Genomic DNA, 115,343 nt, shown 5'->3' on the forward strand with positions numbered 1-115,343 from the left:
GGCCGTGGTCAGTTCCGCTCGCCGGGGAGCGTCGAGACCGCTGAGCAGTCCCGCGGCGAGTGCGTCGGCCAGCCGGTTCTGCTCCTTGATCTCGGCCCGTCCGGCGGCCGTGAGGTCGGCGACCCGCAGTCGGCTGTCACCGGGATGGACGCTCAGCCGGACGAGGCCCTGTGTCTCCAGGGCCCGCATCATCCGGCTCAAGTACCCGGCGTCCAGCCCGAGTCTGGCCCGCAGTTCGCGCAGGGAGGCTCCCGTCCCGCCGATCTCGAACAGCAGCCGGGCCTCGCCGAGCGGGCGGTCCTGGCCGAGGTAGTGGTCGTCGAGGGCTCCGATGCGCCGCGTGAAGTAGCGGTTGAACCGCCGCAGCGCCGTCACCTGGTCCGCTGACACTGGCTCCATCTTCCTTCGGCTCTCTGTCCGGCTCGGGTCCATGGCTGCCTCTTTCCTTGACTTTAGTCAAAGGAAAGAGAGGCTGTCCATCGGTGCCGGCGTCCCGCCCTGTCGCTTTTCGGGGGATTTTTCAGTGACCCGGCGCACTTCGGACTACGGATCGCGCATGCGGCCGGGGCCGAAGGGCAGGTGCTCACAGCTCACGGGGGCGATGCCCGCGTGACACAGGGGGATCGAACAGGAACGGAAGGCAACACCGACCATGGCCGGACAGCAGGCAGAACAGACCATCCACGTGGGCGGCGAGTGGCGCGCGGCGCTCTCCGGCGCGACGCGCGAGATCCTCGACCCCGCCGATGCCGAGCCGTTCGCCGTGGCCGCGGAAGGGGACGAGAAGGACGCGGACCTCGCGGTCGCCGCCGCGCGCCGCGCCTTCGACGAGGGGCCCTGGCCGCGGACCCCCGTCGCCGAACGCGCCGCCCTGCTGCGCCGCGTGGCCGGTCTCCTCGTCCGCGACCGCGAGGAACTCGGGCTGCTCGAAAGCCGTGACGCGGGCAAGACCCTGGAGGAGGGGCGCATCGACATCGACTGTGTCGCCGACGCCTTCCGCTACTTCGCCGACCTCGTGGTGGGGGAGGGCGGCGGCCGCGTCGTGGACGCCGGTTCGTCCGACGTCCACAGCGTCGTCGTGCACGAGCCCGTCGGGGTGTGCGCCCTGATCACTCCCTGGAACTATCCGCTGCTGCAGGCAAGTTGGAAGATCGCTCCGGCCCTCGCCGCCGGCAACACCTTCGTGGTCAAGCCGAGCGAGATCACTCCGCTGACGACCGTCGCCCTGCTCCGGCTGCTGGCCGAGGCGGGTCTCCCCGACGGTGTCGCGGGGCTTGTCACCGGCCCCGGGCACACCGTCGGCGCCCGCCTCGCCGAGCACCCCGACGTCGACCTCGTCTCCTTCACCGGCGGCCTGGCCAGCGGCACGAAGGTGGCGCGCGCCGCCGCCGACACGGTCAAGAAGGTCGCGCTCGAACTCGGCGGCAAGAACCCCAACATCGTCTTCGCCGACGCCTGTGCCACCGAGGAGGGCTTCGACACCGCTGTCGACCAGGCACTCAACGCCGCCTTCATCCACAGCGGTCAGGTGTGCTCGGCCGGTTCGCGGCTCATCGTCGAGGAGACGCTGCGCGAACGCTTCGTCGCCGAACTCGCCCGCAGGGCAGGTGCGATCCGGCTCGGGCGCGGCACCGAGGACGGCGTCGAGTGCGGCCCGCTGGTCTCCGAGCAGCAGCGCGCGAAGACCGAGGCGTACGTCGCCTCCGCGCTGGCCGAGGGCGCGGTCCTGCGGGCCGGCGGCAAGCGGCCCGAGCCGTCCGAAGTCCGGCCCGCCGGCGGCTTCTTCTACGAGCCGACCGTGCTCGACCAGTGCCACCGCGGGATGCGGGTCGTCCGCGAGGAGGTCTTCGGGCCCGTTCTGACCGTGGAGACGTTCGCCACCGAGAGCGAGGCCGTCGCGCTCGCCAACGACACCGAGTACGGCCTCGCGGGCGCCGTCTGGACCACCGACGCCGGACGGGCCCGCCGTGTCGCGGGGCGGCTGCGTCACGGCACCGTCTGGATCAACGACTTCCACCCCTACCTGCCGCAGGCGGAGTGGGGCGGCTTCGGCCGCAGCGGCGTCGGGCGTGAACTCGGCCCCGCCGGACTCGCCGAGTACCGCGAGGCCAAGCACATCTACCAGAACCTCGCGCCCGCGCCCGTCCGCTGGTTCGCCGGCTGACTCCGGTACCCGGCAAGAACCCCCCTTTCACGGCCTTTTGGAGCACCCCTTCATGTCCCAGCACGAGAACACGTACGACTACGTCGTCATCGGCGGTGGTACGGCGGGCTCCGTGATCGCGTCCCGCCTCACCGAGAACCCGGATGTCAGCGTCGCCGTCATCGAGGGCGGCCCCAGCGACGTGGGACGTGAGGACGTCCTCACCCTGCGCCGCTGGACGGGCCTGCTCGGCGGGGAGCTCGACTACGACTACCCGACCACCGAACAGCCGCGCGGCAACTCGCACATCCGGCACAGCCGCGCCCGGGTGCTCGGCGGCTGCTCGTCGCACAACACGCTGATCGCGTTCAAGCCGCTGCCGTCCGACTGGGACGAGTGGGAGGCGGCCGGAGCCAAGGGCTGGGGCGCGATGCCGATGGAGGCGTACTGGACGCGGCTCCTGAACAACATCGTCCCGGTCGACGCGAAGGACCGGAACGCCATCGCGAGGGACTTCGTGGACGCCGCGCGGTCCGCTCTCGGCGTGCCGCTGGTCGAGGGCTTCAACCGGCAGCCGTTCACCGAGGGCGTCGGCTTCTTCGACCTCGCGTACCACCCGGAGGACAACAAGAGGTCGAGCGCCTCGGTGGCGTATCTGCACCCCGTGATGGACGAGCGGCCCAATCTGACGCTCCTGCTGGAGACATGGGCGTACAAGCTGGAACTGGACGGAAAGCGCGTCACGGGCGTCCACGTCCGCACGAAGGACGACGAGGAGGTTCTCGTCCGCGCGCGCCACGAGGTGCTGCTCTGCGCGGGCGCCGTCGACTCACCGAGGCTGCTGCTGCACTCCGGCATCGGGCCCGCCGGTGACCTGGAGGAGCTGGACATCCCCGTCGTCCACGATCTGCCGGGCGTCGGCGAGAACCTGCTCGACCACCCCGAGTCGGTGATCGTCTGGGAGACGAACGGGCCGATCCCGGAGAACTCCGCGATGGACTCCGACGCGGGCCTGTTCGTGCGTCGCGACCCCGAACAGCCGGGCCCCGACCTGATGTTCCACTTCTACCAGATCCCCTTCACGGACAACCCGGAGCGCATCGGCTACGAACGTCCCGCGCACGGCGTCTCGATGACTCCCAACATCCCCAAGCCGCGCAGCCGCGGCCGCCTCTACCTCACCAGCGCCGACCCGACCGTCAAACCCGCCCTCGACTTCCGGTACTTCACGGACGAGGACGACCACGACGGCCGCACCCTCGTCGACGGCATCAGGATCGCCCGTGAGATCGCCGCGGCCGAACCGCTCGCCGGCTGGCTCAAGCGCGAGGTGTGCCCCGGACCCGATGTCACCGGCGACGAGGAACTGAGCGCGTACGCACGCCAGGTCGCGCACACCGTGTACCACCCGGCGGGCACCTGCCGGATGGGCGACCTCCTGGACGAACTCGCGGTGGTGGACCCCGAACTGCGCGTCCGCGGCCTCGACGGCATCCGGATCGCCGATGCCTCGGTGTTCCCGGCCATGCCCGCCGTGAACCCGATGGTCGGGGTGCTCATGGTCGGGGAGAAAGCCGCCGAACTGATCGGGGGTGGCGCGCGATGAACACGCCCACCGGCGCCCCGAGCGCGATGAACACGCCTGTCGGCGCCCCGGGCGCGACCGCCACGGCCGGTCCCGTCTTCTCCGTACGCAACCTGTGGAAGGTCTTCGGTCCGAAGGCCGACCGGGTCCCGGGCGACCCGGAACTCGCCGCGCTCGACGCAGCCGAGCTCCGCGCCGTCACCGGCTGCACCGCCGCCGTCCGTGACGTCGGCTTCGACGTGCGCAAGGGCGAGGTCTTCGTCGTCATGGGCCTGTCCGGTTCGGGCAAGTCCACCCTGGTCCGCTGTCTCACCCGGCTGATCGAACCCACCTCGGGCAGTCTCGCGATCGACGGCGAGGACGTCCTCGCGATGGACAAGGGCCGGCTGCGCGAACTGCGCCGCCACCGCGCCGCCATGGTCTTCCAGCACTTCGGCCTGCTGCCGCACCGCACCGTCCTCGACAACGTCGCCTACGGTCTGGAGATCCAGGGCGTCTCGCGCGAGGAACGCCGGGCGAGGGCCGCCGAGGTCGTCGCCAAGGTCGGCCTGGAAGGCCTGGAGCAGCGCAGACCGGGCGAGCTGTCCGGCGGCCAGCAGCAGCGCGTCGGGCTGGCCCGCGCGCTCGCCGTCGACCCCGAGGTCCTGCTGTTCGACGAGCCGTTCAGCGCGCTCGACCCGATGATCCGGCGTGACATGCAGGAAGAGGTCGTCCGGCTGCACCGCGAGGAGGGCCGCACGATGGTCTTCATCACCCACGACCTGACCGAGGCCCTGCGCCTCGGTGACCGCATCGCCCTGATGCGCGACGGGCGGATCGTCCAGCTCGGCACCCCCGAGGAGATCGTCGGCTCCCCGGCCGACGCCTACGTCCGCGAGTTCGTCCGGGACGTGCCCCGCGAGCAGGTCATGACGGTCGGCACGGCCCTGCGGGCCGGGGACTGCGGCGGTCCGGACCACCCCGGCGCGCTCGCCCCCGACACCGTGGTCGCCGACGCCATCAGGACCGTGTCCGGCAGCGGGCGCGCCGCCTGCGTGGTCCAGGACGGCCGCTGCCTCGGCGTCGTCGACCACGAGCGGCTGCTCGCCGTCGTCGCCGGAGCGGACCTGCGCGCCGACGCGGACACGCACGCCGGAGCGGACACGCACGCCGGAACGGACCCGCGCGCGGAAGCGGACCCACGTGCCGGGGCGGGCCCGCGGAAGGAGGCGGTGTGATGGCCACAGTCACCGCGTCCGCTCCGCGTACCGTCCTGCCCGCCCGTCTGCGGCACCCCGCCGTCGGCAAGCTCGTGCTGCTCGCCGTCCTCGCGGCGGTGCTCGTGCCCCTCGCCGACGCCCGCTGGTCCAGCGGAAGCTGGCCGCACGCCCTGACCGTCGACCTGACCAGACCCCTCGGCAGGGCCGGCGACTGGATCATCGACAACCGCGACAGCCACCCGCTGTTCCTGTACTTCTTCGGCTACGTCAGCAACGCCGTCGTCCTCTCCGTGCGCGGCGTCTATCTGCTGCTGCTCGCGGCAGGCTGGGCCGGAGTCACCGCCGTGGCCGCCGTGGTGGCCTGGCGCGCGGCCGGCGTACGGCTGGCGCTCGGCACCGGCGCCGCGTTCCTCGTCTGCGGACTGCTCGGCATGTGGGTGCCCACCCTGCAGACGCTGGCGGTCATGGTGGTCGCCGTGCTCGCCTCCGTTGTCCTGGGCGCCCTGCTGGGCCTCGCCGCCGGGCTCTCCGACCGCACCCACCGCGCGCTGCGCCCGGTCCTGGACACCATGCAGGTGCTTCCGGCCTTCGCGTACCTGCTGCCCGTCGTGCTGGTCTTCGGCATCGGCGTCCCCGCGGCCGTCCTCGCCACCGTCGTCTACGCCGCCCCGCCGATGGCCCGCCTCACCGCGCTCGGCCTGCGCGACGCGGACGAGGGCGTGATGGAGGCCGTCGCCTCGCTCGGAGCCACGGCCCGCCAGCGCCTGTTCACCGCCCGCCTTCCGCTGGCCCGCAGGGAACTCCTCCTCGGCCTCAACCAGACGATCATGATGGCGCTGTCCATGGCCGTCATCGCCTCCGTGATCGGTGCCGGCGGTCTCGGCGACCGCGTCTACCAGGCCCTCGCCTCCGTGGACGTGGGCGCCGCACTCGCCGCCGGCATCCCGATCGTGCTCCTCGCGGTCGTCCTCGACCGGGTCACGGCCGCGGCGGGCGAACGGCTCGGGGCGGCCCGCGAGAACACCTCCCGGCTGTACGGGGCGCTCGCCGTCCTCGCCGTCCTCGCCGTCGTGCTCACCGGCCGCCTCACGGGCCGGACGGAATGGCCCGACGCGTGGGCGGTGAACATCGCCGAGCCGGTGAACAGCGCCGTCGACTGGATGACCGGCCACCTGTACTCGGGCGTCCCGTACATCGGCGGCACCGCCGACTGGGCGGGCCACTTCACCACCTGGGTCCTCGACCCGCTCCGGGACGGACTCCAGGGGCTGCCGTGGTGGGCCGTGCTGCTGGCCGTCGCCGCCCTGGCCTGGCTGATCGGCACCTGGCGCACCGCCCTGACCGCCGTCCTCGCGATGGCCGCGATCGGCGTGCTCGGCGTCTGGAAGCCGTCACTCGACACGCTGTCGCAGGTCATCGCCGCCGTCGCCGTGACCCTCGTGACCGGCTTCGCCGTCGGCATCGCGGCAGCCCGCAGCGAGCGCTTCGAGCGCCTGCTCCGGCCCGTCCTCGACGTCTGCCAGACCATGCCGCAGTTCGTCTACCTCATCCCCGTGGTCGCGCTGTTCGGCGTCGGCCGCGCACCCGCCGTCGCCGCCGCGGTCGTCTACGCGCTGCCCGCCGTGGTCCGCATCACCACCCAGGGGCTCCGCGCCGTCGACCCGGCGGCCATGGAGGCCTCCCGCTCGCTCGGCGCGACCCCGGCGCAGCAACTGCGCCAGGTCCAGCTTCCGCTGGCGCGGCCCGCGCTGCTGCTGGCCGTCAACCAGGGCGTCGTCCTGGTCCTCGCCGTCGTCATCATCGGCGGCCTGGTCGGCGGTGGCGCCCTCGGCTACGACGTCGTGTTCGGCCTCGCCCAGGGCGACCTGGCCACCGGCCTGGTCGCGGGCGCGGCGATCGTCTGCCTCGGCCTGATGCTCGACCGGGTGACCCAGCCGACCGAACGCCGCGTGAGGAAGGGAGCCTGACATGCGACTCCGTACGACATCCACGGCCGTGGCCGGTACTTCGGCCCTGCTGCTGCTCACCGGCTGCGGCGCCGCCGACATGACCAAGCAGGCCTCGCCCTTCGCGAACGCCCAGGGCGCGAAGACGGTGACCCTGTCCGTGCAGTCCTGGGTCGGCGCCCAGGCCAATGTGGGCGTGGCGCGGTACCTGCTCGAACACGAGCTGGGCTACCGCGTCGACACCGTCCAGGTCGACGAGGTGCCCGCCTGGGACGCGCTCAGCCAGGGCCGTGTCGACGCGATCCTGGAGGACTGGGGCCACCCCGACCAGGAGAAGCGCTACGTCGAGGACAAGGGGACGATCGCGTCCGGCGGCGATCTGGGCGTGACCGGGCACATCGGCTGGTACGTCCCGACGTACTTCGCGAAGCAGCACCCCGACGTGACCGACTGGAAGAACCTCGACAAGTACGCCGACCGGATGCGTACGCCCGAGAGCGGCGGCAAGGGACAGCTCCTCGACGGCTCCCCGTCCTACGTCACCAACGACAAGGCACTGGTGACCAACCTGAAGCTGGACTACCAGGTGGTGTTCGCCGGTTCGGAAGCCGCTCAGATCACGCAGATGAAGCAGTTCGCGAAGGAGAGGAAGCCCTTCCTCACGTACTGGTACTCCCCGCAGTGGCTCTTCGAGAAGATCCCCATGACCGAGGTGAAACTGCCCGCCTACAAGGAGGGCTGCGACGCCGACGCGGCGAAGGTCGCCTGCGCCTACCCGCACACCCCGCTGCAGAAGTACCTGAACGCCGACTTCGCGAGGACCGGCGGCAGGGCGGCCGCCTTCCTGAAGAACTTCAAGTGGACCACCGAGGACCAGAACGAGGTCTCCCTGATGATCGCCAACGACAAGCTGACGCCTCAGGAAGCGGCGAAGAAGTGGGCGGACCGCCACCGGTCGACCTGGCGGTCCTGGCTGCCCTCGTGACGGGCCACCGTGCGGCTAACGCAGCTTCGCCGCCAAGTCCCCCAGTGCCTCGGCCGCCCGGCGTTGCAGCCCGGGACCGAACGTGACCCGTGTGGCGCCCAGTTCGCCCAGTTCGGCGGGGGACGTCCCGTCGAGCCGGGCGAACGCGTTCAGGGGCCCCTGGACACCGGACCGCAGCAGCGGGAGCACCTCGATCGGGGCCCCGATCGGATACACGCAGTCCGCGCCCGCCGCGACGTACAGCGCGGCCCGCCCGACGGCCTGCCCGGGATCACCGTCGCCGTACGCGAAGACGTCGACCCGGGCGTTCACGAACAGCAGGTCCGCCGCCGCGCTCCGCACCTCGGCCAGCCAGTCGGCGTGCCGGGCCGCGTCCTTGAGGACCCCGCCCTCGGAGTCCTCGAGGTTGCAGCCCACGGCCCCCGCCTCCAGCAGCCGTTCCACCAGCTCCCGGGGCGCCAGCCCGTAGCCGCCCTCGACGTCCGCCGACACCGGCACGTCGACCGCACGGGCGATCCGCGCGACGGCGGCGAACATCTCGGCGGCGGGCGTCTCCCCGTCCGCGTACCCCAGTGACGCGGCCACCCCGGCGCTGGGCGTGGCGAGCGCGGGGAACCCCGCGTCCGCGAACACCCGGGCGCTCGCCGCGTCCCAGGGCCCCGGAAGCACCAGCGGATCGCCCGGCACCCGTCCGTGGTGCAGCGCCCGGAACCGCTCGGCCCCGCCCGGCACCGGGTGCTCCCCGCCCGTGGCCGGCCGAGCCGTCACTTGTGCCCGCCCGGCCGGTAGTGGCCGGGCACCATGCGGCAGGTCACGGCGAACCGGTTCCAGGCGTTGATCATCGTGATCGAGGCGATCAGCTGGACCAGGTCGGCCTCCTCGAAGTGCCGGGCCGCGCGCTCGTACACCTCGTCCGGCACGAAGCCGTCCGTCAGGACCGTGACGGCCTCGGTCAGCTCGATCGCCGCGATCTCCCTCTCCGTGTAGAAGTGCCGCGACTCCTCCCACGCGCCGAGCTGGATGATCCGCTCCACGCTCTCGCCCGCCGCGAGCGCGTCCTTGGTGTGCATGTCCAGGCAGAACGCGCAGTGGTTGAGCTGCGACGCACGGATCTTCACCAGTTCGAGGAGGGTGGGGTCCACCCCGCGCCGGGCCACCGCGTCGAGCCTGACCATCGCCTTGTAGACATCGGGGGCGAGTTCGGCCCAGGCCAGTCGGGGGGAGTGCTCGGGCGCGTACGGCGCGGCTCCGGCGGCGGGCGCCGCGGAGGCCGGGGGAGTGGAGCCGGCGGGGGTCGCCGGGGCTGTCGGGGTGTGCCGGGTGGTCGTGTCCTGCGTCGTCATGCCATCGACCCTACGAGGGGAGTAGCCCAGGGGTATGGTCCATTCCCATGGGGAAAACGTGGGCCACTCTGGGTGTCGACCTCCATGTCGAGCCGGCCGGGTCCGGTATCCGCAAGGGGCTGACGGAGGCGCTGCGCGAGGCCGTACGCAGCGGCCGGCTGGCCCCCGGGACCCGTCTCCCGTCCTCCCGCTCGCTCGCCGTCGACCTCGGCGTCGCCCGCAACACGGTCGCCGAGTCCTACGCCGACCTCGTCGCCGAGGGCTGGCTCACCGCGCGCCAGGGCTCGGGCACCCGGGTCGCCGAACGGAGCGTCGTACGACCGGCGCCCCAGGCCGCGCCGCGCCGCCGCGAACAGGCCCGTCCCGCCTACGACCTCGTCCCCGGCCGCCCCGACCTCGCGTCCTTCCCGCGCGCCGCCTGGCTCAAGGCGGCCCGCCGCGCCCTGACCAGCGCCCCGCACGAGGCCTTCGGCTACGGCGATCCACGCGGCCGCCCCGAGCTGCGCACCGCCCTCGCGGGCTACCTCTCCCGCGCCCGGGGCGTCCGCGCCGAGCCGGAGCGCATCGTGGTCTGCTCCGGCTTCTCGGACGGCCTCACCCTGCTCGGCGCGGTCCTGCGCCGCCGGGGGCTCCGCTCGGTCGCCGTGGAGTCGTACGGGCTGGACGTGCACTGGACGCTCCTGCACCGGTCGGGCCTGCGCACGGTCCCCCTGCCGGTCGACGAACTCGGCACCGACACGCGGGACATGACGGGCGTGCGGGCCGTCCTTCTCACCCCCGCGCACCAGTTCCCGATGGGCGTGCCGCTGCACCCGGACCGCCGGGCCGCCGTCATCGCCTGGGCCCGCCGCACCGGCGGGCTCGTCCTGGACGACGACTACGACGGCGAGTTCCGCTACGACCGGCAGCCCGTCGGCGCGCTGCAGGGACTGGACCCCGGCCACGTGGTCCATCTGGGCACCGCCAGCAAGTCCCTGGCCCCCGCGCTGCGCCTGGGCTGGCTCGTCCTGCCGCCGTCGCTCGTGGACGAGGTCGTCTCCCTGAAAGGGGAGGGAGGCTGGTCCACCGGGGCACTGGACCAGCTGACCCTGGCGGAGTTCATCACCTCCGGCGCCTACGACCGTCACGTGCGCGCCGCCCGCCTGCGCTACCGGCGCCGCCGGGACGCTCTCGTCGCGGCCCTCGCCGTCCACGCCCCGGACGTGCACGCCACCGGTATCGCCGCCGGACTGCACGCGGTGCTCCGGCTCCCGCCCGGCACCGAGCGGTCGGTCGTCCAGGCCGCCGCCTTCCAGGGCCTGGCCGTCCACGGCCTCTCCCACCACCGCCATCCGGAAGCGGTCGGTCCGCACCAGGACGCCCTGGTCGTCGGTTACGGCACCCCGCCGGATCACGCCTGGTCGGGCGCCCTGGACGCCCTGTGCCGGGCACTTCCCTGAAGACTCACTCCCTGAAGACTCACGACGACGCCGGCACGGACGTCTTCGTGGCCGGCGCCTCGCCGAACCGCGCGAGCGCCAGGGCCCCCGCCACCGCCACCGCGAAACCGAGGACCGCCAGCCAGGTCAACCCCTCGCGGGTACGGTCGCCCAGCCACACCACGCCCACCAGCGCGGGTCCGATGGTCTCCCCGATGACCAGCCCGGCGGTGGCCGTCGTCACCGAACCCCGTTCCAGGGCCGTGGTGAGCAGAAGGAACGCCGCGCCGCCGCCGATCAGCAGCGCGTACGTCGCCGGATTGGCCAGCAGCGTCCCCGGATCGAGGTCGGCGATCAGCCGCACCGCCACCTCGACCACCCCGAACCCGAACCCCGAGCCGAGTCCCAGCGCGAGCGCCCGCCCCCGGTCGGGCAGCCGCCCGCCGACGAGGGCCAGCAGCAGGACGGCCACGGACGTCCCCAGCGTCGCGTACTTCAACGCCAGGGACCCCGTCCGGTCGCCCTCGGCGCCGGACGCCAGCCCCAGCATCGCGAGACCGGCGCACACCACCGCCACCGCGCCCCACTCGACCCCGCTGAGCCGCACATCGAGCAGCCGCGAGGCGACCACCGCGGTGACGGCCAGGCTCGCCGCGAGGGCCGCGCCGACCGCGTAGATCGGAAGCGACCGCAGCGCGACGATCTGGAGCAGGAACCCGACCCCGTCGAGGCCCAGTCCCGCCAGATAGCGCCACTGCCGCAGCGCCCGCAGCAGCAGGACCGCCGCGCCGCCGGCTCCGCCGCCCGTCCCGCCCTCGCCCGCGGCCCGTGCGGCCATCGCCTGGAGAACCGTCGCCGTACCGAAACAGACCGAGGCACCAAGGGCGCACATCATTCCAAAGAGCACGAAGCGACTGTAGGGGACGGCGCATCGCCGGGGGCCGTCGGGAACGCACCGCACGGCATCTCTAATCTGTCCCCTTCAATCAAAAGTGATCGGCAAAGATCAACGGGGGAACGACATGGCAGACGTACGGCGCCAACTGCGCTCGGGCACGGTCGTCCTCGGCGGCATGGGACTTCTCGCGGCGACGCTCACCGCCTGTTCCTCGGAGCCCGACAAGCGCTGCGTCGACCGCGACAGCTACAACCGCGGCAAGGGCTACGAGGTCGTCGCCGACAAGTACTGCAAGTCCTCCACGAGCACGCATCACGTCGGCTGGTACTACGGCGGCGACAAGAGGAGCAACCGGGTCGAGGGCGGTTCCTTCGTCAAGCCCAGCGGCTCCGGGGGTTCCGGCGGTTCGGGCGGCGGCGTCCACCGCGGCGGCTTCGGCGGCGGCAAGGGCGGCTCCGGCGGCTGACCCGCGGTCCCGGGGGCCGGAGCACGCGCTCCGGCCCCCGGGACCGCCGCCGAGACGCCGAACCCACCCGCCCGCCGACACGGAGAACCCCGCGCCCCATGGAACGCCGCACCATCACCCCCCGCCCCGGCTGGCAGCAGACCGTCGAGCGGCAGGGGCTGATCTACCCGCTCACCCGCCACCCCGACGACTCCCTGCGCCCCTACTGGGACGAGAGCGCCTACTACGCCTTCTCGCTGCCCGAGGTGGAGGCGCTGGAGGAGGTCGTCGAGGAGCTGCACGCCATGTGCCTGACGGCCGCCGGTCACATCGTCGAGCGGGGACGCTTCACCGACCTCGGCATCGACGACCCCCGGGTCGTGGCGGCCGTCTCCGAGGCCTGGCACCGGCGCGGCGAACTCCCCTCCGTCTACGGCCGTTTCGACCTCCGCTACGACGGAACGGGCCCGGCGAAACTCCTCGAGTACAACGCCGACACACCGACCTCGCTGGTCGAGGCCGCCGGCCCGCAGTGGTTCTGGATGGAGGACCGCTTCCCCGGCGCCGACCAGTGGAACTCCCTCCACGAACGCCTCGTCGCGGCCTGGAGGAAGCAGGCCGCCCTCCTCCCGCCGGGCAGCCCGCTCCACTTCGCGCACTCCGCCGAGGACGAACTCGGCGAGGACCTGATGACGGTCGCCTATCTGAAGGAGACCGCGGAGCAGGCGGGACTCGACACGGACTGGATCTCCATGGAGGAGATCGGCTGGGACCCCCTCTCCGGCCGCTTCGTCGACAACCGGCTCGGGTTCATCCGCGCCTGCTTCAAGCTCTATCCCTGGGAGTGGCTCACCACCGACGCGTTCGCCGGTCATGTCCTGGACACCCTCGACAACGGCGGCGGCACCGGCACGACCCTGTGGATCGAGCCCGCCTGGAAGATGCTCCTCTCCAACAAGGCCGTCCTCGCCGTCCTCTGGGAGCTCTACCCGGACCACCCGAACCTCCTCCCCGCCTACCTCGACGGCCCCCGTGAGCTGGCCCGTACGAACGGCTACGTCGCCAAACCCCTGCTCGGCCGCGAGGGCGCCGGTGTGACGATCCACGAACCCGGCGCCGCCCCCGCCGTACGCGAAGAGGCCTGCTGCTACCAGGAGCTGGCACCGCTCCCGTCCTTCGACGGCAACCGTGTCGTCCTCGGCGCCTGGGTCGTCGAGGACGAGTCGGCGGGCCTCGGCATCCGGGAGTCCTCGGGCCCGGTCACGGACGAGTACGCCCGCTTCCTGCCCCACGTGATCCTCTGACCGTCGACCGGGGAGGCCCCCGCCGGGCCCAGTTCCTACGCGCCCAGTACGGCCCGCAGCTGGGCCAGACCCCAGTCCAGGTCCTCCTCGGTGATGACCAGCGGCGGGGCGATCCGGACGGTGACCCCGTGGGTGTCCTTGACGAGGACACCCCGGTCCATCAGCTTCTCCGAGATCTCCCGGCCCGTGCCGTACGCCGGGGCGATGTCGACGCCCGCCCACAGCCCGCGCCCGCGCACCGCGGTGACATGACCGGAATCCTTCAACAGACCCAGTTCACGGTGCAGATGCTCACCGAGCTCGGCGGCCCGCCGCTGGTACTCGCCCGACCTCAGCATCGCGATCACCTCCAGGGCCACCGCGCAGGCCAGCGGATTCCCGCCGAAGGTCGACCCGTGCTCCCCGGGCCGGAACACCCCCAGCACCTCGGCGCTCGACACCACCGCCGACACCGGCACCACTCCGCCGCCGAGCGCCTTCCCGAGGACGTACATGTCCGGCACCACACCCTCGTGCTCGCACGCGAACGTACGGCCGGTGCGCCCCAGCCCCGACTGGATCTCGTCCGCGACGAACAGCACATCGCGCTCCAGCGTCAGCTCCCGCACGGCCGGCAGGTAACCGGCCGGCGGCACCAGCACCCCCGCCTCGCCCTGGATCGGTTCCAGCAGCACGGCCACCGTGTTCTCCGTGACCGCCGACCGCATCGCCGTCAGGTCCCCGTACGGCACGATCTCGAATCCCGGTGTGTACGGGCCGAAGTCGGCCCGCGCCTCCGGGTCCGTCGAGAAACTGATGACCGTCGTCGTCCGCCCGTGGAAGTTGTTGCCCGCGACCACGATCTTCGCCATCTCGGCCGGGACGCCCTTGACTCGATACCCCCACTTGCGGGCCGTCTTCACCGCCGTCTCCACCGCCTCCGCCCCGGTGTTCATCGGCAGCACCATCTCCATGCCGCACAGCGAGGCCAACTCCCGGCAGAAGTCCGCGAACCGGTCGTGGTGGAACGCCCGCGACGTCAGCGTCACCCGGTCGAGCTGCGCCTTGGCCGCCTCGATCAGCCGCCGGTTGCCGTGGCCGAAGTTCAGCGCCGAGTATCCGGCCAGCATGTCGAGGAAACGGCGCCCCTCGACGTCCGTCATCCAGGCCCCGTCCGCCGTCGCCACGACGACCGGCAGCGGGTGGTAGTTGTGCGCGCTGTGCTCGTCGGCCGAGGCGATGTACGCCTCCGTCGTCTCCCTGGCATCCATGGTGGTCATGGGATCTCCGTTCTCCGGCCTCTTTCCTATCGTCGCTCGCATGGTGGACCGGGGACCCCGGTGATCCGGCGCGCCCGGTAGGCTGGCCGGCGGGGCCGTGACTGGCGCGCTGGGATGGGATCGACCATCGGGGAGCGGCACCCGCGCTGTGGCTTCCCCGGGGCGATCCCGGACCTCTGGACGGAGAAGCAGGCCGTTGTGAGGGGCCCGGACCGTCCGGGCGAGGAGTCGTGGCAACCGAGTGCCGTGCGCCTGGGCCGACCCGTGAACGCTGAAAGCAACGTCCGGAGGCCGTCATGCCAGAGCCCCTTTCCACCGAGTCCACCGCCTTCCGCAGCGCCCTCGACGTGATCCGGGCCGTGGAGCCCCGTGTCGCCGACGCCATCGGCCAGGAGATCGCCGACCAGCGCGACATGCTCAAACTGATCGCGTCCGAGAACTACGCCTCCCCGGCCACCCTGCTGGCCATGGGCAACTGGTTCAGCGACAAGTACGCCGAGGGCACCGTCGGCCGCCGCTTCTACGCCGGCTGCCGCAACGTCGACACCGTCGAGGCCCTCGCCGCCGAGCACGCCCGCGAACTGTTCGGCGCCGAGCACGCCTACGCCCAGCCGCACTCCGGCATCGACGCCAACCTCGTCGCCTTCTGGGCCGTCCTCGCCGCCCGCGTGGAGGTCCCGGCTCTTGCCAAGGCCGGCGTCCGCAACGTCAACGACCTCTCCGAGGCCGACTGGGCCGAACTGCGCCAGGCCTTCGGCAACCAGCGCATGCTCGGCATGTCCCTGGACGCCGGCGGCCACCTCACCCACGGCTTCCGCCCGAACATCTCGGGCAAGATGTTCGACCAGCGCTCCTACGGCACCGACCCCGCCACCGGTCTCATCGACTACGAGGCCCTGCGCGCCTCCGCCCGCGAGTTCAAGCCGCTGATCATCGTCGCCGGGTACTCCGCCTACCCCCGTCTGGTGAACTTCCGCGTCATGCGCGAGATCGCCGACGAGGTCGGCGCCACCCTCATGGTCGACATGGCGCACTTCGCCGGCCTGGTCGCGGGCAAGGTCCTGACCGGCGACTTCGACCCGGTCCCGCACGCCCAGATCGTCACCACCACCACGCACAAGTCGCTCCGCGGCCCGCGCGGCGGCATGGTCCTGTGCGACGAGACCCTCGCCGAGCAGGTCGACCGCGGCTGCCCGATGGTCCTCGGCGGACCGCTTCCCCACGTCATGGCCGCCAAGGCCGTCGCGCTCGCCGAGGCCCGCCGCCCCGAGTTCCGCGACTACGCCCAGGCCGTCGTCGACAACTCCCGCGCGCTCGCCGAGGGCCTGATGCGCCGCGGCGCCACACTGGTCACCGGCGGCACGGACAACCACCTCAACCTCATCGACGTGGCCTCCTCCTACGGCCTGACCGGCCGCCAGGCCGAGTCCGCCCTGCTCGACTCGGGCATCGTCACCAACCGCAACGCCATTCCCGCCGACCCGAACGGCGCCTGGTACACCTCCGGCATCCGCATCGGCACGCCCGCGCTGACCACCCGCGGGCTCGGCGCCACCGAGATGGACGAGATCGCCGGTCTGATCGACCGCGTCCTGACCGCCGCGGAGGCGGGCACCACCGCCAAGGGCGCGCCCTCCAAGGCGCAGCACGTCCTGGACGCGAAGATCTCCGACGAGATCGCCCACCGCGCGAGCGACCTGCTCACCGGCTTCCCGCTCTACCCGGAGATCGACCTCGGCTGACGCACCGCACCGGGGCCGGATCCGTCCGGCCCCGGACCGGGGGAGGACACCCCCTAGACCTCGACCAGCTCCGCGCGGACCTCGACCAGCTCCGCGCGCGGTTCCCGCAGCGGTTCGGCGTTCACCCGGCGGACCTTCGCGCGGCGGATGAACCACGTGGCCCCGGCGCCGAGGGTCAGGCCCGCCACGAGTCCGGGCAGCGCCCACGCCGCCGGGTCCGGCGCCACCCGGACACCGGACGCGCCCGACCCGGAGCCGAACAGTTTTCCCTCCTGCGTGAGCTGGCCGAACACCGAGAGCGGCGCCCGGTGCCAGCGGAAGTCGCCGCCCACCAGGTCGGGAGCCAGATCCGACCGCACCCACGGCGCGCCGTCCGCGGTGAGGAACACCTGGTCCTGGCGCTCGATGGCGACGTCACCCCCGGCACCCGTGACTCCCCAGATCACCGTGACCTCAGGAACGGGAAGGTGGCCGTCCGCCCACTCGTCGGGCGTCTTCTTCGGCCCCTCGTACCGGGGGGACAGCAGCCGCCACAGCCGTCCGAAATCCGGATCGCCGCTGTGCAGGGTGGTCGTCCGTCCCGTGTCACCGGCGACGGTCAGGACGATGTCCGGGCTGTCGCCCGAGGAGCCCTGCGCGGCGTACTCCGCGCTCTCCCGGACCGCCGACGCGACCATCGGCGTGTTCGCCGCCGGTCCGGCCAGGGCGGACGGTGCCGCCGAGACCACCGCCGCGGCGGTCGCCCCCAACGCCCCCATCACCGTGACCAGTTCACGAAGCCCGCACATGGAACCCCCAAACGGCCGACGCAGAGCCGGCCCGCACACCGTTGTGCCAATTTCTGGGTGCGCCGACGGACCCGCCGGGGTTCCCCTCGACGGCGACGTCCGAGCAGCGCTCCGCCCTGCCGAATCCGGCTACCTGGGCGGATCGGCATTGTTAAGCGCCCATGACGCCGAAAGCACCCCCTCCAGGCAGAACGTCACCTCACCGTTGCACTTCCATGACGGCGAGTGTTCGAAAGGCGCTCAGGTGAGCGAAACGGTCACCGTCTGTGCTGCCGAGCCGAGGCTCGGAGGGCACGGTTTCCCGGAGCCGCGGCTCCGGCCCGCGTGGGTCGCATCTCTTTCCGGCCAGTTCCGGAGCGGGCCCCGGCACCTGAGAGAATGGTGAACATGGCCTCTGACAGTCCTCGCGTGCTCTCCGGAATCCAGCCCACGGCAGGCTCGTTCCACCTCGGCAACTACCTCGGCGCCGTCCGTCAGTGGGTGGCGCTCCAGGAGTCCCACGACGCGTTCTACATGGTCGTCGACCTGCACGCGATCACGATTCCGCAGGACCCCGCGGACCTGCGTGCCAACACCCGGCTCGCGGCGGCGCAGCTCCTCGCCGCGGGACTCGACCCCGAGCGCTGCACGCTCTTCGTCCAGAGCCATGTCCCCGAGCACGCGCAGCTCGCCTGGGTGATGAACTGCCTCACCGGTTTCGGCGAGGCCTCCCGCATGACCCAGTTCAAGGACAAGTCCGCCAAGCAGGGCGCCGACCGCGCGAGCGTGGGCCTCTTCACGTACCCGGTCCTCCAGGTGGCGGACATCCTGCTGTACCAGGCCCACGAGGTCCCGGTCGGCGAGGACCAGCGCCAGCACATCGAGCTGACCCGCGACCTCGCGGAGCGTTTCAACGGCCGCTTCGGCGACACCTTCCGGATTCCCAAGCCGTACATCCTCAAGGAGACGGCGAAGATCTTCGATCTCCAGGACCCGTCGATCAAGATGAGCAAGTCGGCGTCGACGCCGAAGGGCCTCATCAATCTGCTCGACGACCCGAAGGTGACCGCCAAGAAGGTCAAGAGCGCGGTCACCGACACGGACACCGTCATCAGGTACGACGCGAGCGCCAAGCCGGGTGTCAGCAACCTGCTGACCATCTACTCGACGCTCACCGGCACGGGAATCGGTGAACTGGAGGAGAAGTACGCCGGCAAGGGCTACGGTGCGCTGAAAACGGACCTCGCCGAGGTCATGGTCGACTTCGTGACGCCGTTCCGGGAGCGCACCCAGCAGTATCTGGACGATCCCGAGACGCTCGACTCGATTCTGGCCAAGGGTGCCGAGAAGGCGCGCGCCGTCGCCGCCGAGACGCTCTCCCAGGCGTACGACCGGGTCGGATTCCTGCCCGCCAAGCACTGACGGCCGAGGCCACCGCGGTATGCGGGGCCGCGCCCGGCCCTCCGGCGGCGGCACGGCCCCTACCACACCACCTTCGGCAGTCAGTACGAGACGAGCGCGACACTCCTACACACGCCGATTGCGGGTCATACCGCCGTACAGTCGAAAGCCGGGGGCGGGCCGAGAGATCGTCCCCCTCCCGCGCAGCACCACCGAACAGCCCTGACCATCGACAACGACAGGAGACGACGTGGGGACCGTAACGATCGGTGTGTCGATCGCGGTCCCGGAGCCTCACGGCAGCCTGCTCCAGGAGCGGCGCGCGGGCTTCGGCGACCCCGCGGCTTGCTGCATTCCCACGCACGTCACCCTGTTGCCGCCGACCGAGGTCGAGGAATCGGCGCTGCCCGCGATCGAGACGCACCTCGTCGAGGTCGCGGCCGCCGGGCGCCCGTTCCCGATGCTGCTGTCCGGCACCGGCACCTTCCGCCCCCTGTCACCGGTCGTGTACGTCCGGGTCGCCGAGGGCGCCGAGGCCTGCACCCGGCTCCAGAAGCAGGTCCGGGACGTCTCGGGTCCCGTCGCCCGCGAGCTCCAGTTCCCGTACCACCCGCACGTCACCGTGGCCCACGGCATCGACGACGAGGCGATGGACCACGCCTTCGAGGCGCTCTCCGGGTACGAGGCCGGGTGGCCCTGCACCGGCTTCGCCCTCTACGAGCAGGGTGCCGACGGCGTGTGGCGCAAGCTCCGCGAGTTCGCCTTCGGCGGCGCCGTGGTGCCCCCGCAGGCCACCTCGCCCGAGCGGGACACCACACTTCCGGCGCTCTGACGGGCGCGGAACGTCAGAGCGGCAGCCGCCTGAAGACCGCGCGCGGCGTGTGCCGCAGCGCGGACATGACCATCCTCAGGGCCCCCGGCACCCACACCGTCTCCGAGCGGCGCCTCAGCCCCAGTTCGATCGCCGCGGCCACCGCCTCCGGGGTGGTCGACAGCGGTACCTCGGGCAGATGGGCCGTCATCCGCGTACGGACGAATCCGGGGCGTACGACCATGACGTGCGCGCCGGTGCCGTGGAGGGCATCGCCCAGGCCCTGCGCGAAGGCGTCCAGGCCCGCCTTGCTGGAGCCGTAGATGAAGTTCGAGCGGCGGGCGCGTTCGCCCGCGACCGAGGACAGCACCACCAGGGAGCCGTGCCCCTGCGTCTGCAGCGCCCGCGCGCACACCAGACCCGAGGACACCGCGCCCGTGTAGTTGGTCTGCGCGACCCGGACCGCCGCGACCGGCTCCTTCTCGTCCAGGGCCTGGTCGCCGAGCACCCCGAAGGCCATCAGCACCACGTCGATGTCGCCCTCGGCGAAGACCTTGCCGAGCACGGCCTCGTGGGACTCGGGATCGAGGGCGTCGAAGGCGAGGGTACGGACGTCCGCGCCGAGCCGGCGCAGCCGCTCGGCGGCCGCTTCCAGAGCGGGGGCCGGCCGTCCGGCGAGCCACACCGTGCGGGTCCGCCGGGTGATCAGCCGGCGCGCCGTGGCCAGCGCGATCTCGGACGTGCCGCCGAGGACCAGCAGGGACTGGGGGATACCGAAGGCGTCCTTCATGACAGCGAGCTCCTAGAGACGGGGAACCGGAGGGGCGGGCGGGAACGGGCGCGCTGCGGGCCGGGAACGGCGCCGGGGCCCTCTACAGGCCGAGCCGGCGGGACAGGTCCGAGGTGAAGACCCCCCGCGGGTCCAGCTCCTGGCGCAGCGACCGGAACGCGCCGAGCCGCGGATACATGACGTCCAGCAGCTCGGGCCGCAGCCGCGCGTCCTTGGCGAGGTACACGCGCCCTCCGGCCTGCGCCACCTCCTCGTCCAGTTCGTCGAGGAAGGCGCCGAGGCCCGGCAGGCCCGCCGGGATGTCCAGGGCCAGGGTCCAGCCGGGCACGGGGAAGGACAGCCAGCCAGGATCGCCCTCTCCGAAGCGCTTGAGGACGGCGAGGAAGGACGGGCAGCGGCGTTCGGAGATCCGCCGCACGATCCGCCGCAGGGTCTCCTCCCGGCCGTGTCCGACGACGAACTGGTACTGGACGAAGCCGCCGCGCCCGTAGACCCGGTTCCAGTGCGGCACCCCGTCCAGGGGATGGAAGAAGGCCGGGATCGGCTGGAGTTCACCGGTCCGCAGGCGGGGCGCCCTGCGGTACCAGAGTTCGTTGAAGAGGCCGACCGTCGTCCGTCCGAGGAGCCCTTCGGGCACGAAGACGGGGGCGGCCGGGAGGCGCGACGGGCGGAACGCCAGCGGGTGTCTGCGGGCCCGCGGGGGGAGCGCGTCCAGCGGCGCGTGCTCGCCGCGGGTCAGGACCGAGCGCCCCGTCCCGGCCCCGCGCGCGAGGAGGTCGATCCAGGCCACCGAGTAGCGGTACCGGTGGTCGGTGGCGGTGAGGCGGGCCATCAGGTCGTCCAGGTCCGCCGCGCGTTCGGTGTCGACGGACATCAGGGCGGTCTCCACCGGCTGGAGGCGGACGGTCGCCGTCAGGATCACGCCGGTCAGGCCCATGCCGCCCGCCGTGGCGTCGAACAGCGGGGTGCCGGGTCCGACCGTCCGGATCTCGCCGTCCGCCGTCAGCAGCTCGAAGGACAGGACGTGACGGGCGAAGGAGCCCGACACGTGGTGGTTCTTGCCGTGGATGTCCGCGCCGATCGCGCCGCCCACGGTCACATAGCGGGTCCCCGGCGTCACCGGCACGAACCAGCCGAGGGGGAGCAGGACCTCCATGAGCCGGTGCAGGGACACCCCCGCGTCGCACCGGACCGTGCCGCCGCCCGCGTCGATGGCGTGGATCCGGTCCAGGCCCGTCATGTCGAGCACCGCCCCGCCCGCGTTCTGCGCGGCGTCGCCGTAGGCCCGTCCGAGCCCCCGGGCGATCCCTCCCCGGACCCCGCACTCCCTCACGGCGGCCGCCGCCTCCCCGTAGGTGCGCGGACGGACCAGACGGGCGGTGGTCGGGGCGGTGCGGCCCCAACCCGTGACGGAGACGGAGTCGGCAGGCATGACCGTGACCGTAGCGCCGCCGAGGGTGCACAACGGGGCAATCTATCCAGCGCTCCCGGCTCCTCACCGAAATGGGTGATTAATGGGATGTCGTCCAAGATTGCCGTAGTTCTGCGACCACTCCCTAGAAGAGTGGGATCGCATGGACGACCTTGACGACCGCGACGAGATGGATCGGCGGCCTGACGGCACGGACCGTCCACCGGACGACATCGACCGTCCGCCTGACGGCATGGACCGCCGGGTGCTGTCCGTACTCCACGCGTACGGCGGGTACCCGCGGGTCGCGGCCGTCGCACGCGCCCTGTCCTGGAGCGGGGAGCACGGCGCCCTGTGGCTCGCGGCGGGGCTCGCCGGGGCGGCCGCCGACCGTGGGCGGCGCGGCGCGTGGCTGCGCGCGACGGCGCTCACCGCCGGCGCGCACCTCGCGAGCATGGGGGTGAAACGGATCGTGCGCCGCCCGCGTCCCACGCACGTGGCACCCCTGGTGAGAACGGCGGGACGGCACTCCTTCCCCAGCTCGCACGCGGCCTCCGCCACCGCCGCGGCGGTCGCGTACGGCGCGCTCGGCGCGTACGCCGTCCCGCCGCTCGCCGCCGCGATGTGCCTCTCGCGCCTCGTCGTCGGCGTCCACTACCCCACGGACGTCGCCGCCGGCGCGGCCCTGGGCGCCGCGGCGGCCGGACTGGGCGCCCGCTGGATCGGGGCGGGCCATGGCTGAGCGTACGGCGCTTCTGGAGCGCGCCCCGGCCCTCGCCCCGCCGCCGCGGAGCCTGACCGGGCTGCTGCGGGGGCTCGTCAGGACCGCGCGTCCCCGCCAGTGGGTGAAGAACGTGCTCGTCGTGGCCGCCCCGGCCGCCGCCGGCCGGCTCTTCTCGCTGCACGCCCTCAGCCAACTCGCGCTGGTCTTCCTCCTGTTCACGGCCTGTGCCGCCGCCGTGTATCTGATCAACGACGCCCGGGACGCCGTCGCCGACCGCGCCCACCCGGTGAAGCGCCACCGCCCGGTCGCCGCGGGCCAGGTCCCCGTCCCGGCCGCGTACGCCGTCGGCGGCGTCCTCGGGGTCCTCGCGCCCGCGACCGCCGCCTGGTTCTGCTCGCCGGCCGTCTGCGCGCTGCTGACCGCGTACATCGGCATGCAGCTCGCGTACTGCGTGAGCCTGAAGCACGTGCTCGTCGTCGACCTCGTCGTCGTCACGACCGGGTTCCTGATGCGGGCCATGATCGGCGGCCTGGCCCTCGGCATCCCGCTCTCGCGCTGGTTCCTGATCACCACCGGCTTCGGGGCGCTGTTCATGGTCTCGGCGAAGCGCTACTCCGAGGCCGTGCAGATGGCGGGCACGGCGGGCGCCACGCGCGCGCTGCTCACCGAGTACACGACCGGCTACCTGCGGTTCGTGTGGCAGCTCGCCGCCGGGGTCTCCGTCCTCGGCTACTGCCTGTGGGCCCTGGAGGAGGGCGGAGTGCCGAGCACCGGTCTGCTGCCGTGGCGTCAGCTGTCCGTGGTCGCCTTCATCCTGGCCGTCCTGCGCTACGCGGTCTTCGCCGACCGGGGCACGGCGGGCGAGCCGGAGGACGTGGTCCTGAGCGACCGTCCGCTCGCCCTCATCGGCCTGGTCTGGCTGGCCATGTACGGACTCGCCGTGGCGAACTGGTGAGCGTCACCGAGGACCGGCCCGGTCCCGGTCTCCTCGCCGGGCGCGGGCCGGACACCGGGGCGCCGGATGCCCCGGGGCCCGCGGTCACGGAACCGGCGGCGGCACCCGGACAGGCCCGTCCCCGGAAGCGTCTCCTGCGCGAGCTTTTCGGGTTCGCCGCGGTCGGCGTCCTCGCCTACGCCGCCGACCTCGGCCTCTTCGTCTGGCTCCGCGGCCCGGCGGGTCTGGACCCCCTGACGGCCAAGTCGCTGTCCTTCGTCGCGGGCTGCTCGGTGGCGTACGCCGGGAACGCGCTCGGCACCTACCGGCACACGGCGGTCCGGGGCCCGCGCCCCTGCCTGATCTTCCTCGCGGTGAACATCGCGGGCGCGCTGGTGCAGTTGCTGTCCATCGCCGTCAGTCACTACGGGCTCGGGTTCACCTCACCGCGCGCGGACACCGTCTCGGGCGCGGGAGTCGGGATGGCGCTCGCCACTGTCCTGCGATTCTGGGGTACCCGGTCACTGGTTTTCCGAGGCGAGGGCAGAGTCGGATCATGGACTGGCTGAAAAAGATTCCCGGCGTGGGGCCTTGGGTCGTACGCCTGATGGCCACGCACGCGTGGCGGTCGTACGAGCGACTGGACCGCGTCAAGTGGACGCGGCTCGCCGCGGCGATGACCTTCATCAGCTTCGTGGCGCTGTTCCCGCTGCTGACGGTGGCCGCGGCGATCGGGGCCGCCACGCTGAGCACACAGCAGCAGAAGGACCTCCAGGACAAGCTCGCCGAGCAGGTGCCGGGCATCTCCGACCAGCTCGACATCAACGGCCTCGTCCAGAACGCCGGCACCATCGGGCTCGTCGCGGGCGCCCTGCTGCTGGTCACCGGCATCGGCTGGGTCGGCTCGATGCGGGAGTGCCTGCGCGCGGTCTGGGAGCTTCCCGACAGCGAGGAGAACCCCTTCCTGCGCAAGCTCAAGGACGGCGGAGTCCTCGTCGGCCTCGGCGGCGCCGTGCTCCTCACCATCGCGGTCTCCACCCTCGCGTCCACGGCGATGGGCTGGTCGGCGCGGCACCTGGGCGTCGACGAGAACGGCTGGGGGAGCACCCTCCTCCAAGGCAGCGCCTTCGCGGTGGCCGTGCTCGCCGACTTCCTCGTCCTGCTGTACGTCCTCACGCTGTTGCCCGGTGTCGAGCCGCCGCGCCGCCGGCTGATCGTCGCCGCGCTGATCGGCGCCGTCGGGTTCGAGCTGCTCAAGCTGCTGCTCAGCGGCTACATGCGAGGGGTAGCGTCCAAGAGCATGTACGGCGCCTTCGGGGTGCCGATCGCGCTGCTCCTGTGGATCAACTTCACCTCGAAACTGCTCCTGTACTCCTCCGCCTGGACGGCGACACCGAGCGAGGAGCGGGACCGGGAAGCGGCGGACGACGACGCACCGGCGGGCCCGGACGGGGTGGCCGGTAGTCCCGCGGGCCGGCCGGTCCCGGGGGAACCGGCCGGACCGCGGGACCGGAGGGACCCCGAGGCTCCGAAGAGCGCGGAGGAGGCCCCCGAGACCCGCGCGGTCAGCGGCGGCGGCGCATCAGGTCCGGCAGCGGCCAGCGGCGGTTGACCAGGAAGACGCCCGCCGCGAGCAGGGCGACGAAGCCGCCCGTCAGGCCGAGCGCGACGCCGATGCCGGTCGAACCGCCCTTCGCCGCGGTGGAGGCCGCCACCGGCTTCGTGGAGGCATGTGCGGAGCCCGTGCCCGGGCTCGCCCCGCCCGACGCGTTGGCGCCCGGCTGAGCGGTGGTGTCGACGCCCTTGGGCGCGACCAGCTCGCCCACCGGCTCGACCTTGCCCACGGACTGGAATCCCCAGTCGAGGAGCTGCGCGGCCTCCTTGTAGACCTCGTTGTGCTCCTTCTTCTCCGGGTTCATGACCGTGACGAGCAGCACCTTGCCGCCGCGCTCGGCGACGCCCGTGAAGGTGGCGCCCGCGTTGGTGGTGTTGCCGTTCTTCACCCCCGCGATGCCCTGGTACGGGGTGATGTCGCTGTCACCGGACAGCAGCCGGTTGGTGTTGCGGATCTCGGAGGACGCGCGGGCGGACGTGCCCTTCTTGTTCCCGGCCGTCGTGCCGGGGAAGGTGGCCCGCACCGTCGAGCAGTACTCCCGGAAATCCTTCTTCTGAAGCCCCGAACGGGCGAACAGCGTCAGGTCGTAGGCCGACGACACCTGGCCCCCGGCGTCGTAACCGTCCGGGCTCACCACGTTCGTGTCGAGGGCCTGGAGGTCGTCCGCGTGCGCCTGCATGTCCTTGACCGTCTCGCGGACGCCGCCGTTCATCGAGGACAGCACGTGCACGGCGTCGTTGCCGGACTTCAGGAAGACACCGAGCCACAGGTCGTGGACGGTGTACGTCTCGTTCTCCTTTATGCCCACCACGCTGGAGCCCGCTCCGATGCCCGCCAGGTCGGAGGGGGCCACCTTGTACGAGGTGGTCCGCGGGAACTTGGGCAGCACCGTGTCGGCGAACAGCATCTTCAGGGTGCTCGCCGGGGGCAGCCGCCAGTGCGCGTTGTGCGCGGCCAGGACGTCGCCGGACTCGGCGTCGGCGACGATCCAGGAACGCGCGGTGATGTCCGCGGGCAGGACGGGAGCGCCGCCGCCGAGGTTCACCTGGTTGCCGGGCCGGCCGAGCCGCTCGCCGCCCAGGCTCGACATGTTCGCCGGGGGTGTGGCCGAGGGCGTGGCCGAGGGGGACGCCGAGGGGGACGCCGAGGGGCTCGCCGTGGGGCTTGCGTCGGTGGTGACGGCGAACACGGGCGTAGTGAAGGAAAGGGTCAACAGCGTGGCGGAAGTGATCAAAAAGGATCGCTGAATGGTCTTTTTCGAGGCGGGCACGATCGAGAAAGTACAGGGGTTGTGGCGGGAATTCCCGTCACCGTTCAGGGGAGCCCCTTCGCCCTCTCCACCCCGGCGCCGGATCACGGTGGGCGACGGCGATACTGAACGCATGAAGCTCAGCCGCCCCGTGTCCTGGTTCCTGCTCGCCTTCGGGGTGTGGAGTTGGGTCATTTGGGTCACTTTCGCTAAGAATCTCTGGGAAGACGCCAGTGGGCTCGCGTTCGACGACGCGGGTGATCCGACGGCGTACTTCTGGGTGCACCTGACGCTCACCGTCGTGTCGTTTGTCCTTGGGACGGTCGTCGGGGTCATCGGGTTGCGCGGCGTACGCGCTTTGCGCCAGACGTCATAACGGGGGATACGACGTCATGGTCATCTTGTTCGTGTTGGTGGGTCTGATCGTGCTGGCCGTGCTCGGCGGGCTGCACTGGTACGCCTGGCGCCGGCTGGTGCGGGACACCACGAGCGGCCCCGGACCGGTCCGCCGGCTGGGCACGGCCCTCTTCGTCGCCGGGCCGCTGCTGATGGTCGGTGCCATCGTGAGCGAGCGGGCGGGCGCTCCCTTCCCGCTCCAGCAGACACTGTCCTGGCCCGGCTTCCTGTGGATGCCGCTGGGCCTCTACCTCGTACTGGCGCTGCTGGCCGGGGAGTTCGTACGGCCGGTCCTGCGACGGGCCCTGGAGCGCCGGGCCGCCCGACGCGCGGAGAGCGGCGGGGCCGCGTCCCCCGCCGCGGCCGAGCCCGTGGCGTCGACGGAGCCGGCCGAATCGGTGGCGTCGAAGACACGGACCGAATCGACGGGGCCCGCGGAACCGGCTGAATCGGTGGGATCCACGGAACCGGCCGGATCGACGGGGCCCGCGGAACCGGCGGCATCAGTAGGACCCGTGGAACCGGCTGGATCAGTAGGACCCGCGGAACCGGCTGATTCAGCGGGACCCGTGGAACCGGCTGGATCAGTAGGACCCGCGGAACCGGCTGATTCAGCGGGACCCGTGGAACCGGCGGGAGCCGTCCGGTCGCCGTCGCGGCGCCTGTTCGTCTCGCGGGTCGTGGGCGGCACGGCCGCGGCCGTCGCCGTGGGGACCGTGGGGTACGGGACCTACGGCGTGCTGCGCGGGCCCAGGGTGAAGCGGGTCACCGTACCGCTCGCCAAACTGCCCCGGTCCGCCCACGGATTCCGGATCGCCGTCGTGAGCGACATCCACCTCGGACCGGTGCTCGGACGCGGATTCGCCCAGCGGGTCGTCGACACGATCAACTCCACCCAGCCCGATCTGATCGCCGTCGTCGGTGACCTGGTCGACGGCAGCGTGAAGAACCTCGGCCCCGCCGCCGCACCCCTCGCCCGGCTGCGCGCCCGGCACGGCTCCTACTTCGTCACCGGGAACCACGAGTACTTCTCCGGAGCCGAGCAGTGGATCCGGGAGGTGCGGGAGCTGGGGATCCATCCCCTGGAGAACGCGCGGACCGAACTGGCCGGATTCGACCTCGCCGGCGTGAACGATCTCCAGGGCGAGAGCGAGGGGCAGGGACCCGACTTCGGCAAGGCGCTCGGAGACCGCGACACGACCCGAGCCTGTGTGCTGCTCGCACATCAGCCGGTGCAGATCCATGATGCGGTGCGCCACGGGGTCGACCTCCAGTTGTCCGGACACACCCACGGCGGACAGCTGTGGCCGGGCAACCTCATCGCGGCCGCCGCCAATCCGACGGTCGCCGGCCTGGAGCGCTACGGCGACACGCAGCTCTACGTCTCCCGGGGCGCGGGAGCCTGGGGGCCGCCGACCCGTGTCGGCGCGCCCTCCGACATCACGGTCGTCGAGCTGGCCTCGCGCGAAGCCTGAGAATCGGCTGTGAAGAGAGACGGAAAAGATCATTTTCGTCGGTCCTGGGCACTCTTCCCGATTCGCTTCCACGGCCCAAACTCCTGTGATTAGGTGATCCGCGCCACTAAGGGAGTGGCGTGCGGGGCGCCTGGGGAGGGCACCGATGCGATCGGTTCGCTTATGGATACCGGCGGCGCTGCTCGTTGTGGCGGGCGCCGGTGTGGCCGGCTGGCAGCTCATGCCGGCGAAGGGGAACGACAACCGCACCATCACGGTGGGCACCACGGACGCCGTCACCTCACTCGACCCGGCCGGCGCCTACGACGCCGGGTCCTGGGCCCTGTTCAGCAATGTCTTCCAGTCGCTGCTCACCTTCGAGCCCGGCGGCGCCAAGCCGGTCCCGGACGCCGCCAAGAGCTGCGCGTTCACCGACACGAGGCTGCGCACCTATCGCTGCACCCTCCGTGACGACCTCACGTTCCCGAGCGGGCGCACGATGACCGCGGCGGACGTGAAGTTCTCCTTCGACCGCGTCAAGCGCATCAACGAGGAGGTCGGGCCCGCCTCTCTCCTCTCCAACCTGGCCGGCGTGGACGCGAGCGGCCGGACCGTCACCTTCCATCTGTCCTCGCCCGACGCGACCTTCCCGTTCAAGCTGGCCACCGGCGCCGGTTCGATCGTCGACAGCACCCGCTATCCCCGGCGCAGCCTGCGCACCGGCACCGGTGCCGACGGAACGGGGCCCTACGTCCTGAAGGCGTACACGCAGGGCGCGAAGGCCGTCCTCGCCCCCAACCCCGCCTACAAGGGGGGCGTCGACGACCTCGGCAAGCCCGTCGTGCTGCGCTACTACGCCAACTCGGGGGCGCTCCAGGTGGCCTGGAAGGCGAAGGAGCTCGACGTCGTGGCCCGTCAGCTCCCGCCCGCCGTGCTCGCCGCGCTCTCGCCGAGCGACCCCGCGCAACGCGTCATGGAGGCCGACAGCGCCGAGACCCGCAACCTCGTCCTCGACGTGCGCGAAGGGTCGCCGCTGCACGACCGGCGGGTCCGCCAGGCCCTCGCCTCGCTGGTCGACCGCGAGACGCTGGTCGACCGGACGTACCGGGGGACCACCGACCCGCTGTACGGGCTGATCCCCGCGGGGATCACGGGGCACGCGACCTCGTTCTTCGACAGCTATCCGAAGCCCGATCCCAAGAAGGCGCGGGCCCTGCTGACCGAGGCCGGGGTCTCGTTGCCCGTGCGCTTCACCTACGGGTTCGCCGAGGGGCGGGGTGCCGCGGGCGAGGAGGCGGCCGAGCTCAAGCGGCAGCTGGAGGCGGACGGGCTCTTCAAGGTGACGACCGAGGGGTTCGAGTGGACCGAGTTCCAGAAGAAGTACGCGGAGGGCGGGTTCGACGCCTGGGCGGTCGGCTGGGTCGCCGACTATCCCGACGCGGACACCTTCGGCGCGCCGCTGGTCGGTACCGGCAACAGCATGAAGAACGGCTACACCGACAAGGACGTCGACCGTCTGATCAAGGAGACCCAGCAGGACGCCGACCGAAGCCGTACGGCGGACGCGTTCCGGCGGCTCCAGGCGCAGGTCGCCCAGGACGTCCCGCTGATCCCGCTGTGGCAGCGCAGGGACTACGTCATCAGCACCGAGGACGTCAGCGGCGGCGAGTACCTGTCCGACGGGACCGGCGTCTTCCGCCTGTGGCAGCTGAGCTGGCTGTGACGAGCGGCCCCGGTGTCCGGGGCCCTCGGCTCCACGTGCGCGGGCGGCGGTCGACGGCCCCGGCCGTGACCGCCGCCCCGCCGCGCGGAGTCGGTCCTGTCACGGGTGCGGAGTGGATCCGTACGCCGTCAGGAAGCGGTCGCGGAACGAGCTCATCTTCCACACCGGGGCGTCGTGCTCGGGCCGGAGGCCGTCCGTCCAGCCCCAGTCGGCGATCCTGTCGAGCACCTTCGGGTCCTTCGCGACGATCGAGACGGGCACGTCGCGGCTGGCATGGTCGCCGCTGACCCGGGCGATCGGCTGATGGTCCCCGAGGAAGATCAGCACGGTGTTCTTGTTGCCGTGCTCCGCCAGCCAGTCGATCAGGCTCGTCACCGAGTACGAGATCGACTTGCCGTACTCCACCTTCGACTTCTGCGAGCTGGTGATGATGTCGCCGGGCTTCTTGCCGGCCTTCTGGATGGCGTCGTAGACCGAGCCGTCGCCGACCTGGTCCTGGGGGACCGTCTTGGGGATGGGCGCCCAGGGCTGGTGGCTGGAGGTCAGGATGATCGTCGACATCAGCGGCTTGTCGTGCTTCTTGCTGTGCACCAGGCGCTCGTACGCGGTCAGGGCGTACTGGTCGGGCATGGTCGACCAGCTGAACTTCGGCCCCTTGTAGCCGAGGTGGTGGGCGTCGTAGAGCTTGTCGATGCCGTAGAACTTCTGCTCGGGCCAGCCCTTCTGGATGCCCGGCATGACGCCCACGGTGTCGTAGTCGCCGGTCTTCTTGAAGGCGCTGATCAGGCTGAGGTGGTCGCCGGCGGTCACGGTGCGGTAGCGCTGCTGGTTGTTGATCCACAGACCCGACAGGAACGTCGAGTGGCCGAGCCAGCTGCTGCCGCCGTACGTCGCCGAGGTGAGCCAGCCGCTCTTCGCCGCGAAACCGGCCTGGGTCAGCTTCTTGTTCTCCGCGGTCAGTGTCGCGTCGACGTCCGGTGCGATGACCGGGTCCTCGATGGCGCTGCGGCCGTAGCTCTCGATGAACGTGACGATCATGTCCTTGCCGCGCAGATCGGTGAGCATCTCGTCGGGCGGCGTGTTCGCGAAGTTGTCCTTCTTGGCGATCCTGGCGAACTCGGCTTCGTCCCGCAGGGTGTTCCGCACCCGCGCCGCCCGGTCCTGGACGACCAGCGCCGCGTGCTCGGAGGCGATGGGCACCCCGGTGTACTGCACGCCGAGCGCCGCGCAGGTGACCCAGGCCATGGCCAGGACCAGGGTCGTGCGGGTCGCCGTCTCGGTGTTCCTGGCCACCAGGTTGCCCAGCCGGACGACCGACAGCGTCATGAGCACCAGGACGGCGATCACGAGGGCCACGGCCAGCGCCGCGATGCCGAGCGCGCCGCCGTGACCGAACGTGTCCTGGAGGTAGGCCTGCGCGTCGCCGAACAGCGACCAGTCGAGGACGACGTTGAAGCCGCGTCCGAGGTATTCGTTGAAGCCGATGTCGAGGATGTTCAGGACGGTCAGCACGCCCAGGGCCAGACCGGCGGCCACCGACAGCGCGATCCGCGGCCGGCGGGGCAGGACGATCAGCAGCGCGGCACCGAAGATCGCCTCCACCGGGAGCCGCAGGAATTCCGCCGGACGGAAACTGCCCGCCTGGCTCGGCATGAGCAGCGCGAACAGGACGAGCGCGGCGGCGACGAGGGTGGTCGTCCAGGCGAGGGCGCGGGCGGTGACGGGATGCCGGTCCCGCCAGCCGCGCCACCGGCCGCGCACGGGCGGCTCGTCTCCCGGAGGCTCCTCCCCGCCACTGCCCCCGTCCCCGTTGTCGACGGCGACGTCGGGCACTTCCTCGGGCACTTCCTCGGGCGAGACCGAGGATGACGGCGAGGCCGCGTCCGAGGCTTCGTCCGAGGCGGCGTCCGCGTCCCCGCCGATCTCACCGGGTGCTTCGGTCCCGGTCTCGGTCGCGGCCCGGACTTCGTTCCCGGCCGCGGCTGCGGACGTTTCGCTGTCGGTGCCCGCGGAGTCCGCCCCTTCGCCGGGGACGGCCTCCGCCGGCTTCTCCTGCGGGTCCTCGGAGCCGATCGAGGTGGCCCCCTCGGTCACGGCTGCCTCGGGGGCCGCCCCTGCCGCTGCCTCTCCCTCACCCGAGGCGGCGGCGTCCTCAACCGTGTCTGTGTCCGTGTCCGCGAGCGGCTCCGGTGTCGGCTCCGGTGTCGGCTCTTCGCGCGGAGGCGCCGCGTCCGTGTTCGGCAGCTGTCGAGAGCTCGTGTTGAACGACAACCCGGCGGTCCTTCCGTGCGATGCGCGGTGGTGGCTCGGCGGGTCGATCGAAGCGACCGACGCGCCCTCGTCGTGGTGTACGGGGCCGCGGCGGCCCGTGTTCAACCGCCTCGGTCAGCTTCTGCCCAAGTCTGTTTCCGCAGGTCACGCCGGTGCGCGAGGGGGTTCCCGGCCGGCACGGCAGGCTCTGGGGCGACACCGGCCCCGCCTGGCCACCCCCACCCCGCCCGCGCCGCCGGTCCCACCGCGTCGGCGTCGTACCCGCATCCCCGCCGCCGGCCCCGCCGGCCCCGCCGTGGAGGCGCCCGCTTCCTCAGCGCACCGGCAGTGTCACCGTCACCGCGAGACCCTCGCCGGGAGCCGTCCGTACTGTGACGCTCCCCCCGTGCGCCCTCACGACGCCCTCCACGATCGCCATGCCGAGCCCGCTGCCCGCACCGCGGCCGGCCCGGAAGAAGCGGTCGAAGACGCGCGCCGCGTCCTCCTCCGCGAGCCCGGGCCCCTTGTCCGCGACACACAGCCGCAGCACGCCGTCCGAGCGCTCCAGGCCGAGCCGCACGGGTACGTCGCCGGGCGTGTGGGTGCGTACGTTGCCCACGAGATTGCCCAGCACCTGCCGCAGCCCCGACTCGTCGGCCCGCACGAGGAGCGTGCCGTCGGCGTCCACGGTCACCGGTCGGCCGGGCTGCTGGGCGCGCAGATCCGCGGCCGCGTCCCGCACGAGCCGGCTCAGGTCGACGTTCTTGAAGCGCAGTTCGGGCCGCTGGTCGAGGCGGGCCAGGGTGAGCAGCTCGTCGACCAGCCGGCCCATGCGGTCGGCCTCCGCGTTCATCCGGTCCCAGGCCCGTCTGCGCTCGGCGGGATCGGTCAGCATCCCCTTCTCGTAGAGCTGGAGGTAGCCGCGGATCGCCGCCAGCGGGGTGCGCAGCTCGTGCGAGGCGTCCCCGACGAACCGGCGGAGCTGGGCGGCGCTGTCCTCGCGTGTCCGGTAGGCCGACTCGACCTGGTGCAGCATGGAGTTGAGCGCGAGCCGGAGCTGTTCGACCTCCTGGGTCGGATGATGGCTGGAGGGGACGCGCCGGGTCAGATCGCCCTCGGCGATGGCGGACGAGGTCTCCACCATGGCCTCCAGCGGCAGCATCCGGCGGCGCACGCTGAACATCGTCAGACACGCGAGGAGCGCCAGCAGCAGGGTTCCCACGGTCAGATCGAGCTTGAGCGCCTTGGCGATGCCCTTGTGCAGTCCGTCGGTCGAGCTGGCGAACAGGACATAGGTCCCGTCGGCGAGCCGCCCCGCGGTCGCCCGGTAGTCGGCGCCGTGCACGGTGATGTCACGCGGGTCGGCGGAGCGGGCGAGGCCGCCGGGGTCGCCCACGGCTGCGGCGAACGCGCGCTGGGTGTCGGTGGGTTCGTAGCCGGCCACCTCGACGGCACGGCCGCTCCGGTCGACGGCCGCGAAGATCGATTCCGGCTTCGACGACTCGTCCGCGGCGGGTCCGATCCGCTCGTGCACGAACGCGAGGGCGCTCAGCGAGTCGATCTGGCGCATGGTGAGCTGCGAGACGCCCAGTGAGTCCCGGGTCTTGAGCAGCTGGGCGTCCACCTGGTCGAGCAGATAGTGCCGCATGCCCATCAGGCTCACGGCGGTCGCCACCACGATGCCCAGCGCCAGCAGCCCCACGTTCGCGATCGTCAGCTGGCCGCGCAGCGAATGGATGCCGTGCCGGTGGCGGTGGGGGCGGCAGCCGGGCCGGGCGGGCAGGTTCACGCGAGCCCGTATCCGACGCCCCGGCGGGTCTGGATCACCGGCGGGCCCAGCGGTTCGAGCTTGCGCCGCAGGTAACTGATGTACGTCTCGACGACCGTCGATTCGGCCGGGTGCTCGTACTGCCATACATGGCGCAGGAGTTGCTCCTTGGGCACGATCCGGCCGCCGTTGCGGACGAGGAAGCGCAGCAGCGCGTACTCGGTGGGGGTGAGCTCGACCGTGGTGCCCGCGCGGTGGACGCGGTACGTCGTCTCGTCCAGCTCCAGGTCGCCGTAGCGCAGGGGCGGGCGCTGCGGCAGGACGTCGTCGGAGCGGGTGCGGCGCAGGACGGCGGTGATGCGGGCGACGACCTCGTCGATGTTGAACGGCTTGGTGATGTAGTCGTCGCCGAAGCCGAGCGCGCCGACGATCTCGGCGGGCGCGTCCCGCGCGGTGAGGAAGACGACGGCCAGGTCCGGCTGCCGCAGGCGCAGTTCACGGCCGAGCGCCCGGCCGTCGCCGTCCGGGAGCATCACGTCGAGCAGGGCCGCGTCGGGGCGGGTGCGCTCGGCGAGGGCGAGCGCCTCGCGGACGGTTCCCGCCGCCATCACCTCGAAGCGGTGGTAGCGCAGCGCGATGGTGAGGACGTCCGCGATGCTCGGCTCGTCCTCGACGACGAGGACGGTGGCTCCGTCGTGAGCGGTCATGTCCCCAGTATCGGCAGGGTCGTTGGCGGCGGGGGCCGTTCGCGCCTTGGAGTTGCTTGAGAGTCATGGGCGGGTCGTGTCCACCCGCGCGGGTGACCGCGAATCCTGGTGCCAGGACCTGGGGGACCGACCGACTAAGGAGCGTTGAAGTGGCGGCATTGGCACGGTGGTGCTATCGGCACCGGCTGGTGGTCCTGTTGCTGTGGGTGGGTGCGCTGTTCGGTCTCGGCTTCGCGGCGACCACCGCGGGCACGGACTACGCGAACGTGTTCTCCCTTCCGAACACGGACTCCAAGCGTGCGTACGACCAGATGGAGAAGGCCTTCCCGGACAGCGCGGGGGACACCGACACGGTGGTGTGGAAGGTCGCGGACGGCACGGTCCGGGATGCCTCGGTGCGTTCGCGGATCCAGCCCGTGCTGGACGAGATCGCCGGCATGAAGGGTGTGGGCCAGGTCGCGGGTCCCTACCAGGGTGAGCGGGGCGCCGCGCAGATCAGCCGGGACGGCACGATCGCGTACGCCCAGATCACCTTCGCCGAACAGGCGAACGCCGTACCCAAGGAGCTGGTGCAGGACGTCGTCGACATCGCGCAGGACGCCGAACGGGCCGGACTCCAGGTGGAGTTGGGCGGACAGGCGATCCAGCGGGTCCAGGAGCCGCCCACCGGGCTCGCCGAGATGGTCGGCATCCTGGCCGCGGCCCTCGTGCTCTTCCTCGCCTTCGGTTCCCTCTTCGCCATGCTGCTGCCGATCGGCATCGCGGTCTTCGGGGTCGGTACGGGGCTGTTCTCCACGCAGTTGCTCAGCCACACCACGGACATCCCGGACCTGGCCCCGCTGCTGGCCACCCTGATCGGCCTGGGCGTCGGCATCGACTACGCGCTGTTCATCGTCACCCGGCACCGGCGCGGGCTCCTGCGGGGCCTGGAGTCCGAGGAGTCGGCGGTCGTCGCCCTCAACACCTCGGGCCGGGCGGTGCTGTTCGCGGGCGGCACGGTGTGCATCGCGCTCGCGGGCATGCTGGTGACGAACCTCCGCTTCCTGGACGGCGTGGTCATCGGCACCTCCCTGACCGTCGTGTTCAGCGTGCTCGCCGCCACCACGCTGCTGCCTGCCCTCCTCGGCATCCTCGGCACCCGGGTGCTCAGCCGCCGCCAGCGGCGCAAACTGGCGGAGCGGGGCCCGGAGCCGGAGCGGGCCAGCGGGGCCGCGGCCCGCTGGTCGATGAGCGTGCAGCGCCGCCCCCGTACGATCGCGGTCCTCGCGCTGGCCGTGATGGCGGTCCTCGCCCTCCCCGTCCTGTCGCTGCACCTCGGCGCCACCGACCAGGGCAACGACGACAGCACGACGACGACCAGGCAGGCCTACGACCTGCTCGCCGAGGGCTTCGGACCCGGCTTCAACGGCCCCTTGCAGGTGGTCGTGACCGGCGGTGACACCGACGCCCTGGCGAAGAGCATCGGCGGCACGCCCGGGGTGGCCGCGGTCGCCGCGCTGCCGCCCGCCAACGGCGTGACGGTGATCCAGGTGGTGCCGACGACCTCACCGCAGTCGGTGAAGACCGACGACCTCATCGACACCCTGCGGGACCGGGTGATCCCGGACGCCGGGGCGAGCGCCCACGTCGGCGGCGTGACCGCCGTGTCGAAGGACTTCGCCACGATCACCGGCGACCGGCTGCCCTGGTTCGTCGCCACGATCATCGGCCTCGGCTTCCTGCTCCTGCTGATCGCCTTCCGCTCCCTGGTGGTCCCGCTGACGGCCGCCCTGATGAACCTGATCGCGGCCGCCGCGTCCTTCGGCGTCCTGGTCGCGGTCTTCCAGTGGGGCTGGGGCCTGGAACTGCTGGGCCTCGGCAAGGAGGGCCCGATCAACGCCTTCCTGCCCGTCATCATGCTCTCGCTCCTCTTCGGCCTCTCCATGGACTACCAGGTGTTCCTGGTGAGCCGCATGCACGAGGAGTGGGTGCACACCAAGGACAACGCGCGCGCGGTGCGGGTCGGGCTGGCGGAGACCGGCCGGGTCATCAACTCGGCCGCCCTGATCATGGTGTGCGTCTTCCTCGCCTTCGTCCTGAGCGGTGACGCGGGAGCGGCGATGGCGGGCGTCGGCCTCGCGGCCGCGGTCGCCCTGGACGCCTTCATCCTCCGTACGGCCCTGGTCCCCGCCGCGATGCACCTGCTCGGCAACTCCAACTGGTGGCTGCCCGCGGCCCTGGACAAGCGGCTGCCGCATCTGGCGGTGGAGCCCGCCGAGGAGCCGTCCGGTGACGCGGCTCCGGTCCGGGGCGGGGCCTCGGCCGTGCACGGGTTCGTCCGTGACGCGGAGGGCGAGGCGGTCGACGGGGCAATCCTCACGCTGCTGTCCAAGGGAGGCCGCCAGCTGGACCGGGTGACCTCGCTGGCCGACGGTTCCTACATCGTCTCGGTCCCGGCCCCGGGGACGTATCTGCTGTCGGCGACGGCCCGTTCGTACGGGACGCGGGCACACCACGTCGTCGTCACGGACGAGCCGCTGGTGCACGACGTGGAGCTGGTCCAGGGAGAGGTGGACGCCGACGCGGTCAACTGAGGCCGCCGGACGCCGGATCTTCCCCGGCGCGGGGGGCGTCCGCCTCGGCGGGCGCCCCTCAGCCCGTTTCCCCCGCCGGGCCGGCCGGGCCTCGGTCCGTCTTCCTCGCCGGGTCGGGCAGCGCCTTCGTCATCCCCGGCAGGAAGTCCGTGAACAGCTCGTGCACCTCGTGGACGAGGGGCCGCAGCAGACGGAAGCGGGCCAGGGAGACGCCGCGCGCCGTCAGACGCGCGCCGCGCTCGGCGAGCCGGTAGCTGCGCTCGCGGCTCTCGGTGCGGTCGAAGACCCAGTACAGGACGAGCCCCATCTGGGAGAGCCACATCAGCTCGGGCAGCACCTCGCGCAGTTCCTCCGGCACCTTGGTCTTCGCCCCAGCCAGCACTTCCTTGTGGACGCTGATGGCCTCCGCGCGCGCGTGCTCCGACTCGGGGGAGAAGGGGCTGAGGGGACTGTCCGGGTCGGCGGCGTTCTTGAAGAACTGCACGGCGAACTCGTGGTACGGCGTGGCGATGTCCAGCCACACCTTCAGGACACCGCCCAGCCGGGCCTCCAGGTCCGTCTCACGGTCCAGTACCTCCCGGACCGCCTCCCGGTGTTCGGCGGCGATCCGGTCGTAGAAGCCCTGGATCAGGTGTTCCTTGCCGGCGAAGTAGTAGTACGCGTTGCCGACGGAGACCCCGGCCTCCTGGGCGATGGCGCGCATCGTCGTCTTGTCGTACCCCCGTTCCTGGAAGAGCCGCATCGCGGTCTCCAGGATCAGGGCCCGGGTCTGTTCGCTCTTCGCCGGGCTCTTCGCCTCCTTGCCCGGGGACTTGGCGGGTTCGGAGGCCGCGGTGGGCTCGTCGGGCTCGGAGGACCCGATGGGGCCGGGGCTGTCTGTCGGTGCTGGCACGGGACGAGCCTAACGAGTGGGAACGGCCGGACATTCGCCGCTGTCGCAGGCGGGCGGCTCGAAGGTCCATCCGGCGGTCGGGTCGTAGCTCCATCCGTCGCCCCACCGGTACGCGCCGCCGCCCCATCGCCGCTGGGACGTCCGGGACGCCTGCGCCTCGCGCCACTTGGCGGCGGCGAGGGTCGCGCCCCTGGCCAGCCTCGCCCCCGTGGGAGTGCTCAGCCGATGGGCCAGCGCCCGGTACTCGCGCAGCGCCCACAGGGTGACGATCCAGGCGGCGGTTCCCTGGTAGACCTGCCCGGCGTCCCCCACGACGGTGATCTCGTCCAGGGTGGCGCGGTGGTCGAGCCCTGGACAGCTCCGGGCGGCCTCCTCCGAACCGGCCGGCACGAACCGCAGCGGTACGAGCTGCGCCTGCCCGGCGAGCCACTTCTTCAGGAAGGCGCACAGCGGGCAGTGCGCGTCGTAGAGGACGGTGAGCCCGAGGACCGGGACGCGTGCCGCGTCCCGGTCCCGGGTGGCCGGTGCGCCGGTCACCGGTCTCACGCCCCGGCCGCGGGGGCGGCCCAGTCCGTCGGCCGCACCGGCGGAGTCTGCTCGCGCTCCATGACACCCCGCCGCCGGATCTTGTTGAGGGCGTAGACGTTGCCCAGGTGCATGACGCCGAGCACCAGCAGGACGACACCCAGCTTGGTCGACAGGGCCTCGAAGATCTCGCGGGCGTTGGAGATCTCGTCGCTCTGGTGCAGATAGAGCGCGACGAAGCCCAGGTTGACGAGGTAGAAGCCCACCACCAGCAGGTGGTTGACGGCGTCGGCGAGCTTCTCGTTGCCGTGCAGGACGTCCGACAGGAAGATCCGTCCGTTGTGGCTCAGCGTGCGCGCCACCCAGACCGTCAGCGCGATGCTGACCAGCAGATAGATGACGTAAGCGACGACTGTGAGGTCCATGTCCCCACCCCTTCTTGAACGCGTTCAAAACGCTGTCTGGGATGAATGTAGACCTCTTTTTGAACATGTTCAAGTCGTATCGGGAGTGGGCGTCGGAGGGCTCGGGCCGCACTGCCTCCGCACGGCGGCCGGGGGTGGGACGCGAAGGGTCGCCCCGGCTGTCGCCCCCGCTATCGCCGGGCTCCGCGGGCGAGTTCGGGCCGCTTGGTGTAGTCCGTCAGCCCGATGACATTGCCCCAGGGGTCCGCGAACTCGACCGTCCAGCCGGTGGCGCCGGAGAAGGGCCCGTCGAGGGTCGCGATGCCCGCCGCGGCCAGCGAGCGGGCCGCGGCGCGGGCGTCCGGCACCTCCAGCCACAGCCGCGGCGACGCCCACGGCGGCGGCCGGTGGCTCAGCTCCTCGTCCAGCCGCAGCAGCACCCCGGGCGTCTCCTTGCCCACCTTCAGTACCGCGATCCCGGCCTCGTCCAGCCGGAACGCCGGCGGAAGCCCGGCGCGCTCGTAGAAACCCACGGCCTCGCCGAGATCCCCGACGGGCAGCAGCACGTTGTCGAGCCCGAGCAGCTCGGACATTCCCTGTGACACGTCATCTGACATGCCATCAGGTTAGGAGCGGGCGACGGGGGGAGGGGGAAGGGCTGACCGCGGACCGAACATGTGATCACCCGTTGAGGTCAAGCGCCCTGTATTTCCCCTGGGTACGCTGAATCGACAGGCGAGACTCCGGCCCATGGGAGCACTGATGAGCGCCGCATCCGAGAACGGGCTCGACGACGAGCCGGCGTACCGCTGGCCGATCCCGCCCCTCGAGGGCTGGACCGCGGACGACCTCGACCGGATTCCGGGCCTCCCGCCGCACACGGAGTTGATCGACGGGAGTCTCGTCTTCATGAGTCCGCAGACCGCTTTTCACGGACGCTGTATGCGTCTGCTGGAGAACACTCTCCTGGAGCAGGCGCCGGACCATCTCGACGTCGTACGAGAGATGACGATCAGACTCGACGCCAAGAACCGGCCCGAGCCGGATGTCATGGTGTTTCCGGTGGACGCGAACACGGGGCCGGACCAGACCTGGTACGAGCCCGAGGACATCCTCCTGGCCGTCGAAGTGGTCTCGCCCGACTCTCGCGAACGCGACCGGGAGGTCAAACTCCGCAAGTACGCCGAGGCCGGGGTCCCGCACTTCTGGCGTGTGGAACAGGACGAGGACAAGGGCCTGCCCGTCGTCTACGTCTACGAGCTGGACCCGGCCACCAAGTCGTACGCCCTCACCGGAATCTTCCACGACCGGCTCAAGGTCACCGTCCCCTTCGAGATCGAGATCGATCTGACGGCCGTCGACAGGCGGAGGGGCGGATCGGAGCCGGTGGCGGACTGAGCTGACGGCGGACGACAGATCGGGGCCGGTGACCGATTGTCAGTGGGGGCTCGTACTGTCGTCCGCATGGGAATGGTGATGTTCGTCGACGAGACGACCAGTGGGAGCCGGGGCGCCGGCTGGGGGCTCGCGATCGACGAGGAGCGGCTCGCGGTGCGCGAGTTGATCCGGCGGCGGGTCTTCCAGGAGGTCGCCGAGTACAACGCTGACATGCCGGAGGTGTTCCAGGGGCTCGTGCAGCCCGAGAACACCGAGCGCGTGCTGAACGGCTACGCGATGCGCACGCCCCGCCTGATCGACCCGGAGGCACAGACCGAGCTGGCGCTCCGGGCCTTCGCCGGGAACGGCTTCCTGGTGCTCGTGGGGGAGCGTCAGGTGACCGACCTCGACGAGGAGATCGAGCTGGTCCTGGGCACCGAGGTCACCTTCCTCAAGCTCGTCGCACTGGTGGGGGGATGACGATGAGCGGCACCGGGCGATGGGGGCAGCGGATCCGTGAGCGGGTGGCCGAGGGCGACATGGGAGAGCTCGCCACCGAGCTCCTCAAGATCGCCGCGGCCAACAGGAACTACTGGGGCGGGGGTTGGGACGAGGTTCTCGACGCGCTGCGGCCGCTGCCCGCCGAGCAGCGGACCAGGCTGGCCGGCGCGCTGGTGGAGCGCTATCACTCGGTCGGCAGGAAATCCGTCGCGCAGATCAACGTGCTGACCCTGGTCGGCGTCGTCTCCCGCGGTCTTCCCGGGGACCCGCTCGCCGCCGAACGGCTGCAGCTGTTGGACGGACTCGGCCGGACGTACGACTACGGGTACGGGGTGCGCATGGACGTACTGGCGGAGGCCGAGCTGGCGGCCGGCCGCCGGCTGGCCCCCGCTGTCGTCGCGGCGTTCCGCCGCGCGGGCGTGGACGCCTACCGCCCCGAGTACGTCGTGGAGTTGATGAAGAAGGTCACGGAACCCGTCCTCAACGTCGGTGAGGAATGGGCCGAACAGGCCATGCGGGACGGCTCCGCCCCCGACTGGCAGGCACTGCTCGCGCACTTGACGGGCGCGACCGCCTCCAAGCCCTCCGCCAGGTGGGACAAGCGGGCCCGACTCCTTGCCGAACCCCTGGGCGTCGACAGTGTCCGCGCCGCCGCGGTGTCCTGGCTCGCCCTCGTCGGCCGCCCCCGGACGTTCCCGCTGGACGGCCAGGTCTACGGCTCGGACATGAACGACGTCTACGACCCCTACAACGCCAACGCCCTGCGCGGCCTCGCCTGGCTGGTCTCCCTCCTGCCGCCCCACCCCGACACCGCACGGGTCCTCGGCGCGCTCGTCGAGACTTCCCTGAAGAAGGTCGCCGGACTCGGCCCGCGCAATCCGAAGGTCGCCAACGCCGCCGTGTTCGCGCTGTCCCGCCTCGGCGGCGAGTCCGCCCTCGCCGAACTGGCCAGGCTCGCCACCCGGGTGACGTACAAGATCACGGCGAGGCTCCTCGACGGAGCGCTCCAGGCTCGGGCCACCGCTCTCGGGCTCACCCGGGAGGAGATCGAGGAACTGGCCGTCCCGGCGTACGGGCTCACCGACGTCGGGCGGGCGCGTCACGAGTTCGGCGACAACACCGCGCTCCTCGAAGTCCAGGGCTCACGCGCCGCGCTGAGCTGGCGCAACGCGAGCGGCAAGGCCGTCAAGAGCGTGCCCGCCGCCGTACGGCGCGACCACGCCGAGGAGCTCAAGGAGCTCAAGGCGGCCCTCAAGGACATCGACAAGATGCTCTCGGCGCAGACCGAACGCCTGGACCGGCAGTTCCTGGGCCGGCGTACCTGGGCGTACGACACCTGGCGCAAGCGCTACCTCGACCACCCCCTCGTCGGCACCCTCGCTCGCCGCCTCCTGTGGACGGTCGACGGCACACCGGTCGGCTTCGCGAACGGCGAGCTGTCCACCCTGGCCGATGCCCCGGTGACGTCGGGCCAGGAGGTCACCCTCTGGCATCCGGTCGGCCGTGAGCCCGCCGAGGTCGTCGCCTGGCGGGACTGGCTGGAGCGGCACGAGATCACCCAGCCCTTCAAGCAGGCCCACCGCGAGATCTACCTCCTCACCGACGCCGAGCGCGCGACGGGCACGTACTCGAACCGTTTCGCCGCGCACTTCGTGCGCCAGCACCAGTTCAACTCCTTGGCCGCCATCAGGGGCTGGCGCAACAAGCTCCGCCTCTGCGTCGACGACGAGGCGCCCCCGGCCACCCGGGAGCTGCCCCAGTGGGGGCTGCGCGCCGAGTACTGGATCACCGGTGACGGCGAGTACGGCGAGGACACCACCGAGTCAGGCAGCTATCTGCGGCTGCGCACCGACCAGGTGCGCTTCTACCCGATCGGCGCCCCGCAGAACTCGGCGCACTGCTACGGCGGCGAGTACCGCATGTGGCTGCGCGACGGCCGGGACCCGGTCGAACCCCTGCCGCTCACCGAGATCCCCCCGCTCGTCCTGTCCGAAGTCCTCCGCGACGTCGACCTGTTCGTCGGAGTCTCCAGCGTCGGCAACGACCCGGCCTGGCAGGACGGCGGCCCCGGCGGCCGCTTCCAGGAGTACTGGACGTCGTACGGCTTCGGCGATCTGAACGAGACCGCGCAGACCCGCCGCGCCCTGCTCGACCGGCTGATCCCCCGGCTGGCGATAGCCGACCGCTGCACCCTGGAGGGCCGCTTCCTGCACGTGAAGGGCGAGCGGCACACGTACAAGATCCATCTGGGCTCGGGCAACATCCTGATGAGCCCGAACGACCAGTACCTGTGCATCGTCGCGAAGTCCGTCGCGGGAGGACCCCGGGCCGGCTATCTGCCCTTCGAGGGCGACGGGATGCTCGCGGTGATCCTCAGCAAGGCGATGCTGCTGGCGGACGACCTGCGGATCACGGACCCGACGATCCTGAGCCAGTTGTGATCAGGAAGCCGGTTCGGGGAGTCGGCAACGGCCGATGTGTGCCGAACGACCCGGAAAACCCGGACCGAAAGGCCCAAGGACTGGGGACCACCTCCTGTGCTAAAACGCCGGTGCGGTGCATAACGTCGTTGCTGTGCCGATGACAATTCCCGCAACCATTGCCGAATCCACCGATCTAGCCGTCAAGAAGTCCCGGCTTGTCCGCTCGCCGGCCCGTTATCTGGTCTCCGCGATGCTCGCCGGCATCTACATCGGCGTCGGCGAGATCCTGATGCTCAGCGTTGCGGGGCCACTGGAGGCAAGCCATTCGGGCGTCGTCAGGCTGGTGGAGGGCGCGGTGTTCCCCGTCGCCCTGCTGCTGGTGCTGTTCGCCGGTGCCGATCTGTTCACGAGCCAGTGCATGACCATGACGTTCGGCGTGCTCAGCCGCCGGACCAAGTGGGCGGACCTGGCACGGGTCTGGGTGATGTCGCTGGTCGGCAACCTGGTGGGCGCCGTGGTCTTCGCCCTGTTCATAGGCATGGCCGGGACCCTCAAGTCCGGCCCCTCCTCCAGCCTGCTGGGCTCTCTGCTGGCCGCGAAGGAATCCGCGTCGGGCGGAGAGCTGTTCGCACGCGCCGTGCTCTGCAACATGCTGGTGTGCCTGGCCGTGTGGATGTTCACCCGGGCCTCGGGCGACGGCGCGAAGGCCACCATGGTGTGGTGGCCGGTGTTCGCCTTCGTCGCCAGCGGATTCGAGCACAGCATCGCCAACATGTCGCTGTTCTCGCTCGGCATCGTCAACGGTCAGGCGGAGGTCGGTGACCTCGCCCGCAACCTCGCGTTCACCGTTCCGGGCAACATCGTGGGCGGAGCGGTGCTGGTCGCCGCCGCGTACTGGTTCGCGAACGACGGCGGCCGTACGGCCGTCGTCAAAGCCCCCACCGAATCATCCGTCCCGGCCCAGGACGCCACCCCCCGCACCCTCACCAGGGTCTGACCCCCGGTCTCTGAACGGTGCCGCGCGGCTGACGTCGGCAGACACACCGAGGGCCCCGTTCCTGCAGGAACGGGGCCCTCGGTGTCGTAGCGGAACAGACCTCAGAAGCGGCGCGTGATCAGTGCGCGCTTCACTTCCTGGATCGCCTTGGTGACCTCGATACCGCGCGGGCAGGCGTCCGTGCAGTTGAACGTCGTGCGGCAGCGCCACACACCGTCCTTGTCGTTGAGGATCTCCAGGCGCTGCTCCCCGGCCTCGTCACGCGAGTCGAAGATGAAGCGGTGGGCGTTCACGATGGCGGCCGGACCGAAGTACTGGCCGTCGTTCCAGAACACCGGGCAGGACGACGTGCACGCCGCGCACAGGATGCACTTGGTCGTGTCGTCGAACCGCTCGCGGTCCTCGGCCGACTGCAGACGCTCGCGCGTCGGCTCGTTGGTCTCCTTCGTGATGAGGAAGGGCATCACGTCGCGGTACGCCTGGAAGAACGGGTCCATGTCGACCACGAGGTCCTTCAGCACCGTCAGGCCCTTGATGGCCTCGACCGTGATCGGCTTCTCGGGGTTGAGGTCCTTGATCAGCGTCTTGCAGGCCAGACGGTTCTTGCCGTTGATCCGCATGGCGTCCGAGCCGCAGATGCCGTGGGCGCAGGAGCGGCGGAAGGTGAGCGTGCCGTCCTGGTCCCACTTGATCTTGTGCAGCGCGTCGAGGACACGCTCCTTGGGGTCGATCTGGAGCTGGAAGTCTTCCCAGACCGACTCCGCCGAGACCTCCGGGTTGAACCGGCGGATGCGGAACGTGGCGGTGATGTAGGGGGAGTCGGCGAAACCGGGCTCGGGTGTGCCGGCCGCGTCCGCCTTGTCCAGAGTGGGAGTAGCCATCAGTACTTACGCTCCATCGGCTGGTAGCGGGTCTGGACGACCGGCTTGTAGTCGAGACGGATGGACTCGGTGCCGTCGTCGCCGACCTCGCGGTACGCCATGGTGTGGCGCATGAAGTTGACGTCGTCGCGGTTCGGGTAGTCCTCGCGGTAGTGACCGCCGCGGGACTCCTTGCGGGCGAGCGCGGAGACGGCCATGACCTCGGCCAGGTCGAGCAGGTTGCCCAGCTCGATGGCCTCGAGGAGGTCCGTGTTGAACCGCTTGCCCTTGTCCTGGACCGAGACGTTGAGGTAACGCTCGCGCAGCTCCGCGATCTTGTCGACCGCCGTCTTGATCGTCTGCTCGGTGCGGAACACCATCACGTTGGCGTCCATGCACTCCTGGAGCTCACGGCGGATGTCGGCGACCCGCTCGGTGCCCGTGGAGTTGCGCAGGCGCTCGACCTGGGACACGACCTGGGAGGCCGGGTCCTCGGGCAGCTCGAGGTAGTCGGCCTTCGCCGAGTACTCCGCGGCCGCGATGCCGGACCGGCGCCCGAAGACGTTGATGTCCAGCAGCGAGTTCGTGCCGAGACGGTTGGCGCCGTGCACGGAGACACAGGCGACCTCACCGGCGGCGTACAGGCCCGGAACGACGGTGGTGTTGTCCGAGAGGACCTCACCCTGGACGTTCGTCGGGATGCCGCCCATGGCGTAGTGCGCGGTGGGCTGGATCGGGATCGGGTCCGTGTAGGGCTCGATGCCGAGGTAGGTGCGCGCGAACTCCGTGATGTCGGGCAGCTTGGCGTCCAGCTGCTCCGGCGGGAGGTGCGTGAGGTCCAGGTAGACGTGGTCGCCCTCGGGACCGCAGCCGCGGCCCTCGCGGATCTCCGTGTAGATGGAGCGCGAGACGACGTCACGGGACGCGAGGTCCTTCATGACCGGCGCGTACTTCTCCATGAAGCGCTCGCCGTCCTTGTTGCGGAGGATGCCGCCCTCACCGCGGGCGCCCTCCGTCAGCAGGATGCCCATGCGCCAGATGCCGGTCGGGTGGAACTGGAAGAACTCCATGTCCTCCAGCGGCAGCCCGCGACGGTAGACGGCCGCCTGGCCGTCACCCGTCAGGGTGTGCGCGTTGGAGGTCACCTTGAAGAACTTGCCGGTGCCGCCGGACGCGTAGATCACGGCCTTCGCCTGGAAGATGTGGATCTCGCCGGTCGCGAGTTCGTAGGCGACGACGCCCGCCGAGTGCTTGACGCCGTCGACCTCGACGATCAGCTGGTCGAGGACGTAGAACTCGTTGAAGAACTCCACGCCCTCCTTCACGCAGTTCTGGTACAGCGTCTGGAGGATCATGTGACCGGTGCGGTCCGCGGCGTAGCAGGACCGGCGGACCGGGGCCTCGCCGTGGTTGCGGGAGTGACCGCCGAAGCGGCGCTGGTCGATCGTCCCGTCGGGCGTCCGGTTGAACGGGAGGCCCATCTTCTCCAGGTCGAGGACCGCGTCGATGGCCTCCTTCGCCAGGATCTCGGCGGCGTCCTGGTCGACCAGGTAGTCACCGCCCTTGACCGTGTCGAAGGTGTGCCACTCCCAGTTGTCCTCCTCCACGTTGGCGAGCGCGGCGGCCATGCCGCCCTGCGCCGCGCCCGTGTGGGAGCGGGTGGGGTAGAGCTTCGTCAGCACGGCGGTGCGGCTGCGCTTCGTCGACTCGATGGCGGCGCGCATGCCGGCGCCGCCGGCGCCGACGATGACGGTGTCGTACTTGTGGATCTTCATGAGTGGTTGCCTCAGCCCCGTGCCTAGCGGATGTTCGGGTCGAAGGTGAAGATCACCAGCGTGCCCAGCAGGATCGTGAACACCGTGGCGGTGTACAGCAGGCCCTTCAGCCACAGGCGCGTGTTGGCGCGCTCCGCGTAGTCGTTGATGACGGTACGCAGGCCGTTGGAGCCGTGCAGCATGGCCAGCCACAGCATCGCGAGGTCCCAGGTCTGCCACCACGGGCTCGCCCAGCGGCCCGCCACGAAGGCGAAGCCGATCTTGGAGACGCCGCCGTCGAGGACGAGCTGGATCAGCAGGTGGCCGAGGACCAGGACGACCAGGACGATGCCGGACAGGCGCATGAAGAGCCAGCCGTACATCTCGAAGTTGCCGCGGGTCGACTTCGGGGTCTTCTTGGTGCGCTTGCGCGGCGCCTCGATGAACGGGGCCGGGTTGTCGACGCTGTAGGCCGAGTAGTCTCCGGCGCCCTCCACGGGGCCGATGCCGGAAGCGGCGGTGTCAGTAGTGGACATCTGCGTCAGCTCCCGAATACTTCGCGGAATGCGTGACCGAGGACGGGGTAAAGCGCCCCGAACATCAGCACGACCCAGATACCGACGACGGACCAGAGCATCTGCTTCTGATAGCGCGGGCCCTTGGACCAGAAGTCGACGGCGATGACACGCAGGCCGTTGAGCGCGTGGAAGAGAATGGCGGCCACGAGGCCGTACTCCAGCAGCGCGACGATCGGCGTCTTGTACGTGGCTACGACCTTGTCGTAGGCCTCGGGGGAGACACGGACGAGAGCGGTGTCCAGCACGTGTACGAACAGGAAGAAGAAGATGAGGACGCCGGTGACTCGATGAGCCACCCAGGACCACATTCCTTCCCGGCCGCGGTACAGCGTTCCAGCCGGCACGGAAGAACCCTCCGGGAGCGGGGATTGGGGCCGCGCCGGCTTCTCTGTCGGTCGGGCCCGGCCGGGTACGGTCCACCGGCCCCGGCCATCGTAGCGACGTGTTGTCGGAACGCTTACAGCGGCCCTATCAATGTGATCAAACTGGCAATCAATCAGGCACGTTCGGGCTATTCCGGGCGCCGGATATCGGCGATTCGTGGCTGGTGGGCGAACTGACGGACGAGTCGGGTCAGCCGGCCGCGGGCCAGTCTGCGCAGCTCGTCGGCGGTGATGACCCGCTCCTCCTCGGGGTCGTTCGCCAGGCGCGACCGGATTCCGACGAGCACCTGGTCGAGAGCCTCTCCAGGAGTGAATTCGTCCAGACAGATGACGAACACATGTCCGAATCTGCTCTCGTACGCGGCGTGCGCGGCGCTCAGCGCGGTGTGGGCGGCGGAGTACGCGCCGTCCGGGAGCGGTGCGAGCGATTCGCCGGCCAGGGCTTCCGCCTGGTCGGCGGGGGTCAGGTCGTACGCCGCCTCGTCGGCCGCGGCCAGCAGTGCGCCGAGGTCCGGGTAGGGGCGGTGGTCGGCCAGACGGTGGACCCAGCGCAGGCTGCGGCAGCAGGTGAGCAGGGCGCGGGTGACCTCTCCGGCGGGTGCGGAGTTGAACCCGTCGAGGCGGACCGGGGACGGAACCGCGCTCTTCTGCTCGGGGAGGGCGACCTGGCCGGGGAGGCGTGGGAGACGGTGCGACGTCAGCGTGGGTCCTCGGCGTGGGGGTGGGACGCGCGACGTCCGGTGAGCGTGACGTGCGTGCGATACGTGTGTTTCGGCAGGGGCGTAAGTGAAAGCTGTGCTGCTCACGCTATCGAGGTGTGTCCAGACCTGTCCGACGGATGCCCGGATTTCACCCGCACGGGAGAGTTTCGGAGCGTGCGGTGGACGGTCGCGGTGACGGTCGGGGCAGAGTTTGCGGTGGGAGTGGGGAGCAGGTCCGGTGAGGTGTTCCGGAGGGGTGGAAGAGGTGGACACCTCGCAGGGGGAGTACACCTGAAGGGGTTACGGCCCGGTGACGGGCCGTGGAGTGGGCGCCGCGAAGCGGGCGCTGTGATGTGAGCGCCGCGAAGCGGGCGCGGTGAGACGAGGGTGGCGGAGTGAGTGGTGGCAGGCGGCGCGCGCCGCGGCGGCGGCGGGCAGGACGGGACGGGCGGGCCAAACTCGTCGCGAGCGGTCTGGCGGTCGCCGGTGTCGTCGCGGTGGCCGTGGCGGTCTGGCCCGACGGAGGCGGGGGGCCGGCCGGAGCGAAGGTGCCGTCCGGTGACCGGTCGGGGGCCGTGTCCGTCGCCAGCCCCTCGCCGACACGGAGCTACCCCCTCTCCACGGCGCCTCGCACCATCCCCGCCGTACGTGAGCACGCCGCGGCCCACGGTCCCGGCTGGCGCCCGGCCTCCGGTGCCCGGGTGGTCGTGAACGACGACAACCTCGCCGACGAGGGCAAGCTGCTCGCCGGCGAGCTCAAGCTGACGTACGCGGGGCGGACCGCCGCCAGGGCCGGCGACGTGCAGCTCGGCCTCGACAAGGGGAACGCGGGCCCGGAGTCGTACACCCTCACCGTCAGGAACGGCCGGGTCACCGTCACCGGGCCCGCCGAGGCCGGTGTCTTCTACGGCACGCGCACCCTCAAGCAGGAGGTGTACGGCGGCGGTACGGCGCCGGAGGGCGTGGTGCGCGACCGGCCCGCGAAGCCGGTCCGCGGGTTCATGCTCGACATCGCGCGCAAGCACTTCACGGCGGCCTGGATCGAGGACCGGGTGCGCGAGCTCGGGGACCTGAAGTACAACCAGCTCGGCCTGCACTTCTCCGACGACCAGGGCTTCCGCATCGAGTCCGACGCGCACCCCGAGATCGTGTCGGGGCAGCATCTGACGAAGGCGGAGGTGCGCCGGATCGTCGCCCTCGCGAAGAGCAGGCACATTACCGTCGTGCCCGAGATCGACTCGCCGGGCCACCTCGGAGCGGTCATCGCGGCGCACCCCGATCTCCAGCTCCGCAATGTGTCCGGTGTTCCCATCCGCGGCGCCGTCGACATCTCCAAGCCCGCCGCGGCGCAGATCGTCGACGACCTGCTCGACGAGTACGCGGGTCTCTTCCCCGGCACCGACTGGCACCTCGGCGGCGACGAGTACCAGGCCCTGACGGTGGCGAACCCGGCGGCGTCCTTCCCGCAGCTGGTCACCGCGGCGAGGAGCAAGTACGGGGCGGGCGCGGGCGTCACCGACCTCACGACCGGCTGGCTGAACGACCGCGCCAAGGTGGTCCAGGGTCACGGCCGGACGGCGCGGGCCTGGAACGACGGCTTCTTCCGCGGGGGCACCGTCCAGGCCGACGGCGGTCTCCGGGTGGCGTACTGGACCGGCAAGGAGATCGGGGCCCGGCAGCCGGTGGAGTACCTGAGCGCGGGCCGCAAGGTCGTCAACTACAACGACGAGTACCTGTACTACGTCCTCGGCGAACCCCAGACCTTCGTCTACCCGACCGGGCAGCGCATCTACGAGCAGTGGACCCCCCTCGTCCTGCGCGGAACCACCCCGGTCCCCGCGAAGTACGACCCCCAGATCCTCGGCGGCTCCTTCGCCGTCTGGTGCGACCTCGCGAACTCACAGACCCAGGACCAGGTCGCGGCGGGCATCCGCATGCCGCTGCGCGCCCTGACCCAGAAACTGTGGGACCCCCGTACGCCGTCCCTCTCCTGGACCCGGTTCAAGGCACTGGCGGACCAGTTGGGCTGAACGGCCCCGACTCGACGGGAACGGGACCGGTCGCGGGGTGTCGTCGTGCTCAGCCGACCCGGATGCAGGACTGTAAGGCGCAGGCGGACCCGGTCGCGGTCGACGGCTGACGCATGCGGAATGTGTGCCGGTTTCGGTGCGAGTGTTTGGCCGAAAACCTGTTCATTCGGCTCCTCGACCGGCAGGGTGGGCTCGCACTGTGACACTCCTGGTCCGTTGCACGCAGTAAGGGGAAGTGCGGGCTCCGTAAGGCAAGGGCGCCCTGTCGAGGCATTTCGAGGGAGTCGCGATGAGTCTGGTGGAACTGATCGCTCGGGCCGACGAGCGAGGTCTGGCAGCCAGTGGTCTGGCTTGTTTGGATCGGTGTGTACCGCTGCTCGGCGGTGACGACGACGTCCTGCGGCCCCTTTGGGCCAGCCTGGCGGAGGCGGACACCTGGGCCGAGTGGGGAGCGCGCCTGGAGGAGGCGCGCGCCAAGCTGGACACGGAGGACTCCGAGCCGGCCGTGACCGACGAGGACCATGCCGCCGAGCTCGCCCGCGGGATGCTCGAATCGGTTCCCGCGAAGCCCTCCGAGGACGAGCTGCGGGCCTGGTCCGACGCCTGCTCGGTCGCGGCGCTCCAGGTGCACCGGTTCCTCGACCACGCCGACGACGCCGAGGCGTGCGTGACGGCACGCCGTGAGGGGCGCACCGAGGGCATGTCCCCGCTCGTCGCCGCCGAACTGCGCCGCCAGGTCTCCGTCCTGGAACTGCTCGCCGAGCACGGCAAGGGCGGACTGAGGTTCGCGCTGGACGCGTCGACGGAGGGGCGACGCGTCCTGCGGGCGGTGGTCTCGCGCAGGGCACGCGGACGGAACTAGTGCCGCGACAGGGTTGCCTGCCGCGGCACTAGCCCCGGGACGAACGCGCGAGGGTGCGCCGGAGGCGGTATAGCTCCGGCGCATCCCAAACCTTGTTCCTGAGGGGTTTGTGTGATCGTTCCGGGGCGGAGATGGCGGTCCTGGGCCGGTGTCGCGAACCCCGGCCCGAACGCGTGACGAATCCGGCCGCCGTCGCGCTCTATCGGGTGTGAACGCAACTCAAGCAACGCGGCCCTCGGCTGCGACGAAGCCCGTTCGCTGGGCCGCCGACACGGTCGCGGTCATGCGCGAGGGCGCCCGGCTGCGCCTCGACTACTCGGCACAGAGCCTGTGGCGCGTGGACCGCGTGATCGACGAGATACGCCGGGACGGTGCCCCGTACGCGGCCGTCGAGAGCGTGCTGCGCGGATTCGGGGCGTACGCCGGTGAGGTGGTCGCCCGTCACGGCGGCGCCGAGTGGTGGGAGACCGGCGGCGAGCACTGGCTCCGTACGCCCGACGGACGGCTGTGGGACCCGATCGAAGAGGCCCGCCGCTGCTACGCGGGCGACGGCTCCCTGCGCCTGCTGTGCCGCGAGGCCACCCGCTGAGGGGTGCCCGGGGTCCCGTAGGCCGGGCGGCGAGGGCCCGCGGCGTCCGCCGCCGGTGGCCCGGCCGGTCCGGGCAGAGTGTCTGACGCCCTGTGACATTTCCGTGGGGCCCGACGCTGATGACCATGAGGGTGTCGGCGCGGACGGCCGCGCCGGCAGGCACATTCGGGCGAACTCGGTGCGAACGAGGACAGTGTTGGGCCAGGGAGGGAAACCCCGCCGCGCGCAGCCTTACGACGCGGAACTGGGCGTGGCCGTGGCGCGGGCGCAGGAGGGGGACGAGGTCGCTTTCGCGGCCGCGTACCGGATCGTGCAGCCCGGACTGCTGGGCTACCTGCGCGGCATCGTCGGCGACGACGCCGAGGACGTGGCGTCCGACGCCTGGCTGGAGATAGCCCGGGACCTGGGACGTTTCCGGGGAGACGGCGCGGGGTTCCGCGGCTGGACCGCGACCATCGCCCGGCACCGGGCGCTGGACCATCTGCGGCGGCTGCGAGTACGGCCACGGGGAACGGCCCTCGAGCAGGACGCGCTGGACCTGCCGGGCAGGCACAGCACACAGGACGAGGCGTTGGAGAGCCTGTCCACCGAGTACGCCCTCGAACTGCTCGCCGGGCTGCCGCGCGACCAGGCCGAGGCCGTGCTCCTGAGGGTGGTCGTCGGCCTCGACGGGCCGGCCGCGGCGCGGGTGCTCGGCAAGCGCCCCGGCGCGGTGCGCACCTCCGCCCACCGGGGCCTGAAGCGGCTCGCGCGCCAGCTCGGTGTCGAGGGTGTGACGGATGACGGGCCCCGGACGCTGGGGGAGTCGGGATGAGCAGGACATCCGGAACGGCCGGCACCGCGCCGTCGTCCGGAACCGTGTTGGCGTACGGCGGAAGGAAGTCGACCGGTGTACGGATGGTGCACGGCGGACGGCCCTCGTGCGGAGGACGGCTGCCGTACGGCGTCGGGCCGCGGTCCGCGGCCGGGGCGCCGGACGGGGTGTCGTCCCGCGGACGCGGGACGTCGTGCGGAGCGCGGGCGTTGTACGGCGTGGAGCGCGGAGCGGAGTCCTGGTACGGCGAGGAGTTGCAGGGCGCAGCGGCAGTTGGAGAGGGAACCGGACGTGGAACCGCACAGGGAACCGGACGCGCAACCGGGCATGGGTGAACGGCACGTCGGCGACGGCGCGGCCTTCGGACCTCGCGTCGCTCCTCCGGCGGACCCGGGCGGCGGAGCGACCCCACTGGAGGGGCTCCTCGCCGCGGCGGTGCGCGGCCGGGCGGACGACGCGGCGGCGCAGACGCAGGCCGTGGCCGCCTTCCGCGCCGCGCGGGACGGCGGCGCGCACACCGCGCGCACCCGGCGGCGGGACGACTGGCGCCCCAAGGAGCAGGGGCGGCCGAGCCGTTCGCTGCGAGCCGTGTTCGCTGTACTGCTGGCCGGTCTGACGCTGGGCGGCGTCGCCGTCGCGGCCATCGGGCCGATCTCCCACGACGACGCCGGGCCCCGGGACCGGGCCGTGGCCCGTCCCTCCGCCGGCGCCTCCGACCGGTTCCCGGAGGCCGCGGCGCCGGTCGGCCCCGGCGCTCCCGGTGCCTTCGCCCCGGGCGGCTCCGTGAGCCGTCCGCCGTGGGACCGGGACACGGAGGCCCACTGCCGTGCGTACGCGTCGGTGAAGGGCCGGGGCGACGCCCTGGACGCTCGCGCCTGGCAGCGGCTTGTCGCGGCTGCAGGCGGCGAGGACAGGGTCGAGGCGTTCTGCGCCGAACAACTGACCGCGCACGCCGGGACGAAGGGTGCGCGGGGGGCGGGGAGCGCGGAGAACGCGAAGGGTACGGGGAAGTCCGGGAAGACGGACGGGACGCCGGTTCCGCGGAGCCCGGCCCCGACGCCGGCGAGGACCAGGAGCGGGCGGTAGGCACGGAGCGGCCGCGACAGGCGGGGCGGGAGGGGCCGGAAGGCCACCGGGCCGGGCGAGGCGGGCTTCGGCGGGGCGGGTCGGCCGCGAGGGCGGCGGGCGTGTCCGCCGGCCGGCGGCAGGCGTCGCTGCCGATGGCAACGGCCGGGGCCGCCACCCCCCACAGGAGAGGCCCCGACCGTCGCGCGGCACGGGCCGCGCGGCGACCCGTACTCTCTACAGCGCCGTGACTGCGTTTTGTGTCACACCTCGCACGGTCACCACGTAGTTGCACGTTGTACGAACATGGACGGGGAGCTGTTTCAGGCCGTAACGTGCCTTTCGCGCCGGTGCGGGGAGAGGGCGACCGCAACCACGAGGAACCTGGGACCACGACTGTGCGGTCTCGGGAACCACGACCACGTGGGGCCTGGGACCAGAACCGCGTGGGGCGGCAGACCACGACCACGCGGACCTGAGACCACAACCGTCCATCGAGGAACGCACGACGGCGAGAACCCGGTCCGCGAGAGCGACACCGGTCGAGGCGCAAAGAGGGGCGCGGGGGTGCTGGGGGACGACGCGGAGCTGACCGCCGCGGTACTTGCTGCACAGGACGGGGACGAGACCGCGTTCCGGACTGTGTACCGAGCTGTGCACCCACGCCTGCTCGGATACGTTCGAACGCTGGTCGGTGAGCCGGACGCCGAGGACGTCACGTCCGAGGCCTGGCTCCAGATCGCCCGTGACCTGGACCGCTTCAGCGGGGACGCGGACCGCTTCCGCGGCTGGGCGGCGAGGATCGCCCGCAACCGCGCGCTGGACCACATACGGATGCGCGGGCGCCGGCCCGCGATAGGCGGCGACGAGACCGAGCTGACCGGCAAGGCGGCCGACTCCGACACCGCGATCGAGGCCATGGAGGCGCTGTCCACCGGCAGCACCCTCTCGCTCATCGCCCAGCTCCCGCAGGACCAGGCGGAGGCCGTCGTCCTGCGGGTCGTGGTCGGCCTCGACGCCAAGTCGGCCGCCGAGACCCTCGGCAAGCGCCCCGGAGCCGTGCGGACGGCCGCGCACCGGGGTCTGAAACGGCTCGCGGAGCTGCTCGGCACCGATCCGGAATCCGTCGGCGCGCTCGACGCCGTTCCCCCGCAACGAGGTTCCCGCACCCGTGCGGTGACGTCCGCCGGTGTGACGCATACGCGTTCGCGGGCGCAGAAGGACATGTGATGGCCGACGAGCAGTACAGGTGGCTGGACCGGGACGCCGCGGAGCGTCTGCTGAACGGGGAGCCGCTGAAAGCCGTCGACCCCGGCACACGTGACCAGGTGGACCGCCTCGCCGCGGCCCTTGGCGCACTCGCCGCCGAACCCGAGCCGACCAGCGACGAACTCCCGGGCGAGGCAGCCGCGTTGGCCGCGTTCCGCAAGGCGCGCGCGGACGGCGACGGCGCCGCCGCGCAGCTCGGCCACCACCGCGCGCGCCCCGGAGCGCACGCCGCGGACGCCGGTCTCGTACGGATCGGACGCCCCGCCGCGCACGGACGCCGGACGCGCTGGGGACGGCCCACCCGGTTCGGGCTCGCCTCGGTGCTGGCCGTCGGGATGCTCGGCGGGGTCGCCGTCGCGGCCGGAACCGGAGTCCTGCCGACCCCGTTCACCCGTGAACACCCGGGCCCGGCCGCGACGGTCACGGCGGTACGGACCCCGGACCGTCCGCTCGTCTCGCCCTCGCCCTCGCCGTCACCCGGAGTCTCCGGCGGAAACGGCCCCGTGCTGCCGGTGCCTGACGGTCCGTCGGGCACACCGTCCGGCGACGCCTCCTCGTCCGCGGGACCCGGCTACGCGAGTGGTCTGCCACGGCCCGACGGCACCGGGAGCGCCGACCGCACCCGCGAGTGGTGGTCCCGGACGCGTTCGTACTGCCGTGACATCCTCGACGGCAAGGACCTCGACGCGGACCGCAGGCGCGTCCTGGAGCATGTGGCGGGCGGCGGCGCCCGGGTGAGGCTGTACTGCTCGGGCGTCCTCGGCCGCGGATCGGGCGGAGACACCGGCGACGGCGGTTCGGACGGCGGCGGCGAGCAGGGGTCGGGGCACGACTCCGGCCAGGGCGATCAGGGGGACTCGGGCGGCGGTGACGACGACGGCCACCACATAGGGCCGGGCGGCAACCACCCCCGGGACAACGGTGTCAGCACCCCGTCCGTACGGCGTCCGGGACTGACTCCGCTCCTGCCGGCCGCTCCGACGCGGCCCCCGCTGCCGAGCGCGACGCCGAGGACGACGCCCGGCCCGTCGGCCGGCACGTCTTCGTGAACGGCCGTTCCCGCAGGCACTGATCGGGCCACGGGCTTCCCGGCCGACTCGCTGTCGTGCCGTCAGCCCTGTGGCCGACACACTGTCGTGCCGTCAGCCGTGTCGTCCACCCGTTGTCGCGCCGTCAGCTCCGTGGCGGATGCCCCGTCACGCTGTCGGCCGTCCGGCCCGACGTGCCGCCGCGCTGTCAGATCTCCGGCCCTACGCGCCCCGAAACCTCGCTGACCTGCGCTTTCGTGTTTCGTTGAAAATTTTATCGGCTGGGTGTGACGTTTTCGGCTGCCACGACGCAGTACGTGATGAGCCGACTGGTCATCGGCCGTAGCACGGAGCCGGGGTTCCCCCCGTACCCATGGCTCTGTGCAACTGGCGCGGGCGGGACACGTTCCCCCGGTCCCGCCCGCGCCCCACTCTCTCCCCTCGCGCAGGGGACCGTCACCAGTAGACGACGACCTTGTCGCCCATGCGGACCTGCGCGAACAGCGCCGCCACCTTGCTCTCGTCCCGCACGTTGACGCACCCGTGCGAGGCGCCGTAGTAGCCGCGGGCCGCGAAGTCCGAGGAATAGTGCACCGCTTGGCCACCGCTGAAGAACATCGCGTACGGCATCGACGTGTGGTAGATCGTCGACACATGGTGGCGCGACTTGAAGGAGACGCTGAACACCCCTTCGCGGGTGGGCGTGTACTGCGAGCCGAACCGGACGTCCATCTCCGAGACCGTCCTGCCGTCGATCATCCAGCGCAGGGTGCGGCTCGTCTTGCTGACGCACAGCACACGGCCCTTCATACAGCGCGGGTCGGGCTTCGCGGCCGGCTGCCCGCCGTACGGATACAGCTCCCAGGCGGCCGGTTCGTGCGTCATCCTCCGCAGCCGCTGCCAGGTCACGGCGTCCAGAGAACCGGTGCGCGGGAGCCCCCGCTTGCCCTGGAACCCCTTCACGGCCGCGGTCGTCCGGGCGTCGTACGTCCCCGTCGGCGGGGTGATCAGCCAGGCGACCTGGTGCAGCCGGGCCTGCGCCCTGCGGACGTCGTCGCCGCGGTCGCCCCGGGACCAGAGGACCTTGGCGGGCTCGGGGGCGGGCCGGTCCTCGTCCTTCCCCGCACCCGTGGAGCCGGACGTGCCGGATGTGCCGTCCTTGCCGTCCTCGCCCTTCGAGGGGGAGGCGGGCTTGCCGTCGTCCTTCCCCCTCGCGCCGGGAGGCGAGCCGGCCGAACCGTCGATCCTCACCGGCGACTTCTTCCCCTCCGCGTCCACCGCGTGCGCCGTGCAGCCGCTCACCACGGCGAACACCGCGAGCGCGGCCAGCGATCTCTTCAAGCCGGTCGTACGCATCCGTACCCCTGTTCCACCCGTCCTGTCGTGCACATCAGGCCCCCGTCCCGCCGTCGTGTCACCTGAGATGCTCCCCGCGGGTGACCGGTTGCGAACTGGGCGGCATGGTGGAAGAGAACCACGGAACGAGCCGCCGTACGGCGGAAGAGCGGCGGAAAACGAGCTCGCGGACTACTCCCTGGGCGACGCCCCGGCGCGGGTCCTCCACCGGGTGCGCCCCGGCCGCTACCGGAATCCCTTCGCAGCGCATCGGCCTTCGGGCCGGTGGTGAAGCGAATCTGATGGCTGTGGCGCGAAGTGTCACGGGCGGTCAAAGGACTGGCGCGCACCAGGCCGGCCAAGAGCGTGCATGACGCGGGCTGGGCACGGTTCGTGCACATGCTGGTGTACAAGGCCGCCCGGTACGGGCGCGTCCTGGTCAGGACCGGCCGGTTCGAGCCGACCTCGCGGACCTGCTCGGCCTGCGGTGTCGAAGACGGCCCCGAACCTCTGCATGTCCGAGAATGGACCTGCACCGCCCGCGGCGCCGTCCACGACCGGGACCACAACGCCGCGATCAACGTCAGAACGGCCGCCGGACTGGCGGTGACAGCCTGCGGAGCGCCGGTAGGACCAGGACTCGTCCCGGCACAGCGCGAAGAAACAGGAAGCCACGGAAGCCCGCCCGACACCCGTGCCGCATAGCGGCACAGAGGCCGAGCGAGCAGGCCGGAATCTCCCTCCTCCGGGAGGGAGAGCAAGTCAAAGTCCGTCGCGCCGAGGTCGTCGGGTCGTCGGCGTATTCCTGTCATCGGGCCGCTCCACGGGAGGCACAGCAATGACGCGCGAATCCGAGTCCGGACTGCCCATCGAACCGCTCTACGGCCCCGAGGCCCTGGAGGGCTGGGACCCGGCCGAGAAACTCGGCGCGCCCGGCGCGTACCCCTTCACCCGCGGCGTGTACCCCTCGATGTACACGGGCCGCCCGTGGACCATGCGCCAGTACGCGGGATTCGGCACGGCCGTGGAGTCCAACGCCCGCTACCGGCAGCTCATCGCCCACGGCACGGCGGGCCTGTCGGTCGCCTTCGACCTGCCCACCCAGATGGGCCACGACTCGGACGCCCCGCTCGCGCACGGCGAGGTCGGCAAGGTCGGTGTGGCCATCGACTCGGTCGACGACATGCGTGTCCTGTTCGCCGGGATCCCGCTGGACAAGGTCTCCACCTCGATGACGATCAACGCGCCCGCCGCGCTGCTGCTGCTCATGTACCAGCTCGTCGGCGAGGAACAGGGCGTCTCCGCGGACCAGTTGACGGGCACGGTCCAGAACGACGTCCTCAAGGAGTACATCGCCCGCGGCACGTACATCTTCCCGCCCAAGCCGTCCCTGCGGCTGATCGCGGACATCTTCAAGTACTGCGGGGCCGAGATCCCGAAGTGGAACACGATCTCGATCTCGGGCTACCACATGGCCGAGGCGGGGGCCTCTCCCGCACAGGAGATCGCGTTCACGCTCGCCGACGGCATCGAGTACGTCCGTACGGCCGTCGCCGCCGGCATGGACGTCGACGACTTCGCCCCCCGCCTCTCCTTCTTCTTCGTCGCCCGTACGACGATCCTGGAGGAGGTCGCCAAGTTCCGTGCCGCACGCCGGATCTGGGCCCGGGTGATGCGGGACGAGTTCGGCGCGAAGAACCCCAAGTCGCTGATGCTGCGCTTCCACACCCAGACGGCGGGCGTCCAGCTCACCGCGCAGCAGCCCGAGGTGAACCTCGTCCGGGTCGCGGTCCAGGGCCTCGCCGCGGTCCTCGGCGGCACCCAGTCGCTGCACACCAACTCCTTCGACGAGGCCATCGCGCTGCCCACCGACAAGTCCGCGCGACTGGCCCTGCGCACCCAGCAGGTGCTGGCCTACGAGACGGACGTGACGGCGACGGTCGATCCCTTCGCCGGCTCGTACGTCGTCGAGAGCATGACCGACGACGTCGAGGCGGCGGCCGTCGATCTCATGACGCGGATCGAGGACCTGGGCGGCGCGGTCGGGGCCATCGAGCACGGATTCCAGAAGGGCGAGATCGAGCGCTCCGCCTACCGGGTCGCCCAGGAGACCGACTCCGGCGAGCGCGTGGTGGTCGGCGTCAACCGCTTCCAGCTCGACGCGGAGGAGCCGTACGAACCGCTGCGCGTCGACCCGGCCATCGAGGCACAGCAGGCCGAACGCCTCGCCCGGCTCCGCGCCGAGCGCGACCAGGAGGCCGTCGACACCGCCCTCGCCGCCCTGAAGAAGGCCGCCGAGGGCACGGACAACGTCCTGTACCCGATGAAGGACGCCCTGCGCGCCCGCGCGACGGTCGGCGAGGTCTGCAACGCCCTGCGCGGGATCTGGGGGACGTACGTACCGTCGGACGCCTTCTGACCTGGGCGATCCTTCATCGTCGCCGACCGCAGGCACGACGGGGTCCTGCTCCACCGGGACCCCGTCGGCGGCAAGTACGCGGCCTCCGAGCGCTACAAGCGGGGCCAGAGCGTTCCGGTCCCCGAATCCGTCGGCGTCGTTCTCGACCTCTCCGTGGACACGCTCCTCGACGGTGACTGACCTGCGAGACACCTCTGCCCGTTGTCGTAGCCGCGTGCGACACTCGCTCTCATGCTTGGTGTCATCGATCTCCCCACCTATCTCGCGGGTCTTGTCCTGATCGTCCTCCTGCCGGGGCCGAACTCGCTGTACGTGCTGTCCGTCGCCGCCCGCAACGGCGTCCGTACGGGATATACCGCCGCCGCGGGTGTGTGGTGCGGGGACACCGTGCTGATGACACTGTCCGCGGCCGGTGTGGCGTCGCTGCTCCAGGCGAACGCGGTGTTGTTCAGCATCGTGAAGTACGCCGGTGCGGGATATCTGACCTGGCTGGCGGTCGGGATGCTGCGCGCCGCGTGGGCGATGTGGCAGGCCCGGCGGGAGCCGGTCGCCGAGAGCGCGGAGACCGAGGCGGCGGGGGAGCGGCCGTTCCGGCGGGCGCTGGTGATCAGCCTGTTCAACCCGAAGGCGATCCTGTTCTTCGTCGCCTTCTTCGTTCAGTTCGTGTCAGAGTCCAACCCGCTGCTCGGGTTCGTCGTGCTGGGGGCGCTAGCCCAGGTAGCGAGCGTGCTGTACCTGAGTCTGCTGATCTTCAGCGGGTCCCGCTTGGCGGCTGCCTTCCGCCGACGGCAGAGGCTAGCGGCCGGGGCCACCTCGGCGGCCGGGGCGCTGTTCCTCGGGTTCGCGGTGAAGCTCTCCCTGGCAAGCGTGTAGGGGGCTGGTGTGTCTCACGTTGACGATGCTGCGGCCCTGTTCGCCCGCTTGAGCCTCCAGGAGCAACAGGAGGCGCTAGGAGCCTTGGGCCTGCCCGAGAGGCTCCCGAAGGGGCCCCAGGAGCCTTCCAAGGTCACCCCGTTCTCCGCCCTTGCCAGCACGCCCAGCAGGCGGAAGCGGCAGCCAATCACTGTGAAGGCCGTGGCTACCTCCAACTGGCCTTCGGCGCAAGGTGAGTTGAGCCCCTAGAGGGCGGCCCCTGTAAGGCGGCCACAGAGCAACACCCTTTAGGGGCCCCCGACTTGCTTCGGGAACGGCCTCTTCTTTGCGTTCCAGGGCCGCCTATAGGCTGCCCGCTAGCGGGCCCTTGCGGGGCCCGTAGTGGCGACGGGAGTACGTGAACGATGAATCGCTATCAAGCGGGCATACCTGGGGACGTATGGGAGTTCGTGCTAAACGACATCCGCTGGCAAGTGCTGAAAATGGATGACGGGACGTTCATGGTCCAGGGCGGGGATTTCATGTTCAGCGGGTGTGCCGATGAGTACGTGGCCATGCGCGCCATCATGGTGCGCCTAGCGGCGCTGCAAGGGCAGTCGATAGACCTCGACTGTTAACCCCCAAGGAACGCCACAAAGGCCCCCAGGGGGGCCGGAAACACGAATGGGGCCCCGCCTTACGGCGGGGCCCTTACGCGTGCCCCTGGAGGCCACACAGACTTAGCTACTTACTTACCTACCGACACCCTTAGTCGGTTAAACAACGACCGGCGGAGCATCCGGCGGGGAGCCGACCGGCCCCAGGTTGAGAGGCTGCGTAGGGGCGCCGGTATAGCTAACTCCAGTTGTCACCCATCCTGATCAGTCGCTTCTTAACATCGTGCGGAATGATCAACTGCCCCAACAGTTCCCCATCTTCCTGCTTTCCGAGTTCGAAAGTGATTCCGGCACTCAGTAGGTCCTTTTCCATGGCCTCTACGCCACCAGCCTCCCAATGCTGCCTGTATGTCATGCCGGTGCTTTCGTAGATCCACCTGTCCTTTGTGGATTCCGGGTCGATCTTCGCCAAGTCTTTTTTGAGCGCGACTAGTGTGGCCTCTGCCGTCTCTCGCATGAACGCAGAGTCAACAAACATCCCCCGGGGCGCCAGTCCAGCCATGTAGTACCTAATGGTGTCTTCCAGCCGCTTGCGCTCTCGCCTGTTCTCGTCACCTCGGGCGTACTCACGGCGGATCACCTCGTAATCCCCCAGGGCCTCAAAGACGGCCTGCGCCAGAGCCGAGTACACATGCTCAGGGTCCGGTGTCACGAATCCGGGCTTCCGACAATCGGGGCACCGCAAGTATCGGTACTCCTTCACTTCGCCAGTAGAAAGGGTCTTGTAGTTATTCGTTTCGTTAACGTTCCTACCGCACTGGTGTTTCATGACGCCGAGGAACCTGGTAGGACGACGATTCTTCTCATGATGACGCTTGTTCTTCGAACGGGTGGCAAGAGCCGCTTGCACGCTGTCATGCTCGGCGCCTTCGCCCAGCTCGCGAGCGTCCTTTACCTGACCGCGCTGATATTCAGCGGTACGCGCCTCGCGGCCGCCTTCCGCAGGCGCAAGCGCCTCTCCGCGGGTGCCACGACGGCCGCCGGCGCTCTCTTCCTCGGCTTCGCGGTCAAGCTCACGCTCGCCAGCGCCTAGCCCGCGATCGGGCAGCCGGCGCTCGGCCACCGCGAGGGAGGAGCCGCGGTGGCCGAGCCCGAGTTGCCGGGTCCGGATCCATCGCGGCGGGCCTCGCCGCGATGGATCCGGGTGGACAGGCCGAGCATGCCGACGGCGACGGGGAACCGCTCCGGCGCGGAAACGCTCCGCCGACGGCGTGCGCGGCCGGATCGAGGTTCGCTACCGAATCGGCTGAGCCGGCGTCACAGCGATCCGCCCGGCAGCCGCGCCGTCGTCCGCCGGGAGGCGCGGGCGCCGCGGATCGCGCGGGTGAGGACCGGCGGCAGCACGTCGGCGGCGATCCGCTTGGTGCGGCGGCGCCAGGTGACCGGACGCCGGGACACCGACGCCCTCCCGGGGCTCGTCCCGCCGCCGTCGGCTTCCCCGGTGTGGTGTCGCGAGTACGGGAACGGCGGCGCCTCCATGTTCTTGCTCTTGAGGCGGATGATCGGGTGTCCTGCCGCCTGCTGGACGCTCAGGTGGCAGTCCTCCCGTCCGCGCACCATGCTCAGCAGCTCCTCCTGGACGGCCGAGGAGTCGCCCCAGGTCCCGTAGAGCTTCTGGGTGCTCAGACATATGGGGCGCAGCCCCCGGTTGAGTACGGCCTCCCACGCGGCTATGGAGACGCCCGGAGTGTGCTCCGAGCGGAAGTCGTCCAGGACGACGATGCCGTCGGGCTGCAGGAGGTCGTGGGCGGCGCCGATGTCCCCGTACACGTGCTCGTACAGGTGCGAGGCGTCGATGTGGACGAACCGGCAGGAGCGGGGCTCGACTTCGTCCGGCACCCGCGAGCTGGGGCCCGGCAGGACGCGGGGCAGCTCGTCGTGGAAGGAGAGGTAGTTCTCCTCGAAGGCCCGCTGGGTGAGCGCGCTGTACGACTTCGTCGACTCCGCCCGGTTGGCGCCGTCGGGCGCGTCGCCTTCGAAGAGGTCGCACACGGTGTACCCCTCTCCGGGCTGCCGATGCTGCCCGAGGAGGATCGCGCTCTTGCCCATGTACACGCCGACTTCAAGGAGGTCGCCCCGGATGCCGGCGGCTTTCTGCCGTTCCAGGAACCATGTGAACAGCATCTGATCGAGAACGGGAAACCACCCGGGGACGTCGTCGAGTCGGCGGGGTGGGCGTTTCGTGTCCTGTGCGGCAGTCATGAGGAGATCGCTCCCTTGCACTGACGGGCGGAAAGGCGACCCCGGTCTGTGAGGCGCCTGTGGTTCAGTCGTGAACGTTCAGCATCTGCCCGAAGGGCCCTGGGCAAACCAGGGTCCAAATGAACTGCGGGCCAATTTCAGGTTGAGCGGAGACGGGCACGGGTCCGGGCCTGGCGGAGGCTCGTTCAGGTTCAGGTTGAGCGGAGATCGGTACGGGCGCATGTCGTCCCTCCTCCCGGCAGCGCGTCGGAGGAAGTCGGAGGAAGGACGACATCCAGCTCGCCCTGGACCGCCGGTGGCCGTCAGAGGCGCTTCGGGGGCGATGTGTCCGCCCGGGGTGCCGTCCGTGCCGGGCCGACCGACAGGAAGGTGCTGCGGCCGACCAGCCGGCCGTCCTCCTTGCCGCCCAGCGCGTAGACGCCGGTCTCCAGCAGAAGCGTGGTCTTCGGGGCGATGACGAGACGGCCGCGCCGGTCGTCGCCGTCCAGCTCGGCGGCCGTTCCGGTCCGTCCCGCGGCGTCCTTTCCGCGGCCGTGGAGATGACGGCCGCCCCCGGTCATGGGTGACCGGGGGCGGCTGCGTTCGGAGTGCGGGTGATGTTCAGCCGGGGACGGGCGCCGGACGTTCGGCTGCCACGGGCGCGTCGGCGGCTGCCGGAGGGCCGGCTACGGGCGCGGCTTGGCCAGCGCCGTGCGGAGCTTCGGGGTGAGCCGGTTCTCCACGAACCGGTTGAGCAGCCAGGCGAGCAGCAGCATCGTGGCGATCGTGGCCAGGAACGTGCCGTACGACGGGAGGTGCAGGGTCCGGTGGTAGGCCTTGATGGCGACCCAGCCGAGGTGTTCGTGGACCAGGTAGAACGGGTACGTCAGCGCGCCGGCGACCGTCAGCCAGCGCCAGTTCGCCCAGCGCAGCCAGCCCAGCGCGATCGCCGCGACGGCGACGTAGCCGAAGGTGACGACGAGGATGATGACGTAGGCCGAGCGGGTGGAGAAGAACGCCGGGTTCGGGGCGTGCCACAGGTCCTGGACCGCCTCGTGCTGGCCGATCAGCCAGCTCACGGCGACGATGCCCCAGGCGTACGCGTCACGCCGGTCGCGGTGGACGAGGTAGAGGCCGACGCCGCCGATGAAGTACGGGGCGTACTCCGGCATCAGGACCATGTTGAGCAGCGGCTCGTTCACGCCCTGCGCGATGGCCGCGGCCAGGGTCCAGCCGGCGCAGAACAGGATCACGCGCTGCCGGTTCGCCCCCGGCAGCACGATGCACAGCGCGAAGAGGGCGTAGAAGCGGACCTCCGCCCACAGAGTCCAGCACACGCCGAGCACCCGGTCGACGCCCAGCGGCTGCTGGAGCATGGTGAGGTTGACCAGCGCGTCGCTCGGGGAGACCGTCTTGTACGCGACCACGGGCAGGGCGAACACGGCCGTCACGATGATGATCGCGGCCCAGTACGCGGGCAGCAGCCGCGAGGCGCGGGACGCGAAGAAGGAGCGCAGCGACCGGCCCCAGCCGCTCATGCAGATGACGAACCCGCTGATCACGAAGAAGACCTGTACACCCAGGCAGCCGTAGGCGAACAGATGGTGCAGCGTGGGGAACTGATGGCTGGGCGAAGTGCCCCAGGCCTGAACCACCTCGCCGTCCCGGCCGCCGTAGTGGTACGCCGCGACCATCAGGGCCGCGACGAGCCGGAGCCCGTCGAGGGCGCGCAGCCGGTTCTCCCGGGGTGCCGGGGGCCCGGGCGCGGCAGTCGTCTCGGCAGGTGGCAGGACGGTACGGACCACGGTGCCGTTCAACGTCCCGCGGGCCTCCTCGGGCGTGTCGATCACAAGGTTCCCCTCAATGGGACTCAGCTGGCCCACAGCACGTTAGTCCGATAGTCGGGGATTCTTACGGTCTGGCGAGGCCGGTTCGTCGTCTCGCCCACGGGAGTTCATCTCTGTGATGCCCCCGCGTTGAGGACTCTTCCGAATCGTGACAAATCGCCCTCGTCCGTGAAGGCCTGAAAACGGGGCGGGGCCCGGTCGTGTTCGACCGGGCCCCGCCCCTGTGTTCCGCGTGCGAAGCGGCCCTAGCGGCCCACCGCCCGCCTCAGCGAGCGCGCCCTCCGGGCGACCCGGCGCACGGTCGCGTTGCGCGGGATGAAGGCGAGCTGGGCCGGGACCGCGCCGGGCAGGGCCAGCGAGGTCAGGCGCTTGCGCTTGAAGTAGCGCCAGGTGTCCTGGGTGAGCTGGTTCGTCAGATAGCTCTCGGCCGCCGGACGCAGTTCCGGGTAGATCTTCGGCTGCATCGCGAAGCCGACGGCTCTCAGAAGCCGCGTCAGGTCCTCCACGCCCATGCCGGGGCGCTGCTCGGTGACCGCCGCGCTGTCCGTCAGCTCGGGCAGCAGCGCGTCGACGATGGTCACCGGGACGCGGTTGCTGTTCTCGTACGGGGTGAGCCGGTCCAGCAGCGGGCCGGTTCCGACGCGGGCGACCGGCAGGCCGTACAGCGCGGACGCCGTGAGCAGCGCCGTGGAGAAGCAGCCGACGACCAGCGCGGGACGCATCCGCTGGTAGAGCACCTCCGCGAGGACCGGGGTGTCGAGGACGGTGAGGTCCGCGCCCAGCCTCTCGGCCTCCTTCTCCAGCAGCCGCGACCAGCGCGCCGGGGCCGAGGGGTGCGGCTTGAACACCACGCGGGTGTGGCCGAGCGCGAGGGCCCCCTTCAGCATGCGTACGTGGAGCTCCTCCTCCTCCTCGGCGGTGAGGATCTCCAGCGCGGAGAGGTACTGGCCGAGCAGCAGGGCCGGCTCGTCGATCGACGGCAGTTCGTCACCGGTGTCGACGAGTTCGGCGAGCACCTTCACGAACGCGTCCGTGGGCACGAGCTGCGGCTCGACGTCGAACTCGGTGAGCAGCAGCGGCTTCAGGCCGGGGACCAGGTCCAGATGGAGCAGCCGGGTCACCCGGGTGCCGACCAGCGGGTCGATCTTGTTGCGGGTGGGGCCGTAGCTCATCAGGCCGTCGGCGTACACCGTGACGGGCGCGCCCATGAAGATCTGGGAGATGCCGAGCGCCGGGTTGACCTGGATCGACTCCACGGCCAGTTCGATGTCGTCGTCGCCGAGGTTCCAGGCGAGCCGCAGATGCCGCTCCCACAGGGGGACGTCGTCCGGACGCGGAGCCCAGCCGCCCGGGTGGAAGGGGGAGATGGTCTCGTTCCACGAGATGACGTCGTCGAAGCGGCCGCGCAGCCGCTCGAAGCCGGGCATCTCGTCCACCGCGGACGTCGTCTCCGGCGTCGCCGCGTTGTTGGAGACGAGAAGGATGCGCCGGTCGGCGGGCCCGAAGCTGTCGGTGTCGAGGGCCGCGGCGAGCGTGGCCGTGCCGTACAGCGTGGACGCCATGAAGATCTGGGTGGTCACGCGGCCACCCCCGCGGCGGGCGCGGGCCGTCGGCGCAGCCGGCGCAGCCGGGTGGCGCGCTGGACGTCCATCGAGTCGAGGGCCTCGTCGAGCACGGCCTGGGGCATTCGGCGCAGTGCGACGGCACTCATGGACTTCAGTTTCCGTGCCACTGCCGGCTCGAACCTTTCGATGGATCCCAGGTGGTGGGAAATAATCGCGCAATAGGTGCGCACGGCCTTGGGCAGGAGTTTGTCCGCGTCCCGGTCCTCGGCTGTTTCCGCCACGACCTGGTCGAACGCGCGAATGAAATCGAGTTGGCGCACGTCCCCGATCTGGGTGAGGGAGGAGGCGACGCCACGCCGGTAGAACACGCCGAGCAGGCCCACCGTGGCGAAGGATTCCGCCTCCCGGTGCAGCTTCCAGATCCACGGCCGGTCCTCGGCCGTGCGCAGCCCGTCGGTGAAGTGGAGCAGGCCCCGGTCGACCAGCCGGCGGTGGTAGATGCCCGCCCAGGCGTAGGCGTAGTCGACAGAGGTGGAGCGGTCGGAGGGGAGGATGGCGTCACGGGGGTCCATGACGACTCCGCGGCGGCCGTGCGGAACACGGTGGACGCTGCGGGCCCGCGCGGTGCACTGGACATGGTCCGTACGGACGAAGTCGCAGCCCAGGTCCTCGATGGAGGAGACGAGTTGTTCGTAGTAACCGGGGGCGAGCCAGTCGTCCCCGTCGAGGAACGTGAGGTACTCGCCACGCGCGGTGTCGATCCCGGTGTTGCGGGCGGTGGCCAGTCCTCCGTTCTTCTCGTGTCTGACATACACCGCACCCGGGAGCTCGCGCTCGGCGCGCGCGAGGATGTCCGGTGTCTCGTCGCGCGAGCAGTCGTCGACGAGAATGAATTCGAAATCCTGCCGTGCGTTGGCACGCAGGCTCTTCAGGGTGTCGGGCGCGTATTGCTGCACGTTGTAGAACGGCACGATGACGGAGAGCTTGACCACCCCTGTGACGTTAGGGGGCGGCCCGGCATTCGTCTTTACCGTTGGTGAGATGCAAGGTGAACGACGCGTGGCGGTACCGTGAACCACGTCGTTTTCTCAGCCGATCCCTGGCTGATTCCCCATTCGTCGACGCGCTGTTAACCGTTTGTTGTAGTCAGGTTGGGCCACTCCTTGGAATGGCTTCCTAGCGTCTAGGGCGTGCCAGCAAGTACCTCGAAGTCGCTGCGAGTGGCCGTCCTCGCGGATTCCGACACCCGGTGGAAGTGGGGTTCGCTCACCGCGAACCGCGTCTCCCCCGCAGGATCGGACATCCACCTCGACGGATTCCTCCTGCGCGGCCGTGCCACCCCGACCGCCCGCCAGCTCGAAGAGGTCGGCGTCCGAGCGGACTCCCTCCGCGAGGTCACCGCCCTCGAATTCCTGCGCGAGCTGGGCCAGGAGGACGACGTCTACGACGTGGTCGTCCTCGCCCTGGTCGGCGGTGCCGTCCAGGCGGTCCTGCACGGCCTCTCCCGCGCCTGGGAAGGACGCGCGAAGCGGCCCCTGGTCGTCACCGGCTATGTCGGCGTCGTCTACGAGAAGCTCGCCGACGGGCTGCTCCTGCGGCACGGCGCGGACCTCGTCCTCGCCAACTCCCGCCAGGACGCGGACCGCTTCCGGGCCGTGTACGAGGGGGTCGGAGCCGACGCCGGGTCGGTGACCGAGGTCGCGCTGCCCTTCCTCGGCGGGGCCGCGTACGCGGAGCACGACCCGTCCGAGCGGCCGGGGCGGCCCTACACGGTCGTCTTCGCCGCCCAGCCCTCCGTGCCGGAGAGCCGCAAGGACCGTACGTACCTGCTGGACCGGCTCATCGGCCACGCGCGGCTGCACCCGGACCGCGAGGTCCTGCTCAAGCTGCGCTCCAAGCCGGGCGAGCACACCACGCACATCGAGGAGCTGCCGTACCAGAAACTGGTGCAGAAGGCGGATCCGCCGGCCAACTTCCGGCTGGTGTACGGGCACATGGGTGAGGTCCTCGACCGCACCGACTTGCTCGTCACCATCAGCTCCACCGCCGCCCTGGAATCCCTGCACCGGCGCATCCCCACCGTCGTCCTCAGCGACCTCGGGGTGCGCGAGGCGCTCGGCAACCACCACTTCGTGGGCTCGGGCTGCCTCGCCTCCTGGGACCAGCTCGACACGGGGCACCGGCCGGTGCCCGACCCGGACTGGGTGGCCCGGCAGGGCGTCGCCGCCGACGGATCGTACGAGACTGCCTTCGACGCGGCACGGCAGCGCATCACCGGACTGCTCGCTGCGGACGAGCTGCCGCCGCTCGCTCCCTACTACACCCCCGTCACCGCGCCCGGCTATCTGCCCGGCATCCTCGCCCGCCACCACCTCGGCCCGGACGGCAGCCCGCTGCCCGGTGCCCCGGCGGCGGACCGGGAACCCAGCCCCGTACGGCAGTTCGTGCGCCGGGCCGCCCGCGGCGCCTACCGCCACGGCGTCCAGCGCGTGGCACCGGTGATCCGGCGGATGGGTGAACTGTGAGCGCCCCGACAGCGGGCAGCCCGCGGACCCCCGCCCCTCACGCCTCTCTCGCCTCCCTCGTCAAGGAGAACAGCGCATGACCAACTCCGAAGCGGGCCAGGCCGCGCCGGTGCGCCGCGTGCTCGCGGTGATCCCCGCGCGCGGCGGCTCCAAGGGCGTGCCCGCCAAGAACCTCCTGCCCGTAGGCGGTGTGCCGCTGGTGGCCCGCGCGGTGCGCGAGTGCCGCGCCGCCCGCCTCGTGACGGACGTCGTCGTCTCCACCGACGACCAGGCCATCGCGGCGGCCGCCCGCCAGGCCGGCGCCGAGGTCGTGCTGCGCCCCGCCGCCATCGCCGGGGACACCGCCACCTCCGAGGCCGCCGTCCTGCACGCCATGGACACCCACGAGGCGCTGCACGGCTCCCCGGTCGACGTGGTCCTGCTCGTCCAGTGCACCAGCCCGTTCATCATCCGCGAGGACGTGGACGGGGTCGTGGACGCGATCGTCTCGAACGGCGCGGACACGGCGCTGACCGTGGCCCCCTTCCACGGCTTCGTGTGGCGCGACGGCGACGACGATCCCACGGCCTCGGTGGCCGCCGGGACCGAGCGCGCGACCGCCGACGGCGGCACCGGCGTCCTGGTCGCGGAAACCGCCGTCAGTGGCGGTTACGGCGTCAACCACGACAAGTCCTTCCGCCCGCGCCGCCAGGACCGCCCCCAGGACCTCCTGGAGACCGGTGCCGTCTACGCCATGGAGGCCGCCGGCTTCCGCGTCGCGAAGCACCGGTTCTTCGGCCGCACCGAACTCGTGCGCACCGACCCGGCCCGCGTGCTGGAGATCGACGACCCGCACGACCTCGCCCGCGCCCGGGCCCTCGCGCCGCTCTTCGACGCGAACCGGCCCGGCACCCTCCCGACCGCAGCCGACATCGACGCGGTCGTCCTCGACTTCGACGGCACCCAGACCGACGACAGGGTGCTGATCGACTCCGACGGACGGGAGTTCGTCTCCGTGCACCGCGGGGACGGACTCGGTATCGCGGCTCTCCGCAAGAGCGGGCTGACGATGCTGATCCTGTCCACGGAACAGAACCCGGTCGTCGCAGCCCGGGCCCGGAAGCTCAAGATTCCGGTCCTGCACGGCATCGACCGGAAAGACCTCGCACTGAAGCAGTGGTGCGAGGAGCAGGGCATCGCGCCTGAGCGCGTGCTCTACGTCGGCAACGACGTCAACGACCTCCCCTGCTTCGCCCTCGTGGGCTGGCCGGTGGCGGTCGCGAGCGCCCACGACGTCGTGCGCGGCGCCGCACGCGCGGTCACCACCGTCCCCGGTGGCGACGGCGCGATCCGAGAGATCGCCAGCTGGATCCTCGGCCCTTCTCTCGACTCCCTCGACAAGTAAGGAACGTTTCACCATGAGCAACTCCCGTCTGCGCAACTTCGGTTCGAAGACCGCCGGCCCCGGCCACCCCGTCTACGTCGTCGGCGAGATCGGCATCAACCACAACGGTGAGCTCGAGAACGCCTTCAAGCTCATCGACGCCGCCGCCGAGGCCGGCTGTGACGCCGTCAAGTTCCAGAAGCGCACCCCGGAGATCTGCACCCCGCGCGACCAGTGGGACATCGAGCGCGACACCCCCTGGGGCCGCATGACCTACATCGACTACCGCCACCGCGTGGAGTTCGGTGAGGACGAGTACCGCCAGATCGACGAGTACGCCAAGAGCAAGAACATTGACTGGTTCGCCTCCCCGTGGGACACCGAGGCCGTCGCCTTCCTGGAGAAGTTCGACGTCCCGGCCCACAAGGTCGCCTCCGCCTCGCTGACCGACGACGAGCTGCTCCGCTCGCTGCGCGCCACGGGCCGCACGGTCATCCTCTCCACCGGCATGTCGACGCCGAAGCAGATCCGCCACGCGGTCGAGGTCCTCGGCTCGGACAACATCCTGATGTGCCACGCCACGTCGACCTACCCGGCGCAGGCCGAGGAGCTCAACCTCCGCGTCATCAACACCCTGCAGGCCGAGTACCCGAACGTTCCGATCGGCTACTCCGGCCACGAGACGGGCCTGCAGACCACGCTCGCCGCGGTCGCCCTCGGTGCCGCCTTCGTCGAGCGTCACATCACCCTCGACCGCGCGATGTGGGGCTCCGACCAGGCCGCCTCCGTCGAGCCGCAGGGCCTGACCCGCCTCGTCCGCGACATCCGCACCATCGAGGCCTCCCTCGGCGACGGTGTCAAGAAGGTCTACGACTCCGAGCTCGGCCCGATGAAGAAGCTGCGCCGCGTCACGGGCGTCGTCGCCGAGGCCGAGATCGCCGCGGCCGCGGGCGAGCCCGTCTCGGTCTGAACACCCTGAATTCCTTACGACGGGACGGTCGTACGTCGATGAGCCCTCGCGCCGGTTCCGCCGGCTCCACCACTCTCGCCTTCGTCGAGAGTCCGGTACAGCTCCTGAACGTGCTGGAGTGGGCGCACGCACACGCCCACAACGGTGCGGCGCCCGGCGCGGGGCTCACCCTCGTCGTCCTGTCTCCCAACGACCCGATGACCCGCGGTCAGCTCCGCCGGATGGCGGAACTGGCGCGCGACGAGGGTCACACGGTCCGCTGGGAGGAGGCGCGCGGCGGCACCACGGCCCCCTTCCACACCATCGGGGGACTGACACCGATGCTGCGCCGGGCCCGGCGCATCGTCATGGGGGACCCGTTCTCCCGCTATGTGCAGCTCCTGCTGACCATCACCAGGGCGCGCGACCTGGTCGTGGTCGACGACGGCACGGCGACGATGGAGTTCGTCGCCCAGCTCGCCCGCGGTGAACGCCTGGTGCGCTGGCACCGGCGCGGTGGCCGCCCCGGCCCGCGGGACGTGCTCTTCGCTCCCGTGTCCGCCTCGGCCCGCCGCCGGCTGACGCCCAGCGAGCGCCGTACGGTCGAGGTCTTCTCCTCGATGCCGATCGAATCGGCGCCGGACGGCGTCACCATCACCGCCAACGACTTCTCCTGGACCCGGGCCCGGTTCGGCCCGCCGCGCATCACCAAGAGCGCGGACATGGTCGGCACCTCGCTGGTCGAGACCGGCGTGGTCGACCCGGACCGCTATCTGGACGCCGTCCGCGCGCTGGCCAAGGCGCACGGCGCGACCCGCTACTTCGCGCACCGCCGGGAGAGCTCCGACAAGCTGCACCGGCTGGCCGTCGAGACGGGTCTGGAAATCGTCCGGCCCGACCTGCCGCTCGAACTGATCGCCCGGCGCGGTCCCATAGGCCGGACGATTCTGAGCTTCCCGTCCACGGTCGTGCACACGCTGCCGCTCGCCCTGGCTGGCACCGAGGTGCGCGTCGCGGTCTGCGACATCGACCCGAGCTGGCTGACGGAGAACGCCTCTCCGCGCGCCCAGGGTTTCCTGTCCGGGGTCACCGGGACCGCCCGGGACGTCCACCGTCTCTCGGCGGTCTCCATTATCTAGTTCAAGCCACAAGTACATTCAGGCGTTCAGAGCCCGGCGCACCGCGCCGGGCTCTCTCCGTGCATCCGCCACATGATCTACGCGGATCAATCCGGTCCCTCCGGGCGCATCCTCCACGATGAGCGCACTGAACAGCCGCGCGCTGTTCACCAGTTCTCCATAGTTCACGCGTTGGGGGGACACGATCCGGCCATTGAATCGCAGCGCGCGGTACCGATCGTGGGCCGCGCGGGGATTCCGTTTCCGGAATGGGGGGACAGCACGTGGCGTCCGCGCAAGAGGAGTCCGACAGACCGGAGTCCGACAGACCGGGATCCGGAACACCGGAACCGGGAGAGCCGGTATCCGGCATACCGGAGTCCGGTACTTCGGTCTCCGGGGGACCGGAGACCGGCGGTGCCGTCTCCGGCCGGACGGAGCTCGAGGAGCTCACCCCCCGGCGGCTCAACGCGGCCCGCGGCCTCGGTGACCGCGTCTTCCGGTACCAGCTCACCGCCACCGGCATCGCCGTCCTGGCCGTCATGGCGGGGGTCGGACTCTTCCTCCTCCTGCGGGCCGGTCAGGCGCTGCGGGCCCGGGGCTTCGCCTTCCTCACCACCGCCGCATGGCAGCCGGACGTCCACAACTTCGGCATCGCGGCCGTCATGACCGGCACCATCCTGATCGCCCTGGTCGCGGTGTCGATCTCCGTGCCGCTCGCCGTCGGAACCGCCCTGTTCATCACCGACGTGGCCCCGCCCGGACTGCGCCGCACTCTGGTGTCGATGGTCGACCTGATGGCGGCCGTCCCCTCGGTGGTGTACGGGCTGTGGGGGCTGTTCTTCTTCCAGCAGCACGTGATCGGCCTGTCGCGCTGGCTCTCCACCTGGTTCGGCTGGATCCCCCTGTTCCAGGTGGACGGTGCCCAGCCCGGCGAACCGCTCGCGTCGGAGAGCGTCTACACGGCTTCCACCTTCATCGCAGGGATCGTCGTCGCCCTGATGGTCGCGCCGATCCAGTGCTCGGTGATGCGCGAGGTCTTCTCGCAGGCCCCGGCCGGCGAACGCGAGGGCGCCTACGCGCTCGGCGCCACCCGCTGGGGAATGATCCGCGCGGTCGTCCTGCCGTACGGCAAGGGCGGCATCATCGGCGGCACGATGCTGGGGCTCGGCCGGGCGCTCGGCGAGACGATCGCGGTGTACATGATCATCTCGCCGGTCTTCACCATCCAGCTCCACGTCCTGCAGACCGGCTCGAACTCGGTCTCCTCGCTGATCGCCCTGCACTACGGCGACGCCTCGACGTTCGGTATGTCGGCGCTGATGGCGGCGGGCCTGGCGCTGTTCCTGCTCACCCTGGCGGTCAACTTCACCGCCTCCTCCGTGGTGGCCCGCAGCCGCTCCGGCGCGCAGAGCGAGGCATGAGATGACCGTCATCGAAGAAACGTCCCTGTCCGGCGTGCGTGACACCGCGCCCGTGCCCGCGGACATCGAGGTGGAGCAGGCGCCGCACGCGCCGGAGCCCCCCCGGCCGCGCCGCATCGGCGGCGTCAGCCGCTCCGGGGTGCTGGCCCTGTGCGGTGCCGCCGCCTCCGCGCTCTGCGCCACCGTCCTGCTGTTCGGCCAGCTCGCCCCGTTCTCGGGCGTCCTGGGCTTCACCGTCACCGCCTACCTCGTCTTCCTGGCGATCTACGCGGTGCTGACCGGCCTCGAGGAGGACGGCCAGGCCGTACGCGACCGGGTCATGACGGTCGTGCTGTGGACGGCGGCCTCGCTGCTGTTCTCCGGCCTGTTCATGGTCGTCGGCTTCACCGGCTGGCGCGGCAAGGACGCCCTGCCGCACGGCAACTTCTTCACCGAGGACATGCAGGCCTCGGGCCCGCTCGACCCGCTCACCCACGGCGGCATCGCCCACGCGATGCTCGGCACCCTCACCATGATCGCCATCGCCCTCGCGATCACCGTGCCGCTGGGCCTCGCCTGCGCCGTGTACCTGAACCAGATCCCGGGCCGGTTCTCCCGGTTCGTCCGGACGATCGTCGAGGCGATGACCGCGCTGCCCTCGATCGTCGCCGGTCTGATGGTGTACGCCACCTGGATCCTCGGCCTCGGCATGCAGAAGTCGGGCCTCGCGGCAGGCTTCGCGATCAGCGTGATGATGCTGCCGATCGTCATCCGGGCCTCCGACGTGGTGCTGCGCCTGGTGCCCGGCAACCTCACCGAGGCCGCGGAGGCGCTCGGCGCGCCGCGCTGGCGCACGGTGTGGCACGTCGTACTGCCCACCGCCCGCTCGGGTCTGGCCACCGCCGTCATCCTCGGCACCGCCCGCGGAATCGGCGAGACCTCGCCCGTCCTGCTCACCGCCGGCTTCACGGCCGCGCTCAACGCGGACCCGACCAGCGGGCCGATGGTCTCGCTGCCGCTCGCGGTCTTCAACTTCGTCAAGTCGCCCGAGCCCACGATGATCGCCCGCGGGTTCGGCGCCGCCGCCGTCCTGATGGCCCTCGTCCTGGTGCTGTTCGTCATCGCCCGGGTGATCGGCGGGCGCGGCCCCGGTCACCAGACCAAGCGCCAGGCCCGCCGTACCGCCCGGGCCTCACGGCAGGACGTACGGCGCTTCGAGGACCTGCACGCGCCCGGCCTGTCCCTGTTCGAGAGCCCCGGGGGATCGCACCCCACGGAAACCGCCCTGTCCGCCCCCGCCACCGGAGAGACCGACTGATGCGCAGCCACCTCCACTCCGCCCTCGGGCGCCTTCGGGCACTCGGGACGCTCGGCGCGCTGCTCGGCGTGATCGCCGCGCTGCTGGCCGGTCCGCTGGCGGCCCCGGCCGCCGCCGACAGCTACACGCCGATATCCGGCGCCGGCTCCACCTGGGCCGAGAACGCCGTCGACGAATGGCGTCGTGCCGTCAACCAGTACGGCATGCGGATCAGCTACGCCGGCACCGGTTCCTCCGACGGCCGCCGTCAGTTCCTCAGCGGCACCGTCGACTTCGCGGTCTCGGACATCCCGTTCCAGACCCACCCGACCGACGGCTCGGCCGCCGAACGGCCCGCGTCCGGCTCGTACGCCTACATGCCGATCGTGGCCGGCGGCACCGTCTTCATGTACCACCTGACCGTCAACGGCAAGCGGGTCACCAACCTGCGGCTGTCCGGCGACGTGGTCACCAAGATCTTCACCGGCGTCATCAAGACCTGGGACGACCCGGTCATCAAGGCCGACAACCCGGGGCTCCAGCTCCCGCACCGCACCATCGTCCCCGTCGTACGCTCCGACGGCTCGGGCTCCACCGCCCAGTTCACGATGTGGATGGCCAACCAGCACAAGTCGCTGTGGCAGTCCTACTGCCGCAAGGTCGGCCGCTCCGGAGCCTGCGGGCAGACCTCGTACTACCCGACCGTCCCCGGCATGATCGCCCAGTCCGGCGACCTCGGTGTCGCGGGCTACGTCGCCCAGAACTACGGCGAGGGCGCGATCGGGTACGTCAACTACTCGTACGCCCTGAACGCGCACTATCCGGTCGCCAAGGTCCTCAACCACGCGGGCTACTACACCGAGCCGACCCCGCAGAACGTCGCGGTCTCGCTGCTCAAGGCGAAGATCAACACCGACAGGAGCTCCGCGGACTACCTCACCCAGAAGCTCGACGGTGTCTACAACGACTCCGACCGGCGCAACTACCCGCTGTCCAGCTACTCGTACATGATCCTGCCCCTGAAGGTGCAGGGCACCTTCACCAAGGCCAAGGGCAAGACGCTCGGCGCGTTCTCGTACTACTTCATGTGCCAGGGCCAGCAGCAGGCCCCCTCGCTCGGCTACTCGCCCCTGCCGATCAACCTGGTGAAGGCGGGCTTCGACCAGATCCGCCGCATCCCGGGCGTGCAGGCCCGGAGCATCAACCTCAAGGGCTGCAACAACCCGACCTTCTCCAACGACGGGCACAACAAGCTCGCCGACACCGCTCCCTACCCGGCCGCCTGTGACAAGAAGGGCGCCCCGGCCTGCACCACCGGCAGCGGCGGCGCCAAGGCGGGCGGCAGCACCGGCGGTTCGGGCTCCACGGGCGGCACGAGCGGCGGCTCCGCCTCGGGCGGTTCCACCAGCGGTGGTTCGACCGGCGGCGGCACCACCGGAGGAAGTTCGGGAAGCGGCGGCACAGCCGCGACGGGCGGTACCGGCGGCAGCGCCGAACCGGTCGTCGACCCGGACACCGGACAGACCCTGTCGCCCGGCACCGGCGGCGGCTCGGGGACCGGCTCCTCGGGCGGCGGCAACGGCGGCACCGGCGCGCTGAACGACACCATCGCGCTCGCCCAGCCGGTCTCCGTGGCCGGCAGCCAGGGCTGGACCGGCACCCAGACGCTGATGCTGATCGCGGCCTTCCTGGTCCTCGGGCTCGTCCTGCTGCCCTCCGTGGTGTCCCGGGCGATCGCCGGGCGCGGCGCGGGCAAGGACGCCGGAGAGGGGCAGAAGCGATGAGCTCCCGCAGCACGGGACCCCGCACCCCAAGACCCGTGGCCACGAGCCCGCGGACACGCGGGAGAGCACTGCTCCGCGTGCGACGGCTGCTCCTGCGCGTCGTCGCCGGAGCCGCCGTGGGAGCCCTCGCCGGCCTCGGCGTGGCCCAGACGGCGGCCCCCGCGTCCGCCGCGGGCAGCGCGGACGCCACCTCCTCGGCCGTCACGGTCTCCGGCCGCGGCGAGTTCGAGGACCTGAGGTTCACCGTCGACCAGACCACCCACCTGACCAGTCAGGCGATCACGGTCTCCTGGTCCGGCGGCACCCCGACCACCTTCGCGGGCACGTCGTTCAACACCGACTTCGTGCAGATCATGCAGTGCTGGGGCGACGACGACGGCACGGTGCCGTCCAACCCCGGCCCCGCGCGCACCCAGTGCCAGTACGGCGCCTCCCCGACCACCGACCGGGGCAGCTGGCCGGGCAACGACTACGACGACACCCGCAAGGTCTTCTACAGCGCCGACCCCGCCAACTACGGCCAGGACAACCGGTACGGGGCGGCCAACCCCAACGCCCCGGGCGAGGTGCCCTTCAAGTCCGTCGACGGCACGGTGATCACCTCCGGCACCCAGAACAACGCCTTCTTCAACCGCAACACCACCAACGAGGTCGACTTCGCCCGCACCGGCGCCGACGGCACCGGCAAGGAGTACTTCGAGGTCCAGACCGCCAACGAGGCCCCGCACCTGGGCTGCGGTCTGCCGGTCACCGCCAACGGTGGCACCAAGCCCCGCTCCTGCTGGCTGGTCATCGTCCCGCAGGGCCACCTCGACCTGGACGGCGAGCCGTACGCCGACCACAGCCAGGTCAACGCCGGCTCCCCGGTCTCCTCCACCAACTGGCAGAACCGCGTCGCGATCCCGCTCGGGTTCAACTCGGTCGGCAGCAACTGCGCGCTCGGCGCGAAGGAACGCGCCACCACCGGCAGCGAGCTCGCCGCCGACGCCATGACCAGCTGGCAGGCGGCCCTGTGCCCGACCGGCACGGTGTACGGCTACACCGAGCTGGGCGAGCCGGACACCCGCGCCCGCCTCACCGACGACGGCTCCTCCGGACTCGCCTTCACCACCCGCGCCCTCGGAGCCGACACGGGGACCACAGCGCCCTCGGACCCGACCGTGTACGCGCCCGTCGCGCTCTCCGGAACGGTCATCGGCTTCACCGTCGAACGCAGACCCAAGGCGGGCGCGCCGGACTCCGTCCGCAGACTCGCGGGCACCAAGGTCGAGTCCGTCGACCTCACCCCGCGGCTGGTCGCCAAGCTGCTCACCGAGTCGTACCGCAACTCGCCCTGGGGAGCGGTGCTCGGCGACAACACGGCCACCGGCTACGGCTGGGCGAGGACCAACCCCGCCGGCCTGGCGAGCGACCCCGAGTTCATCTCCCTCAACCCCGAGTTCGCGGACCTGTCGGTCTCCGAGACCCCGTCCACCGACACCGACCTGATCACCTCGCTCGGGCACAGCGACTCCGCCCGCGCGCTGTGGCAGTGGATCCTCGCCGACAAGGACGCCCGCGGCTTCCTGGCCGGTGACGCCGACGACTGGGGCACCCAGGTCAACCCGTACTACAGCACCACCGCGTCCCGGAACCCGACCGGCATCGCCTTCGACCCCGCGAGCTCCGACGACTACCCCAAGAGCGACCCCTGGTGCGCGATCCCGCCGGGCACCGACGCCACGATCAAGCAGTGCATGACCGACTTCCACCCCTACGTGGAGGACATGCACTCCGGCGCCCTGCACACGCGGCGCGCGGACACCCTCTGGAAGTCCAGCTGGGACGCGCTCGCCAACCCGCCCGCGTTCAAGAGCCCGGGACCCCAGACCGTCGGCTCCCGGTTCGTGATCACGGTCACCGACGCGGCCTCCGCCGCGCGCTACGGCCTCCAGACCGCCCGGCTGCGCAACACCGCCGGCAAGTTCGTGGGCCCCGCCGCGGCATCCCTGACCGCGGCGTCCGACGGCGCCACCGGCACCGGAGCCCCCGAGATCACCCCGGCCACGGCCTCCGCGGAGGGCGCCTACCCGCTCGCCCAGCTCGTCTACGCGGCCGTCCGCCCCGCCGGGATCGACACGGCCGCCCGCAAGGACTACGCGGCCCTGCTGCGGTACGCCGCGGGTGACGGACAGACCAGCGGCGCCGACCCGGGCCTGCTCCCGGCCGGCTACGCCCCGCTCCCGGCAGCCCTGCGCACCAAGGCGACCGAGGCCGCCGACGCCCTCGTCCACTACACCGCCCCCAGCTCGACGCCCTCGGGCGGCTCGGACTCCTCCGGCGGTTCGAACGGCGGCACCACGGGCGGCAGCGACTCCGCCGGCTCCGACGGCGGAACGGGCGGCACCGGCACCGGAGGCTCCACGGGCGGCGACGGCGGAAGCGCCGCAGGCGGCGGCAGCGGCGCCACGCCGAGCGCCGGCGCGAGCACGAAGCCGAGCGCCGCGGCGTCCTACGACGGCGGCAAGGCCGTACAGACCACCGCGCTGGGCACCACGCCCGACGACCCGGCCAACTCCCTGCGGTATGCCGTCCCGGTCGGTGCCGCGCTCGGCGCCGCCGCCGGCATCGGCGCGCCGTTCGCCGGCGGCGGCAGGCTGCGGCTTCCGCTGCGCGTCCCGCTGCCCGGCGGCCGTGGAGTGACCATCCCCGCGTTCACCCTGCCCGAGTGGCTGCGCAAGCGGCTGCCCTCCGGCCGGAGCTGAGCTCGCGGAGCGCGGGCCCGCCGGGCCCGCGCTCCCCACAGACGGCCGCCCGCCCCGAAAGGCAGTCGGGGCGGACGGCCCGTACCACCCTGCCAGATCCTCCCGACGTCACGTCGCACACCCTCTGGAGACTCTCAATGCGCACGATGCGCCTTTCGGCGGCCATGGTCGCCGCCGCCGTGGTGTCCGGCACGCTGGCTCTGGCGAGCCCGGCGTCCGCCGACCCCACCCCCGCCGGCACCTTCCGCAAGCTGGTCGGCGTGGGCTCGGACACCACCCAGGACGTGCTCAACGCCCTTGCCGGTGACACGGTCAACGGCAAGGCCTACGCCGACACCGCCGTGAAGGCGGTGAGCGGTGCGGGCGTCGCCTCCTACGACGCGATCGAGCCCGGCACCGGCTCCACCACCTCGAGCATCCAGACCCGCACGGGCGGCCCGACCTTCCAGCGCCCCAACGGCTCCGGCAAGGGCCGCCTCGCCCTCAGCATGTCGCTGACCGGCGACAAGTTCCCCGACAGCTCGGGCGTCTCCATCAAGGGCCAGGTCGACTTCGCCCGCTCCTCCAGCGGCCCGAGCACCTCCGGCACCGCCTTCACCTACATCCCGTTCGCGCGTGACGCGGTCGGCGTCGCGGTCCACGGCCCGGGCCTGAACACGCTGACCGTCGACCAGCTCCACGACATCTACTCGGGCACGCTGACCGAGGTGAACGGCCAGACCGTGCACCCGAAGATCCCGCAGAGCGGCTCCGGCACCCGCAAGTTCTTCCTCGGCGCCATCGGCCTCACCGACGCCACGCTCTCCCCGAACGTCGCTGTCGTCCAGGAGAACCAGGCCAACGGCGCCCTCGACGCGGACGGCACGCTCGTCCCGTTCTCGGTGGGCAGCTGGATCGCCCAGAACAACGGCGTCTCCCCGGACTTCAGCACCACCGCGGCCGCCGCCGGCGCCCACCTGGCCGCCGTGCAGCTGCCCGGTGACGAGGGAGCCACCACCCCGGTCGCCACCGTGAACGGCAAGCTCGCCCCGGTCGGCGCCTACTACGAGAACGCCACCTTCGGCCGCGACGTCTACAACGTCGTCCCGACCCGGGCGATCGACCCGACCGGCATCTTCTTCGACAAGGACCTCTACGACGTCTTCGTCACCAGCGGCACCCACGAGGCGGCCCTCGCCTCCGACGCCGCCGAGGGCGTCATCGCCAAGTTCGGCTTCGTGAACGAGTCCTACAACGGCTCGGTCAACCCGGCCAAGCACGCCAAGCTGGGCGGCCTGGAGGAGTCCGGCGTCGACGCCTCGACCCCGGCCGCGCCGGCCCTGAGCGGCACCCGCGGCGACGGCAGCGTCAGGCTCAACTGGACCGCCCCGTCCGCCACCGGCCTCCCGGTCACCGACTACCGCGTGACGCTGACCGGTTCGGACGGAGCCGTCGTGGCCGTCAAGGACCTCCCGGCCGGCACCCTGACGTACACCTTCAGCGGTCTGGCCCTCGGCCACTACACGGCCGAGGTCGCCGCCGCCAACCTCAACGGCCTCGGTGCCGTCGGTACCTGGACCGGCGACATCAAGTACACGACCGCCCTGAAGGCGACCACCGCGACGACCGCGTACGGCAAGACCCCGAAGGTCGCCGTCACGGTCACCGACACGCACGGTGTCGTCCCGACCGGCACGGTCACCGTGAAGGAGGGCACCACCACCCTCGGCACGGGCACCCTGGACAGCACCGGCAAGGTCTCCGTCAGCCTCTCCAGCCACCTCAAGGTCGCCAAGCACAGCCTCACGGTGTCGTACGCGGGCAACAGCAAGCTGCTGACGTCCAACGGGACCGTCTCGCTGACCGTCTCGAAGGCGACCCCGGCCGTCACCACCACGGCGCCGGCCTCGATCAGCCACCTCTCGCAGGCCAAGGTCACCGTCAAGGTCACCGCGACCGGCACCACGCCGACCGGCACGGTCCGCATCTACGAGGGCTCGCGCGTCATCGCCACCGGCACCCTGAGCGGCGGCAAGGTGACCGTCAAGCTGCCGAAGCTGTCCCGCGGCACGCACACCCTGCACGCCTGGTACGTGGGTTCCACCACCGTGAACTCGAAGAACGGCGCCAACTTCAAGATCAAGTCCACCTGATACAGGGCTTGTCGAGCACCACCGGCAGTACCCCGCCGGGGGGCGCCCAGCGCGGCGCTCCCCGGCGGGACCCCTTCCCGCCCCACCCGTCCATGAGTTGAGTGAAGGAGACGTGCAGCCGTGACGGTCGCCGTACAGACCACGCTCGCAACACCCGCGCCGCGGCCGGTCGTCCGGAGCGTCACCGCCGTCCGGCATCTCGCCCGCGGCGGCCTGCTCACCCTCGCGGCTCTGCTGCTCGGCCTCACCGCGCAGCTCCTGTTCGTCAGCGGTCTCCAGGAACGAGCGGCGCAGCACACCGCGTACGACTCCCTGCGCGCCCAACTGGCCCTGGGCACCGCCCCGGTGGCCCAGACCGACCAGCAGGGCGACCTGCTCGCCCCCGGCACCCCGGTCGCGATCGTCGACATCCCCGCCCTGCACGTGCGTCAGGTGGTCCTGGAGGGAACCGACTCCGGCGTCATGACCGACGGCCCCGGCCACCGCAGGGACACCCCGATGCCGGGGCAGGCCGGCACCAGCGTGCTGATGGGCCGCGCCGCCGCGTACGGCGGTCCCTTCGAGCACCTCGACGAACTCGCCGCCGGCGACACGTTCAGCGTGACCACCGGCCAGGGCAAGGCGAAGTACCAGGTCTTCGGTGTCCGGCGCGCCGGTGACCCGGCGCCCGCCCCGCTCGACGCGGGCAAGGGCCGCATGGTCCTCCTCACGGCCACCGGGCCGGACTTCATGCCCGGCGGAGTGCTGCGCGTCGACGCCGAGCTGGTCTCCGCACCCGCGCAGACCCCCGCCGCGGTCATCCGCTCCGGCACGCTTCCCGAGTCCGAACAGCCGCTGGCCAGGCCCGGCGGAGTGCCGTGGCCGCTGGTGATGTGGCTCCAGGCGCTGATCGCCGTGGCGGTCGCCGCGGTGTGGGCCTGGCACCGCTGGGGCCGCCACCAGACCTGGATCGTGTTCGCACCGGTCGTCGCCGTTCTCGGCCTCCAGGTCGCGACCCGCGCCACCGAACTGCTGCCGAACCTGATGTGACCCCGCCGACCGGCCCCACCCCCGTGACCCAGCCGAGCCCGACCCGATCCCGCCATGAGGTGCCCGACGTGACCGATGCGACCGCCGCGCGTGACAGCGCCGCGACCGAGACCGCCCCGACCGGCAGTGTGCCGGCCGCCATCGCCGGGACCGGCCGTGCGCCGGCCGGCGCGACCGCCGTGATCGCCCCGGGGACCGCCGTGGCCGACACCGTCGCGCTGCCGCCCGTCCCGTCGGACAGGACGTTCCCGGCCCGGCCCGTGGCCGCCCCCGCCGAACTCGACGCGCGCGAGGTGTCGGCCTGGTTCGGCAGCCACCTGGTGCTGGAGCGCGTGTCCCTCACGATGCCCGCCGGGCAGGTCACCGCCCTGATCGGCCCCTCCGGCTGCGGCAAGTCGACCTTCCTGCGCACCCTCAACCGGATGCACGAACTGATCCCCTCCGCCGCGATGGCCGGCGAGGTGCTCTTCGAGGGCGAGGACATCTACGCCCCCGAGCGCCGGCTGACCGAGGCCCGGCGCCGGATCGGCATGGTCTTCCAGAAGCCGAACCCGTTCCCGGCCATGTCGATCTACGACAACGTGGTCGCGGGCCTGCGTCTGACCGGCACCCGCGCGGGCCGCCGGGAGAAGGACGAGCTGGTCGAGGAGAGCCTGGCCCGGGCCGGCCTGTGGAAGGAGGTCCGGGACCGGCTGCGGCAGCCCGGCGGCGCGCTCTCCGGCGGCCAGCAGCAGCGCCTGTGCATCGCCCGCGCTCTCGCCGTACGGCCCCGGGTCCTGCTGATGGACGAGCCGTGCTCGGCGCTCGACCCGACGTCCACCCGGCGCGTCGAGGAGACCATCCACGAACTCGCCGGCGAGGTGACCGTCGTGATCGTCACCCACAACATGCAGCAGGCGGCCCGCGTCTCGCAGCAGTGCGCCTTCTTCCTCGCCGAACAGGGCACCCCGGGCGGCATCGTCGAGCACGGTCCCACCACCGACATCTTCGGCACCCCGAAGGACCAGCGCACCGCGGACTACGTGGCAGGCCGCTTCGGCTGAGCCGCCCGCCCGTCCGCATCGGGCCCGTCCGCACCGACCCCGCCCGTACCGGGGCCGCCCACCCCGACCGAGCCCGCGCGGGTCCGCCTGCGCCGGTGCGCCCGCGCCGCCCCACGCGCGCGCCGGAGCGGGCCCGCCACCCGGGCGGGCCGGCACGGGTCCGGCACCCGGGCGGGCCGGCGCGGCTCCCGCACCCGCCCGTGCCGGGAGCGCGAACGGTCCCGCTCGGCCCGGGTCGGTGGCGTCCGCCCGGCACCGGCGCCGACACGGCGGTCCCTTCTTGACGGAACGTGACTCGAAAATGGCTGGAGACGGGTGTCCTCGCCGGGATCCGGGCGCCTCGGTGTGAGACCGTGGAGACCATGAAGGAGACCGAGCCCGGGAACCCCGGGCCTTCTCCGGTGCACATCGGCGGACGCCGCCCGCCGAGTCGGATCACGGCCGGTCACCCGCACCCGTTCAAGATCCAAACGCCCGAAGAGCCGGGCGAGTTTACCCATCCTCGTAGCCGACCATGCGCCACGCGGCCAGATTTTCTTCCCCTAACGGGCTGAACTTTTGTTGATCGTGGGTTAGTTGGCCGCCCGATCGTCCTACCCTTCAAAGGGTGAACCAACTGATGTCCCGAGAGTCCGAGGCCGATCTCCCCGGGGAGCCGCTGCTCCCGGGCGCGCTGCCCGAGGCACTGCGCGCCGAACTCGTCGCGTTCCGTCGCGACTTGCACATGCACCCGGAGCTCGGCAACCAGGAGTTCCGCACCACCGCGGCGATCAAGGCGCGCCTGGAGCAGGCGGGCCTGAAGCCGCGGGTTCTCTCCATCGGCACGGGACTCATCTGTGACATCGGGGACGCGGACGACGTACGCCCCATGCTGGCGCTGCGCGCCGACATCGACGCGCTGCCCATCCCGGACACGAAGAGTGACTGCGCGTACCGCTCGACCGTGCCCGACCGCGCCCACGCCTGCGGCCACGACATCCACACGACGGTCGTGCTCGGCGCCGGTCTCGTCCTCGCCGACCTGCACGCCCAGGGCCTGCTGCCCCGGCGTGTCCGGCTGATCTTCCAGCCCGCGGAGGAGGTACTGCCCGGCGGCGCCCCGGACGCGATCGAGTCGGGCGTGCTCGAAGGCGTCGGGCGGATCGTCGGCGTGCACTGCGACCCGAAGGTCGACGCGGGGCGCATCGGACTGCGCCACGGCGCCATCACCTCAGCGTGCGACCGGCTCGAAGTCGCACTCGACGGCGCGGGCGGCCACACCGCGCGCCCCCACCTCACCACCGACCTCGTCACCGCCGCCGCGCGGGTCGTGACCGACGTGCCGGCGCTCGTCGCCCGGCGCGTGGACGCCCGCAGCGGGCTCGCGGTGACCTGGGGACGCATCGAGTCGGGGCACGCCTGCAACGTGATCCCCCAGCACGCCGAACTGTCCGGCACGATCCGCTGCCTGGACCTCGACGCCTGGCGGGCCGCCCCCGACCTCGTCCACGCGGCCATCGACGAGATCGCGAACCTCTACCGCGCCAAGTCCGAGATCAACTACATCCGGGGCGTCCCGCCGGTCGTCAACGACCCGGCCGTCACCGAACTGCTCCGCGAGGCCATGGCCGCCCGGCGCGGCGCGCACTCCATCGAGGACACCGAGCAGAGCCTCGGCGGCGAGGACTTCTCCTGGTACCTGGAGCACGTGCCCGGCGCGATGGCCCGGCTCGGCGTGCGACGTCCCGGCGACCGGACCACCCGCGATCTGCACCGGGGCGACTTCGACGCCGACGAGCACGCGATCACGGTCGGCGTCGAGATGTTCACCGCCGCCGCCCTCCTGGATCAGCCCCTCCCTCAGGGCGCTGGACCAGCCCTCCCTTAGGGCGTAAGGGCGGCGGGACACGGCTGGGTGACTCCAGTCGCGTCCCCCGCCCCCCGGCAGTAGCGTGGGCCGCAGTTCTTCGACAACTCCGTGATGCGGGGACCATCCGCTCCGTCACAGGGGGTCCGTCCTGCGGAATCGCCCTGCGGTAGACGTGGTGGGCACTGCGTCCCCGAACACGGCTTTCGGCCGCGTGGTTCACAAGGACGTAACAGGCCACCGGCACGAATGGATAACGGCCAGGCGGAACCCCGTTCCCTGGACGGTCTACGCGCGTTAATGTGCGCCGAACTCAGCACCCACTGCGGGGCTTTGGAGAATGGGGAACTTCAGATGCGTCGGATAGCCAACCTGACCCGAATCGCGGTGGGGGTCGCGTCGCTCGCACTCGCCGCCACCGCCTGCGGCGGGACCAGCAGCGACAGCAACAGCAGCAGCAACAGCAGCGAGAGCGGCGGGGACAAGGGCCTCGCCATCGCGTACGACGTCGGCGGCAAGGGTGACCAGTCCTTCAACGACGCCGCGTTCTCCGGCCTGGAGAAGGCGAAGAAGGAGTTCGGCTACCAGACGGCCGACGTCGAGCCCACCGACAACGAGACGGACGCCGACAAGCAGCAGCGTCTGGAGTCGCTCGCCAAGCAGGGCTACAACCCGGTCATCGGCATCGGCTTCGCCTACGGCCCCGCGCTGGAGAAGGCGGCCGTGAAGTTCCCGAAGACCACCTTCGGCATCGTGGACTCGGTCGTCGAGGGCAAGAACGTGGCCTCCCTGGTCTTCGCCGAGCAGGAGTCCTCGTACCTCGCCGGTGTCGCCGCCGCCAAGGCCACCAAGAGCAACACCGTCGGCTTCATCGGCGGTGTGGACGTTCCGCTGATCCACAAGTTCGAGGCCGGCTACACGCAGGGCGTCAAGGACACCAAGCCCGGCGTGAAGGTCCTCTCGCAGTACCTGACGCAGACCGCCGCCGAGGGTGGCTTCTCCAGCCCCGACAAGGGCAAGGCCGCCGCCGAGGGCCAGATCGAGAAGGGCGCGGACGTCCTGTACGCCGCGGCCGGCCTCTCCGGTCAGGGTGTCATCGAGGCCGCCTCCAAGGCGGGCGTGTGGGCGATCGGCGTCGACTCCGACCAGTACAAGCAGGAGGCGCTGGCGGCGTACAAGGACAAGATCCTGACCTCCGCGCTCAAGGACGTCGGCGGCGCGGTCTACACGCTGTCCAAGTCGGTTCACGACGGCACGCCGCTGAACGGCACGCAGACCTTCGACCTCAAGGTCAACGGTGTCGGCCTCGCCGACAGCAACCCGAAGATGGCGGAGATCGCCGGCCTCACCGCCGCCGTGGACAAGGCCAAGGCGGCCATCATCGACGGCAGCATCAAGGTCAAGACCTCGTAGTCGTGTGAGCGGCTGACCGCGGCGGGCCCTGCCCGCCTCCGGACCGCCTCTCCCCGCTCAAGCGGGCCGACACGATCGAAGTACAGCGGAACGGGCGGGCACCCCAGGTGCCCGCCCGTTCCGCTGTCCGTTCCCAGGCCGCTCGCGAGGTCACCATCCGCCACTTTTCCTCCGTGATCGGCGTGTCCCGGGCCCGTGGGCACGTGGCGTCGAGCACAGCCGGATAACAAGGTGGACAGAAGGGGTTTTCTAGTTGGTCTACGCGCGTTAATCTGCGGCGAAGCCAGCGCCGAAGCTGAACCGTCAGGCGCTGAACGACAGGAGCACATGTAATGCGCCGGGTTACCCGCATCGCGCTCGCAGGCACTGCGACCGCCTCTCTCGCCCTCGCTCTGTCCGCCTGCGGCGGCACCTCGACCTCCTCGGACTCCTCGGACTCCAAGGGCGGCAACAAGGGCCTCGCCATCGCGTACGACGTCGGCGGCAAGGGCGACCAGTCCTTCAACGACGCCGCGTTCGAGGGTCTGAAGAAGGCGAAGGGCGAGTTCAAGTACGACACCGCCGACGTCGAGCCCACCGACGGTGAGACGGACGCGGACAAGACCCAGCGTCTGGTCTCCCTGGCCAAGCAGGGCTACAACCCGGTCATCGGCATCGGCTACGCCTACGGCCCGGCCGTCAAGGCCGCCGCGGCGAAGTTCCCGAAGACCACCTTCGGCATCGTCGACGACTCCTCCGTCGAGGCGGCGAACGTCGCGGACCTGGTCTTCTCCGAGCAGGAGGCCTCCTACCTCGCCGGCGTCACCGCCGCCAAGGCCACCAAGACCAACACCGTCGGCTTCGTGGGCGGCGTGGACGTTCCGCTGATCCACAAGTTCCAGGCGGGCTTCGAGCAGGGTGTCAAGGACACCAAGCCCGGCGTCAAGGTCCTCTCGCAGTACCTGACGCAGACCGCCCAGGAGGGTGGTTTCTCCAGCCCGGACAAGGGCAAGGCCGCTGCCGAGGGCCAGATCGAGAAGAAGGCCGACGTCGTCTACGCCGCGGCCGGTCTGTCCGGTCAGGGTGTCATCGAGGCCGCCTCCGCCAAGAAGGTGCTGGCGATCGGTGTCGACTCCGACCAGTACATGCAGGCAGCGCTGGCCCAGTACAAGGACGCGATCCTGACCTCCGCGACCAAGGACGTCGCCAAGGCGGTCTACTCCCTGGCGAAGTCTGTCGAGGACGGCAAGCCCGAGAGCGGTATCGTTCGGGGCGATCTGAAGTCCGGTGAGGTCGGCCTGGCCGACTCCAACCCGGCCTACAAGAGCAACACCGCGATCCAGGACGCCGTCAAGGCCGCCCAGGAGAAGATCATCAGCGGTGCGATCAAGGTCAAGACCAGCTGACGAGCAGTACCTCAGGAGCAGCCAATGCGGTCCCGGGGAAGTTCGGGCAAGTCTTCGTGCCGGCCGGCACGAAGAGGCGTCTGTTCTGCCCCGGAGCCGCTTGGTAACCGCGGGGTTACGTCCGCTCAACGGGATACGAGGAGTGTTGCTCCCCGTATCCCGTTCTCGCGAAACGTGGCCCCTTTCGTTGCCGTAGGGGCGCTACGCGCGTAGACGACCCCCTTTCCCTCAGGAGAGTGCGCCATCAACGCGTCCAGCAGCCCTCCGGCCGGCGCGGTCAACGGTCAGGCGACCGCTGTCGAACTCGCCGGGATCACGAAGCGATTCCCTGGCGTCGTGGCCAACCACGACATCCACCTCAGCGTCCGCAAGGGCACCGTGCACGCCCTTGTCGGCGAGAACGGCGCCGGCAAGTCGACGCTGATGAAGATTCTCTACGGCATGCAGAAGCCGGACGAGGGCACCATCGCCGTCGACGGCGAACAGGTCACCTTCTCGTCGCCGGGCGAGGCCATCGCCCGCGGCATCGGCATGGTCCACCAGCACTTCATGCTGGCCGACAACCTCACCGTCCTGGAGAACGTCGTCCTCGGCAGCGAGAAGCTGTACGGGATCGGCGCCAAGGCCCGCCGCAAGATCGTGGAGCTCTCCGAGCGCTACGGCCTCGGAGCCCGCCCCGACGTCCTCGTCGAGGAGCTCGGTGTCGCCGACCGCCAGCGCGTGGAGATCCTCAAGGTCCTCTACCGCGGTGCCCGCATCCTGATCCTGGACGAGCCCACCGCCGTCCTCGTGCCGCAGGAGGTCGACGCGCTCTTCGACAACCTGCGCGAACTCAAGGCCGAGGGCCTGTCGGTCATCTTCATCTCGCACAAGCTGGGCGAGGTCCTCTCCGTCGCCGACGACATCACGGTCATCCGGCGCGGTACGACGGTCGGCACCGCCGTTCCGTCCGAGACGACCCCGCGTCAGCTCGCCGAGCTGATGGTCGGCAGCGAACTGCCGACGCCGGAGACCTCCGAGTCGACGGTCACCGACCGGGCCGTGATCGAGGTCGAGGACCTGACGGTCTTCGCCAAGGGCACGGTGTCGATGGGCAAGGGCTCGGCGGCCCTGCTCATGGACCAGGTGGAACGCGGCGAAGTACGGCTCGTGCTCAACCACGTCTCCTTCACCATCCACGCCGGTGAGGTGATGGGCATCGCGGGTGTCGAGGGCAACGGCCAGACCGAGCTCATCGACGCGCTGATCGGCCTGAAGGCCGCCGACTCCGGTGTCATCCGCTTCGCGGGCGAGGACATCACCGGGCTGTCCACGCGCAAGCGCCGCGAGAACGGCATCGGCTACATCCCCGAGGACCGCCACCGCCACGGCCTCCTCCTGGAAGCCCCCCTCTGGGAGAACCGCATCCTCGGCCATGTCACCGAGACGCCCAACGCCAAGGGCATCTGGATCGACATCAAGGGCGCCCAGCAGGACACCCGCCGCATCGTCGAGGAATACGACGTGCGCACCCCCGGCATCGACGTCACCGCGGCCTCCCTGTCCGGCGGCAACCAGCAGAAGCTGATCGTCGGCCGCGAGATGAGCCACAAGCCGAAGTTCCTGATCGCCGCCCACCCCACCCGTGGTGTGGACGTCGGCGCGCAGGCGCAGATCTGGGACCAGATCCGCGCGGCGCGCCGTGAAGGACTCGCCGTCCTGCTGATCTCCGCGGACCTGGACGAGCTCATCGGCCTGTCCGACACGCTCCGGGTGATCTACAACGGCAAGCTGGTCGCGGACGCGGACCCGGCCACCATCACCCCGGAGGAACTCGGCTCGGCCATGACCGGTGCCGCTTCCGGACACCTGGAGAACGAGGAGCTCGCCGAAGCGGCCGAGCTCGAAGAGCCCGCCGAGAACCCGGCGGACGCCCCGGAAGACGAGGCCCGCTGATGAAGAAGTTCGACAAGGAGCGCGTGCTCCTCGGGGTGGCCGGACCGGTCATCGCGCTCGTCGTCGCCGTGGCGCTGACCTCGATCGTGCTGCTCGCCTCGGGCAAGAACCCGATCGAGCCGTACACGATCATGTTCCAGCAGGCGACGTACTCCGACATCCAGGTCCTGATCATCAACCAGGCCTCGCTGTACTACATCGCGGCGCTGGCGGTGGCCATCGGCTTCCGGATGAACCTGTTCAACATCGGTGTCGACGGTCAGTACCAGCTCGCCGCCATGATGGCCGCGGTCGTCGGCGCGCACGTCGCGCTGCCTGCCGTGCTCCAGGTCCCGCTGCTGATGGTGACCGCCATCTGCACCGGCGCGTTCTGGGCGGGTATCGCCGGTGTCCTCAAGGTCACCCGCGGGGTCAGCGAGGTCGTCGCGACGATCATGCTCAACGCGATCGCGACCTCCGTCATCGCCTACCTGTGGCTGCCCGACGTCTTCGGCGTCAAGCTCGGCAACAACAACACCACCGGCGAGATGCACAAGTCCGGCTGGATCCCCGGCTTCAGCATGGGCGACGCGGGCGAGATCTACGGTCTGGTCGTCCTCGCCGTGGTCCTCGGCATCGGCTACTGGATCGTCCTCAACCGCACCCGCTTCGGCTTCGACCTGCGCGCCTCCGGCGCCTCCGAGTCCGCCGCCGCGGCCAGTGGTGTCGACCCCAAGCGCATGGTGCTCACCGCGATGCTGCTCTCCGGCGGCATCGCCGGTCTCGCGGGTCTGCCGATCCTCCTCGGCGACACCCACACGTACAGCCTGAACTTCCCGACCGGCATCGGCTTCCTCGGTATCGGTATCGCGCTGCTCGGCCGCAACAGCCCCGTCGGCATCGCCTTCGCGTCCCTGCTGTGGGCCTGGCTCGACAAGTCCTCGCCCGAACTCGACTTCCACGGGTACGACAAGGAGATCGCGGTCATCATGCAGGGCCTGATCGTGATCGCGGTCGTGGTCTCGTACGAGGCCGTGCGCGAGTGGGGTCTGCGCCGCCAGCAGCGCCGTGTCGGCGCCGAACTCGCCGCGGGCAACGTCCTCGGCGGAACCGACAACACCAAGAAGGAGGTGGCGGGCCGATGACCACCGCAACCGACGTCAACCAGCCCACGCTGCAGCCCGGGGCTCCCAAGAGCCGCCGGATGTCGCTCCCCGTCCTCCTGCTGGTGATCGCGGGCGGCCTGGCGCTGACCTCGATCGTCCGCATCATCACCGGCGCGGACGGCATCACCAACGTCAGCCAGATGTCGACCGCGCTCGAACTGGCCGTCCCGATCGGCCTGGCCGGTCTCGGCGGTCTGTGGGCCGAGCGCGCCGGCGTCGTCAACATCGGCCTCGAAGGCATGATGATCCTCGGCACCTGGTTCGGCGCCTGGGCCGGTTACCAGTGGGGCCCGTGGACCGGCATCCTGGTCGGCGTCATCGGCGGCGCCGTCGGCGGTCTGCTGCACGCGATCATGACGGTCAGCTTCAACGTCAACCACATCGTCTCCGGTGTGGCCATCAACATCCTGGCGCTCGGCGTCACCCGCTACCTCTCCCCGCTCGCCTTCGTGGGCGTCCCGGGCGGCTCGGCCAAGCAGTCCCCACCGGTCGAGTCCCTCGGCCAGTTCACCGTGCCGGGGCTCTCCGACTGGCTCGCCACCCTGAACTCCAAGGGCTGGTTCTTCGTCTCGGACATCGCGGGTCTGCTCGGCGGTCTGGTCACCGACGTCTCCTGGCTGACCCTGATCGCCGTCGCGCTGATCCCCGCCACCTGGTGGATCCTGTGGCGCACCCCGTTCGGCCTGCGCCTGCGGTCCTGCGGCGAGAACCCGGTCGCCTCCGAGTCGCTCGGCGTGAACGTCTACAAGTACAAGTACATCGCCGTGATCATCTCCGGCGGTCTGGCCGGCCTCGGCGGAGTCTTCCTCTCCATCGTCGCCAACCCCTTCTACCTGGAGGGCCAGACAGCCGGCCGCGGCTACATTGGTCTCGCGGCGATGATCTTCGGCAACTGGATGCCCGGCGGGCTCGCCCTGGGCGCGGTCCTGTTCGGTTACACCGACAGCCTCAACCTGCGTGGCGGCTCCGAGAACGTCCACGCCCTGCTGCTGCTCGGTGCCATCCTGCTCGCCATCGGCGCGATCTGGCTCGCGGTCAAGAAGAAGTACGTGTCCGCCGTCATCACCCTGGTCATCGGCGTCCTCGTGTTCCTCTGGTACGCCACGACCAACGAGGTGCCCAGCCAGATCGTCTCCGCCACCCCGTACGTGATCACCCTTCTCGTCCTCTCCCTGTCGGCGCAGCGCCTGCGCATGCCGAAGGCGGACGGTCTGCCGTACCGGAAGGGACAGGGGAAGTGACGGCCGCCGGCGCGGACTCCGCGGACGTCGACTGGGAGGAGCTGCGGGAGGTGGCCCGTACGGCGATGACCCGTGCGTACGCCCCCTACTCGGACTTCCCCGTCGGCGCCGCCGCCCGCGTCGACGACGGCCGGATCGTCTCCGGCTGCAACGTCGAGAACGCCTCCTACGGCCTCGGCCTGTGCGCCGAGTGCGGTCTGGTCTCCGAACTGCGGGCCACCGGAGGCGGCCGGCTGACGCACTTCACGTGTGTCGACGGGCAGGGCGAGATCCTCGTCCCGTGCGGACGCTGCCGGCAGCTTCTGTTCGAGTTCGGCGGCGAGGAACTGATCCTGGAGACACCGGGCGGGCTCGTGCCCCTGTCCGAGATGCTGCCGCAGGCCTTCGGGCCGGGCCATCTCACCAAGTAATGCCCCGCGGCCCCTCCGACCGGCTGACGCCGGGGAGGGGCCGCTCATCTTTCGGAAGGAACGCCATGGCCATGGACGCCGTCTCCGTCATCCGCACCAAGCGGGACCGTGCCGAACTCAGTGATGCGCAGATCGACTGGGTCATCGACGCGTACACCCGCGGCGAGGTCGCCGACTACCAGATGGCCGCGCTCAACATGGCGATCCTGCTCAACGGCATGAACCGCCGTGAGATCGCCCGCTGGACGGCCGCGATGATCTCCTCGGGCGAGCGCATGGAGTTCTCCTCCCTGTCCCGCCCGACCGCCGACAAGCACTCCACCGGCGGCGTCGGCGACAAGATCACCCTTCCGCTGGCCCCGCTCGTCGCCGCCTGCGGTGCCGCGGTGCCCCAGCTCTCCGGACGCGGCCTCGGCCACACCGGCGGCACCCTGGACAAGCTCGAGTCGATCCCGGGCTGGCGCGCGCTGCTCTCGAACGAGGAGATGCTGCACGTCCTCGACACCACGGGCGCGGTCATCTGCGCGGCCGGCGACGGACTCGCCCCCGCGGACAAGAAGCTCTACGCGCTCCGCGACGTCACCGGCACGGTCGAGGCGATCCCGCTCATCGCCTCCTCCATCATGTCCAAGAAGATCGCCGAGGGCACCGGCTCGCTGGTCCTCGACGTGAAGGTCGGCACCGGCGCCTTCATGAAGACCATCGAGGACGCCCGCGAGCTGGCCTCCACGATGGTGGGCCTCGGCACCGACCACGGTGTGAAGACGGTCGCGCTTCTCACCGACATGTCGACGCCGCTCGGCCTGACCGCCGGCAACGCCCTGGAGGTCCGCGAGTCCGTCGAGGTGCTCGCCGGCGGCGGCCCCGCCGACGTCGTCGAGCTCACCATCGCCCTGGCGCGCGAGATGCTCGACGCGGCCGGGATCAAGGACGCCGACCCGGCGAAGGCGCTCGCCGACGGCTCCGCCATGGACGTGTGGCGCCGCATGATCGCCGCGCAGGGCGGCGACCCGGACGCCACGCTGCCCGTCGCCCGCGAGCAGCACGTCGTGACCGCCCCGGCCTCCGGTGTGCTGACCCGCCTCGACGCGTACGACATCGGCATCGCCGCCTGGCGTCTGGGCGCCGGACGCGCCCGCAAGGAGGACCCGGTGCAGGCCGGCGCGGGTGTCGAGCTGCACGCCAAGCCGGGCGACACCGTCACGGCGGGCCAGCCCCTGATGACCCTCCACACGGACACCCCGGACCGCTTCGCATACGCGCTCCAGGGGGTCGAGGGCTCGTACGACATCGCCGCGGCGGGCACCGACTTCAAGGCCGCCCCGATCGTGCTGGACCGTATCGCCTGATTGTTACGTCCAGGGCGGGGACCGGTGCTGTCGCGCCGGTCCCCGCCGCTTTCACCCCTCAGCCGAGCAGGGCCGCGATCACTACGAGTACCGGCACGGCCAGGATCGTCGAGAGCAGGATCGACTCACGGGCCAGGGACTCGCCGACCCGGTAGCGCGAGGCGTACGTGAAGAGGTTCTGCGCGGCCGGCAGGGCCGAGGTCACCACCACGTCGAGCAGCGGCGCGCCGCGCAGGCCGAACACGCCGACGGCCAGCGCCCAGGCGGCCAGCGGTTGGCCCACCGCCTTCAGCGCGACCGACAGCAGTACCGGGCCCCGGTCCGAGCCCCGGCCCGGCAGGGCGCTGCCGCACAGCGAGATCCCGAAGGCCAGCAGCACCGCGGGCACCGACATACCGCCGATCAGCCGCAGCGGTTCCAGGATCGGACCCGGCACGGTCAGGCCCGCCGCCGACACCGCCACCCCGCTCAGCGAACCGACCGCGATGGGATTGCGCAGCGGTGTGAGCAGCCGACGCCACAGGGGACCCTTCTCGCCCGCCGCGGACAGATCGAGAACGGTCAGGGCGATCGGCGTGACCATGATCTGCTGGAACAGCAGTACGGGCGCCACCAGCGAGGCGTCACCCAGCACGTACACGGCGATCGGGATACCGAGGTTGCCGGAGTTGACGTAACTGGAGCAGAGCGCGCCGATCGTCGTCCTGCCCAGGCCCCAGCGCCGTACGGCCCCCGCCGCGACGAACACCCCGGCCGCTGCGGCCGTGCTCATCGCCGTGACCAGGAGCCGGCTGGAGAAGACGACCGACAGGTCCGCCCCCGCGAGCGTCGTGAACAGCAGCGCGGGCGAGGCCACATGGAAGGCGAGCTTCGTCAGCACCTCCCGTCCGTTGTCCCCGAGGTGGCCCCGCCGCCCGATGACGTATCCGACGCCGATGACGACGGCGATGACCGCGAAGCCCGTCAGCACTCCTCGCACGAAGCCCCCTCGGCGGGCGGGGAGCAGGCCGGCAGGCCGTCGCGTATTGCGGGCGGAACCGATTCATGGGGCATGCACCCAACCCAAGAGGGCGGAGGCGGCGCGGGTCAATGTGATCTTCCGCGCCGTCCGCGATGAGTTCACGGGCGCCGGGCGGTCTACTGACCGTGGACTCCACGAAACCGGCCGTGCTCGTGCTGCCAGGACTCGTCACCCGGGACGAGGTTCCCCGGCTCTGCGAGGCTGTCCGGGCGCTCCTCGGGACGACCGGCGCCGGGGTCGTGGTCTGCGATGTCGCGGGCCTCGGGCCACCCGGCCTCACCGCCGTCGACGCACTGGCCCGCATGGAACTGGCGGCCCGCCGGGCGGGAGGCCGGATACGTCTCGCCGGCCCGGACCCGGCACTGCGCGCGCTACTGGACCTCGTCGGCCTCCGCTTCGAGACCTGCGACGGCGCCTGTCCCGCCGACTCCGCGGTCGCCGGGAGCTTCGGGCCCGTCGAGATGGAGGGGGAGTCCGAAGAGCGGGAACCAGCGGGCTGTGTCGAGGAAGAAGTGGAACCCGGAGATGCGGCCCTTTGAGATCTCCAGCACCTGCACCGACCAGGGCGTGTGGCCGCCCGCTTCCTCGTCCGGCTTGTACTGCGCGAAGCCCGGCAGGCCGTTGACCTCCACCGGGATCAGGCGCGAGTCCGCGCAGGCGGCGCCCAGCGTCGTCATGAAGCCGGTGATGTCCTGCGGGCCCCGCAGCCACAGGTCGAACGGCGGCATCGTCATGACCGCGTCCTCGTGCAGGAGTGCCGTCAGAGCCGTCATGTCGTACCCCTCGAACGCCGCCACGTAGCGTTCGAGGAGCTTCTGCTGTTCCTCGTCGAGCGGGTCGGAGGTCGCGGCGTCCGCGCCCGTCCCGTCGTTCTCCGCGAGGGTGGCGCGGGCCCGCTGGAGGGCGCTGTTGACCGAGGCGACCGTGGTCCCGAGCAGCTCGGCGACCTCGCTCGCCCGCCACGCGAGGACCTCGCGCAGGATGAGCACCGCCCGCTGCTTGGGCGGAAGCTGCTGGAGGGCCGCCATGAAGGCCAGGCGCACGGACTCCTTGGCGACCGCGGCCTCCGCCGGGTCGTCGCTCGCCGGCAGCACACGGCCGTCGGGCATCGGCTCCAGCCAGGTGTTGTCCGGACGGGGGCTGAGCGCGGCCCGGGCGAGCGGCGAGGGAGCCGTGAGATCCATCGGACGAGCCCTTCGGTTGCCCGCGTTGAGCATGTCCAGACACACGTTGGTCGCGATCCGGTACAGCCAGGACCGCATCGAGGAGCGGCCCTCGAACTTGTCGTAGCTGCGCCAGGCCCGGACCATCGTGTCCTGCACCGCGTCCTCGGCCTCGAAGGACGAGCCGAGCATGCGGTAGCAGTACCCGGTCAGCTCGACGCGGTGTTTCTCCAGCCGGACGTCCAGGTCCGCCGTCGTCGCCGTACCCTCGCTCATCGCCAATCCACCCCTGTGGCCTTTTTGATTCGCGCGTCATCGCGCCGGCACTTCGGAAGCTACCGCAGCCCACTGACAATGGCTGGCGGAGCGGGGAAAACCACAGGTCACAGGGGGTGTTCCAGAGGGTGGTCCGGGTCTGGTGGCAGTCCGGGGCGGGCCTTTGCGGGTCCCGGGCAGGCCTCTGCGGGTTCCGGACAGGGCCTCAGCGGGCCGGCACGGGCGCGGGCACGCGGCGCGAGGCGGTACGGGCCGCGCGGGAGCCGAACAGGGTGATCGAGACGACTCCGAGTACCGCGAACAGCCCCATGGCCACCGTGCCGGCCCAGCCCCCCGCGTGGAAGGCGACCGCGCCCAGCGTGCTGCCGGCGCTGGAGCCGATGTAGTACGCGGACTGGTAGAGGGCCGAGGCCTGCGCCCGGCCGGTCTTCGCGGTGTGGCTCACCGACGACGACGCCACCGCGTGGCCCGCGAAGAAGCCCGCGGTGATCAGGACCAGGCCGAGCAGGACCAGCGCCAGGGAACCGGCCAGGGACAGGAGCAGCCCGGCCGTCGTGGTGGCGCCCGCCACGTAGAGGGAGCCGCGGCGGCCGAGGCGGCCGGCGAGACGGCCCGCCGTCGACGCCGACACCGTACCGACGAGATAGACGAGGAAGACCGAGCCGACGATGCCCTGCGGGAGTGAGAACGGCGCCTCGGCGAGGCGGTAGCCGATGACCGTGTAGACCCCGCCGAACACCATCATGAACAGCGCGCCGATCGCGTACAGCCGGCACAGCAGCGGGTTCGCGAGGTGGTCGCGCACCGTGCGGGCCAGCACCCGGGGCCGCAGTGAACCCCGCGCGAAGTGCCGCGGTGCCGGAAGCAGCATCCGGAAGGCCACCGCGCAGCCCACGGCGATCAGTCCGATCGTGCCGACGGCCACCCGCCAGCCCCATTCCTGGGCCACCCAGCCGGTGATGATCCGGCCGCTCATCCCGCCGACGCTGTTGCCCGCGACGAACAGGCCGATCGCGGTGATCAGCGCCTTGGGACGGACCTCCTCCGCCAGGTACGCCGTCGCCGACGCCGGGAGTCCCGCGAGCGCCGCGCCCTGTACCGCCCGCAGCACCACCAGCGCGCCGATCGACGGCGCGAAGGGCACCAGCAGGCCCAGGGTGACCGCCACCGCCAGGGACGCCGTCATCAACGTACGCCGTCCGAAGCGCTCCGACAGCGCGCTCATCGGCAGGACGAACAGCGCGAGCCCGCCCGTCGCGGCCGACACCGTCCAGCTCGCCTCGCTCGCGCTGACCCCGAAGTCCGAGGAGACCAGCGGGAGCAGGGCCTGGGTGGAGTAGAGGAGCGCGAAGGTCGCGACGCCCGCGAGGAAGAGCGCGAAGCTCATCCGGCGGTAGCCGGGACCGCCGGGGGCCATGCGGGAATCCGCGGTGGCGGTGGGGACGGAGGCGGAGACGGTGACGGGAGCGGAGGCGGCGGCGCCCGCGGTGACGGGCGCCCCGGTACTGGCGGAAGGCATGGCTCGAACCTAAGGACCCCGTCCTTCATCCGTCCAATGCATGGAATCGCCATAATCGTTCCCATGGCGCATCAGCAGAGGTCACAGCTTCACCTGTCACCGTTCAGTGACACAGAAGACAGCGCGCACTTCGCGAGGCTGCTCGCCCCGCGCCTGGCGTACTTCGCCGGTGTCGCCCGCACCGAGCACGTCACCCGGGCCGCGGAGCAGATGGGGGTCCCGCAGTCGACCCTGTCCCGGGCCATGGTCCGGCTCGAACAGGACCTGGGAGTCGACCTGTTCGCGCGCCGTGGCCGGACCGTGTCGCTGACCCCGGCCGGCCGCACCTTCCTCGCCTCCGTGGAACGGGCCCTCGCCGAGGTCGAGCGCGCCGCCGACGAGGTGCGCGCGGACGCCGACCCGGCCACCGGCAAGGTCGCCTTCGGCTTTCTGCACACGATGGGATCGGAGACGGTGCCGGGGCTGATCCGCGCGTTCCGGGCCGACCACCCGGGCGTCCGCTTCAGCCTCGTGCAGAACTACGGGGAGGCCATGCTGGAGCGGCTGCGGTCGGGCGAACTGGACCTGTGTCTGACCTCGCCCGTGCCGGACGCCCCCGATCTGGTGGGCCGCCGGCTCGACGAGCAGAAACTCCGTCTGGTCGTGCCCGCCGATCATCGGCTCGCCGCGCGCAGGCGCGTCCGGCTCGCCGAGGCGGCCGACGAGACCTTCGTGACCCTGGAGCCCGGCTACGGGATGCGCGCCATTACGGACGCCCTGTGCCAGGAAGCGGGGTTCCGGCCGCGCATCGCCTTCGAGGGGGAGGAGGCGGAGACGCTCCGGGGCCTGGTCGCCGCCGGCCTCGGCGTCGCCCTGCTGCCGCCACCGGCCGTCGCCCGTCCGGGAGTCGTCGAACTCACGGTCACCGCCCCGCGCGCCGTGCGCGAGATCGGCGTCGCCTGGCTGGACGGCCACCCGGACACCCCGCCGGTGGCCGCCTTCAAGAAGTTCCTGCTCTCCCGCCGGGGCCACCTGCTGCCCGACTGAGCCTCCGGGCGACTCCTCTACGAGTGACTCCGCTGCCCCGCTGCCGGACCACCCGTTGCCGGACTACCGGTGCAACGACTGCCCGAAGCCCGCCGCGAGCGGCATCCGCAGGCCCAGGGGCGGCGGCGCGGCGAAGGCGTCCTCGACCGGGCGGGAGAAGGCGTGGCCGAACAGCGAGCCCAGCACGAAGTCCTCCGCGAGGGCGAGGACCTCGTGCCGGTGCTGGTGCAGCGCGTGCCCGTCCGAGTGGACCTCGAAGCGGCAGATGCCGCGGTTGGCCTTCTTCGCGCGCGCGGCGAGCCGGAAGGACAACTCCGGGTCGGTGCGCGCGTCGTTGGTGCCGTGCACGATCAGCACGCGCCGCCCGGCGAGCTGTTTCACCGGTTCGGGTGGCGCCGCGACATCGTCCTCCGGCAGCCAGGGTGCCAGCGCCAGCACGGAGTTGACGGCCGGGTGGCCGCCCGCGCGCAGCGCCGCCCGGCCGCCCATGTCGATGCCCGCCAGACATACGGGCACGTCACCGTAACGGCGGACGACCTCGTCCGCGGCCCAGGACGCGTCGGACGCGAGATGGGCCTCGCTGCCGTTCCAGCCGCGTACCCGGTAGTGCACCACGTGGCCGACCAGGCCTTCCGGGCGTCCGGCGCGGGTCAGCCGGCGCCCGAGCGCGCGTACGGAGGCGGTCGCCATCATGGGGGAGGGTCTTCGGGCCGAGGTCTCCTCGCCGCCCGGCAGCAGCAGAACAACTCCGCTGACCGCCGTCGGCTCGGGGCCGAGCGCCCTCCCCAGCCGGGCCCTGCGAACCGGCGTCGCTTGCTGTGCCATGACAGAACAGTGTCAGAAGCAAGGGTGTACGCCACCCGTCCGCACGGTCACCGTTACGTATCGACGGATTCGTACAACAGGAGATCTACGCGCGTAGGGACTAGAGTGCGAAAATGACGAGCCAGATCCGGAACACCCCGAGCTCGGAGCAGATCCGCCGGGCGCCCAAGGTCCTGCTGCACGATCACCTCGACGGGGGCCTGCGCCCCGGCACGATCGTCGAACTCGCCCGCGACACCGGCTACTCCGGCCTCCCCGAGACCGATCCCGGCAAACTCGGGATCTGGTTCCGCGAGGCCGCCGACTCCGGTTCGCTGGAGCGGTACCTGGAGACCTTCGCCCACACCTGTGCCGTCATGCAGACCCGTGAGGCCCTGGTGCGGGTCGCCGCCGAGTGCGCCGAGGACCTCGCCGAGGACGGGGTCGTCTACGCCGAGGTGCGGTACGCGCCCGAGCAGCACCTGGAGGGCGGGCTCAGCCTCGAAGAGGTCGTCGAGGCGGTCAACGAGGGCTTCCGGGAAGGGGAGCGGCTGGCCCGGGAGAACGGCCACCGCATCCGGATCGGCGCCCTGCTGACCGCCATGCGGCACGCGGCCCGCGCCCTGGAGATCGCCGAACTCGCCAACCGCTACCGAGACTCGGGCGTCGTCGGCTTCGACATCGCGGGGGCCGAGGCCGGCTTCCCGCCCACCCGGCACCTCGACGCCTTCGAGTACCTCAAGCGGGAGAACAACCACTTCACGATCCACGCCGGCGAGGCGTTCGGTCTGCCGTCCATCTGGCAGGCCCTCCAGTGGTGCGGCGCCGACCGGCTCGGGCACGGCGTCCGCATCATCGACGACATCCAGGTGCGCGAGGACGGCTCGGTGGAACTCGGCCGGCTCGCGTCGTACGTACGCGACAAGCGCATCCCGCTGGAGCTGTGCCCCAGTTCCAACCTCCAGACCGGCGCCGCGGACTCGTACGCGGCCCACCCCATCGGGCTGCTGCGGCGCCTGCATTTCCGCGCCACGGTCAATACCGACAATCGCCTCATGTCGGGTACGAGTATGAGCCGGGAATTCGAGCACCTTGTCGAGGCGTTCGGTTACTCGCTCGACGACATGCAATGGTTTTCTGTCAATGCTATGAAGTCGGCGTTCATTCCTTTCGATGAACGCCTCGCCATGATCAATGACGTGATCAAGCCTGGATATGCAGAATTGAAGTCCGAATGGCTGTTCCAGCAGACTGCTTCCACCAGCGGTTCTGCGGGAGAACAAGTCTGATCGGGCCGAATGCGAAGCGGCCGGGTCTTCACTTCTCCTCCACGACTCGGCCGCTTTTCGTTGTTTGCGGAGGGTGGGATTACGTGTTTACGGTTCTGGACCGCTCACATACCCGTCTCACCCACCCCAAGGACGCATTCACGATGAAGCAGTCTGCTGCCAAGACTCTCGGTGTCGCCGCTCTCGGCGCCGCTTTTGCCGCTGTCGGCGCGGGTGCCGCGAACGCCGCCCCGGCCGTGCCGGACGCCTCCTCGGCGCTGGACGCCGTCACCAGGACGCTGCCCGCCGAGACCGCCGCCTCGGCGCTGCCCGCTGCGGGCCAGGCGCTCGCCCAGGGCCAGAGCGCCGTCGGCACGGGTATGACCGCCGCGAACCCCGCCGCCGCCTCGCGTCTGCTCGCCGACCGGCAGGCCGCGCCCGTGACCGGACTGCTCGGAGGGCTGCCGCTGCAGGGCATGCCCACGCACGGCGTGCCGGTCAACGGGATTCCGCTGGGCTGACGCTCTCCGTAAGGACGGAGGTCCCCCGCCTGTCCGAGCGCGGGGCCTTCCGGCCGTACGAGGACGGGCCGCGCGCGTCGCGGCCGCGCCCGCTCCGGCCGTACGAACGCCGGTGGTGCACACCCTCCTCGGGTGTGCACCACCGGCGTTCGCCGTGTCCCACGCCGGCCGACGCCGGGTGCCCGTCCGGGTCACCAGGCGTTGCGGGAGACCTTGTCCTCGGACGGGAAGAGGATCCACAGCGCTATGTAGAGCAGGAACTGCGGGCCGGGAAGCAGGCAGGACACGACGAAGACGACACGCATCGTCGTCGCCGAGGTGCCGAAGCGCCGTGCCAGCGCAGCACAGACTCCGCCGATCATGCGGCCGTTCGTGGGGCGGGCAAGGGCGGTCATGGTGGCTCCTTCGCGAACCGTCGTCGAGTGCCGGCGGGGCCGACCTCGTCGTTCTCACCGGTGCCTTCACCGATGCCCTCAACGCTACGAGGACGACGTGCGCGAAACCTCGCTCCAGGGAGCGATCCCGACCCTGGGAATCGTCGGGGTCCGACCCTGAGCGTGGTCCTCCCGGCGGACGGCCGCGCGGCGCCGCGTCTCGGCCCTGCGACGGAGCCGGGCCCTGACGGCGGGCACGACCGCGAGATGTGCGAGGGCCACCCCGAGGGTGTTGAGCATGATCGAGTCGATGTCCACGACCTGGCCGGGCACCCCGGTCTGGAGCAGTTCTATGCCCAGCGAGAGCAGCACGCCGGCGGCGGTCGTCCGCAGGAGCGAGCCGAGGGGGGAGGCGGCGAGCCTGCCCCCCGCCATCGGGAGCAGCACACCCAGCGGGGCGAGCAGGCCGAGGCCCGCGGCGATACGCCGGGCCGCCACCTCGGGGCCCAGCGCGAGGTCGGCTCTGATACCCGCGAAGGGCCGCAGGTTGGCGGCGCTGACCCAGGGGACGTCCAGTGGACGCAGCGTGATCCAGGCGACGAGCGCCAGGTGTGCGACGAGGAGGACACCTCCTGCCACACGGACGCGGGTGACGGCGCTGCCGTCCTCTGAACCATGACGCTGCACGCCCCCCAAGACGCGGGCTCCGGCACGATCGGTTCCGTTGCGGTGGTTCTCAGCCTCGCAGCGTTACGAACTCCGGACAGCCGTCGACGTCGGGGACGTGTCGCCGGGCGCGGCGCGCATCTCGGGGGTGCACTCGTAACTGCGCAGGCCGGAGGGGGCGGGACCGCCGAGGACGACACTGCCGTCGTCCCGCGCCGCGGCCGAGTCCGAGAAGGTGCAGACGATCTGGCCGAGGGCCGTCGGCGTGAGGTCCTGCGGCGGGGTGCTCAGCCGGAGCGTGTCCTCGGGGTCCCCCTCGCGGGGCCCGCCGACCGTCATGCCGCCGCGTACGTCCGTCGTGTACCCGGCCTGCTCCTCGGGCGTCGACGGTGCCTCGGCGAGCTCGTCCAGCAGCGCCTGGGCCACCAGGGCCCGGCGCGCCGACTCCGCCGTACCGTCCGCGATGCGTACCGACCGGTCGACCGTGACCAGTTGTTCCGAGCAGAGCAGGAAGACCTGGACCGGCACCCCGTGCGAGGACTGGGTGGCGATGTCGGGGCCGGAGAGCGCGCAGGGCACGCGGGAGGGCGCCGGACCGAAGTCGGTCGGCACCTGTGTGGGACGGATACCGCACCCGGTGAGCAGCACGGCGAGCACCGCCACGGCCGGCCAGGGCCATGCTCCGCCCGGCCGCCGGGGCCGGAACGGGCGTGCCGGCCGCGCGGAACCCGCCGCCCGCCGCCGCCCGAGGGCCGCGGAGCCATCGGCCTGTGTGCGGGTGGTCCGTGGGGAGCCGGCGGCCTGTGGGCGGGTGGTCTCCGGGGAGGCGCCGGCCCGCGAGCGGGCGTTCTCCGGGGAGCCGGTGGGCCGGGAGGGGTGGGGAACCTCCGGGGCCGTGGGGTGTGCGGTGGTCATCCGGCGGTGCCTTCCGTGCCGTTCCCGTGCGCGGAGGCGTCACGGCCCCGCAGGTCGTCGGCGAGCAGTTCCGACGCGTCCTGGGGCAGGCGCAGCGTGAAGACGGCCCCGCCCCCCGGCGCGTTGGCCGCGGTGATCTCGCCGCCGTGGATGTGCGCGTTCTCCAGAGCGATGGAGAGCCCGAGGCCGCTGCCCTCGGAACGCGGGCGGGACGCGCTGGCCTTGTAGAACCGGTCGAAGACGTGCGGCAGGACGTCCTCGGGAATGCCGGGACCGTGGTCCTGCACCTCGATGACCAGTTCCTCGCCCTCGCCCTCCATGCGCACCGACACCCGGACGGGTGAACCACCGTGCTTGAGCGCGTTGCCGATCAGGTTCGCCAGGATCACGTCGAGGCGGCGCGGGTCGAGCCGCGCCGTCATGCCGCGCTCGGCGTCCAGGTCGACGGCGTCCAGCCAGGCGCGCGCGTCGATGCACGCGGTGATCTGGTCGGCGATGTCCACGGCGTCGAGGATCAGCCGGGCGGTGCCCGCGTCGAACCGGGTCACCTCCATCAGGTTCTCCACGAGGTCGCCCAGACGCCGGGTCTCGCTGACGACCAGCCGTACGGCCGGCTCGATCATCGGGTCGACGCTGCCGGTCTCCGCGTCCAGTTCCTCCTCGAGGATCTCGGTGACGGCGGTGATCGCGGTGAGCGGCGTCCGCAGTTCGTGGGACATGTCGGCGACGAACCGGCGGGAGGCCTCGTCCCGCGCGCTCATGTCCGCGACCCGCTTCTCCAGCGACTCCGCCGTCCGGTTGAACGTCCGTGACAGATCGGCGAGTTCGTCCGTGCCGGAGACCCGCAGCCGGGTGTCCAGCTTTCCCTCGCCGAGCCGGCGGGCCGCGATGCCCAGCCGGTGGACCGGCTTGAGGACCGTGGTCGCGGCGGCCTGGGCGAGCAGCGCCGAGCCGATCAGCGCGAGCCCCGTCGCGATCCCCAGCGACCAGGCGAGGGAGTTGAGGTCCTTGGCCTCCGGCTCCAGGGACTTGAGCATGTAACCGGTCGTGGAGCCGTCGATCACCCGGGCCCCGCCCACGAGGTACGACTTGTCGTGCTGGGTGATCCGCTGCCAGTACAGGTGGTACGCGGACTTGTTGGTCGAGGTCAGCGGCTGCTCCTTGTGCACCGCCTTCTGCAGGGACTTGGGTACGTCCTCCAGCGTGAACGTGTCCAGCTCGGAGTTGCCGGTGATCATCTTGCCGTCGGCGGCCTCGGCGGTCAGCAGCACGCTGAAGCGCTGGCTGCTGTTCGCCATCTGCCCGGCCGTGCGCTGGAGTTCGTCCTGCGCCGGATGCACGGGCAGCATGCTCGCGTGGTTGCGCATCTCCTGCTGGAAGTCACGCAGCACCGCGTCCTGGGTACGCGTCAGCACGGCCTCGCGGTTGAGCCAGTACGCGATGCCCGACGCGGACACCGCGGCGGTGAGCGCGACGAGTCCGAACACCACGACCAGCCGCAGCCGCAGGCTGGTGAAGCGCAGACCGGACAGCAACGCCTTGCGCGCCGCGGCCCAGCCGCGGAGCTTGTCCTGCGGTTTGGTCACTGAGGATTGTCCAGCCGATAGCCGACGCCACGCACGGTACGGATCAGGGTGGGAGAGGACGGCACGTCCTCCACCTTGGCGCGCAGCCGCTGCACACAGGCATCGACCAGGCGTGAGTCGCCCAGGTAGTCGTGCTCCCACACCAGACGCAGCAACTGCTGCCGGGACAGGGCCTGTCCGGGCCTGCGGCTCAGCTCGAGGAGCAACCGCAGCTCGGTGGGTGTCAGTTGCAGATCCTCACCGTTCTTGGTGACCGTCATGGCGGCACGGTCGATGACCAGCGAGCCGAACGAAGCCGAGTCGTTCGCCTCCCGCTCGCCGCGGCGCAGCACGGCGCGGATCCGGGCGTCGAGCACCCGGCCCTGCACCGGCTTGACGACATAGTCGTCGGCGCCGGACTCCAGTCCGACCACGACGTCGATGTCGTCGCTGCGCGCGGTCAGCAGGATGATCGGCAGTTGGTCGGTGCGCCGGATGCGCCGGCACACCTCGAATCCGTCGATGCCGGGCAGCATCACATCCAGCACGATCAGATCCGGTCGCTGCTCGCGCAGCAGCTTCAGACCGTCCTCGCCGGTGGCAGCGGTGGCCACGCGGTGTCCCTGGCGCGTCAAAGAGAGCTCCAGGGCCGTACGGATGGCGTCGTCGTCCTCGATCAGCAACAGGGAAGGCACGGACGTCATTCTGGCCCATGTCATGCTCGTGTATCGACTGTTGGAGCGCTCCCACTCGTCTCCCGGGCACAACGAAAGCCCTCGCGGGCGACGCCCGGGGCCCAAGTGGTCATCTGCGTAGTCGTACCGCTCTTCTCTGTGATCGCGCTGTGTCGCGCCCGGGGGCGGCCCCTGTGACAGGTCTGTGACAGTCGGGGGACACGGCCATGAAGTGGGCCCGGCAAGCTTTTCGACACAAGGCAGGACGCACGACGGAACGAACCGAAGATCCGGGACTCCACGACGGGGGGCGCGAGATGAACACGCTGCACAGCACCAGCACTAGCGCAGTTGTCACGCGGCTCCACGACGTCAACCGGGCAGCGGAGAAGTCCGGTGCTGTGAGCCAGCGGGGGTGCGCTCGTAGCGCCGGGCGTCAGCACACCGTGTACATGACGGTGGTTGACGGTTTCACGGGGGAGAAGACCACGGCGCCGGCCGCCGTGGGCACGACGGGGGAGAAGGCTCACGGGGGAGCCGCGTACGGGGAGGGCTCGGGGGAGCGTCGTTCCGGGGCGGGGAGTGTGGAGGCCGAAGCGGCTTTCACCGCCTACGTCCAGGAGCGCCGCGCCTCCCTGTACGCAACCGCCTACCACCTGACCGGTGACCGCTTCGAGGCCGAGGACCTGCTGCAGAGCGCGCTGTTCTCGACGTACCGGGCCTGGGACCGGATCAGTGACAAGGCCGCGGTCGGGGGCTACCTCCGCCGCACCATGACGAACCTGCACATCAGCGCGTGGCGCCGCCGCAAGCTGAACGAGTACCCGACCGAGGAGCTGCCGGAGACGCCCGGTGACACGGACGCGATGCGCGGCACCGAGCTGCGCGCGGTCCTGTGGCAGGCGCTGGCCCGGCTGCCCGAACTCCAGCGCACGATGCTGGTCCTCCGTTACTACGAGGGCCGCACCGACCCGGAGATCGCGGAGATCCTCGGCATCAGTGTCGGCACGGTGAAGTCCAGCATCTGGCGGTCGCTCCGCCGGATGCGCGAGGACGAGGTCCTCAGCTTCGGCCGTGACGAGGAGGAGTCCTTCGGGGAGCTCGTCGCCTGAAGGTCTGAGGGGGAGCGGTAACAAAGAGACGGGGCCGGCTCCGGGGGGAGCCGGTGACGGGGGACGTCGGTTCCGGGGGGGGAGCCGACGCCGAACGGGGTCACGGGGAAACGGGTCACGGGGGAAGTCGCCGTGTCACGGGGGACCACGGGGGAAACGAAGAAGGTCCAGGCGGTCGGGGGTCCGCTTGGACCTTCTTTCGTTTCCGGGAAGCCTGCGTGCCGGAGTGTGACCGGCGGGGGCGGGTTACGCGGTCGCCGTGGGCGCGGACGCCTGGGGCGCGGACGAGGCGGCCGCCAGCCGGCCGAGCGCCTCGTCCCGGTCGCAGGGGTGGGCGCCCAGAGCGGCCTGGCGCGCCACGATGGACCGCTCGGAGCGCATCAGCCGCCAGCCGCGCCGCAGCAGGAAGGGCACCGACTTGCGGCCCTCCTTCAGATCCCGCACGAAACGGCGCCGGAACGTGGTCACCGCGCCCCGGGACAGGCACAACGCGTCGGCGAGGACACCGAGTTCGCGGCAGCGTTCGACGATCTCGGCGGCGAAGATCCCCTCCGCGATGAACAGCGGTGCCCCGTCGATGCTCAGGGCCTCGGCCCCGGTACGGGCGCTCAGGGAGATGTCGTAGACGGGGATGGTCGTACGTCCCGTACGGCACAGGTCCTCGATCGCGGCGACGGCGGTGTCCGCGTCCCACGACCGCGGGTGGTCCCAGTCGATGTCCTCGCTGCCCTCGACCTGGGGCAGCGTCGGGTCCGTGGCCTCTTTGTAGAAGTCGTCGAGGCGGAGCACGGGGAGGCCGGAAGCGGCGGAGAGAAGGGACTTCCCGGAGCCGGAGGGGCCGCAGAGCAGCACCACGCGGGCGGGTATCGGGAGAGGGGAACCCAATGGTCTGTACCTTCTGTGACAGGTCCGGCGGCACCGCGCGTCGGCACGGGCTCCCGCCTATTATCCCCGGCTTTGCCGAATGTGCGGACGGATGTCGCGCGGATGTGACGAGTGGCGCTGATATGCCTGTTGCCCCGCAGGAGCGAATCCGTCGCCGGGACCGCCCGGCGACGCATCCCGTCAACTACTCTGCGTGTCGCATCAATTGCACTCCGTTCTTCACTCTCCGCTAGTCAAAGAGGAAAACCTGATGGCGCGACACGCAGCCCAGCGGAACACCCTGGCCCGTACGACCGCGCGGATCGCCGCGGCGGTCGGCGTGGTCGCTGCCGGTGCGGCCACGGCCACCCCGGCCTTCGCCGACACGGCTTCCGCCGTGGACGTCGTACGCACCCGGCCCGCCTCGCTCGGCGACCTCGACCCGCAGGCCGGACTCCAGGCGCTGACCGGGAGCGTGGGGTATGTCACGGGTCCCGTCGAGAGCCTCAAGCCCAACCCGCTGGCCGGCACCGGTGTGGACCCGCTCGACAACGGCGTGGGCACCCAGCTCGCGGACTTCAAGCCGCTGTCCTCCAAGGCGCTCACCGGGCCGGTGGCGCAGGCGCCGTCGATCGGCGGCATTCCGGTGCTCGGCCAGGCGACCGGCCTCCTGCACTGAACCTCGCGCACGGGCCGTCCGCGGCCCCTGGACATGAAGGAGCCGCGCTCCCCCTGGACGGAGGGGAAGCGCGGCTCCTTCGTGCGCGGGGCCCCGGGGACACGGATCGGGGCCCCGACATCCCGGCGCGTGGTCGCGCGGTGGTGCGGGTGGCTCAGTAGGACGAGCCCGAGGCGCCCAGGGAGCCCGTGGGGTGCCAGACCGTCTTCGTCTCCAGGAAGGCCGTGAGGCGCCCGGTCCCGGGAGTCCGCGTGTAATCCACAGCCTGTGGACGAAGGACGCGCTTCAGGTTGTCCGCGGCCGCGATCTCCAGCTCCTTGGCCAGGATCTCGTCCGCGCCGGCCAGGTCGATCGCGTTGACGTCCTGGTGCGCGGCCAGCGGGGCCGCGATCTCCGCGGTCCGGCCGGACAGGATGTTCACGACACCGCCCGGCACGTCGGAGGTGGCCAGCACCTCGCCCAGCGACAGCGCCGGGAGCGGGGACTTCTCGCTGGCGATCACGATCACCGTGTTGCCGGTCGCGATCACCGGGGCGACCACGGACACCAGGCCGAGGAACGACGACTCCTGCGGGGCGAGCACGGTGACGACACCGGTCGGCTCCGGGGAGGACAGGTTGAAGAACGGGCCCGCGACCGGGTTGCCGCCGCCCACGACCTGGGCGATTTTGTCGGTCCAGCCCGCGTACCAGACCCAGCGGTCGATCGCCGCGTCGACGACGGCCGCCGCCTTCGCCTTCGACAGGCCCTCCGCGTCGGCCACTTCACGGACGAACTGCTCCTTGCGGCCCTCCAGCATCTCGGCGACGCGGTACAGGACCTGGCCGCGGTTGTACGCGGTCGCGCCGGACCAGCCGCCGAACGCCTTGCGCGCGGCGACGACCGCGTCACGGGCGTCCTTGCGGCTCGACTGGGGCGCGTTCGCCAGCCACTTGCCCTTGCCCGCCGCGCCGGCGGCTGATGTCGCTGTGCTCACCTCGTACACCCGGCCGCTCTCGGAACGCGGGAACTTGCCGCCCACGTACAGCTTGTAGGTCTTGAAGACGCTCAGGCGCTGCTGCTCGGACTTCTCGGCTGCACTCATTTATCGCTCGCCCTCCGGGCTAGACGGGGCGAGGTACGCCTCGAGGCCGTGACGGCCGCCCTCGCGGCCGAAGCCCGACTCCTTGTACCCGCCGAACGGCGAGGTCGGGTCGAACTTGTTGAACGTGTTGGACCAGACGACACCCGCGCGGAGCTTGTTCGCCACGGCGAGGATCCGGGAGCCCTTCTCGGTCCAGATGCCCGCCGAGAGGCCGTACGGGGAGTTGTTGGCCTTGGCGACCGCCTCGTCCGGGGTGCGGAACGTGAGGACGGACAGCACCGGGCCGAAGATCTCGTCGCGGGCGATGGTGTGCGCCTGGGTGACGTTCGTGAAGAGCGTCGGGGCGAACCAGTAGCCGGAGGAGGGGAGTTCGCAGGCCGGGGACCAGCGCTCGGCACCCTCTGCCTCGCCCTGGTCGACGAGCGTGGTGATACGGGAGAGCTGCTCGGCGGAGTTGATCGCGCCGATGTCCGTGTTCTTGTCGAGCGGGTCGCCGAGGCGCAGCGTCGACAGGCGGCGCTTGAGCGAGTCGAGCAGCTCGTCGTGGATCGACTCCTGGACCAGCAGCCGGGAACCCGCGCAGCAGACCTGGCCCTGGTTGAAGAAGATGCCGCTGACGATGCCCTCGACGGCCTGGTCGATGGGGGCGTCGTCGAAGACGATGTTCGCGCCCTTGCCGCCGAGTTCGAGCGTGACCTTCTTGTGCGAGCCCGCGATCTGCCGGGCGATCGCCTTGCCGACGGCGGTGGAGCCGGTGAAGGCCACCTTGTCCACGTCCGGGTGCGCGACGAGGGCCGCGCCCGCGTCGCCGTACCCGGGAAGGATGTTGACGACACCCCTGGGCAGGCCCGCCTGGCGGCAGATGTCCGCGAAGAACAGCGCCGTCAGAGGCGTGGTCTCGGCGGGCTTCAGGACGACCGTGTTGCCGGTAGCGAGAGCCGGCGCGATCTTCCACGCCAGCATCAGCAGCGGGAAGTTCCACGGGATGACCTGGCCCGCGACACCCAGCGGGCGCGGGTTCGCGCCGAAGCCCGCGTGGTCGAGCTTGTCCGCCCAGCCCGCGTAGTAGAAGAAGTGCGCGGCGACCAGGGGGAGGTCCGCGTCGCGGGTCTCCCTGATCGGCTTGCCGTTGTCCAGCGTCTCCAGGACGGCCAGTTCGCGGCTGCGCTCCTGGATGATCCGCGCGATGCGGAACAAGTACTTGGCGCGCTCGGAGCCCGGCAGCGCGGACCACTTCACGAACGCCTTCCGGGCGGCCTTCACCGCGCGGTCGACGTCCGCCTCGCCCGCCTGGGCGATCTCGGAGAGGACCTCTTCGGTGGAGGGGGAGACGGTCTTGAAGACCTTGCCCTCGGCGGCCTCGGTGAACTCACCGTCGATGAACAGGCCGTAGGAGGGGGCGATGTCGACGACGGAGCGGGACTCGGGCGCCGGTGCGTATTCGAATGCGGAAGCCATGATGGATCAGTCCACCGTCACGTAGTCGGGGCCGGAGTAGCGGCCGGTGGCCAGCTTCTGACGCTGCATCAGCAGGTCGTTCAGGAGCGAGGACGCGCCGAAGCGGAACCAGTGGTTGTCCAGCCAGTCCTCACCCGCCGTCTCGTTCACCACGACCAGGAACTTGACGGCGTCCTTGGTGGTGCGGATGCCGCCGGCCGGCTTCACGCCGACCTGCACGCCGGTCTGGGCGCGGAAGTCGCGGACGGCCTCCAGCATCAGCAGTGTGTTCGCGGGCGTCGCGTTCACGGCCACCTTGCCGGTGGAGGTCTTGATGAAGTCGGCCCCGGCCAGCATGCCGAGCCAGCTCGCCCGCCGGATGTTGTCGTACGTCGACAGCTCGCCGGTCTCGAAGATGACCTTCAGCCGGGCGGCGCCCGAGGCCTCCTTCACGGCGACGATCTCGTCGTACACCTTCATGTAGTTGCCCGCGAGGAACGCTCCGCGGTCGATGACCATGTCGATCTCGTCGGCGCCCGCGGCGACGGCGTCGCGCACGTCGGCCAGCTTCACGGGGAGCGCGGCACGGCCGGCCGGGAACGCGGTCGCGACCGAGGCGACCTTCACCCCGGAGCCGGCGACGGCCTCCTTCGCGACGGCCACCATGTCGGGATAGACACAGACCGCCGCCGTGGTGGGCGCCGTGCGGTCGGTCGGGTCCGGGAGGACCGCCTTGGCGCCGAGTGCCCGGACCTTGCCCGGGGTGTCCGCGCCTTCCAGCGTCGTCAGGTCGACCATCGAGATGGCGAGGTCGATGGCGTACGCCTTCGCGGTGGTCTTGATCGAACGGGTGCCGAGCGAGGCGGCTCGCGCCTCCAGGCCGACCGGGTCGACGCCGGGCAGCCCGTGGAGGAAGCGGCGCAGCGTGCTGCCGGACGCGGTCACGTCGCCGAGTGCGTGGGTGGGGGCACCACCCTGCTCGAGCGGAGTCGAGAGCTTGGGGGAGGGTGCAGAGGTGGGCATGGTCACCAGCCGAGCATATCTACGCGCGTAGCGGCTGTACAGCCCTGGGTGCGGCCGAGGGATTTTTTGCCCGCAGGGGCGGGGCGCCGGGCTGACTTCCGGGAACGGACCCTCCGCCCACTCGCAACGAACTGGATCCCCCGTTTCTTCCGCCCCCTGCCCACAGGCCTTCTTTCGCCCCTCCGCCCCTACCCGACCCACCCTGGGGCTTCCGCCCCAGACCCCGCTCCTCAAACGCCGGAAGGGCTGAAAATCACGCCCGTGAGGGCCGACACCCAAGCCCCCCACCCGCAGCCGGGATCCGGCAGGAGGGGCCGTGCCGGTACATCACATGCCCGTCGCTTACGTTCGGATCGAGCAGCGGCTCCCCGGAAAACTCACGTCTGATCCAACGGCGACGGGCGGATGTACCGGCACGGCCCCGACCCCCCCACCGGAGCCGCACCGCAAACGCCGGCGCAGCGACGGCGCGGACCTATCCCGCGTGGGCGTCGATCTGCCAGCAGGCCGCTGTGAAGCGGACCTCCGTGTCGTGGACGAACGGGTCGAACGCGGTGCGGACCGATGCGACGACCCGGGCCCGGGTCGTCTCGTCCGCCTCGCGCAGGGCGATACCGACCGGGCCGAACCGGCTGAAGTACGGGGCCAGCTCCTTCTCGGGCATGACGCACGCAGCGTCGACGGCCCGGACGCCGATCCCGGCCCACCCGCTCTCCTCCAGCAGCCGGCGCACCTTGCCCGCGTCCGCCAGGGCGAACTGCCCCGGCGCGTCGGGATCCCGAGCGGGCAGGTCCGGCATGAGCGGTGCCGCGGCCCGCTCGGCCGTCGTCATGAAAGGGTTCTCCGCGATGTCGCGCCAGACGATGAACCGCAGCACGGCGTTCTCCTTCGCGGCCCGCCGCAGATTGGTGAAGGCCCGCACCGGATCCGGGAAGAACATGACCCCGAAGCGGGAGACGACGCCGTCGAAGGAGGCGGGCTCGAAGACGTGGTCCTGCGCGTCGGCGCGGACGAACGAGGCCCCCGCGCCCTCCCGCTCCGCACGGACCCGGGCCGCTTCCACCATCGGCTCCGAGATGTCGACGCCGACGCACCGTCCCTGGGGACCGAGCCGGCGCGCGACGGCCACCGTCGTGCCGCCCGTACCGCAGCCGACATCGAGGACCCTGCCCCCCTGCCCCGCCGGAAACGTCTCGACGAGGAGCCTCTCCAGCGGCGCGAACAACGCGTCCACCATGTCCTGGGCCTCGACCCAGGCGTTCCCCGCCGGTCCGTTCCAGCGTGCCACCTGCTCCTTGCCCAGCGTGTCGCCCGCCCCGCGCTCGGATTCCATCACGCCTCCTGTGGTTGCTCTCACGGCTGGTTGCCCTCCCGGCCTGGAGATGACACCGTCCTCCTTCAAGCCGACTTGAGGTCAAGACGATGCCGGACCTGGATATCGCCGAAGTGGCACGCCGCGCCGGAGTGCCCGCTTCGACGCTGCGGTACTACGAGGAGCGGGGACTCATCGCCCCGGCCGGCAGACGCGGTCTGCGCCGCCAGTACGACCCCGCCGTGCTGGAACGGCTGGCGCTCATCGCGCTCGGGCGTTCCGCCGGGTTCTCGCTGGACGAGATCGCCCGGATGTTCGCGCCGGACGGACGTCCGCGCATCGACCCTCAGGCCCTCGTCGACAAGGCCGACGAGCTGGACCGGACGATCCGCGAGCTCGAGGTCCTGCGCGACTCGCTGCGGCACACCGCCGCCTGTCCCGCGCCCAGCCACATGGAATGCCCGACCTTCCGCCGGATCATCGGGGCTGTCGTGTCCGGCGTGGTCACGGTGTCCGCGAGACGGTCACCGCGGGCTCCTTCGCGACCATAGCGAGACCCCACCGAGCTCAAGCGCGCGGCACACGTCGGGCACAATCGGGACCATGACGACCCCCGACCACCAGTCACCCCTTCCGGACGCCTCGCGACCCGAGGCCAGGGACCGGATCTACCGGTCGCCCGCCGGTATCGCGGGCGGCGTCCTCCTTCTGCTCATCGTCGGCTGGCTCGGCTTCGACGCACTGGTCTCCGGACACGGCCGCACCCCATGGCTGGCGCTCGCCGGAATGATCCTCATCGTCCCCGTGGTCGCCGCCTTCACCGTGCGCCCCGCCGTCTACGCCAACGAGGACCGGCTGCGCGTCCGCAACCCGCTGCGTGTGATCGTGCTCCCCTGGAGCAAGGTCGCCTCGCTGCGCTCGCACTACTCGAACGAGGTGGTCGACACCTCGGGCACGAAGTACCAGCTGTGGGCGGTGCCCGTGTCGCTGCGCGCCCGCAAGAAGGCGGCCAGGCAGTCGGCGCAGGGCGATGCCGGCCGTGGAGGCGTCGGCCGTCCGTCGTCGCCGGGCCGCGCGTCCGCCTTCGGCCGGGGCACGGCCACCGACACGCCGGTCCGGCCCGAGACCGACCGGATCGTGGACGAATTGCGCGAGCTGGCC

General features: G+C 71.1%; 101 protein-coding genes and 3 pseudogenes (2 of these 104 running past the window's edge). 62 read left to right on the top strand and 42 right to left on the bottom strand.

Going from position 1 to position 115,343, the window contains the following annotated elements; all coding sequences use genetic code 11:
• A protein-coding gene (locus OG410_RS25630) for a bifunctional helix-turn-helix transcriptional regulator/GNAT family N-acetyltransferase (RefSeq protein WP_329301306.1) crosses the window boundary here: on the bottom strand, positions 1–399 show its 5' end (the start). 516 nt of this gene lie to the left of the window's left edge; the window shows 399 of its 915 coding nt (coding positions 1–399); the start codon lies at positions 397–399; its stop codon lies beyond the left edge, outside the window.
• A 253-nt stretch (positions 400–652) separates the two neighbouring features.
• Between OG410_RS25630 and OG410_RS25635 the strand changes: the two genes are divergently transcribed.
• From OG410_RS25635 to OG410_RS25655, 5 genes are read left to right on the top strand one after another with little or no spacing between them, the layout of a single operon-like run.
• Positions 653–2,164 (top strand): aldehyde dehydrogenase family protein, encoded by a 1,512-nt coding sequence (locus OG410_RS25635; protein WP_329301307.1) that lies wholly within the window; start codon positions 653–655, stop codon positions 2,162–2,164.
• Between the two features lie 52 nt (positions 2,165–2,216).
• A complete protein-coding gene (locus OG410_RS25640; protein WP_329301308.1) occupies positions 2,217–3,749 on the top strand; it encodes a GMC family oxidoreductase in 1,533 nt (510 codons plus the stop codon).
• Between the two features lie 26 nt (positions 3,750–3,775).
• Positions 3,776–4,945 carry a quaternary amine ABC transporter ATP-binding protein gene (locus tag OG410_RS25645; RefSeq protein ID WP_329304238.1) on the top strand — a complete coding sequence of 390 codons (1,170 nt, stop codon included), beginning with the start codon at positions 3,776–3,778 and terminating at the stop codon, positions 4,943–4,945.
• Entirely contained in the window at positions 4,945–6,894 is a 1,950-nt protein-coding gene (locus tag OG410_RS25650) for an ABC transporter permease subunit (protein WP_329301309.1), read from the top strand. The genes OG410_RS25645 and OG410_RS25650 overlap by 1 nt, the downstream gene beginning before the upstream one ends.
• Before the next feature lies 1 nt (position 6,895).
• Positions 6,896–7,858, top strand: a complete 963-nt coding sequence (locus OG410_RS25655; protein WP_329301310.1) for an ABC transporter substrate-binding protein — start codon at positions 6,896–6,898, stop codon at positions 7,856–7,858.
• A 15-nt stretch (positions 7,859–7,873) separates the two neighbouring features.
• On the opposite strand, the gene OG410_RS25660 is transcribed toward OG410_RS25655, so the two are convergent.
• Together OG410_RS25660 and OG410_RS25665 are read right to left on the bottom strand one after the other, a co-directional pair.
• Entirely contained in the window at positions 7,874–8,590 is a 717-nt protein-coding gene (locus OG410_RS25660; RefSeq protein ID WP_329301311.1) for an isocitrate lyase/PEP mutase family protein, read from the bottom strand.
• A 32-nt stretch (positions 8,591–8,622) separates the two neighbouring features.
• Positions 8,623–9,201 carry a carboxymuconolactone decarboxylase family protein gene (locus tag OG410_RS25665; protein ID WP_329301312.1) on the bottom strand — a complete coding sequence of 193 codons (579 nt, stop codon included), beginning with the start codon at positions 9,199–9,201 and terminating at the stop codon, positions 8,623–8,625.
• A 47-nt stretch (positions 9,202–9,248) separates the two neighbouring features.
• Here OG410_RS25665 and pdxR point away from each other — a divergent pair, with 47 nt between their 5' ends.
• Complete coding sequence (gene pdxR, locus OG410_RS25670; protein ID WP_329301313.1) at positions 9,249–10,640, top strand: MocR-like pyridoxine biosynthesis transcription factor PdxR; 1,392 nt, start codon at positions 9,249–9,251, stop codon at positions 10,638–10,640.
• Between the two features lie 19 nt (positions 10,641–10,659).
• Here pdxR and OG410_RS25675 read toward each other — a convergent pair whose 3' ends face one another.
• Positions 10,660–11,514 (bottom strand): hypothetical protein, encoded by an 855-nt coding sequence (locus tag OG410_RS25675; RefSeq protein WP_329304239.1) that lies wholly within the window; start codon positions 11,512–11,514, stop codon positions 10,660–10,662.
• A gap of 127 nt (positions 11,515–11,641) precedes the next feature.
• On the opposite strand from OG410_RS25675, the gene OG410_RS25680 reads away from it, so the two are divergent.
• Both OG410_RS25680 and OG410_RS25685 read left to right on the top strand, forming a co-directional pair.
• Complete coding sequence (locus OG410_RS25680) at positions 11,642–11,983, top strand: hypothetical protein (protein WP_329301314.1); 342 nt, start codon at positions 11,642–11,644, stop codon at positions 11,981–11,983.
• A gap of 98 nt (positions 11,984–12,081) precedes the next feature.
• Entirely contained in the window at positions 12,082–13,266 is a 1,185-nt protein-coding gene (locus OG410_RS25685) for a glutathionylspermidine synthase family protein (protein WP_329301315.1), read from the top strand.
• A 35-nt stretch (positions 13,267–13,301) separates the two neighbouring features.
• Here OG410_RS25685 and rocD read toward each other — a convergent pair whose 3' ends face one another.
• A complete protein-coding gene (rocD, locus tag OG410_RS25690; protein WP_443062320.1) occupies positions 13,302–14,516 on the bottom strand; it encodes an ornithine--oxo-acid transaminase in 1,215 nt (404 codons plus the stop codon).
• A gap of 305 nt (positions 14,517–14,821) precedes the next feature.
• Here rocD and OG410_RS25695 point away from each other — a divergent pair, with 305 nt between their 5' ends.
• Complete coding sequence (locus OG410_RS25695) at positions 14,822–16,267, top strand: glycine hydroxymethyltransferase (protein ID WP_329301316.1); 1,446 nt, start codon at positions 14,822–14,824, stop codon at positions 16,265–16,267.
• A gap of 53 nt (positions 16,268–16,320) precedes the next feature.
• Here OG410_RS25695 and OG410_RS25700 read toward each other — a convergent pair whose 3' ends face one another.
• Positions 16,321–17,055 (bottom strand): hypothetical protein, encoded by a 735-nt coding sequence (locus tag OG410_RS25700; RefSeq protein ID WP_329301317.1) that lies wholly within the window; start codon positions 17,053–17,055, stop codon positions 16,321–16,323.
• Positions 17,056–17,442: 387 nt separating this feature from the next.
• Between OG410_RS25700 and trpS the strand changes: the two genes are divergently transcribed.
• Together trpS and OG410_RS25710 are read left to right on the top strand one after the other, a co-directional pair.
• The gene (trpS, locus tag OG410_RS25705; protein WP_328671030.1) at positions 17,443–18,456 is read left to right on the top strand and encodes a tryptophan--tRNA ligase; all 1,014 of its coding nucleotides are present in this window, start codon (positions 17,443–17,445) and stop codon (positions 18,454–18,456) included.
• Between the two features lie 229 nt (positions 18,457–18,685).
• On the top strand, positions 18,686–19,267 hold the full coding sequence (locus OG410_RS25710; protein WP_329301318.1) for a 2'-5' RNA ligase family protein: 582 nt from the start codon (positions 18,686–18,688) through the stop codon (positions 19,265–19,267).
• 13 nt (positions 19,268–19,280) lie between these two features.
• On the opposite strand, the gene OG410_RS25715 is transcribed toward OG410_RS25710, so the two are convergent.
• Together OG410_RS25715 and OG410_RS25720 are read right to left on the bottom strand one after the other, a co-directional pair.
• Positions 19,281–20,036, bottom strand: coding sequence for a decaprenylphospho-beta-D-erythro-pentofuranosid-2-ulose 2-reductase (locus tag OG410_RS25715; protein ID WP_329301319.1), 756 nt, complete (start codon positions 20,034–20,036; stop codon positions 19,281–19,283).
• A gap of 82 nt (positions 20,037–20,118) precedes the next feature.
• On the bottom strand, positions 20,119–21,468 hold the full coding sequence (locus tag OG410_RS25720) for an FAD-binding oxidoreductase (RefSeq protein WP_329301320.1): 1,350 nt from the start codon (positions 21,466–21,468) through the stop codon (positions 20,119–20,121).
• A 169-nt stretch (positions 21,469–21,637) separates the two neighbouring features.
• Here OG410_RS25720 and OG410_RS25725 point away from each other — a divergent pair, with 169 nt between their 5' ends.
• The 4 genes from OG410_RS25725 (at position 21,638) to OG410_RS25740 (ending at position 24,717) form a co-directional block, all read left to right on the top strand.
• Entirely contained in the window at positions 21,638–22,189 is a 552-nt protein-coding gene (locus OG410_RS25725; protein WP_443063906.1) for a phosphatase PAP2 family protein, read from the top strand.
• The gene (locus OG410_RS25730) at positions 22,182–23,126 is read left to right on the top strand and encodes a decaprenyl-phosphate phosphoribosyltransferase (RefSeq protein ID WP_329301321.1); all 945 of its coding nucleotides are present in this window, start codon (positions 22,182–22,184) and stop codon (positions 23,124–23,126) included. Before OG410_RS25725 ends, OG410_RS25730 begins: the two co-directional genes overlap by 8 nt.
• A 134-nt stretch (positions 23,127–23,260) precedes the next feature.
• A complete protein-coding gene (locus tag OG410_RS25735) occupies positions 23,261–23,674 on the top strand; it encodes a GtrA family protein (RefSeq protein WP_329304241.1) in 414 nt (137 codons plus the stop codon).
• Positions 23,662–24,717 (top strand): YihY/virulence factor BrkB family protein, encoded by a 1,056-nt coding sequence (locus OG410_RS25740; protein ID WP_329301322.1) that lies wholly within the window; start codon positions 23,662–23,664, stop codon positions 24,715–24,717. Before OG410_RS25735 ends, OG410_RS25740 begins: the two co-directional genes overlap by 13 nt.
• Here the strand turns inward: OG410_RS25740 and OG410_RS25745 are convergent.
• Positions 24,671–25,990 (bottom strand): D-alanyl-D-alanine carboxypeptidase family protein, encoded by a 1,320-nt coding sequence (locus OG410_RS25745; RefSeq protein ID WP_329301323.1) that lies wholly within the window; start codon positions 25,988–25,990, stop codon positions 24,671–24,673. The genes OG410_RS25740 and OG410_RS25745 overlap by 47 nt on opposite strands.
• 112 nt (positions 25,991–26,102) lie before the next feature.
• Here OG410_RS25745 and OG410_RS25750 point away from each other — a divergent pair, with 112 nt between their 5' ends.
• The 3 genes from OG410_RS25750 to OG410_RS25760 all read left to right on the top strand — a co-directional run bounded on the left by OG410_RS25750 (position 26,103) and on the right by OG410_RS25760 (position 29,542).
• Positions 26,103–26,345, top strand: coding sequence for an SCO4848 family membrane protein (locus OG410_RS25750; RefSeq protein WP_328449026.1), 243 nt, complete (start codon positions 26,103–26,105; stop codon positions 26,343–26,345).
• A gap of 16 nt (positions 26,346–26,361) precedes the next feature.
• The gene (locus tag OG410_RS25755; RefSeq protein ID WP_329301324.1) at positions 26,362–27,840 is read left to right on the top strand and encodes a metallophosphoesterase; all 1,479 of its coding nucleotides are present in this window, start codon (positions 26,362–26,364) and stop codon (positions 27,838–27,840) included.
• A 145-nt stretch (positions 27,841–27,985) separates the two neighbouring features.
• Complete coding sequence (locus OG410_RS25760; protein WP_329301325.1) at positions 27,986–29,542, top strand: ABC transporter substrate-binding protein; 1,557 nt, start codon at positions 27,986–27,988, stop codon at positions 29,540–29,542.
• A 99-nt stretch (positions 29,543–29,641) separates the two neighbouring features.
• Here OG410_RS25760 and OG410_RS25765 read toward each other — a convergent pair whose 3' ends face one another.
• The 3 genes from OG410_RS25765 to OG410_RS25775 all read right to left on the bottom strand — a co-directional run bounded on the left by OG410_RS25765 (position 29,642) and on the right by OG410_RS25775 (position 34,267).
• A complete protein-coding gene (locus OG410_RS25765) occupies positions 29,642–31,303 on the bottom strand; it encodes a sulfatase-like hydrolase/transferase (RefSeq protein ID WP_443063907.1) in 1,662 nt (553 codons plus the stop codon).
• Between the two features lie 823 nt (positions 31,304–32,126).
• Entirely contained in the window at positions 32,127–33,581 is a 1,455-nt protein-coding gene (locus OG410_RS25770) for a sensor histidine kinase (protein ID WP_329301327.1), read from the bottom strand.
• Complete coding sequence (locus tag OG410_RS25775) at positions 33,578–34,267, bottom strand: response regulator transcription factor (RefSeq protein WP_328671040.1); 690 nt, start codon at positions 34,265–34,267, stop codon at positions 33,578–33,580. The genes OG410_RS25770 and OG410_RS25775 overlap by 4 nt, the downstream gene beginning before the upstream one ends.
• A gap of 158 nt (positions 34,268–34,425) precedes the next feature.
• Here OG410_RS25775 and OG410_RS25780 point away from each other — a divergent pair, with 158 nt between their 5' ends.
• Positions 34,426–36,840: an MMPL family transporter gene (locus OG410_RS25780; protein WP_329304242.1), complete on the top strand. Its 2,415-nt coding sequence runs from the start codon at positions 34,426–34,428 to the stop codon at positions 36,838–36,840.
• A gap of 58 nt (positions 36,841–36,898) precedes the next feature.
• Here the strand turns inward: OG410_RS25780 and OG410_RS25785 are convergent, their stop codons facing one another.
• The 4 genes from OG410_RS25785 to OG410_RS25800 form a co-directional block, all read right to left on the bottom strand.
• Positions 36,899–37,582, bottom strand: a complete 684-nt coding sequence (locus OG410_RS25785) for a TetR/AcrR family transcriptional regulator (protein WP_443063908.1) — start codon at positions 37,580–37,582, stop codon at positions 36,899–36,901.
• A 159-nt stretch (positions 37,583–37,741) separates the two neighbouring features.
• A complete protein-coding gene (locus OG410_RS25790) occupies positions 37,742–38,269 on the bottom strand; it encodes a thiol-disulfide oxidoreductase DCC family protein (protein WP_329301328.1) in 528 nt (175 codons plus the stop codon).
• Between the two features lie 5 nt (positions 38,270–38,274).
• Positions 38,275–38,682: a hypothetical protein gene (locus tag OG410_RS25795; RefSeq protein ID WP_326785916.1), complete on the bottom strand. Its 408-nt coding sequence runs from the start codon at positions 38,680–38,682 to the stop codon at positions 38,275–38,277.
• 170 nt (positions 38,683–38,852) lie between these two features.
• Positions 38,853–39,278 carry a VOC family protein gene (locus OG410_RS25800; RefSeq protein ID WP_329301329.1) on the bottom strand — a complete coding sequence of 142 codons (426 nt, stop codon included), beginning with the start codon at positions 39,276–39,278 and terminating at the stop codon, positions 38,853–38,855.
• 145 nt (positions 39,279–39,423) lie between these two features.
• On the opposite strand from OG410_RS25800, the gene OG410_RS25805 reads away from it, so the two are divergent.
• From OG410_RS25805 to OG410_RS25820, 4 genes are all read left to right on the top strand, one after another.
• The gene (locus tag OG410_RS25805) at positions 39,424–40,059 is read left to right on the top strand and encodes a Uma2 family endonuclease (protein WP_329301330.1); all 636 of its coding nucleotides are present in this window, start codon (positions 39,424–39,426) and stop codon (positions 40,057–40,059) included.
• A gap of 66 nt (positions 40,060–40,125) precedes the next feature.
• Entirely contained in the window at positions 40,126–40,518 is a 393-nt protein-coding gene (locus OG410_RS25810; protein WP_329301331.1) for a hypothetical protein, read from the top strand.
• Complete coding sequence (locus OG410_RS25815; RefSeq protein WP_329301332.1) at positions 40,515–42,980, top strand: DUF4132 domain-containing protein; 2,466 nt, start codon at positions 40,515–40,517, stop codon at positions 42,978–42,980. Before OG410_RS25810 ends, OG410_RS25815 begins: the two co-directional genes overlap by 4 nt.
• Positions 42,981–43,119: 139 nt before the next feature.
• A complete protein-coding gene (locus OG410_RS25820) occupies positions 43,120–43,959 on the top strand; it encodes a formate/nitrite transporter family protein (RefSeq protein WP_329301333.1) in 840 nt (279 codons plus the stop codon).
• Positions 43,960–44,060: 101 nt separating this feature from the next.
• On the opposite strand, the gene OG410_RS25825 is transcribed toward OG410_RS25820, so the two are convergent.
• From OG410_RS25825 to OG410_RS25845, 5 genes are all read right to left on the bottom strand, one after another.
• Positions 44,061–44,840: a succinate dehydrogenase iron-sulfur subunit gene (locus OG410_RS25825; RefSeq protein WP_329301334.1), complete on the bottom strand. Its 780-nt coding sequence runs from the start codon at positions 44,838–44,840 to the stop codon at positions 44,061–44,063.
• Positions 44,840–46,594 (bottom strand): succinate dehydrogenase flavoprotein subunit, encoded by a 1,755-nt coding sequence (gene sdhA / locus OG410_RS25830; protein ID WP_329301335.1) that lies wholly within the window; start codon positions 46,592–46,594, stop codon positions 44,840–44,842. The genes OG410_RS25825 and sdhA overlap by 1 nt, the downstream gene beginning before the upstream one ends.
• A gap of 23 nt (positions 46,595–46,617) precedes the next feature.
• Positions 46,618–47,109: a succinate dehydrogenase hydrophobic membrane anchor subunit gene (locus OG410_RS25835; protein WP_329301336.1), complete on the bottom strand. Its 492-nt coding sequence runs from the start codon at positions 47,107–47,109 to the stop codon at positions 46,618–46,620.
• Between the two features lie 5 nt (positions 47,110–47,114).
• Positions 47,115–47,495, bottom strand: a complete 381-nt coding sequence (sdhC, locus tag OG410_RS25840; RefSeq protein ID WP_103550164.1) for a succinate dehydrogenase, cytochrome b556 subunit — start codon at positions 47,493–47,495, stop codon at positions 47,115–47,117.
• Between the two features lie 167 nt (positions 47,496–47,662).
• Positions 47,663–48,235, bottom strand: a complete 573-nt coding sequence (locus tag OG410_RS25845; RefSeq protein WP_329304244.1) for a 2-oxo-4-hydroxy-4-carboxy-5-ureidoimidazoline decarboxylase — start codon at positions 48,233–48,235, stop codon at positions 47,663–47,665.
• Positions 48,236–48,630: 395 nt separating this feature from the next.
• Here OG410_RS25845 and OG410_RS25850 point away from each other — a divergent pair, with 395 nt between their 5' ends.
• The 7 genes from OG410_RS25850 to OG410_RS25880 all read left to right on the top strand — a co-directional run bounded on the left by OG410_RS25850 (position 48,631) and on the right by OG410_RS25880 (position 55,913).
• On the top strand, positions 48,631–50,265 hold the full coding sequence (locus tag OG410_RS25850; RefSeq protein ID WP_443063797.1) for a beta-N-acetylhexosaminidase: 1,635 nt from the start codon (positions 48,631–48,633) through the stop codon (positions 50,263–50,265).
• A gap of 289 nt (positions 50,266–50,554) precedes the next feature.
• A complete protein-coding gene (locus OG410_RS25855) occupies positions 50,555–51,127 on the top strand; it encodes a hypothetical protein (protein WP_329301337.1) in 573 nt (190 codons plus the stop codon).
• Positions 51,128–51,335: 208 nt separating this feature from the next.
• On the top strand, positions 51,336–51,716 hold the full coding sequence (locus tag OG410_RS25860) for a hypothetical protein (protein ID WP_328448988.1): 381 nt from the start codon (positions 51,336–51,338) through the stop codon (positions 51,714–51,716).
• 196 nt (positions 51,717–51,912) lie between these two features.
• Complete coding sequence (locus OG410_RS25865) at positions 51,913–52,530, top strand: RNA polymerase sigma factor (RefSeq protein ID WP_329301338.1); 618 nt, start codon at positions 51,913–51,915, stop codon at positions 52,528–52,530.
• Positions 52,531–52,821: 291 nt separating this feature from the next.
• A complete protein-coding gene (locus OG410_RS25870) occupies positions 52,822–53,616 on the top strand; it encodes a hypothetical protein (protein ID WP_329301339.1) in 795 nt (264 codons plus the stop codon).
• Between the two features lie 546 nt (positions 53,617–54,162).
• Positions 54,163–54,825 carry an RNA polymerase sigma factor gene (locus OG410_RS25875; RefSeq protein WP_329301340.1) on the top strand — a complete coding sequence of 221 codons (663 nt, stop codon included), beginning with the start codon at positions 54,163–54,165 and terminating at the stop codon, positions 54,823–54,825.
• Positions 54,825–55,913 carry a hypothetical protein gene (locus tag OG410_RS25880; RefSeq protein WP_329301341.1) on the top strand — a complete coding sequence of 363 codons (1,089 nt, stop codon included), beginning with the start codon at positions 54,825–54,827 and terminating at the stop codon, positions 55,911–55,913. The genes OG410_RS25875 and OG410_RS25880 overlap by 1 nt, the downstream gene beginning before the upstream one ends.
• A gap of 435 nt (positions 55,914–56,348) precedes the next feature.
• Here the strand turns inward: OG410_RS25880 and OG410_RS25885 are convergent, their stop codons facing one another.
• Positions 56,349–57,248, bottom strand: coding sequence for a L,D-transpeptidase family protein (locus OG410_RS25885; protein WP_329301342.1), 900 nt, complete (start codon positions 57,246–57,248; stop codon positions 56,349–56,351).
• 306 nt (positions 57,249–57,554) lie between these two features.
• On the opposite strand from OG410_RS25885, the pseudogene OG410_RS25890 reads away from it, so the two are divergent.
• The 4 genes and pseudogenes from OG410_RS25890 to OG410_RS25905 form a co-directional block, all read left to right on the top strand.
• A pseudogene (locus OG410_RS25890) lies at positions 57,555–57,932 on the top strand (RNA-guided endonuclease InsQ/TnpB family protein); the annotation flags it as partial.
• Between the two features lie 133 nt (positions 57,933–58,065).
• A complete protein-coding gene (locus OG410_RS25895) occupies positions 58,066–59,646 on the top strand; it encodes an acyl-CoA mutase large subunit family protein (protein ID WP_329301343.1) in 1,581 nt (526 codons plus the stop codon).
• Between the two features lie 231 nt (positions 59,647–59,877).
• On the top strand, positions 59,878–60,519 hold the full coding sequence (leuE, locus tag OG410_RS25900) for a leucine efflux protein LeuE (protein ID WP_329301344.1): 642 nt from the start codon (positions 59,878–59,880) through the stop codon (positions 60,517–60,519).
• Between the two features lie 404 nt (positions 60,520–60,923).
• On the top strand, positions 60,924–61,136 hold the full coding sequence (locus OG410_RS25905) for a hypothetical protein (protein ID WP_329301345.1): 213 nt from the start codon (positions 60,924–60,926) through the stop codon (positions 61,134–61,136).
• Between the two features lie 217 nt (positions 61,137–61,353).
• On the opposite strand, the gene OG410_RS25910 is transcribed toward OG410_RS25905, so the two are convergent.
• Positions 61,354–61,806, bottom strand: a complete 453-nt coding sequence (locus OG410_RS25910) for a hypothetical protein (RefSeq protein WP_329301346.1) — start codon at positions 61,804–61,806, stop codon at positions 61,354–61,356.
• A gap of 213 nt (positions 61,807–62,019) precedes the next feature.
• On the opposite strand from OG410_RS25910, the pseudogene OG410_RS25915 reads away from it, so the two are divergent.
• Positions 62,020–62,208: pseudogene (locus OG410_RS25915) on the top strand (LysE family transporter); the annotation flags it as partial.
• Positions 62,209–62,432: 224 nt separating this feature from the next.
• On the opposite strand, the gene OG410_RS25920 reads toward OG410_RS25915, so the two are convergent.
• The 5 genes from OG410_RS25920 to OG410_RS25940 all read right to left on the bottom strand — a co-directional run bounded on the left by OG410_RS25920 (position 62,433) and on the right by OG410_RS25940 (position 67,760).
• On the bottom strand, positions 62,433–63,377 hold the full coding sequence (locus OG410_RS25920; RefSeq protein ID WP_329301347.1) for a class I SAM-dependent methyltransferase: 945 nt from the start codon (positions 63,375–63,377) through the stop codon (positions 62,433–62,435).
• A 302-nt stretch (positions 63,378–63,679) separates the two neighbouring features.
• Positions 63,680–63,937 (bottom strand): hypothetical protein, encoded by a 258-nt coding sequence (locus tag OG410_RS25925; protein WP_329301348.1) that lies wholly within the window; start codon positions 63,935–63,937, stop codon positions 63,680–63,682.
• A 105-nt stretch (positions 63,938–64,042) separates the two neighbouring features.
• Positions 64,043–65,206, bottom strand: coding sequence for an acyltransferase family protein (locus tag OG410_RS25930; RefSeq protein ID WP_443063798.1), 1,164 nt, complete (start codon positions 65,204–65,206; stop codon positions 64,043–64,045).
• A 242-nt stretch (positions 65,207–65,448) separates the two neighbouring features.
• Positions 65,449–66,783, bottom strand: coding sequence for a polysialyltransferase family glycosyltransferase (locus OG410_RS25935; RefSeq protein ID WP_329301349.1), 1,335 nt, complete (start codon positions 66,781–66,783; stop codon positions 65,449–65,451).
• Positions 66,780–67,760 (bottom strand): glycosyltransferase family 2 protein, encoded by a 981-nt coding sequence (locus tag OG410_RS25940; RefSeq protein WP_329301350.1) that lies wholly within the window; start codon positions 67,758–67,760, stop codon positions 66,780–66,782. Before OG410_RS25940 ends, OG410_RS25935 begins: the two co-directional genes overlap by 4 nt.
• Before the next feature lie 198 nt (positions 67,761–67,958).
• Between OG410_RS25940 and OG410_RS25945 the strand changes: the two genes are divergently transcribed.
• From OG410_RS25945 to OG410_RS26035, 19 genes are all read left to right on the top strand, one after another.
• Positions 67,959–69,293 (top strand): DUF6716 putative glycosyltransferase, encoded by a 1,335-nt coding sequence (locus tag OG410_RS25945; RefSeq protein WP_329301351.1) that lies wholly within the window; start codon positions 67,959–67,961, stop codon positions 69,291–69,293.
• A 76-nt stretch (positions 69,294–69,369) separates the two neighbouring features.
• Positions 69,370–70,677 (top strand): N-acylneuraminate cytidylyltransferase, encoded by a 1,308-nt coding sequence (locus OG410_RS25950; protein ID WP_329301352.1) that lies wholly within the window; start codon positions 69,370–69,372, stop codon positions 70,675–70,677.
• A gap of 13 nt (positions 70,678–70,690) precedes the next feature.
• Complete coding sequence (locus OG410_RS25955; RefSeq protein ID WP_328671066.1) at positions 70,691–71,626, top strand: N-acetylneuraminate synthase family protein; 936 nt, start codon at positions 70,691–70,693, stop codon at positions 71,624–71,626.
• A gap of 38 nt (positions 71,627–71,664) precedes the next feature.
• Positions 71,665–72,744, top strand: coding sequence for a hypothetical protein (locus OG410_RS25960; RefSeq protein WP_329301353.1), 1,080 nt, complete (start codon positions 71,665–71,667; stop codon positions 72,742–72,744).
• Between the two features lie 248 nt (positions 72,745–72,992).
• Complete coding sequence (gene pstC / locus OG410_RS25965; RefSeq protein WP_329301354.1) at positions 72,993–74,147, top strand: phosphate ABC transporter permease subunit PstC; 1,155 nt, start codon at positions 72,993–72,995, stop codon at positions 74,145–74,147.
• Between the two features lies 1 nt (position 74,148).
• A complete protein-coding gene (gene pstA, locus OG410_RS25970; protein WP_329301355.1) occupies positions 74,149–75,444 on the top strand; it encodes a phosphate ABC transporter permease PstA in 1,296 nt (431 codons plus the stop codon).
• Entirely contained in the window at positions 75,444–77,207 is a 1,764-nt protein-coding gene (locus OG410_RS25975; protein ID WP_329301356.1) for a phosphate ABC transporter substrate-binding protein PstS, read from the top strand. The genes pstA and OG410_RS25975 overlap by 1 nt, the downstream gene beginning before the upstream one ends.
• Before the next feature lie 77 nt (positions 77,208–77,284).
• Positions 77,285–79,951 (top strand): hypothetical protein, encoded by a 2,667-nt coding sequence (locus tag OG410_RS25980; RefSeq protein WP_329301357.1) that lies wholly within the window; start codon positions 77,285–77,287, stop codon positions 79,949–79,951.
• Between the two features lie 137 nt (positions 79,952–80,088).
• Positions 80,089–82,083, top strand: a complete 1,995-nt coding sequence (locus tag OG410_RS25985) for an Ig-like domain repeat protein (protein ID WP_329301358.1) — start codon at positions 80,089–80,091, stop codon at positions 82,081–82,083.
• Between the two features lie 120 nt (positions 82,084–82,203).
• Positions 82,204–83,112, top strand: coding sequence for a sortase (locus OG410_RS25990; protein ID WP_329301359.1), 909 nt, complete (start codon positions 82,204–82,206; stop codon positions 83,110–83,112).
• Positions 83,113–83,372: 260 nt separating this feature from the next.
• Entirely contained in the window at positions 83,373–84,155 is a 783-nt protein-coding gene (gene pstB / locus OG410_RS25995; protein ID WP_329304247.1) for a phosphate ABC transporter ATP-binding protein PstB, read from the top strand.
• 619 nt (positions 84,156–84,774) lie between these two features.
• Complete coding sequence (locus OG410_RS26000; protein WP_329304248.1) at positions 84,775–86,022, top strand: M20 family metallopeptidase; 1,248 nt, start codon at positions 84,775–84,777, stop codon at positions 86,020–86,022.
• 333 nt (positions 86,023–86,355) lie between these two features.
• Complete coding sequence (locus OG410_RS26005; RefSeq protein WP_329301360.1) at positions 86,356–87,414, top strand: BMP family lipoprotein; 1,059 nt, start codon at positions 86,356–86,358, stop codon at positions 87,412–87,414.
• 332 nt (positions 87,415–87,746) lie between these two features.
• Positions 87,747–88,799, top strand: coding sequence for a BMP family lipoprotein (locus OG410_RS26010; RefSeq protein ID WP_329301361.1), 1,053 nt, complete (start codon positions 87,747–87,749; stop codon positions 88,797–88,799).
• Between the two features lie 243 nt (positions 88,800–89,042).
• The gene (locus OG410_RS26015) at positions 89,043–90,734 is read left to right on the top strand and encodes an ABC transporter ATP-binding protein (protein WP_329304249.1); all 1,692 of its coding nucleotides are present in this window, start codon (positions 89,043–89,045) and stop codon (positions 90,732–90,734) included.
• The gene (locus OG410_RS26020; RefSeq protein ID WP_329301362.1) at positions 90,734–91,858 is read left to right on the top strand and encodes an ABC transporter permease; all 1,125 of its coding nucleotides are present in this window, start codon (positions 90,734–90,736) and stop codon (positions 91,856–91,858) included. The genes OG410_RS26015 and OG410_RS26020 overlap by 1 nt, the downstream gene beginning before the upstream one ends.
• Positions 91,855–93,120 carry an ABC transporter permease gene (locus tag OG410_RS26025; RefSeq protein ID WP_328448937.1) on the top strand — a complete coding sequence of 422 codons (1,266 nt, stop codon included), beginning with the start codon at positions 91,855–91,857 and terminating at the stop codon, positions 93,118–93,120. The genes OG410_RS26020 and OG410_RS26025 overlap by 4 nt, the downstream gene beginning before the upstream one ends.
• Complete coding sequence (locus tag OG410_RS26030) at positions 93,117–93,530, top strand: cytidine deaminase (RefSeq protein ID WP_326785886.1); 414 nt, start codon at positions 93,117–93,119, stop codon at positions 93,528–93,530. Before OG410_RS26025 ends, OG410_RS26030 begins: the two co-directional genes overlap by 4 nt.
• A 65-nt stretch (positions 93,531–93,595) precedes the next feature.
• On the top strand, positions 93,596–94,879 hold the full coding sequence (locus OG410_RS26035) for a thymidine phosphorylase (RefSeq protein WP_329301363.1): 1,284 nt from the start codon (positions 93,596–93,598) through the stop codon (positions 94,877–94,879).
• Positions 94,880–94,937: 58 nt separating this feature from the next.
• Here the strand turns inward: OG410_RS26035 and OG410_RS26040 are convergent, their stop codons facing one another.
• Positions 94,938–95,858: an AEC family transporter gene (locus OG410_RS26040; protein WP_329301364.1), complete on the bottom strand. Its 921-nt coding sequence runs from the start codon at positions 95,856–95,858 to the stop codon at positions 94,938–94,940.
• Between the two features lie 134 nt (positions 95,859–95,992).
• Here OG410_RS26040 and OG410_RS26045 point away from each other — a divergent pair.
• Positions 95,993–96,232, top strand: a pseudogene (locus OG410_RS26045) (STAS domain-containing protein); the annotation flags it as partial.
• A 39-nt stretch (positions 96,233–96,271) separates the two neighbouring features.
• On the opposite strand, the gene OG410_RS26050 reads toward OG410_RS26045, so the two are convergent.
• Positions 96,272–97,339 carry a sigma-70 family RNA polymerase sigma factor gene (locus tag OG410_RS26050; RefSeq protein WP_329301365.1) on the bottom strand — a complete coding sequence of 356 codons (1,068 nt, stop codon included), beginning with the start codon at positions 97,337–97,339 and terminating at the stop codon, positions 96,272–96,274.
• Between the two features lie 205 nt (positions 97,340–97,544).
• Positions 97,545–98,858: an MFS transporter gene (locus OG410_RS26055; RefSeq protein ID WP_329301366.1), complete on the bottom strand. Its 1,314-nt coding sequence runs from the start codon at positions 98,856–98,858 to the stop codon at positions 97,545–97,547.
• A gap of 63 nt (positions 98,859–98,921) precedes the next feature.
• Between OG410_RS26055 and OG410_RS26060 the strand changes: the two genes are divergently transcribed.
• The gene (locus OG410_RS26060; protein WP_329301367.1) at positions 98,922–99,884 is read left to right on the top strand and encodes a LysR family transcriptional regulator; all 963 of its coding nucleotides are present in this window, start codon (positions 98,922–98,924) and stop codon (positions 99,882–99,884) included.
• 63 nt (positions 99,885–99,947) lie between these two features.
• Here OG410_RS26060 and OG410_RS26065 read toward each other — a convergent pair whose 3' ends face one another.
• Entirely contained in the window at positions 99,948–100,709 is a 762-nt protein-coding gene (locus tag OG410_RS26065; protein WP_329301368.1) for an alpha/beta hydrolase, read from the bottom strand.
• A gap of 113 nt (positions 100,710–100,822) precedes the next feature.
• On the opposite strand from OG410_RS26065, the gene OG410_RS26070 reads away from it, so the two are divergent.
• Positions 100,823–101,977, top strand: a complete 1,155-nt coding sequence (locus OG410_RS26070; RefSeq protein ID WP_329301369.1) for an adenosine deaminase — start codon at positions 100,823–100,825, stop codon at positions 101,975–101,977.
• A gap of 143 nt (positions 101,978–102,120) precedes the next feature.
• Positions 102,121–102,477: an ATP-binding protein gene (locus OG410_RS26075; RefSeq protein ID WP_329301370.1), complete on the top strand. Its 357-nt coding sequence runs from the start codon at positions 102,121–102,123 to the stop codon at positions 102,475–102,477.
• A gap of 191 nt (positions 102,478–102,668) precedes the next feature.
• Here the strand turns inward: OG410_RS26075 and OG410_RS26080 are convergent, their stop codons facing one another.
• The 5 genes from OG410_RS26080 to afsQ1 all read right to left on the bottom strand — a co-directional run bounded on the left by OG410_RS26080 (position 102,669) and on the right by afsQ1 (position 106,692).
• On the bottom strand, positions 102,669–102,872 hold the full coding sequence (locus OG410_RS26080; RefSeq protein ID WP_328448921.1) for a PspC domain-containing protein: 204 nt from the start codon (positions 102,870–102,872) through the stop codon (positions 102,669–102,671).
• A gap of 84 nt (positions 102,873–102,956) precedes the next feature.
• Complete coding sequence (locus OG410_RS26085) at positions 102,957–103,538, bottom strand: VanZ family protein (RefSeq protein WP_329304250.1); 582 nt, start codon at positions 103,536–103,538, stop codon at positions 102,957–102,959.
• Positions 103,539–103,601: 63 nt separating this feature from the next.
• The gene (locus tag OG410_RS26090) at positions 103,602–104,180 is read right to left on the bottom strand and encodes a hypothetical protein (RefSeq protein ID WP_329304251.1); all 579 of its coding nucleotides are present in this window, start codon (positions 104,178–104,180) and stop codon (positions 103,602–103,604) included.
• A gap of 248 nt (positions 104,181–104,428) precedes the next feature.
• Positions 104,429–106,018, bottom strand: a complete 1,590-nt coding sequence (locus OG410_RS26095; RefSeq protein ID WP_329301371.1) for a HAMP domain-containing sensor histidine kinase — start codon at positions 106,016–106,018, stop codon at positions 104,429–104,431.
• Complete coding sequence (gene afsQ1, locus OG410_RS26100; RefSeq protein WP_037625670.1) at positions 106,015–106,692, bottom strand: two-component system response regulator AfsQ1; 678 nt, start codon at positions 106,690–106,692, stop codon at positions 106,015–106,017. Before afsQ1 ends, OG410_RS26095 begins: the two co-directional genes overlap by 4 nt.
• Before the next feature lie 296 nt (positions 106,693–106,988).
• On the opposite strand from afsQ1, the gene OG410_RS26105 reads away from it, so the two are divergent.
• Positions 106,989–107,783: a SigE family RNA polymerase sigma factor gene (locus OG410_RS26105; protein WP_328448912.1), complete on the top strand. Its 795-nt coding sequence runs from the start codon at positions 106,989–106,991 to the stop codon at positions 107,781–107,783.
• 246 nt (positions 107,784–108,029) lie between these two features.
• Here OG410_RS26105 and OG410_RS26110 read toward each other — a convergent pair whose 3' ends face one another.
• On the bottom strand, positions 108,030–108,668 hold the full coding sequence (locus OG410_RS26110; RefSeq protein WP_329301372.1) for a uridine kinase family protein: 639 nt from the start codon (positions 108,666–108,668) through the stop codon (positions 108,030–108,032).
• Between the two features lie 250 nt (positions 108,669–108,918).
• Between OG410_RS26110 and OG410_RS26115 the strand changes: the two genes are divergently transcribed.
• Positions 108,919–109,326, top strand: a complete 408-nt coding sequence (locus OG410_RS26115) for a hypothetical protein (RefSeq protein WP_329301373.1) — start codon at positions 108,919–108,921, stop codon at positions 109,324–109,326.
• A gap of 154 nt (positions 109,327–109,480) precedes the next feature.
• On the opposite strand, the gene OG410_RS26120 is transcribed toward OG410_RS26115, so the two are convergent.
• The 4 genes from OG410_RS26120 to OG410_RS26135 all read right to left on the bottom strand — a co-directional run bounded on the left by OG410_RS26120 (position 109,481) and on the right by OG410_RS26135 (position 114,203).
• Positions 109,481–110,410 carry an aldehyde dehydrogenase family protein gene (locus tag OG410_RS26120; RefSeq protein ID WP_329301374.1) on the bottom strand — a complete coding sequence of 310 codons (930 nt, stop codon included), beginning with the start codon at positions 110,408–110,410 and terminating at the stop codon, positions 109,481–109,483.
• The gene (locus OG410_RS26125; RefSeq protein WP_329301375.1) at positions 110,411–111,868 is read right to left on the bottom strand and encodes an aldehyde dehydrogenase family protein; all 1,458 of its coding nucleotides are present in this window, start codon (positions 111,866–111,868) and stop codon (positions 110,411–110,413) included.
• Positions 111,869–111,874: 6 nt separating this feature from the next.
• Positions 111,875–112,870: a deoxyribose-phosphate aldolase gene (gene deoC, locus OG410_RS26130; RefSeq protein ID WP_329304252.1), complete on the bottom strand. Its 996-nt coding sequence runs from the start codon at positions 112,868–112,870 to the stop codon at positions 111,875–111,877.
• A 475-nt stretch (positions 112,871–113,345) separates the two neighbouring features.
• A complete protein-coding gene (locus OG410_RS26135; protein WP_329301376.1) occupies positions 113,346–114,203 on the bottom strand; it encodes a class I SAM-dependent methyltransferase in 858 nt (285 codons plus the stop codon).
• Between the two features lie 89 nt (positions 114,204–114,292).
• On the opposite strand from OG410_RS26135, the gene OG410_RS26140 reads away from it, so the two are divergent.
• Both OG410_RS26140 and OG410_RS26145 read left to right on the top strand, forming a co-directional pair.
• Positions 114,293–114,733 (top strand): helix-turn-helix domain-containing protein, encoded by a 441-nt coding sequence (locus tag OG410_RS26140; protein WP_329301377.1) that lies wholly within the window; start codon positions 114,293–114,295, stop codon positions 114,731–114,733.
• Between the two features lie 52 nt (positions 114,734–114,785).
• On the top strand, positions 114,786–115,343 hold the 5' portion of the coding sequence (locus OG410_RS26145) for a PH domain-containing protein (protein WP_329301378.1). The gene runs 120 nt beyond the window's last position; the window shows 558 of its 678 coding nt (coding positions 1–558); it begins with the start codon at positions 114,786–114,788; its stop codon lies beyond the right edge, outside the window.

The organism is Streptomyces sp. NBC_00659, assembly GCF_036226925.1.
Classification (GTDB): Bacteria; Actinomycetota; Actinomycetes; order Streptomycetales; family Streptomycetaceae; genus Streptomyces.

Coding starts and splice junctions, on each gene's coding strand:
- OG410_RS25635 (WP_329301307.1), top strand. CDS start 653: ATGGCCGGACAGCAGGCAGAACAGACCATCCACGTGGGCGGCGAGTGG.
- OG410_RS25640 (WP_329301308.1), top strand. CDS start 2,217: ATGTCCCAGCACGAGAACACGTACGACTACGTCGTCATCGGCGGTGGT.
- OG410_RS25645 (WP_329304238.1), top strand. CDS start 3,776: ATGAACACGCCTGTCGGCGCCCCGGGCGCGACCGCCACGGCCGGTCCC.
- OG410_RS25650 (WP_329301309.1), top strand. CDS start 4,945: ATGGCCACAGTCACCGCGTCCGCTCCGCGTACCGTCCTGCCCGCCCGT.
- OG410_RS25655 (WP_329301310.1), top strand. CDS start 6,896: ATGCGACTCCGTACGACATCCACGGCCGTGGCCGGTACTTCGGCCCTG.
- OG410_RS25665 (WP_329301312.1), bottom strand. CDS start 9,201: ATGACGACGCAGGACACGACCACCCGGCACACCCCGACAGCCCCGGCG.
- pdxR (WP_329301313.1), top strand. CDS start 9,249: ATGGGGAAAACGTGGGCCACTCTGGGTGTCGACCTCCATGTCGAGCCG.
- OG410_RS25675 (WP_329304239.1), bottom strand. CDS start 11,514: ATGATGTGCGCCCTTGGTGCCTCGGTCTGTTTCGGTACGGCGACGGTT.
- OG410_RS25680 (WP_329301314.1), top strand. CDS start 11,642: ATGGCAGACGTACGGCGCCAACTGCGCTCGGGCACGGTCGTCCTCGGC.
- OG410_RS25685 (WP_329301315.1), top strand. CDS start 12,082: ATGGAACGCCGCACCATCACCCCCCGCCCCGGCTGGCAGCAGACCGTC.
- rocD (WP_443062320.1), bottom strand. CDS start 14,516: ATGGATGCCAGGGAGACGACGGAGGCGTACATCGCCTCGGCCGACGAG.
- OG410_RS25695 (WP_329301316.1), top strand. CDS start 14,822: ATGCCAGAGCCCCTTTCCACCGAGTCCACCGCCTTCCGCAGCGCCCTC.
- OG410_RS25700 (WP_329301317.1), bottom strand. CDS start 17,055: ATGTGCGGGCTTCGTGAACTGGTCACGGTGATGGGGGCGTTGGGGGCG.
- trpS (WP_328671030.1), top strand. CDS start 17,443: ATGGCCTCTGACAGTCCTCGCGTGCTCTCCGGAATCCAGCCCACGGCA.
- OG410_RS25715 (WP_329301319.1), bottom strand. CDS start 20,036: ATGAAGGACGCCTTCGGTATCCCCCAGTCCCTGCTGGTCCTCGGCGGC.
- OG410_RS25720 (WP_329301320.1), bottom strand. CDS start 21,468: ATGCCTGCCGACTCCGTCTCCGTCACGGGTTGGGGCCGCACCGCCCCG.
- OG410_RS25725 (WP_443063906.1), top strand. CDS start 21,638: ATGGATCGGCGGCCTGACGGCACGGACCGTCCACCGGACGACATCGAC.
- OG410_RS25730 (WP_329301321.1), top strand. CDS start 22,182: ATGGCTGAGCGTACGGCGCTTCTGGAGCGCGCCCCGGCCCTCGCCCCG.
- OG410_RS25740 (WP_329301322.1), top strand. CDS start 23,662: ATGGACTGGCTGAAAAAGATTCCCGGCGTGGGGCCTTGGGTCGTACGC.
- OG410_RS25750 (WP_328449026.1), top strand. CDS start 26,103: ATGAAGCTCAGCCGCCCCGTGTCCTGGTTCCTGCTCGCCTTCGGGGTG.
- OG410_RS25755 (WP_329301324.1), top strand. CDS start 26,362: ATGGTCATCTTGTTCGTGTTGGTGGGTCTGATCGTGCTGGCCGTGCTC.
- OG410_RS25760 (WP_329301325.1), top strand. CDS start 27,986: ATGCGATCGGTTCGCTTATGGATACCGGCGGCGCTGCTCGTTGTGGCG.
- OG410_RS25775 (WP_328671040.1), bottom strand. CDS start 34,267: ATGACCGCTCACGACGGAGCCACCGTCCTCGTCGTCGAGGACGAGCCG.
- OG410_RS25785 (WP_443063908.1), bottom strand. CDS start 37,582: ATGCGGCTCTTCCAGGAACGGGGGTACGACAAGACGACGATGCGCGCC.
- OG410_RS25795 (WP_326785916.1), bottom strand. CDS start 38,682: ATGGACCTCACAGTCGTCGCTTACGTCATCTATCTGCTGGTCAGCATC.
- OG410_RS25800 (WP_329301329.1), bottom strand. CDS start 39,278: ATGTCAGATGACGTGTCACAGGGAATGTCCGAGCTGCTCGGGCTCGAC.
- OG410_RS25805 (WP_329301330.1), top strand. CDS start 39,424: ATGAGCGCCGCATCCGAGAACGGGCTCGACGACGAGCCGGCGTACCGC.
- OG410_RS25810 (WP_329301331.1), top strand. CDS start 40,126: ATGGGAATGGTGATGTTCGTCGACGAGACGACCAGTGGGAGCCGGGGC.
- OG410_RS25815 (WP_329301332.1), top strand. CDS start 40,515: ATGACGATGAGCGGCACCGGGCGATGGGGGCAGCGGATCCGTGAGCGG.
- OG410_RS25820 (WP_329301333.1), top strand. CDS start 43,120: ATGACAATTCCCGCAACCATTGCCGAATCCACCGATCTAGCCGTCAAG.
- OG410_RS25825 (WP_329301334.1), bottom strand. CDS start 44,840: ATGGCTACTCCCACTCTGGACAAGGCGGACGCGGCCGGCACACCCGAG.
- sdhA (WP_329301335.1), bottom strand. CDS start 46,594: ATGAAGATCCACAAGTACGACACCGTCATCGTCGGCGCCGGCGGCGCC.
- OG410_RS25835 (WP_329301336.1), bottom strand. CDS start 47,109: ATGTCCACTACTGACACCGCCGCTTCCGGCATCGGCCCCGTGGAGGGC.
- OG410_RS25855 (WP_329301337.1), top strand. CDS start 50,555: ATGAGTCTGGTGGAACTGATCGCTCGGGCCGACGAGCGAGGTCTGGCA.
- OG410_RS25880 (WP_329301341.1), top strand. CDS start 54,825: ATGGCCGACGAGCAGTACAGGTGGCTGGACCGGGACGCCGCGGAGCGT.
- OG410_RS25885 (WP_329301342.1), bottom strand. CDS start 57,248: ATGCGTACGACCGGCTTGAAGAGATCGCTGGCCGCGCTCGCGGTGTTC.
- OG410_RS25895 (WP_329301343.1), top strand. CDS start 58,066: ATGACGCGCGAATCCGAGTCCGGACTGCCCATCGAACCGCTCTACGGC.
- leuE (WP_329301344.1), top strand. CDS start 59,878: ATGCTTGGTGTCATCGATCTCCCCACCTATCTCGCGGGTCTTGTCCTG.
- OG410_RS25905 (WP_329301345.1), top strand. CDS start 60,924: ATGAATCGCTATCAAGCGGGCATACCTGGGGACGTATGGGAGTTCGTG.
- OG410_RS25920 (WP_329301347.1), bottom strand. CDS start 63,377: ATGACTGCCGCACAGGACACGAAACGCCCACCCCGCCGACTCGACGAC.
- OG410_RS25925 (WP_329301348.1), bottom strand. CDS start 63,937: ATGACCGGGGGCGGCCGTCATCTCCACGGCCGCGGAAAGGACGCCGCG.
- OG410_RS25950 (WP_329301352.1), top strand. CDS start 69,370: ATGACCAACTCCGAAGCGGGCCAGGCCGCGCCGGTGCGCCGCGTGCTC.
- OG410_RS25955 (WP_328671066.1), top strand. CDS start 70,691: ATGAGCAACTCCCGTCTGCGCAACTTCGGTTCGAAGACCGCCGGCCCC.
- OG410_RS25960 (WP_329301353.1), top strand. CDS start 71,665: ATGAGCCCTCGCGCCGGTTCCGCCGGCTCCACCACTCTCGCCTTCGTC.
- pstC (WP_329301354.1), top strand. CDS start 72,993: ATGGGGGGACAGCACGTGGCGTCCGCGCAAGAGGAGTCCGACAGACCG.
- pstA (WP_329301355.1), top strand. CDS start 74,149: ATGACCGTCATCGAAGAAACGTCCCTGTCCGGCGTGCGTGACACCGCG.
- OG410_RS25975 (WP_329301356.1), top strand. CDS start 75,444: ATGCGCAGCCACCTCCACTCCGCCCTCGGGCGCCTTCGGGCACTCGGG.
- OG410_RS25985 (WP_329301358.1), top strand. CDS start 80,089: ATGCGCACGATGCGCCTTTCGGCGGCCATGGTCGCCGCCGCCGTGGTG.
- OG410_RS26000 (WP_329304248.1), top strand. CDS start 84,775: ATGTCCCGAGAGTCCGAGGCCGATCTCCCCGGGGAGCCGCTGCTCCCG.
- OG410_RS26005 (WP_329301360.1), top strand. CDS start 86,356: ATGCGTCGGATAGCCAACCTGACCCGAATCGCGGTGGGGGTCGCGTCG.
- OG410_RS26010 (WP_329301361.1), top strand. CDS start 87,747: ATGCGCCGGGTTACCCGCATCGCGCTCGCAGGCACTGCGACCGCCTCT.
- OG410_RS26020 (WP_329301362.1), top strand. CDS start 90,734: ATGAAGAAGTTCGACAAGGAGCGCGTGCTCCTCGGGGTGGCCGGACCG.
- OG410_RS26025 (WP_328448937.1), top strand. CDS start 91,855: ATGACCACCGCAACCGACGTCAACCAGCCCACGCTGCAGCCCGGGGCT.
- OG410_RS26035 (WP_329301363.1), top strand. CDS start 93,596: ATGGCCATGGACGCCGTCTCCGTCATCCGCACCAAGCGGGACCGTGCC.
- OG410_RS26050 (WP_329301365.1), bottom strand. CDS start 97,339: ATGAGCGAGGGTACGGCGACGACGGCGGACCTGGACGTCCGGCTGGAG.
- OG410_RS26055 (WP_329301366.1), bottom strand. CDS start 98,858: ATGCCTTCCGCCAGTACCGGGGCGCCCGTCACCGCGGGCGCCGCCGCC.
- OG410_RS26060 (WP_329301367.1), top strand. CDS start 98,922: ATGGCGCATCAGCAGAGGTCACAGCTTCACCTGTCACCGTTCAGTGAC.
- OG410_RS26065 (WP_329301368.1), bottom strand. CDS start 100,709: ATGGCACAGCAAGCGACGCCGGTTCGCAGGGCCCGGCTGGGGAGGGCG.
- OG410_RS26070 (WP_329301369.1), top strand. CDS start 100,823: ATGACGAGCCAGATCCGGAACACCCCGAGCTCGGAGCAGATCCGCCGG.
- OG410_RS26075 (WP_329301370.1), top strand. CDS start 102,121: ATGAAGCAGTCTGCTGCCAAGACTCTCGGTGTCGCCGCTCTCGGCGCC.
- OG410_RS26080 (WP_328448921.1), bottom strand. CDS start 102,872: ATGACCGCCCTTGCCCGCCCCACGAACGGCCGCATGATCGGCGGAGTC.
- OG410_RS26105 (WP_328448912.1), top strand. CDS start 106,989: ATGAACACGCTGCACAGCACCAGCACTAGCGCAGTTGTCACGCGGCTC.
- OG410_RS26115 (WP_329301373.1), top strand. CDS start 108,919: ATGGCGCGACACGCAGCCCAGCGGAACACCCTGGCCCGTACGACCGCG.
- OG410_RS26120 (WP_329301374.1), bottom strand. CDS start 110,410: ATGAGTGCAGCCGAGAAGTCCGAGCAGCAGCGCCTGAGCGTCTTCAAG.
- OG410_RS26125 (WP_329301375.1), bottom strand. CDS start 111,868: ATGGCTTCCGCATTCGAATACGCACCGGCGCCCGAGTCCCGCTCCGTC.
- deoC (WP_329304252.1), bottom strand. CDS start 112,870: ATGCCCACCTCTGCACCCTCCCCCAAGCTCTCGACTCCGCTCGAGCAG.
- OG410_RS26135 (WP_329301376.1), bottom strand. CDS start 114,203: ATGGAATCCGAGCGCGGGGCGGGCGACACGCTGGGCAAGGAGCAGGTG.
- OG410_RS26140 (WP_329301377.1), top strand. CDS start 114,293: ATGCCGGACCTGGATATCGCCGAAGTGGCACGCCGCGCCGGAGTGCCC.